General features: G+C 63.8%; 117 protein-coding genes and 3 tRNA genes (2 of these 120 running past the window's edge). 56 read left to right on the forward strand and 64 right to left on the reverse strand.

All coding sequences use genetic code 11. The annotated features are described in order from the left end of the window. The 3 genes from ACODR8_RS00300 to ACODR8_RS00310 all read right to left on the reverse strand — a co-directional run. Positions 1 to 6, reverse strand: partial view of a M16 family metallopeptidase gene (locus ACODR8_RS00300; RefSeq protein WP_489005485.1) — the 5' portion only. Its footprint begins 2883 nt before the window's first position; the window shows 6 of its 2889 coding nt (coding positions 1-6); the start codon lies at positions 4 to 6; the stop codon falls past the left edge of the window. A gap of 261 nt (positions 7 to 267) precedes the next feature. Then, on the reverse strand, positions 268 to 1650 hold the full coding sequence (locus ACODR8_RS00305) for a DEAD/DEAH box helicase (RefSeq protein WP_294132000.1): 1383 nt from the start codon (positions 1648 to 1650) through the stop codon (positions 268 to 270). 458 nt (positions 1651 to 2108) lie between these two features. Continuing rightward, positions 2109 to 2579, reverse strand: a complete 471-nt coding sequence (locus ACODR8_RS00310; RefSeq protein ID WP_489005486.1) for a pyridoxamine 5'-phosphate oxidase family protein — start codon at positions 2577 to 2579, stop codon at positions 2109 to 2111. A gap of 97 nt (positions 2580 to 2676) precedes the next feature. Between ACODR8_RS00310 and ACODR8_RS00315 the strand changes: the two genes are divergently transcribed. The 10 genes from ACODR8_RS00315 (at position 2677) to ACODR8_RS00360 (ending at position 10366) form a co-directional block, all read left to right on the forward strand. Beyond that, positions 2677 to 3252 carry a NifU family protein gene (locus tag ACODR8_RS00315; RefSeq protein ID WP_217671959.1) on the forward strand — a complete coding sequence of 192 codons (576 nt, stop codon included), beginning with the start codon at positions 2677 to 2679 and terminating at the stop codon, positions 3250 to 3252. Positions 3253 to 3334: 82 nt separating this feature from the next. Then, positions 3335 to 3964 carry a tRNA (adenosine(37)-N6)-threonylcarbamoyltransferase complex dimerization subunit type 1 TsaB gene (gene tsaB / locus ACODR8_RS00320; RefSeq protein WP_489005487.1) on the forward strand — a complete coding sequence of 210 codons (630 nt, stop codon included), beginning with the start codon at positions 3335 to 3337 and terminating at the stop codon, positions 3962 to 3964. Then, positions 3961 to 4440: a ribosomal protein S18-alanine N-acetyltransferase gene (gene rimI, locus ACODR8_RS00325; RefSeq protein ID WP_489005488.1), complete on the forward strand. Its 480-nt coding sequence runs from the start codon at positions 3961 to 3963 to the stop codon at positions 4438 to 4440. The genes tsaB and rimI overlap by 4 nt, the downstream gene beginning before the upstream one ends. Before the next feature lie 111 nt (positions 4441 to 4551). Beyond that, a complete protein-coding gene (locus ACODR8_RS00330) occupies positions 4552 to 4980 on the forward strand; it encodes a Ros/MucR family transcriptional regulator (RefSeq protein ID WP_489005489.1) in 429 nt (142 codons plus the stop codon). Between the two features lie 122 nt (positions 4981 to 5102). Beyond that, positions 5103 to 5525, forward strand: a complete 423-nt coding sequence (locus ACODR8_RS00335; protein ID WP_017184208.1) for a Fur family transcriptional regulator — start codon at positions 5103 to 5105, stop codon at positions 5523 to 5525. A 91-nt stretch (positions 5526 to 5616) separates the two neighbouring features. Then, complete coding sequence (locus ACODR8_RS00340; protein ID WP_489005490.1) at positions 5617 to 6312, forward strand: lysophospholipid acyltransferase family protein; 696 nt, start codon at positions 5617 to 5619, stop codon at positions 6310 to 6312. A 7-nt stretch (positions 6313 to 6319) separates the two neighbouring features. Next, positions 6320 to 7669 carry a tRNA (N6-isopentenyl adenosine(37)-C2)-methylthiotransferase MiaB gene (miaB, locus tag ACODR8_RS00345; protein ID WP_489005491.1) on the forward strand — a complete coding sequence of 450 codons (1350 nt, stop codon included), beginning with the start codon at positions 6320 to 6322 and terminating at the stop codon, positions 7667 to 7669. 101 nt (positions 7670 to 7770) lie between these two features. Continuing rightward, complete coding sequence (locus ACODR8_RS00350) at positions 7771 to 8772, forward strand: PhoH family protein (protein ID WP_119746023.1); 1002 nt, start codon at positions 7771 to 7773, stop codon at positions 8770 to 8772. A 125-nt stretch (positions 8773 to 8897) separates the two neighbouring features. Then, the gene (gene ybeY / locus ACODR8_RS00355; protein WP_489005492.1) at positions 8898 to 9413 is read left to right on the forward strand and encodes an rRNA maturation RNase YbeY; all 516 of its coding nucleotides are present in this window, start codon (positions 8898 to 8900) and stop codon (positions 9411 to 9413) included. 8 nt (positions 9414 to 9421) lie between these two features. Further along, positions 9422 to 10366: a hemolysin family protein gene (locus ACODR8_RS00360; protein WP_119746025.1), complete on the forward strand. Its 945-nt coding sequence runs from the start codon at positions 9422 to 9424 to the stop codon at positions 10364 to 10366. A gap of 191 nt (positions 10367 to 10557) precedes the next feature. On the opposite strand, the gene ACODR8_RS00365 is transcribed toward ACODR8_RS00360, so the two are convergent. Both ACODR8_RS00365 and ACODR8_RS00370 read right to left on the reverse strand, forming a co-directional pair. Next, positions 10558 to 11205, reverse strand: a complete 648-nt coding sequence (locus ACODR8_RS00365; RefSeq protein ID WP_217671952.1) for a histidine phosphotransferase family protein — start codon at positions 11203 to 11205, stop codon at positions 10558 to 10560. A gap of 101 nt (positions 11206 to 11306) precedes the next feature. Then, the gene (locus ACODR8_RS00370; protein ID WP_489005493.1) at positions 11307 to 11708 is read right to left on the reverse strand and encodes a M67 family metallopeptidase; all 402 of its coding nucleotides are present in this window, start codon (positions 11706 to 11708) and stop codon (positions 11307 to 11309) included. Between the two features lie 17 nt (positions 11709 to 11725). Here ACODR8_RS00370 and ACODR8_RS00375 point away from each other — a divergent pair, with 17 nt between their 5' ends. From ACODR8_RS00375 to mtgA, 4 genes are all read left to right on the forward strand, one after another. Further along, entirely contained in the window at positions 11726 to 12682 is a 957-nt protein-coding gene (locus ACODR8_RS00375; RefSeq protein ID WP_489005494.1) for an RluA family pseudouridine synthase, read from the forward strand. A gap of 77 nt (positions 12683 to 12759) precedes the next feature. Then, positions 12760 to 13674 (forward strand): RNA polymerase sigma factor RpoH, encoded by a 915-nt coding sequence (rpoH, locus tag ACODR8_RS00380; RefSeq protein ID WP_119746033.1) that lies wholly within the window; start codon positions 12760 to 12762, stop codon positions 13672 to 13674. 147 nt (positions 13675 to 13821) lie between these two features. Further along, complete coding sequence (locus tag ACODR8_RS00385) at positions 13822 to 15111, forward strand: MFS transporter (RefSeq protein ID WP_489005495.1); 1290 nt, start codon at positions 13822 to 13824, stop codon at positions 15109 to 15111. A gap of 32 nt (positions 15112 to 15143) precedes the next feature. Continuing rightward, entirely contained in the window at positions 15144 to 15839 is a 696-nt protein-coding gene (mtgA, locus tag ACODR8_RS00390; protein WP_489005496.1) for a monofunctional biosynthetic peptidoglycan transglycosylase, read from the forward strand. A gap of 52 nt (positions 15840 to 15891) precedes the next feature. Here the strand turns inward: mtgA and ACODR8_RS00395 are convergent, their stop codons facing one another. From ACODR8_RS00395 to ACODR8_RS00420, 6 genes are all read right to left on the reverse strand, one after another. Beyond that, positions 15892 to 19233: a TonB-dependent receptor gene (locus ACODR8_RS00395; protein ID WP_489005497.1), complete on the reverse strand. Its 3342-nt coding sequence runs from the start codon at positions 19231 to 19233 to the stop codon at positions 15892 to 15894. A 368-nt stretch (positions 19234 to 19601) separates the two neighbouring features. After that, a complete protein-coding gene (gene clpX / locus ACODR8_RS00400; protein WP_037491445.1) occupies positions 19602 to 20870 on the reverse strand; it encodes an ATP-dependent Clp protease ATP-binding subunit ClpX in 1269 nt (422 codons plus the stop codon). Between the two features lie 140 nt (positions 20871 to 21010). Beyond that, positions 21011 to 21646, reverse strand: a complete 636-nt coding sequence (clpP, locus tag ACODR8_RS00405; RefSeq protein ID WP_294132082.1) for an ATP-dependent Clp endopeptidase proteolytic subunit ClpP — start codon at positions 21644 to 21646, stop codon at positions 21011 to 21013. 89 nt (positions 21647 to 21735) lie between these two features. Then, positions 21736 to 22713: a glycosyltransferase family 2 protein gene (locus ACODR8_RS00410; RefSeq protein ID WP_489005498.1), complete on the reverse strand. Its 978-nt coding sequence runs from the start codon at positions 22711 to 22713 to the stop codon at positions 21736 to 21738. A gap of 144 nt (positions 22714 to 22857) precedes the next feature. Then, the gene (gene tig, locus ACODR8_RS00415) at positions 22858 to 24462 is read right to left on the reverse strand and encodes a trigger factor (protein WP_489005499.1); all 1605 of its coding nucleotides are present in this window, start codon (positions 24460 to 24462) and stop codon (positions 22858 to 22860) included. A gap of 59 nt (positions 24463 to 24521) precedes the next feature. Then, positions 24522 to 24606, reverse strand: a tRNA-Leu gene (locus ACODR8_RS00420). Between the two features lie 128 nt (positions 24607 to 24734). Between ACODR8_RS00420 and ACODR8_RS00425 the strand changes: the two genes are divergently transcribed. From ACODR8_RS00425 to ACODR8_RS00435, 3 genes are all read left to right on the forward strand, one after another. After that, positions 24735 to 24932, forward strand: a complete 198-nt coding sequence (locus ACODR8_RS00425; protein WP_294132103.1) for a hypothetical protein — start codon at positions 24735 to 24737, stop codon at positions 24930 to 24932. A 177-nt stretch (positions 24933 to 25109) separates the two neighbouring features. Then, positions 25110 to 25715, forward strand: coding sequence for an RNA polymerase sigma factor (locus ACODR8_RS00430; RefSeq protein ID WP_217671941.1), 606 nt, complete (start codon positions 25110 to 25112; stop codon positions 25713 to 25715). Next, a complete protein-coding gene (locus ACODR8_RS00435) occupies positions 25633 to 26661 on the forward strand; it encodes a FecR family protein (RefSeq protein ID WP_489005813.1) in 1029 nt (342 codons plus the stop codon). The genes ACODR8_RS00430 and ACODR8_RS00435 overlap by 83 nt, the downstream gene beginning before the upstream one ends. 146 nt (positions 26662 to 26807) lie before the next feature. On the opposite strand, the gene ACODR8_RS00440 is transcribed toward ACODR8_RS00435, so the two are convergent. Continuing rightward, positions 26808 to 27509, reverse strand: coding sequence for an NAD-dependent deacylase (locus ACODR8_RS00440; RefSeq protein ID WP_489005500.1), 702 nt, complete (start codon positions 27507 to 27509; stop codon positions 26808 to 26810). 109 nt (positions 27510 to 27618) lie between these two features. Here ACODR8_RS00440 and ACODR8_RS00445 point away from each other — a divergent pair, with 109 nt between their 5' ends. Both ACODR8_RS00445 and ACODR8_RS00450 read left to right on the forward strand, forming a co-directional pair. Beyond that, positions 27619 to 28890, forward strand: a complete 1272-nt coding sequence (locus ACODR8_RS00445) for an ammonium transporter (RefSeq protein ID WP_489005501.1) — start codon at positions 27619 to 27621, stop codon at positions 28888 to 28890. A gap of 5 nt (positions 28891 to 28895) precedes the next feature. Beyond that, the gene (locus ACODR8_RS00450; protein WP_489005502.1) at positions 28896 to 29741 is read left to right on the forward strand and encodes a glycosyltransferase; all 846 of its coding nucleotides are present in this window, start codon (positions 28896 to 28898) and stop codon (positions 29739 to 29741) included. 119 nt (positions 29742 to 29860) lie between these two features. Here ACODR8_RS00450 and ACODR8_RS00455 read toward each other — a convergent pair whose 3' ends face one another. Further along, a complete protein-coding gene (locus ACODR8_RS00455) occupies positions 29861 to 31195 on the reverse strand; it encodes an MFS transporter (protein WP_489005503.1) in 1335 nt (444 codons plus the stop codon). A gap of 164 nt (positions 31196 to 31359) precedes the next feature. Between ACODR8_RS00455 and cyoA the strand changes: the two genes are divergently transcribed. The 8 genes from cyoA (at position 31360) to ACODR8_RS00495 (ending at position 38378) form a co-directional block, all read left to right on the forward strand. Continuing rightward, on the forward strand, positions 31360 to 32511 hold the full coding sequence (gene cyoA, locus ACODR8_RS00460; protein ID WP_489005504.1) for a ubiquinol oxidase subunit II: 1152 nt from the start codon (positions 31360 to 31362) through the stop codon (positions 32509 to 32511). A 190-nt stretch (positions 32512 to 32701) separates the two neighbouring features. Continuing rightward, positions 32702 to 34720: a cytochrome o ubiquinol oxidase subunit I gene (gene cyoB / locus ACODR8_RS00465; protein WP_489005505.1), complete on the forward strand. Its 2019-nt coding sequence runs from the start codon at positions 32702 to 32704 to the stop codon at positions 34718 to 34720. Positions 34721 to 34725: 5 nt separating this feature from the next. Further along, positions 34726 to 35370, forward strand: a complete 645-nt coding sequence (gene cyoC, locus ACODR8_RS00470; protein WP_489005506.1) for a cytochrome o ubiquinol oxidase subunit III — start codon at positions 34726 to 34728, stop codon at positions 35368 to 35370. Beyond that, positions 35367 to 35729 (forward strand): cytochrome o ubiquinol oxidase subunit IV, encoded by a 363-nt coding sequence (cyoD, locus tag ACODR8_RS00475; RefSeq protein ID WP_489005507.1) that lies wholly within the window; start codon positions 35367 to 35369, stop codon positions 35727 to 35729. Before cyoC ends, cyoD begins: the two co-directional genes overlap by 4 nt. Next, on the forward strand, positions 35726 to 36424 hold the full coding sequence (locus ACODR8_RS00480) for an SURF1 family protein (RefSeq protein ID WP_489005508.1): 699 nt from the start codon (positions 35726 to 35728) through the stop codon (positions 36422 to 36424). The genes cyoD and ACODR8_RS00480 overlap by 4 nt, the downstream gene beginning before the upstream one ends. Next, the gene (locus ACODR8_RS00485; protein ID WP_489005509.1) at positions 36421 to 37746 is read left to right on the forward strand and encodes an ATP-binding protein; all 1326 of its coding nucleotides are present in this window, start codon (positions 36421 to 36423) and stop codon (positions 37744 to 37746) included. Before ACODR8_RS00480 ends, ACODR8_RS00485 begins: the two co-directional genes overlap by 4 nt. Next, a complete protein-coding gene (locus tag ACODR8_RS00490) occupies positions 37736 to 38269 on the forward strand; it encodes a response regulator transcription factor (RefSeq protein WP_294132138.1) in 534 nt (177 codons plus the stop codon). Before ACODR8_RS00485 ends, ACODR8_RS00490 begins: the two co-directional genes overlap by 11 nt. 35 nt (positions 38270 to 38304) lie before the next feature. Next, positions 38305 to 38378 (forward strand) — tRNA-Gly (locus ACODR8_RS00495). Positions 38379 to 38513: 135 nt separating this feature from the next. On the opposite strand, the gene ACODR8_RS00500 is transcribed toward ACODR8_RS00495, so the two are convergent. Continuing rightward, a complete protein-coding gene (locus tag ACODR8_RS00500; RefSeq protein ID WP_489005510.1) occupies positions 38514 to 39644 on the reverse strand; it encodes a serine hydrolase domain-containing protein in 1131 nt (376 codons plus the stop codon). A 97-nt stretch (positions 39645 to 39741) separates the two neighbouring features. Further along, entirely contained in the window at positions 39742 to 40656 is a 915-nt protein-coding gene (locus ACODR8_RS00505) for a sugar kinase (protein ID WP_489005511.1), read from the reverse strand. Between the two features lie 175 nt (positions 40657 to 40831). Here ACODR8_RS00505 and ACODR8_RS00510 point away from each other — a divergent pair, with 175 nt between their 5' ends. Next, complete coding sequence (locus ACODR8_RS00510) at positions 40832 to 42793, forward strand: hybrid sensor histidine kinase/response regulator (RefSeq protein WP_489005512.1); 1962 nt, start codon at positions 40832 to 40834, stop codon at positions 42791 to 42793. 79 nt (positions 42794 to 42872) lie between these two features. Continuing rightward, positions 42873 to 43751 carry an alpha/beta fold hydrolase gene (locus tag ACODR8_RS00515; RefSeq protein WP_489005513.1) on the forward strand — a complete coding sequence of 293 codons (879 nt, stop codon included), beginning with the start codon at positions 42873 to 42875 and terminating at the stop codon, positions 43749 to 43751. Between the two features lie 152 nt (positions 43752 to 43903). Here the strand turns inward: ACODR8_RS00515 and ACODR8_RS00520 are convergent, their stop codons facing one another. Next, positions 43904 to 45433: a M23 family metallopeptidase gene (locus ACODR8_RS00520; protein ID WP_489005514.1), complete on the reverse strand. Its 1530-nt coding sequence runs from the start codon at positions 45431 to 45433 to the stop codon at positions 43904 to 43906. 224 nt (positions 45434 to 45657) lie between these two features. On the opposite strand from ACODR8_RS00520, the gene ACODR8_RS00525 reads away from it, so the two are divergent. From ACODR8_RS00525 to ACODR8_RS00550, 6 genes are all read left to right on the forward strand, one after another. Further along, positions 45658 to 48267: a helicase-related protein gene (locus tag ACODR8_RS00525; RefSeq protein WP_489005515.1), complete on the forward strand. Its 2610-nt coding sequence runs from the start codon at positions 45658 to 45660 to the stop codon at positions 48265 to 48267. Further along, positions 48260 to 48556: an RNA-binding S4 domain-containing protein gene (locus ACODR8_RS00530; RefSeq protein ID WP_489005516.1), complete on the forward strand. Its 297-nt coding sequence runs from the start codon at positions 48260 to 48262 to the stop codon at positions 48554 to 48556. The genes ACODR8_RS00525 and ACODR8_RS00530 overlap by 8 nt, the downstream gene beginning before the upstream one ends. 110 nt (positions 48557 to 48666) lie before the next feature. Further along, entirely contained in the window at positions 48667 to 48900 is a 234-nt protein-coding gene (locus tag ACODR8_RS00535; RefSeq protein WP_489005814.1) for an antitoxin, read from the forward strand. 117 nt (positions 48901 to 49017) lie between these two features. Continuing rightward, the gene (locus ACODR8_RS00540) at positions 49018 to 49218 is read left to right on the forward strand and encodes a hypothetical protein (RefSeq protein WP_489005517.1); all 201 of its coding nucleotides are present in this window, start codon (positions 49018 to 49020) and stop codon (positions 49216 to 49218) included. 150 nt (positions 49219 to 49368) lie between these two features. Continuing rightward, positions 49369 to 49707 (forward strand): ferredoxin FdxA, encoded by a 339-nt coding sequence (gene fdxA, locus ACODR8_RS00545; RefSeq protein WP_489005518.1) that lies wholly within the window; start codon positions 49369 to 49371, stop codon positions 49705 to 49707. Positions 49708 to 49952: 245 nt separating this feature from the next. Next, the gene (locus ACODR8_RS00550) at positions 49953 to 50480 is read left to right on the forward strand and encodes a CarD family transcriptional regulator (protein ID WP_006963736.1); all 528 of its coding nucleotides are present in this window, start codon (positions 49953 to 49955) and stop codon (positions 50478 to 50480) included. 73 nt (positions 50481 to 50553) lie between these two features. On the opposite strand, the gene ACODR8_RS00555 is transcribed toward ACODR8_RS00550, so the two are convergent. The 11 genes from ACODR8_RS00555 to ACODR8_RS00605 form a co-directional block, all read right to left on the reverse strand. Further along, positions 50554 to 50796 carry a hypothetical protein gene (locus ACODR8_RS00555; RefSeq protein ID WP_489005519.1) on the reverse strand — a complete coding sequence of 81 codons (243 nt, stop codon included), beginning with the start codon at positions 50794 to 50796 and terminating at the stop codon, positions 50554 to 50556. Positions 50797 to 50863: 67 nt separating this feature from the next. Further along, entirely contained in the window at positions 50864 to 51748 is an 885-nt protein-coding gene (locus ACODR8_RS00560; RefSeq protein ID WP_489005520.1) for an SGNH/GDSL hydrolase family protein, read from the reverse strand. Beyond that, entirely contained in the window at positions 51745 to 52242 is a 498-nt protein-coding gene (locus tag ACODR8_RS00565; protein WP_489005521.1) for an asparaginase domain-containing protein, read from the reverse strand. Before ACODR8_RS00565 ends, ACODR8_RS00560 begins: the two co-directional genes overlap by 4 nt. A gap of 30 nt (positions 52243 to 52272) precedes the next feature. Further along, the gene (locus ACODR8_RS00570; RefSeq protein WP_489005815.1) at positions 52273 to 53037 is read right to left on the reverse strand and encodes a pyrroline-5-carboxylate reductase family protein; all 765 of its coding nucleotides are present in this window, start codon (positions 53035 to 53037) and stop codon (positions 52273 to 52275) included. A gap of 64 nt (positions 53038 to 53101) precedes the next feature. Next, positions 53102 to 53608, reverse strand: coding sequence for a type III secretion system chaperone family protein (locus tag ACODR8_RS00575; protein WP_006963728.1), 507 nt, complete (start codon positions 53606 to 53608; stop codon positions 53102 to 53104). Positions 53609 to 53650: 42 nt separating this feature from the next. Then, a complete protein-coding gene (locus tag ACODR8_RS00580; protein ID WP_217673678.1) occupies positions 53651 to 53950 on the reverse strand; it encodes an accessory factor UbiK family protein in 300 nt (99 codons plus the stop codon). Positions 53951 to 53991: 41 nt separating this feature from the next. Then, entirely contained in the window at positions 53992 to 54540 is a 549-nt protein-coding gene (locus tag ACODR8_RS00585; RefSeq protein WP_489005522.1) for a TspO/MBR family protein, read from the reverse strand. A gap of 24 nt (positions 54541 to 54564) precedes the next feature. Next, positions 54565 to 57669 (reverse strand): efflux RND transporter permease subunit, encoded by a 3105-nt coding sequence (locus ACODR8_RS00590; RefSeq protein WP_489005523.1) that lies wholly within the window; start codon positions 57667 to 57669, stop codon positions 54565 to 54567. A gap of 8 nt (positions 57670 to 57677) precedes the next feature. Continuing rightward, positions 57678 to 58721 carry an efflux RND transporter periplasmic adaptor subunit gene (locus tag ACODR8_RS00595; protein ID WP_489005524.1) on the reverse strand — a complete coding sequence of 348 codons (1044 nt, stop codon included), beginning with the start codon at positions 58719 to 58721 and terminating at the stop codon, positions 57678 to 57680. 89 nt (positions 58722 to 58810) lie between these two features. After that, positions 58811 to 59548 carry a TlyA family RNA methyltransferase gene (locus tag ACODR8_RS00600; RefSeq protein ID WP_489005525.1) on the reverse strand — a complete coding sequence of 246 codons (738 nt, stop codon included), beginning with the start codon at positions 59546 to 59548 and terminating at the stop codon, positions 58811 to 58813. Further along, a complete protein-coding gene (locus ACODR8_RS00605; RefSeq protein WP_489005526.1) occupies positions 59548 to 61569 on the reverse strand; it encodes a protein-disulfide reductase DsbD family protein in 2022 nt (673 codons plus the stop codon). Before ACODR8_RS00605 ends, ACODR8_RS00600 begins: the two co-directional genes overlap by 1 nt. A 76-nt stretch (positions 61570 to 61645) precedes the next feature. Between ACODR8_RS00605 and ACODR8_RS00610 the strand changes: the two genes are divergently transcribed. Further along, positions 61646 to 63274: an alkaline phosphatase family protein gene (locus tag ACODR8_RS00610; RefSeq protein WP_489005527.1), complete on the forward strand. Its 1629-nt coding sequence runs from the start codon at positions 61646 to 61648 to the stop codon at positions 63272 to 63274. Positions 63275 to 63368: 94 nt separating this feature from the next. Here the strand turns inward: ACODR8_RS00610 and epsC are convergent, their stop codons facing one another. From epsC to ACODR8_RS00650, 8 genes are all read right to left on the reverse strand, one after another. Then, entirely contained in the window at positions 63369 to 64376 is a 1008-nt protein-coding gene (gene epsC, locus ACODR8_RS00615; RefSeq protein WP_489005528.1) for a serine O-acetyltransferase EpsC, read from the reverse strand. A gap of 84 nt (positions 64377 to 64460) precedes the next feature. Then, positions 64461 to 65783, reverse strand: a complete 1323-nt coding sequence (locus ACODR8_RS00620; protein ID WP_489005529.1) for an ATP-binding protein — start codon at positions 65781 to 65783, stop codon at positions 64461 to 64463. Further along, the gene (locus ACODR8_RS00625; protein WP_006961535.1) at positions 65780 to 66490 is read right to left on the reverse strand and encodes a response regulator; all 711 of its coding nucleotides are present in this window, start codon (positions 66488 to 66490) and stop codon (positions 65780 to 65782) included. Before ACODR8_RS00625 ends, ACODR8_RS00620 begins: the two co-directional genes overlap by 4 nt. Positions 66491 to 66667: 177 nt before the next feature. Further along, the gene (locus tag ACODR8_RS00630) at positions 66668 to 67513 is read right to left on the reverse strand and encodes a TorF family putative porin (protein ID WP_217673324.1); all 846 of its coding nucleotides are present in this window, start codon (positions 67511 to 67513) and stop codon (positions 66668 to 66670) included. 267 nt (positions 67514 to 67780) lie between these two features. Then, positions 67781 to 69277, reverse strand: a complete 1497-nt coding sequence (locus ACODR8_RS00635; RefSeq protein WP_489005530.1) for a SulP family inorganic anion transporter — start codon at positions 69275 to 69277, stop codon at positions 67781 to 67783. 3 nt (positions 69278 to 69280) lie between these two features. After that, positions 69281 to 69979: a carbonic anhydrase gene (locus tag ACODR8_RS00640; RefSeq protein WP_489005531.1), complete on the reverse strand. Its 699-nt coding sequence runs from the start codon at positions 69977 to 69979 to the stop codon at positions 69281 to 69283. 147 nt (positions 69980 to 70126) lie between these two features. Then, positions 70127 to 70843 carry a response regulator transcription factor gene (locus ACODR8_RS00645; protein ID WP_489005532.1) on the reverse strand — a complete coding sequence of 239 codons (717 nt, stop codon included), beginning with the start codon at positions 70841 to 70843 and terminating at the stop codon, positions 70127 to 70129. A 139-nt stretch (positions 70844 to 70982) separates the two neighbouring features. After that, the gene (locus ACODR8_RS00650; protein WP_489005533.1) at positions 70983 to 71510 is read right to left on the reverse strand and encodes a hypothetical protein; all 528 of its coding nucleotides are present in this window, start codon (positions 71508 to 71510) and stop codon (positions 70983 to 70985) included. 183 nt (positions 71511 to 71693) lie between these two features. Between ACODR8_RS00650 and ACODR8_RS00655 the strand changes: the two genes are divergently transcribed. Together ACODR8_RS00655 and ACODR8_RS00660 are read left to right on the forward strand one after the other, a co-directional pair. Next, positions 71694 to 72662: a magnesium and cobalt transport protein CorA gene (locus tag ACODR8_RS00655; protein ID WP_489005534.1), complete on the forward strand. Its 969-nt coding sequence runs from the start codon at positions 71694 to 71696 to the stop codon at positions 72660 to 72662. Beyond that, on the forward strand, positions 72653 to 72874 hold the full coding sequence (locus tag ACODR8_RS00660; protein ID WP_489005535.1) for a hypothetical protein: 222 nt from the start codon (positions 72653 to 72655) through the stop codon (positions 72872 to 72874). Before ACODR8_RS00655 ends, ACODR8_RS00660 begins: the two co-directional genes overlap by 10 nt. Positions 72875 to 72880: 6 nt before the next feature. Here ACODR8_RS00660 and ACODR8_RS00665 read toward each other — a convergent pair. From ACODR8_RS00665 to ACODR8_RS00685, 5 genes are all read right to left on the reverse strand, one after another. Next, positions 72881 to 72957: transfer RNA gene (locus tag ACODR8_RS00665), tRNA-Arg, on the reverse strand. Between the two features lie 36 nt (positions 72958 to 72993). Continuing rightward, positions 72994 to 73473, reverse strand: a complete 480-nt coding sequence (locus tag ACODR8_RS00670; RefSeq protein WP_489005536.1) for a DUF1178 family protein — start codon at positions 73471 to 73473, stop codon at positions 72994 to 72996. Then, positions 73470 to 74300 carry a carbon-nitrogen hydrolase family protein gene (locus tag ACODR8_RS00675; RefSeq protein ID WP_489005816.1) on the reverse strand — a complete coding sequence of 277 codons (831 nt, stop codon included), beginning with the start codon at positions 74298 to 74300 and terminating at the stop codon, positions 73470 to 73472. Before ACODR8_RS00675 ends, ACODR8_RS00670 begins: the two co-directional genes overlap by 4 nt. A gap of 5 nt (positions 74301 to 74305) precedes the next feature. Beyond that, the gene (gene grxC / locus ACODR8_RS00680; protein WP_217673342.1) at positions 74306 to 74563 is read right to left on the reverse strand and encodes a glutaredoxin 3; all 258 of its coding nucleotides are present in this window, start codon (positions 74561 to 74563) and stop codon (positions 74306 to 74308) included. Between the two features lie 51 nt (positions 74564 to 74614). After that, entirely contained in the window at positions 74615 to 75364 is a 750-nt protein-coding gene (locus ACODR8_RS00685) for a double zinc ribbon domain-containing protein (RefSeq protein ID WP_489005537.1), read from the reverse strand. Positions 75365 to 75405: 41 nt separating this feature from the next. Here ACODR8_RS00685 and ACODR8_RS00690 point away from each other — a divergent pair, with 41 nt between their 5' ends. Beyond that, a complete protein-coding gene (locus ACODR8_RS00690; RefSeq protein ID WP_489005538.1) occupies positions 75406 to 76257 on the forward strand; it encodes a methyltransferase domain-containing protein in 852 nt (283 codons plus the stop codon). Positions 76258 to 76278: 21 nt separating this feature from the next. Here ACODR8_RS00690 and ACODR8_RS00695 read toward each other — a convergent pair whose 3' ends face one another. Continuing rightward, positions 76279 to 77058 (reverse strand): helix-turn-helix domain-containing protein, encoded by a 780-nt coding sequence (locus ACODR8_RS00695; RefSeq protein WP_489005539.1) that lies wholly within the window; start codon positions 77056 to 77058, stop codon positions 76279 to 76281. Between the two features lie 75 nt (positions 77059 to 77133). Then, complete coding sequence (locus tag ACODR8_RS00700) at positions 77134 to 77997, reverse strand: metallophosphoesterase family protein (RefSeq protein WP_489005540.1); 864 nt, start codon at positions 77995 to 77997, stop codon at positions 77134 to 77136. A gap of 68 nt (positions 77998 to 78065) precedes the next feature. On the opposite strand from ACODR8_RS00700, the gene ACODR8_RS00705 reads away from it, so the two are divergent. Further along, positions 78066 to 78986: a diacylglycerol/lipid kinase family protein gene (locus ACODR8_RS00705; RefSeq protein WP_489005541.1), complete on the forward strand. Its 921-nt coding sequence runs from the start codon at positions 78066 to 78068 to the stop codon at positions 78984 to 78986. Here ACODR8_RS00705 and ACODR8_RS00710 read toward each other — a convergent pair whose 3' ends face one another. After that, positions 78987 to 80144, reverse strand: a complete 1158-nt coding sequence (locus tag ACODR8_RS00710; RefSeq protein WP_489005542.1) for a GNAT family N-acetyltransferase — start codon at positions 80142 to 80144, stop codon at positions 78987 to 78989. A 144-nt stretch (positions 80145 to 80288) separates the two neighbouring features. On the opposite strand from ACODR8_RS00710, the gene ACODR8_RS00715 reads away from it, so the two are divergent. Next, positions 80289 to 81356, forward strand: coding sequence for a fatty acid desaturase family protein (locus tag ACODR8_RS00715; RefSeq protein WP_489005543.1), 1068 nt, complete (start codon positions 80289 to 80291; stop codon positions 81354 to 81356). Position 81357: 1 nt separating this feature from the next. Here ACODR8_RS00715 and lptG read toward each other — a convergent pair whose 3' ends face one another. Together lptG and lptF are read right to left on the reverse strand one after the other, a co-directional pair. Beyond that, positions 81358 to 82458, reverse strand: a complete 1101-nt coding sequence (gene lptG, locus ACODR8_RS00720; RefSeq protein ID WP_489005544.1) for an LPS export ABC transporter permease LptG — start codon at positions 82456 to 82458, stop codon at positions 81358 to 81360. 3 nt (positions 82459 to 82461) lie between these two features. After that, complete coding sequence (lptF, locus tag ACODR8_RS00725; protein WP_489005545.1) at positions 82462 to 83673, reverse strand: LPS export ABC transporter permease LptF; 1212 nt, start codon at positions 83671 to 83673, stop codon at positions 82462 to 82464. A 130-nt stretch (positions 83674 to 83803) separates the two neighbouring features. Between lptF and ACODR8_RS00730 the strand changes: the two genes are divergently transcribed. Next, positions 83804 to 84298, forward strand: coding sequence for a DUF2141 domain-containing protein (locus ACODR8_RS00730; protein WP_489005546.1), 495 nt, complete (start codon positions 83804 to 83806; stop codon positions 84296 to 84298). A gap of 9 nt (positions 84299 to 84307) precedes the next feature. Then, positions 84308 to 85276, forward strand: coding sequence for a diacylglycerol/lipid kinase family protein (locus tag ACODR8_RS00735; RefSeq protein WP_294136820.1), 969 nt, complete (start codon positions 84308 to 84310; stop codon positions 85274 to 85276). A gap of 218 nt (positions 85277 to 85494) precedes the next feature. Here ACODR8_RS00735 and xth read toward each other — a convergent pair whose 3' ends face one another. From xth to ACODR8_RS00765, 6 genes are all read right to left on the reverse strand, one after another. Further along, on the reverse strand, positions 85495 to 86268 hold the full coding sequence (gene xth / locus ACODR8_RS00740) for an exodeoxyribonuclease III (RefSeq protein ID WP_489005547.1): 774 nt from the start codon (positions 86266 to 86268) through the stop codon (positions 85495 to 85497). A gap of 50 nt (positions 86269 to 86318) precedes the next feature. After that, complete coding sequence (gene erpA / locus ACODR8_RS00745; protein WP_217673353.1) at positions 86319 to 86645, reverse strand: iron-sulfur cluster insertion protein ErpA; 327 nt, start codon at positions 86643 to 86645, stop codon at positions 86319 to 86321. Positions 86646 to 86725: 80 nt separating this feature from the next. Further along, on the reverse strand, positions 86726 to 87454 hold the full coding sequence (locus ACODR8_RS00750) for a M23 family metallopeptidase (protein WP_489005548.1): 729 nt from the start codon (positions 87452 to 87454) through the stop codon (positions 86726 to 86728). Positions 87455 to 87560: 106 nt separating this feature from the next. Further along, a complete protein-coding gene (locus ACODR8_RS00755; RefSeq protein WP_489005549.1) occupies positions 87561 to 88361 on the reverse strand; it encodes a ferritin-like domain-containing protein in 801 nt (266 codons plus the stop codon). Continuing rightward, on the reverse strand, positions 88358 to 88819 hold the full coding sequence (gene bcp / locus ACODR8_RS00760) for a thioredoxin-dependent thiol peroxidase (protein WP_489005817.1): 462 nt from the start codon (positions 88817 to 88819) through the stop codon (positions 88358 to 88360). Before bcp ends, ACODR8_RS00755 begins: the two co-directional genes overlap by 4 nt. Next, positions 88819 to 91506, reverse strand: coding sequence for a bifunctional [glutamine synthetase] adenylyltransferase/[glutamine synthetase]-adenylyl-L-tyrosine phosphorylase (locus ACODR8_RS00765; RefSeq protein WP_489005550.1), 2688 nt, complete (start codon positions 91504 to 91506; stop codon positions 88819 to 88821). The genes bcp and ACODR8_RS00765 overlap by 1 nt, the downstream gene beginning before the upstream one ends. 106 nt (positions 91507 to 91612) lie before the next feature. Between ACODR8_RS00765 and ACODR8_RS00770 the strand changes: the two genes are divergently transcribed. Together ACODR8_RS00770 and ACODR8_RS00775 are read left to right on the forward strand one after the other, a co-directional pair. Beyond that, a complete protein-coding gene (locus ACODR8_RS00770; RefSeq protein WP_489005551.1) occupies positions 91613 to 91807 on the forward strand; it encodes a hypothetical protein in 195 nt (64 codons plus the stop codon). 77 nt (positions 91808 to 91884) lie between these two features. Further along, positions 91885 to 92217, forward strand: coding sequence for a hypothetical protein (locus ACODR8_RS00775; protein ID WP_489005552.1), 333 nt, complete (start codon positions 91885 to 91887; stop codon positions 92215 to 92217). Between the two features lie 3 nt (positions 92218 to 92220). On the opposite strand, the gene ypfJ is transcribed toward ACODR8_RS00775, so the two are convergent. Next, positions 92221 to 93099 carry a KPN_02809 family neutral zinc metallopeptidase gene (gene ypfJ / locus ACODR8_RS00780; RefSeq protein WP_489005553.1) on the reverse strand — a complete coding sequence of 293 codons (879 nt, stop codon included), beginning with the start codon at positions 93097 to 93099 and terminating at the stop codon, positions 92221 to 92223. 146 nt (positions 93100 to 93245) lie between these two features. Between ypfJ and ACODR8_RS00785 the strand changes: the two genes are divergently transcribed. Continuing rightward, entirely contained in the window at positions 93246 to 94421 is a 1176-nt protein-coding gene (locus ACODR8_RS00785) for a DUF3734 domain-containing protein (RefSeq protein ID WP_489005554.1), read from the forward strand. Continuing rightward, positions 94418 to 95209, forward strand: a complete 792-nt coding sequence (locus tag ACODR8_RS00790; protein WP_119747338.1) for a 3-hydroxybutyrate dehydrogenase — start codon at positions 94418 to 94420, stop codon at positions 95207 to 95209. The genes ACODR8_RS00785 and ACODR8_RS00790 overlap by 4 nt, the downstream gene beginning before the upstream one ends. 280 nt (positions 95210 to 95489) lie before the next feature. Here ACODR8_RS00790 and ACODR8_RS00795 read toward each other — a convergent pair whose 3' ends face one another. From ACODR8_RS00795 to ACODR8_RS00805, 3 genes are read right to left on the reverse strand one after another with little or no spacing between them, the layout of a single operon-like run. Beyond that, positions 95490 to 95768: a hypothetical protein gene (locus ACODR8_RS00795; protein ID WP_489005555.1), complete on the reverse strand. Its 279-nt coding sequence runs from the start codon at positions 95766 to 95768 to the stop codon at positions 95490 to 95492. Between the two features lie 4 nt (positions 95769 to 95772). Continuing rightward, entirely contained in the window at positions 95773 to 95901 is a 129-nt protein-coding gene (locus ACODR8_RS00800) for a hypothetical protein (protein WP_275402215.1), read from the reverse strand. Positions 95902 to 95913: 12 nt separating this feature from the next. Next, positions 95914 to 96183, reverse strand: a complete 270-nt coding sequence (locus tag ACODR8_RS00805; RefSeq protein WP_489005556.1) for a hypothetical protein — start codon at positions 96181 to 96183, stop codon at positions 95914 to 95916. Positions 96184 to 96445: 262 nt separating this feature from the next. On the opposite strand from ACODR8_RS00805, the gene ACODR8_RS00810 reads away from it, so the two are divergent. Next, a complete protein-coding gene (locus ACODR8_RS00810) occupies positions 96446 to 97807 on the forward strand; it encodes an amidohydrolase (protein ID WP_489005557.1) in 1362 nt (453 codons plus the stop codon). Positions 97808 to 98075: 268 nt separating this feature from the next. Here the strand turns inward: ACODR8_RS00810 and vapC are convergent, their stop codons facing one another. The 6 genes from vapC to ACODR8_RS00840 form a co-directional block, all read right to left on the reverse strand. Beyond that, positions 98076 to 98471, reverse strand: coding sequence for a type II toxin-antitoxin system VapC family toxin (vapC, locus tag ACODR8_RS00815; RefSeq protein WP_489005558.1), 396 nt, complete (start codon positions 98469 to 98471; stop codon positions 98076 to 98078). After that, positions 98468 to 98665 (reverse strand): type II toxin-antitoxin system VapB family antitoxin, encoded by a 198-nt coding sequence (locus ACODR8_RS00820; RefSeq protein WP_489005559.1) that lies wholly within the window; start codon positions 98663 to 98665, stop codon positions 98468 to 98470. Before ACODR8_RS00820 ends, vapC begins: the two co-directional genes overlap by 4 nt. A 65-nt stretch (positions 98666 to 98730) precedes the next feature. Beyond that, positions 98731 to 99720, reverse strand: a complete 990-nt coding sequence (locus ACODR8_RS00825) for a nucleotidyltransferase domain-containing protein (protein WP_489005560.1) — start codon at positions 99718 to 99720, stop codon at positions 98731 to 98733. After that, positions 99717 to 100580: an HprK-related kinase A gene (locus ACODR8_RS00830; protein WP_489005561.1), complete on the reverse strand. Its 864-nt coding sequence runs from the start codon at positions 100578 to 100580 to the stop codon at positions 99717 to 99719. The genes ACODR8_RS00825 and ACODR8_RS00830 overlap by 4 nt, the downstream gene beginning before the upstream one ends. Beyond that, a complete protein-coding gene (locus ACODR8_RS00835) occupies positions 100577 to 100864 on the reverse strand; it encodes an HPr-rel-A system PqqD family peptide chaperone (RefSeq protein WP_489005562.1) in 288 nt (95 codons plus the stop codon). The genes ACODR8_RS00830 and ACODR8_RS00835 overlap by 4 nt, the downstream gene beginning before the upstream one ends. Positions 100865 to 101112: 248 nt before the next feature. After that, a complete protein-coding gene (locus ACODR8_RS00840) occupies positions 101113 to 101553 on the reverse strand; it encodes a hypothetical protein (protein WP_489005563.1) in 441 nt (146 codons plus the stop codon). Positions 101554 to 101651: 98 nt separating this feature from the next. Here ACODR8_RS00840 and ACODR8_RS00845 point away from each other — a divergent pair, with 98 nt between their 5' ends. From ACODR8_RS00845 to phoB, 7 genes are all read left to right on the forward strand, one after another. Beyond that, entirely contained in the window at positions 101652 to 102896 is a 1245-nt protein-coding gene (locus ACODR8_RS00845) for a sensor histidine kinase (protein WP_489005564.1), read from the forward strand. Positions 102897 to 103031: 135 nt separating this feature from the next. Next, positions 103032 to 104102 (forward strand): substrate-binding domain-containing protein, encoded by a 1071-nt coding sequence (locus tag ACODR8_RS00850; protein ID WP_489005818.1) that lies wholly within the window; start codon positions 103032 to 103034, stop codon positions 104100 to 104102. 8 nt (positions 104103 to 104110) lie between these two features. Beyond that, positions 104111 to 105505 (forward strand): phosphate ABC transporter permease subunit PstC, encoded by a 1395-nt coding sequence (gene pstC / locus ACODR8_RS00855; RefSeq protein WP_489005565.1) that lies wholly within the window; start codon positions 104111 to 104113, stop codon positions 105503 to 105505. Continuing rightward, a complete protein-coding gene (gene pstA / locus ACODR8_RS00860; protein ID WP_294136839.1) occupies positions 105502 to 106746 on the forward strand; it encodes a phosphate ABC transporter permease PstA in 1245 nt (414 codons plus the stop codon). The genes pstC and pstA overlap by 4 nt, the downstream gene beginning before the upstream one ends. 8 nt (positions 106747 to 106754) lie before the next feature. Then, positions 106755 to 107543, forward strand: coding sequence for a phosphate ABC transporter ATP-binding protein PstB (pstB, locus tag ACODR8_RS00865; RefSeq protein ID WP_119747316.1), 789 nt, complete (start codon positions 106755 to 106757; stop codon positions 107541 to 107543). A gap of 17 nt (positions 107544 to 107560) precedes the next feature. Beyond that, positions 107561 to 108253, forward strand: a complete 693-nt coding sequence (gene phoU, locus ACODR8_RS00870) for a phosphate signaling complex protein PhoU (protein WP_489005566.1) — start codon at positions 107561 to 107563, stop codon at positions 108251 to 108253. A gap of 5 nt (positions 108254 to 108258) precedes the next feature. Further along, the gene (phoB, locus tag ACODR8_RS00875; protein ID WP_026149749.1) at positions 108259 to 108960 is read left to right on the forward strand and encodes a phosphate regulon transcriptional regulator PhoB; all 702 of its coding nucleotides are present in this window, start codon (positions 108259 to 108261) and stop codon (positions 108958 to 108960) included. A 104-nt stretch (positions 108961 to 109064) separates the two neighbouring features. Here the strand turns inward: phoB and def are convergent, their stop codons facing one another. The 3 genes from def to recR form a co-directional block, all read right to left on the reverse strand. Beyond that, the gene (gene def, locus ACODR8_RS00880) at positions 109065 to 109595 is read right to left on the reverse strand and encodes a peptide deformylase (RefSeq protein WP_489005567.1); all 531 of its coding nucleotides are present in this window, start codon (positions 109593 to 109595) and stop codon (positions 109065 to 109067) included. A gap of 52 nt (positions 109596 to 109647) precedes the next feature. Continuing rightward, a complete protein-coding gene (locus tag ACODR8_RS00885; protein WP_294136841.1) occupies positions 109648 to 110106 on the reverse strand; it encodes a VOC family protein in 459 nt (152 codons plus the stop codon). Positions 110107 to 110191: 85 nt separating this feature from the next. Continuing rightward, the gene (gene recR / locus ACODR8_RS00890) at positions 110192 to 110788 is read right to left on the reverse strand and encodes a recombination mediator RecR (protein WP_489005568.1); all 597 of its coding nucleotides are present in this window, start codon (positions 110786 to 110788) and stop codon (positions 110192 to 110194) included. A 53-nt stretch (positions 110789 to 110841) separates the two neighbouring features. On the opposite strand from recR, the gene fmt reads away from it, so the two are divergent. Further along, positions 110842 to 111048: the 5' end (the start) of a methionyl-tRNA formyltransferase gene (gene fmt / locus ACODR8_RS00895; RefSeq protein WP_489005569.1), read on the forward strand. 702 nt of this gene lie beyond the right edge of the window; the window shows 207 of its 909 coding nt (coding positions 1-207); the start codon lies at positions 110842 to 110844; its stop codon lies beyond the right edge, outside the window.

A 111048-nucleotide genomic window follows, 5' to 3' on the forward strand; every position in this document is an offset into this window, starting at 1 on the left:
TCTCATAGGCCGGAGAGCCTAACGGGATTTTCCTGAATGGCTACTGACAAACACGGTCATGGAAAGGACGAAAATCCTCCCCCGACGGAGATCATCGCGGCATTCATCATCCACAAATTTTTACGTCATCCCCGCGCAGGCGGGGATCCATCTCTGGACCTATAATCAAGACGATAAGGTGGGAGATGGATTCCCGCCTGCGCGGGAATGACGGCGTCTTATGGGATTGTTCGAATCTCCCCCCCTTTTGGCAAGGGGAGTATGTAATCAGCGCGGCGCGCCGGTGCGCTGGACGGCGCCCTTATGCGCGCCGACCGCACCACCGCTGCGGCGACGGCGGAAGGGGCGCTTTTCGCCACCCTCTGCGTCGGGACGATGGGCGCGGTCGGGGGTGCCGCGCTGTTGCTTCTGGCCGTCCTGATATTTGCGCTGGCCATCGGCGCGGCGCGCCTGCTGTTGCGGCGTCTGGCTCGGTCCTTTCTTGGGGGCGGCCGGCTTGGGCAGGTTACGCACCGCTTCCATGAAATTCTCCGGCAGCGGCTCCATTTCCAGCTTGACCCGCGTCGCCTTTTCAATGGCCTTCAGATAGGGCCGCTCATCGTCCGCCACGAAGCTGATGGCAATGCCTTCGGCCCCGGCGCGCGCGGTGCGGCCGATGCGGTGGACATATTGTTCGGCCACGTTGGGGATTTCAAAGTTGATGACGTGGGACACGCCCGACACGTCGATGCCGCGCGCGGCAATGTCGGTCGCGACCAGCAGCTTCACCTTGCCCTGACGGAAAGCCTGGAGCGCGGTGGTGCGCTGGCCCTGGCTCTTGTTACCATGGATCGCAAACGCCTCGATCCCCGCCCCTTCCAGGAAGCGCACGACGCGGTCGGCGCCATGCTTGGTGCGGGTAAAAATGAGCGCGCGGTCAATATCTTCGCTCTTCAGGATCAGGTGGAGCAGCGCCTGCTTCTCGCCCTGATTGACGAAAGTCGCGCGCTGGTGGACGCGCTCGGCGGTGGTCGATTGCGGTGCGACGCTGACCTTGACCGGATTGTTCAGGAACTGGGCGGCAAGCGCTTCGATTTCCTTGGGCATGGTGGCCGAGAAAAACAGGTTCTGGCGATCGGCCGGCAGCATCTTAGCGACGCGCTTCAAGGGCTGGATGAAGCCCATGTCCATCATCTGGTCCGCTTCGTCGAGGACGAAAATTTCGGTGTCCTTGATCGTCAGCGCGCGCTGGTCGATCAGGTCGAGCAGGCGGCCGGGCGTCGCAACGACGACATCGACGCCGCCAGCCAGCGCGCGGATCTGCTTATTGATCGGCACGCCGCCGAACACCGTTTCGACCGACAATTTCAGGAAACGGCCATAGTCGCGGAAGCTCTGCGCAATCTGCGCCGCGAGTTCGCGGGTCGGGGCAAGCACCAGCATCCGGCAGCCCTTGATCGGCGTCGCCCTTGGGTTGCGCGCGAAATAATCGAGGCTGGGCAGCGCAAAGGCCGCGGTCTTGCCGGTGCCGGTCTGGGCGATGCCGCACAGATCCTTGCCTTCCAGCAGGACGGGGATCGCCTTTTCCTGAATCGGGGTCGGGGTCACATAATTTTTGGAGGCGAGCGCCTTCATGATCGGCTCAGCCAGACCAAAGTCATTGAATTGCATTTAGAAAACTCACAAGTCGGCCTTGGCGCCAACTTGCTCTGCGGACGCAGGAAGGGCGCGAGGCGGGTTACGAAACGACCCGCGTGAAAAGGGAAGCCTCAAGCTTGGCGCAGACTCTCATTGGCCGGTCCGTGGTCCTTGAACGGCTGTTCCAGCCACCCAGGTTGCGGACGATCACGCTGCCAATCGCTGTGGAACCGTCATGGTCCCTCTGCTGCGCTGCAACGCATATGGCGAAGATGCAGGCAAATAGCAAGCGGCCGTGCGGAATGGCACGGCCAGATGTTTTTTGAATGTGCCTACGCACATTCAGCCGCGCCGGCCCGCTCCCCACCCGACTACCCAACGGCAGTATATTCTGGGTGGTCGGGTGGGGGTTCAAACGAGTCACGTGCCTCGTTTGAAGGCCGGTGCGGATCAAAAATGCGCCCTTTCGCGCATTTTTCAAAGAGTCGCCCTTAGAGCGAGATTTCAGCGTGCTTCGACTTCATTTCTTTAGCGACGTCCCCGCCGAACATCATCTTGAACACCCCGACAATCGACAGGTCAGCCAGCCAGATTTCCGCGGTACCAAGGTCAAATCGTAGCATCAGCAGATTGGGATCGTTGCGGCCGCCCTCATACCAGGCCTCGACTTGGCTTGACCAGTAACGGTCGATCACCGCCGGATCGCTTTCCTCGACCAATGTGCCGTTGATGCAGGCGAACAGGCCGTGATCCTTGGCCGCGAACTGGGCCATGGCCGGGCCGCCGGGGGCCAGACGATTGTCGCGCGACGTATAGAACCAGAAACAATGATCAGCATCTGGATCAAGCTGCGCCGTCATCGGCAGGCTATGCTCGTGACTATTGTTCAGCCCCACCATCAGGAAGGGGCTTTTGCTCAGATCGCTCCAGAAATGTTCGCGAATATCTTTTTCCGTCGCCATTATATCTCTCCTGCTGGGTCATCGCGAATAATCGACGGCCGCCAGCGAAGTTCCCGAAACGCTTGATCTTGGCCCCGCACATCTCCACATAGCGGCCATGCTGATCGAGACCGAACTCACGCCCAATCCGGCGACCATCAAATTCCTCCCCGGCCAGGCGGTCATGGGCAATGGAACCCGCGACTTTGCGACGCCGGAGGAAGCCGAAGCGTCCCCGCTAGCCGATGCATTGTTCGGGCTGGGCGATGTCACCGGCGTGTTTTTCGGCGGCGACTTTATTTCGGTGACGATCGCCCCCGGATCGGAATGGCGCGACGTCAAACCGGACGTCCTGTCGATCCTGCTGGAACATTTTTCCGCCAACATGCCGCTGTTCGCGCCGGGATCGGCGGCGGGCATAGCCGTCCCTCTGGATGACGACGCTTTTGGCGATGACCCCGAAGATGCCGAGATCGTCGCGCAAATCCGCGACCTCATCGACACCCGCGTCCGCCCTGCGGTCGCCAATGATGGCGGCGACATCATCTATCGTGGCTTCGACAAAGGCACCGTATTCCTCCAGTTGCAGGGCGCCTGTTCAGGCTGCCCTTCCTCCAGCGCGACGCTGAAAAACGGGATCGAGCAACTGCTCAAACATTATGTCCCCGAAGTCACGGAAGTCCGCGCGGTCTGATCAGGGCGGCCTTCCCTTTCCACCATTTGGCAAATCGCGACGGATCGACTAACCGCAAGAGGCAACTTGAGGGGAGTATCGTTTGCGCCTGCTGGTGATTGACACCGCGACACAGGCTTTGTCCGTGGCGCTGCTGGAAGAAGGCGTGCCGGTCGCGCGCTTCCATGAAATTGTCGGGCGCGGCCATGCCGAAGCTTTGTTGCCCGCCATTGCCGCCCTGCCCAATGGCGGTCGCGCCGGCGCCATCGCCGTCAATGTCGGTCCCGGCAGCTTCACTGGCGTCCGCATCGGCATCGCCGCCGCCCGCGCGCTGGCGCTGGCCTGGGGACTGCCACTCCACGGCTATAGCGCCCCGTCGCTGATCGCGGCGCAGGCCGCGCAAATCCATGCCAGCGAAGGCCCGATTGCCGTCACCATCACCGGCGGGCATGGCGAACTCTTCTGGCAATGCTTCACTGCCGACGGGCTAAGCGCGACCACGCCGATCGCCTCTACCCCTATCGCCACTCTGGCGACGCAACTTGAGATCGCCACCCTCTATGGCACTGGCGCGGAAGCATTGGTGACCGCGCGCGGCCATGGTGCGGCGGTCAATCTCTATCCCGATGCGGCGGATTACGGCCTGATCGCCGCCCTGCCCGCCCTGCCCCCGACGCCTATCTATGGCCGGGGCGCCGATGCGCAGACCATGGCGGAGCGCGCCGCGTCATGATGCCGGGCCTTGTTCTCGACACCTATGACCAGAGCGAGCGCAACGCGATGGCGGACGCCATGACGGTGATGGAGCCCGCCTTCGACCCGGTCTTTGGCGAGGCGTGGACCCTGCCGCAACTGGCCGGCGTCATGATGATGCCCGGCACCTGGTTGACGATCGCGCGGGTGGACGCAGCACCGCTGGGCTTTGCGCTGGTGCGATCCGTGCTGGACGAATGCGAATTACTGCTGCTGGCGGTCGATCCGGCCTGGCGCGGACGGGGTATTGGTGAAGCCTTGCTGCGCGACAGTTTGCGCACAGCACGCCGTAGGGGCATCACATCCATGAATCTGGAAGTGCGCGCGAGCAACACTGCCGTGCATCTCTATGAGAAAACAGGCTTTGAATATGTACATCGTCGTCCCGGTTACTATCGCGGTAATGATGGACAACTATATGATGCTCTGAGTTTTCGCATCGACATGCTGGCTTGACGCCATATGCTCTTGCGAAAAGGTCCGGCAAGGTCTAGCGGATACGTACCGCTCCTGAAATGAATCTCGTAGGACGGGTCGCACAACAATAGCCTTACAGGATACAGGACAATGGAAATCGAATCCGCCCAGAGCGAACTGCTTATTACTTTGACGTCCGACATTGTCGCCGCTCATGTCTCCAACAACAGCGTGTCAGTCTCTGATGTCGCCGCTCTGATCCAGAATGTCCATGCCGCCTTGTCGGGCCTCAGTGAACCGATCACCGTGCCAGACGTAAAGCCCGAACCTGCCGTGTCGGTTCGTTCGTCGATCAAGCCGGATTTCATCATCTGTCTGGAAGATGGCAAGAAGCTCAAGATGCTCAAGCGCCACCTGATGACCCATTATCAGATGACGCCTGACGACTATCGCGCCAAGTGGGGCCTGCCCGCCGACTATCCGATGGTCGCCCCCAACTATGCCGAACAGCGTCGCTCGCTGGCCAAGAAGATTGGCCTTGGCACCAAGCGTCGCCGCACGGGCAGCGCCGCGAAGTAATCCGCCCGGCTGACGGAACGGTCTTGCGTCGGGGGGCACATGTCGCCATGTGCCCCTTTACGCGACGGGAAAAGCCGCTAGGCTCCCAATACTGTCCGCACCTCTAAAGCCAGCGAGACTCCATGAACCGCAAGATCGACGTCGAAGCCCTGTGCCACGAAAAGGGGCTGCGCATCACTGAACAGCGCCGGGTGATCGCCCAGGTGCTGAGCGATGCGACCGACCATCCCGATGTCGAGGAATTGCACAAGCGGTCCGCCGCGATCGATCCCGGCATTTCGATCGCCACCGTCTATCGCACGGTGCGCCTGTTCGAAGAGGCGGGCATCCTGGAGCGCCACGACTTTGGCGATGGCCGCGCCCGTTATGAGGCCGCGCCCGAATCGCATCACGATCATCTGATCGATGTTGAAACCGGCAACGTCATCGAATTTGTCGACCCGGAACTGGAACAGTTGCAGAAGCAGATCGCCGAAAAGCTGGGCTTCCGGCTAGTCGACCATCGCATGGAATTGTACGGCGTCGCCCTCGACCGGAAGAACTGACGCACTGCTGCTGCTACGCCGCTGGACGCGCATAGCCGCGCTCATCGCCAGCCTGCTGGCGTGCCTGTTTCCCCATTTGCTCTGGCGGGTCATGCGTCGCCGATCGCCCTGGCCGCGTCGCTTTTTGGGCATGGCCGCGCGCGCTGTGGGCGTGCGCGTGCGGATTGCGGGGCATGCCTCTGGCGGCGACATGTTCCTGCTCGCCAATCATGTCAGCTGGATCGACATATTGGCCATGGGCGGCGCGACCGGCGCAGCCTTTGTCGCGCATGACGGCATTGCCCGCTGGCCGGTGGTCGGCTGGCTGGCGGCGCAGAACAACACCTTGTTCGTCGCCCGCGAACGGCGCGGCGCGCTGTCGGGGCAGATCGACGCGCTGCGCGCCGCCATGCTGGGGCATCAGCCGGTGGCTTTATTCCCCGAAGGCACGACCAGCGACGGCAGTGGGCTGCTTCCCTTCAAGCCTTCGCTGCTTGCCGTGCTGCTGCCGCCGCCGCGCGCGGTGCTGATCCAGCCGGTGCATATCGACTATGGCGCGGCGACATCCGCCATCGCCTGGCATGGCGACGAACCGGCCGGGACCAACGCCTGGCGCATTTTGGCGCGGAAAGGTCGGCTTGACGTGACGCTGCGCTTTCTGGAGCCGTTCGATCCTGCCGATTGCGCCGATCGCAAGGTGATTGCCGCCACCGCGCGGGATCGGATTGCCGCCAGCATCGCGCAAAATGCGCCCGATAGCGCAGCGGTGCAGCATCGGCCTTCCGCTACCCCCCTGCCGCCTGTATAGCTGGGCCATGAATCGTCCCCTACCGCCCAAGACTCCGGCCACTTTCCACGTCAAATCCTTCGGCTGCCAGATGAACGTCTATGATGGCGAACGCATGGCCGAGATGCTGGGCGAGCGTGGCATGACTGCCGCCACGGACGGAAACGACGCCGACCTGGTGATCCTCAACACCTGCCACATCCGCGAAAAGGCGGTCGACAAGGTCTATTCCGACATTGGCCGCATGACCCGCGAGGATGGCACCCGCCCGATGATCGCGGTCGCTGGCTGCGTGGCCCAAGCTGAGGGCAGCGAGATCAGCCGCCGCGCCAAGACTGTCGATATCGTCGTCGGCCCGCAAGCCTATCACCGCCTGCCTGACCTGATCGCAAAAGCCGGTCGCGGCGAAGCAGCGGTCGATACCGACATGCCTGCCGTCTCCAAATTTGACGCCCTGCCCGTTCGCACCAAACAGGCGCGACCCACCGCTTTCCTGACGATCATGGAAGGGTGCGACAAATTCTGCACTTATTGCGTCGTCCCCTATACGCGCGGCGCGGAGATCAGCCGCTCGTGGAACGCGATCATCGACGAAGCCAAAGCGCTGGTCGATGGCGGGGTCAAGGAAATCACCCTGCTGGGCCAGAATGTGAACGCCTGGACGGGCGAGGACGACAAGGGCCGTCGCCAAGGCATGGACGGGCTGGTTCGCGAACTGGCGAAGATCGATGCGCTCCAGCGTATCCGCTACACCACCAGCCATCCCAATGACATGAGCGACGGCCTGATCGCCGCCCATGGCGAAATCGACAAGCTGATGCCCTTCCTCCATCTGCCGGTGCAGTCGGGCAATGACCGTATCCTCAAAGCCATGAACCGCAGCCACAGCGTCGAGTCCTATCTGCGCCTGATTGAACGGGTGCGCGCGGCGCGGCCGGACATCGCGGTGTCGGGCGACTTCATCGTCGGCTTCCCCGGCGAGAGTGAGGAAGAATTTGCCGACACGCTCCGCATCGTCGATGCCGTGGGCTATGCCCAATGCTATTCGTTCAAATATAGCCCCCGCCCCGGCACCCCTGCCGCCGACATGGACGGGCAGGTAGCCGCCGACGTCATGGACGATCGCCTCGCCCGGCTCCAGGGCGCGATCAACCGCCATCAGGTCGAATTCAACGCCGCCACGGTTGGTCGCCGCACCACCATATTGCTGGAACGCACGGGCCGTTTCCCCGGCCAGCTGATCGGCAAGACGCCATGGCTGCAATCGGTTCACGTCACCGCGCCCGACCATGTTATCGGTGACATGATAGACGTCGATATCATCAGCGCCGGTCCCAATAGTCTGGCCGGCGAATGTAGCAGGAGGAAAGCCGCTTGAACCAAAGCCTCGTCATTCCCGCATCTGTGGGACGCCATCTCCCCGATTTACGGCTCCGGCCGATCCTCACGAGATGCATGACGAGCAAGGGAGGCTTTTGAATGGGCAAGAAACCGCACCAACCCCGCACCGACATCGCCGAACGCGCGCGACTGGAAGTCACGTTTGAAAAGCCGCATCTGCTCGGCACTTTGTTCGGCCAATATGACCAGAATCTGGTCGCGATCGAAAATCGCCTTGGCGTCTATATCGCCGCGCGCGGCAACAAGTTGCAGATCGAGGGAGAAGCGGAAGCCGCCGCGCGCGCGCGCGACGTCATGACCGGCCTTTATAACCGCATCGTCGCCGGGCAACAGATTGACGCAGGCGCGGTGGAAGCTGTGATCGCCATGTCGTCCGAACCGACGCTCGACGGCATTATCCGCCATGACGTGGCCGAACCGCCCACGGTGATGATCCGCACCCGCAAGAAAACCATCGTCCCCCGCTCCGCCACGCAGGTCACCTATATGGAGGCGATGAACCGGAACGACATCATCTTCGCACTGGGGCCGGCAGGTACGGGCAAGACCTATCTGGCGGTCGCGCAAGCGGTCAGCCAGCTCATCACCGGAACGGTCGACAAGTTGATCCTCTCGCGCCCCGCCGTGGAGGCAGGCGAGCGACTGGGCTTCCTGCCCGGCGACATGAAGGAGAAGGTCGATCCCTATCTCCGCCCGATCTACGACGCGCTCTACGACACGCTGCCCGCCGAGCAGGTCGAACGGCGCATCGCTAGCGGAGAAATAGAGATCGCCCCGCTCGCCTTCATGCGCGGGCGGACGCTGGCCAACGCCTTCATCGTGCTGGACGAAGCGCAGAACACCACCATCGCCCAGATGAAGATGTTTCTCACCCGCTTTGGCGAAGGCAGCCGCATGGTCATTTGCGGCGATCCCAAACAGGTCGATCTGCCGCAACCGGGCGCGTCGGGCCTGGCCGATGCAGTCGCGCGGCTGGACGGGGTAGAGGGCATCGCGATGGTGCCGTTCGGCATCGGCGACGTGGTCCGTCACCCGGTCGTCGGCCGGATCGTGCAGGCTTATGAGGGGCCGGATGCGTAATATAGGGTATAGTTCCGTTCGGGCTGAGCGAAGTCGAAGCCTTCACCTGAGCGAAGCGAAGGCACCTCGCTTCGCTCGGCATGGCACTTCGACAGACTCAGCCCGAACGGAGGAAAGTTCGTTCCATGATTGACGTCGCCGTCCTCCACGACACCGGCTGGCTTGGCACCGACTGGGAACTGCTCGCCCAGCGGGCGGTGTTCGCCGCCATCACCCACAGCCCCTACGCCGCCTTCGCCACCGACGAGGCGCTCTACGAAGTCGCGGTCAAGCTGACCACGGACGAAGAAGTGCATCAACTGAACCGCGCCTATCGGGACAAGGACAAGCCGACCAACGTCCTCTCCTTCCCGATGGTGCAGGCCGACCTGTTGCAAGGGACCGCCAACACCGACGATGGCGAGGTGCTGCTGGGCGACATCGTGCTGGCGGAGGGGGTCTGCGCCGCCGAAGCGGCCGACAAGGGCATCTCAATCGCCGATCATGCCGCGCATTTGATTATCCACGGGACTTTTCATTTGCTTGGATATGATCATATGGACGACAATGAGGCAGAGGCGATGGAAGCGCTGGAAATAGCGGCGCTGGCCAGCCTTGGCCTTTCCGATCCCTACGGGGATAGAGTGACATCAGGGGTATAGGACTAACTATGGCTGAGGGCAGCCCGAAGGACGGCAACGGTTCCAAGGAATCGGACAGTAGTAATGAAGGCGGTTTATGGAGCGGCATAAAGACGCTCCTGTTCGGCGATGGCGAATCCACGACCCTGCGGCAGGAGCTGGAGGAAGCGCTCGACGAATATGACGAGGATGAGCAGGACGATAGCGCATCCCCGCCAGCCAAGGGCGACCTGTCGGCGATCGAGCGCCAGATGGTCCGCAACCTGCTCCATTTTTCCGAACATACGGTCGATGACGTCGCGGTCCCCCGCGCCGACATCATCGCGATCGAGGAGAAAGCGAGCTTCGCCGATCTTGCCGCTTTGTTCGCCGAAGCGGGCCACAGCCGCATCCCGGTCTATCGCGACACGCTCGATACCATCGTCGGCATGGTCCATATCCGCGACGCCTTCGCGATCCTGGCGGGCAAGGCGCCCGTGCCGGACACGCTGGAGCCTTTGATCCGCCAGCCGCTCTATGTGCCTGAAAGCATGGGCGCGCTCGACCTGCTCGCCGAAATGCGCGCGAAGCGCACCCATCTGGCCATCGTGCTGGACGAATATTCCGGCACCGAAGGGCTGCTGACCTTCGAGGATCTGGTCGAGGAAATCGTCGGCGATGTCGAGGATGAGCATGACGACGCCCCCGAAGCGATGCTGGTGCCGCTGGCCGGCGGCCTGTGGGAAGCCGACGCCCGCGCCGAACTCGACGATGTCGCCGAGGAGATTGACGAGAAGCTGGGCGATATCGAGGAAGATGTCGACACGCTGGGCGGCCTCGCCTTCATCATCGCTGGCCGCGTGCCGGAACCGGGCGAGATACTCGACCATGAACAGAGCGGCTGGAAACTGGAAATCCTGGCCAGCGACGGGCGACGGGTGACGCGGTTGCGGCTGCATCCCCCGGTGGAGAAGGTGCTGGACGAGGAGGATTGAGGCGGAGCGCTCTGCCACACTCCAATGCCGCAATGCTGCGCAAAACCCATTTCATTGTCATTCCCGCGCAGGCGGGAATCCATCTCCCACCCTATCGCCTTGATTTTAGGCTGGGAGATGGATCCCTGCCTGCGCGGGGATGACGAAACTATAGAATGTGGAGATCATCGCCTTGCAAGAGGATGTAACTTTCACCCCGGAATAGAAGCCCCGAACAGCAACACCGGATCACCCGCAGGCGACAGCGCAATTTCGCCGCCCGCGCCGGTCACCAGCTGCCGCACCATCCATGCCGCCGCCGTGCGCGATGCCAGCCCTTCGGGCGGCAGCGTCCCTGCCAGCGCCGCGCGCAGATCGGGGTCCAGCACAACCTTCGGACCCTCGCCCCGCACGACGATCTCCGTCACACCGGGCCGCTTCTCCGCGCCAATGTCCAACTGACCGCCCCGCACCAGCGCATCGCCGACGATCAGCGCCAGGTTGAGCAGTACCTTGACCGGCAGCTTGCCCAGCATCTGTTCCTCGACCATCCAGCCGATCTTGACCCGGCCGGTCCCGGCAAACATCCCCTCGATCGCGACCCGCGCCTCATGCGGCGGCACCGCGTCACCAAAGCCCCCGGCAGAGCCGAAAGCAAGACGGAAATATTTGAGTTTGTTGGCGGATGTCCGCGCGCTGTCGGCCAGCAGGTCCAGGCAGCGCTGGCGCATGTCCGGGTCGGTCTCGTCCGCCATCAGTTCCAGCCCGTTGTTGAGCGCGCCGACCGGACTCAAAAGGTCGTGGCACAGGCGCGAACAAAGAAGGCTGGCAAATTCGATGCTGTCGATGGGGTGGGTCATGTCAGGGTCTGTGCCGCCGATTTTTGTGAAGAATAAGGATGGCCTGACTGGCTAATGCGCTGCCGCGCCGGGCGATGCAACCCCGCCGCGCTGCCTTTCGTTCATGCGACCCGCAGCGTCGCCGGAGCGAAGCGCACGCCGCCCGCGCCATCCCCCTGCGCCACCCAAAGCCGCGCATCGCCCCCCGCAACGATCAGCCACAGGCTCCCGTCCGGCGCCGCGCAGGCCGCATCTGTGGCCGACGGCACCGCCACGCCGGATGGATGCGAATGATAATGGCCGATAATCTGCGCGCCCCCCTCCCGCGCCGCCCGGTGCGCCGCGATCAGTGCCACCGGGTCCAGCTCGAAATGCCGCGCCGGGTTAGGCGCGACATTGGTCGCGGGCGCGATAGCCTCGATTCGCCCGGCCGCGCCCAGCAACAGCCCACACACCTCCACCCGATCCGCCGCCGCGATCGCCTGGATCTGGTCCAGCAGCATCCTTGATATTGTAACCGCCATCCCTACATCCCTAGCCAATGGGTCCGGGGGTTTCCATCATCGAAGCGACAATCGCGCAGGCGCAGGACGGGATGCGGCTCGACCGGGCGCTGGCCGACCTGCTGCCCGACCTGTCGCGCGAACGGTTGAAGGCGCTGATCAACGACGGCCATGTCCGATCGACTGGCCAGCCGATCAAGATCGGCACCACCATCAAGGTCGCGACCGGCCAGAGCTTCGCCATCACCATGCCCGCCCCGGTCGCGCTCGACAACGTGGCCCAGGATATTCCCCTGACCATCGTGCATGAGGATGCAGACCTGATCGTGGTGGACAAGCCCGCCGGGCTGGTCGTTCATCCCGCCGCGGGCAATCTGGACGGCACATTGGTCAACGCCCTGCTCCATCATTGCAAGGGGCAGCTGTCGGGCATTGGCGGCGTCGCCCGCCCCGGCATCGTCCACCGCATCGACAAGGACACGTCGGGCCTGCTGGTCGTCGCCAAATCGGACAAGGCGCATGACGGGCTGGCACGCCAATTCAAGGATCACAGCATCGAACGACTCTATGCCGCGATCGTCTATGGCCATCCCCTGCCCGGCACCGGCACGGTCGATGCCTGGCTCGGCCGGTCCGACGCTGATCGAAAGAAGATGGCGGTTCATCGGGAAGGACGCGGCAAACATGCCGTCACCCATTATCGCACGGTCGAACGGCTACGCGACGCGGCGATGGTGGAATGTCGGCTGGAAACCGGCCGCACCCATCAGGTCCGCGTCCATATGCACCATATCGGACACCCCTTGATAGGCGATCCGGTTTACGGTAGAGAAAGAAAAGGTTTCAAATCAATACTGGAAACACTGGGTTTCAAAAGGCAGGCATTGCACGCAAAAAGCCTGGGGTTCATACATCCGGTAACGGACGAACGGCTTATGTTCCAAAGTACGCTTCCTGCCGACATGCAGGAACTGTTAAGCCTGCTCCACGTATAGACATGAACAAGTTTGCGCCGGTGTTTGTGACGCCTCTTCTGGGTCCCGCCGCGCATGAAAGGGAAAGGTGAAGCGACATGGCCAAGACGAGCAATGTCCCCGCGGTTCCGGCGCTGGGCGGTGAAGCCAGCCTCAACCGCTATCTCTCGGAAATCCGCAAATTTCCGCTTCTGACGCCTGAGCAGGAATATATGCTCGCCAAGCGGTATGAGGAGCATCAGGACCCTGAGGCCGCGGCCCAGTTGGTCACCTCGCATCTGCGCCTCGTGGCGAAGATCGCGATGGGCTATCGCGGCTATGGCCTGCCGGTCAGCGAACTGATTTCCGAAGGCAATATCGGCCTGATGCAGGGCGTGAAGAAGTTTGAGGCCGAGCGCGGCTTCCGCCTGGCGACCTACGCCATGTGGTGGATTCGCGCCTCGATCCAGGAATTCATCCTGCGCAGCTGGTCGCTCGTGAAGATGGGTACGACCGCGTCGCAGAAGAAGCTGTTTTTCAACCTGCGCCGGATGAAGAACAACATCGAAGCGTTTGAGGATGGCGATCTGAAGCCGGAGGACGTGACCAAGATCGCGACCGATCTGGGCGTATCCGAACAGGATGTCGTGTCGATGAACCGCCGCATGGCGATGGGCGGCGACACGTCGCTCAACGTCCCCATGCGTGAGGATGGCGACGGCCAGTGGCAGGATTGGTTGCAGGATACCGATCCGTTGCAGGACGAGCGCGTCGCCGAGGAACAGGAACGCACCCAGCGCCATGAAATGCTGGTCGAGGCGATGACGGACCTTAACGACCGGGAAAAGCATATCCTGGCCGAACGGCGTCTGGCCGAAGAACCCAAGACGCTGGAGGAACTGAGCCAGGTCTATGGCGTTTCGCGCGAACGCGTCCGCCAGATCGAAGTGCGCGCCTTTGAAAAGCTGCAAAAGGCGATGATGCGGATCGCCGGTGACAAGCTCAGCCACATGGCCCGCTTCGCCGCCGCCTGATCGGCCTATAGACAATAGAAGAAGGCCCCGGAGCGATTCGGGGCCTTTTTCATTGGACCCAGTCCATCGGCCCGCAACTGGTGCCTTGTGTACATGTGGCACGCTGATCATATGGCCGCGATCCGTTCGACGCTTGGGGGCTGTAGCATGATCTCGACCGCACTGGCCCATAAGCTGGCCGCGCGCCGCATTCATTATGGCTGGGCGGTGCTGCTCGCCACCTTCCTCACCATGCTGGTCGTGGCGGGCGCGGTCGGTGCGCCGGGCGTGTTCATGGTGCCGCTGCAACGCGAATTTGGCTGGACCACCGCCGATATTTCCGCGGCCCTCGCCATCCGTTTCCTGCTGTTTGGTCTGATGGGGCCATTTGCCGCTGCCTTCATGAACCGCTTTGGCGTGCGCCGGATGATGCTGATTTCGCTGGGCATCGTCATCACCGGCCTGCTGCTGTCGCTGGGCATGAGCCAGCTGTGGCAGTTGGTACTGCTATGGGGCGTGGTGATTGGCCTTGGCACCGGCCTGACCGCGATGGTACTGGGTGCGACCGTCGCGACCCGTTGGTTTTCGGACCGGCGCGGGCTGGTGATGGGGTTGTTGTCGGCCAGTACCGCGACCGGCCAGCTCGCTTTCCTGCCGCTGCTGGCGGGACTGACTGACAGTTTCGGCTGGCGCTCTGCGGTGCTGCTGGTGTGCGGCACGATCCTGTTCGCCGCGCTGGTCGTGCTGTTGCTGATGCGTAATCGCCCGTCCGACCTGGGCCTTGCGCCCTATGGCGATAGCGTCATCCAGCCGGTCCCGGCCCAGCCTGCTGGCCTTGGCGCGCTGCTGATGACGCCGATCACCGTCCTGCGTGACGCGGCGAAGGTGCCGACCTTCTGGTTCCTGTTCCTGTCCTTCTATATTTGCGGCGCCAGCACCAACGGCCTGGTGCAGACCCATTTCATCGCCCTGTGCGGCGATTATGGGCTGGCGGCGATCGGCGCGGCGTCGATGCTGGCGATGATGGGGCTGTTCGATTTTGGCGGCACGCTGGCGTCGGGCTGGCTGTCCGACCGGTTCGACAATCGCTGGCTGCTCTTCTGGTATTATGGCCTGCGCGGGGCATCATTGCTCTATCTGCCGTTCAGCGACTTCTCGCTCTACAGCCTGTCGCTGTTTGCGGTCTTTTACGGCCTCGATTGGGTCGCGACCGTGCCACCCACGGTCAAGCTGACCGCCCAGCGCTTCGGCGCGGAACGCGCCAATATTGTCTTTGGCTGGATCTTCGCCGGACATCAGCTGGGCGCGGCCAGCGCGGCGATGGCGGGCGGCCTGTCGCGCACCGTCTGGCACAGCTATATGCCCGCCTTCGTCGCGGCGGGAATCCTGTGCCTGATCGGCGCGGTGCTGGTGCTGCTGATCAACCGTGGCCGACCCGCCATCTTGCAGAGCGCTTGAAACAAGGGGCCGGGGCGCGTTACGCTGCCGGCATGACCGCCAGACCCGCCTCCCCCCGCCGCCGTTCCCGCTGGATCAGCATCCCGTTCAAGCTGCTGATCGGCTTCATCATCCTGTCGCTGCTGATGGTGACGCTCTACCGCTTCGTGCCCCCGCCGGTGACGATGACGATGCTGCTCGACCCCAATGGCATCACCAAGGACTGGATGAGCCTGGACGAGATCGACCCCGATATGGCCCGCGCGGCGATCGCGGCGGAGGATGGGAAATTCTGCACCCATCATGGCTTCGATGTCGATGCCATCGCCAAGGCGGCGATCCACAATGCCAGCGGCGGGCGGGTGCGGGGCGGATCGACGATCAGCCAGCAGACCGCGAAAAATGTGTTCCTGTGGCAGGGCGGCGGCTTCGTCCGCAAGGGGTTCGAGGCCTGGTTCACCATGTTGATCGAGGCAATCTGGGGCAAAAAGCGGATCATGGAAGTCTATCTGAACGTCGCGGAAACCGGCATCGGCACCTATGGCGTGCAGGCGGGCGCGATCCGCTATTTCAAACATGGTGCCGGCCGCCTGACCCGCGCCGAAGCCGCCCGCATCGCCGCCATCCTGCCCCTCCCCAAACGCCGCGCCGCCGTCGCCCCCAGCGGCTTCACCCGCCGCTACGGCAACACCATCGCCGCCCGGATCGGCGCAGTGCAGCGCGACGGGCTGGACGCTTGCCTCAAATGAAAAAGGGCGGGGATTGCGCCCCGCCCTTTCGCTTTGTGAATGATGTGTCGGATCAGAAGGTGAAGCGCGCGCCCACCCGAATGGTGTAGAGCGACTGACGCGAATAGATCGTGTCGGTCGGCGTCGCACTAGGCGCGTTATAGCGATACTGCGCGCACGCCTGGCTGGTGTTGGCGGTCTGCTGCGCACCGGTGGGGGCCGCACCAGTGGCAACCGGCGTGGTCAGGCACTGGGCGCGAACCGCGATCACATTGTAGGGGAACGCATATTCGCGGATCTGGCCCCATTTCTTGTTTAGGAAGTTCGTGAAATTCTCGATGTCGGCGAACAAAGTGATACGCGAGCCACCCAATCCGGTCGGAATTTCCTGATCGACATGCAGATCGATCTTGGTGAACCACTTGGCGTTGAAGGCGTTACGCGGCGCGATCTGCCCACGGAATTTGCCAAGACCGGTGGTCGTGATCAGCCCTTCGAGATAGTTTTGCGTCGCAACACTGTCGTAAGACACGAGCGGATCGTTCGGACCGGTCGGCACATAGAGGAGGTAGCGCGAATTGCTGCCCGTCGTGCCGAAAATGCCGCTGCGTGCGTTCGACACATCCTGCATCGTATAGCTGTAGGGGCGACCGATGCGGGTTTCGCCGAACAGGGCGAAGTTTGTCTTGTAATCGCCGAAGAAGGCATGGCTGAAGTTGAGGCGATATTTGAAATTATGCTTCACTTCATCATTCGATGTACCGACAGCAGCGCCGTTGGCGTCGAGGAAGGCGCCATTACCATAGTTGGACGATGCCGTGGAGGACGTGGCTGGCGCCTGATCCGTCACGTCCTGCCAGGTGTAGCTGAAACCAAGGTCAAGACCGAAGTCGAAGCTTTTGTCGATGCGGGCAACGGCGATATAGCTGCGGCCCTTGGTCGTGTTGGTCAGGAACAGGTCGTTATTTGTGTCGGCAAAGTTCGTGACCGATGCATAACGAATACGGCCATCGGGAGTCCGTAGCGCCGTGGGCGTCACGCGCAGGTCAGTGAAGAACACCTGATTGCGGACCGAGGAATAGAACAGGTCCGCACCGAAGTTCCAGCCATTGCCCAGGAACGTATCACGCGGCGTCCAGTCGGCCGAAATCGTACCACGCCATTGCGACGGAATCTTGAACTTGTGATCTAGGGCGTTGACCGGCGCGGTTGCCGAAGAAGCCGCGCTCGATACCAGAGTGTCAGCAGCACCGGGGATCGTCGTGCCGCTGACGCCGTTCAGGATGGCGTCCCCGTTGGCCAGCGACGTGCCGGTGACCGATCCATCATTGTTACGACGCACGTCGATGCTGTTGGACAGGAAACCGGTGTTTGAAAAGCTGTTGGAAACATATACGTCAGGCGAACCACCAGAGAAGATGCCGCCGCCCGCGCGGATCGACAGGTTGCTGGTCGGCTTGAAATCCAGGCCAACGCGCGGCTGGAAGATACCGCGACCATCGACATAGGCCATGTTGGTAAAGCCGTAGCGATTAACAAAGTTCTGGTTCAGCGCAGGGCGGCTGTCGCCACCATACATGTCATAACGGGCACCATAGGCCAGCGTCAGCATGTCATTGATCCGCCAGGTATCCTGGATACCAAAGGTGTAGCTCTGATAGCGGAAGCGTGCTGCTGCGTCATCGGGATCAAGCGAGGGAACAGCGTTCTGGTAGCGCATACGCTGTGCGTTACCGGCCGCGAAATCCGCGATCGAATCGAAATAATAGTCGCCCGCGGTCCGTTGCAGGAACAGGTTGAAAATTTTGGTGTCGGAAAATTCACCGAACACGCGCAGGTCATGATCACCACGGGTCAGACGACCCTGAACCATCCCGCCATAAGTGCGGCTGGTCAGTGCGTTGGACTGGCGCGATACGTCCGGACCAAAGCTGACCGTGCCAAAGCCCGGCTGGCAGGCAGTCGATGCACCGGAACCTGCGGAACCAGGCGCAGTGCGATCCGAAGTCGGCGCGGTGCAGACCTGGAACTGGGCAAATCCGCGTCCCAGCACCGGATCCTGACCGCGCTTATAATCCTTGTAGAAGCCGCGCACTTCGGTCGAAAATTCATCACTCCATTCCGAGTTCAACTGGAACACGCCGGTATGGAGTTGGTTCGATGAAACATAACCGTTGGATTCCAGACCCAGACCGGGGTTACCGGTGGCAAAGGTATTCTGGTTAAACTGGATGGAATCCTTGGTGTACATGTACGTGATGGACGCGCGCTGCGTGTCGGACAGGTTGGCGTCGATACGGGCCACCAGACGGTCGTCACGATCGTTGGAGTTATTGAGGACGCCGCCGGTTTCATAATTGTAGCGCGACTGGGCAATGTCCTGAATCTGCGTCACTTGCGCATCGGTGATGCTGGGGACGACCGTACCGGCATTGTTACCAGCCGTGCCTTCCGCAATCGGTGTGCCAGCGCGGATACGTTCGCCTGCGATCATGAAGAACAGCTTGTCTTTGATGATCGGACCGGAAATTTCCGCGCCATAATTTTCATATTTGAAATCGGGCAGAGAAACCCGACCAGTGGGCACGCCCGGTCCGGCCTTTGTCTTTTTGCCGGTCAGATTGTCCGACGAATAGGCATAGAAAGCTGTGCCATGGAATTCATTGGTCCCCGACTTCAGGATAGCGTTGATCGTGCCGCCCTGAAAATTACCTTCGCGCACATCATAAGGCGCAACGCGGGTCTGGAACTGGCCGATAGCATCCAAAGGCACAGGCGAACGACGGGTCGGCAAGCCATCGGGGTTCAGGCCGAAATTGTCGGTGACAGGAACACCATCAATGGTGAAGCGGTTGAAGCGCGCATTCTGCCCCGCAAAGGACACAGCACGACCAGAACCTTCTGCATAGTCCAGACGCGCGAATGGATCGCGACGCATAAGATCGCGAATGTCGCGGTTGACCGATGCGATCTGGGCAATGTCTTGCGCAGTCAGGATCGTGGTTGGGCCAGACGCCTTTGTTCCTGCGCCAACGACGCTGGCGGCAGTCACGATGATGGTGCCGCCAGTCGAGGTCAGCGCAATCGGCAAGTCATATGCCTGCGCAGCGACGGTAAAAATGTCGGTCACTTCGGTATTTTCGTAACCGTCAGCGGCTACCTTTACAGTGAACGGACCACCAATGCGCAGGCCGGATGCAGTGAAACTGCCCGTTGCCGTGCTAGTCGCGGTGCTGGTGGTGCCCGAAGGAACGTGGGTGATGGTGATCGTGGCGTTGCTGACCGGTGCGCCATCTGCGGTGACCGTGCCGCGCACGGTCGATGTCGTTTCCTGCGCATGGACCGGCGCAACCATTACCGCAGACAGGCTGATCGAGGCAGCCCCCGCCGCCAGCAAGATTTTCAAATGCTTCATCTGACCCAAATCCCTTTTGATGAACCGCGCGACAAGCGCACGCCCCTAACGCTGCTTCTTGCAAGCCGGAGCCGCCTGTGACGGCCTCTGGCGACGGCCCTGTGATGCTATGGCTGCACTTTTGTTACAATGTATAACAGCCCTCGTCACAGGTGCGAACAAAGCGACAGCTTGGTGCGCCAGAAGAGGGACGAGCCTAGCTTAGATCATTGTTTTATAGATATTTTATGGGTAGTTTTGCCCACTATTTGACGGTGGTGCAATTTTGCAACGCAGCAAGAATATTTGCGCGGATGCCGAACAGCATAACGAAAAAGGGCCGACGGTCGCCCGCCAGCCCCTCTTTTGTCCTTATCCTGATGATGAAATCAGGCAGCGTCCTCGGCGCGCTTGGCGCTTTCGCTGAACACGCGAATCGGTTCTTTTTTGCCCGCGACCACATCCTTGTCGACCACCACTTCGCCCACGCCCTGCATGGAGGGCAGGTCGAACATGGTATCGAGCAGGATCGCTTCGAGGATCGAGCGCAGGCCGCGCGCGCCGGTCTTGCGTTCGATCGCCTTCTTGGCAATCGCGACCAGCGCTTCGTCGGTGAAGCTGAGGTCGACATTCTCCATCTCGAACAGCTTGCCATATTGCTTGACCAGCGCGTTCTTGGGTTCGCCCAAAATCTTGACCAGCGCCGACACGTCCAGATCTTCCAGCGTCGCGATGACAGGCAGACGGCCGACAAATTCGGGGATCAGGCCGAATTTCAGCAGATCTTCCGGTTCGCTCGACCGCAGCAATTCGCCGGTCTTGCGCTCTTCGGGGGCAGCGACATAGGCGCCAAAGCCGATCGACTTGGCTTCCAGACGATCACCGATGATCTTTTCCAGACCCGCGAACGCCCCGCCGCAGATGAACAGGATGTTGGTCGTGTCGACCTGGAGGAACTCCTGCTGCGGATGCTTGCGCCCGCCCTGTGGCGGCACCGACGCGGTCGTGCCTTCCATCAGCTTGAGCAACGCCTGCTGCACGCCCTCGCCCGACACGTCGCGGGTGATCGACGGGTTCTCCGCCTTGCGGCTGATCTTGTCGATTTCGTCGATATAGACGATGCCGCGCTGCGCCTTCTCGACGTTGTAATCCGACGCCTGGAGCAGCTTGAGGATGATGTTCTCCACATCCTCGCCGACATAGCCAGCCTCGGTCAGTGTCGTCGCGTCAGCCATGGTGAAGGGAACGTCGAACGTCTTGGCCAGCGTCTGCGCCAGCAAAGTCTTGCCGCAGCCGGTGGGACCGACCAGCAGGATGTTGGACTTGGCCAGTTCGACCTCGCCCGGCTTGCTGCCATGGTTCAGCCGCTTGTAATGGTTATGGACCGCAACCGACAGGACACGCTTCGCCCGGTTCTGGCCGATCACATAATCGTCCAGCACGTCGCAGATTTCCTGCGGGGTCGGCACGCCGCCATCCTTCTTGCCGACGAGACCGCCCTTGGTCTCCTCGCGGATGATGTCGTTGCACAGCTCGACGCATTCATCGCAGATGAACACGGTCGGCCCAGCGATCAGCTTGCGCACTTCATGCTGCGACTTGCCGCAGAAGGAGCAATAGAGCGTGCTCTTGGAATCGGAGCCGGTAAGCTTAGTCATTCGCCAATCTTTCTTCCCTGCCGGTTCAACAATCACCAAAACCGCATTCCGGCGCGGGTATTCTGGTCCATATTCATCCTAGACCGTGGCACGCCGGTTTCACAAGGGGTGAAAGTAGCGCGCCCCGGTAAAGATGAGCTTTAAGAGTCGCTGGCTTCGGGCAGCGCAGGCCGCTTGCTGAACACTTCGTCGACCAGACCGAAGGCCTTGGCCTCGTCCGCCTCCAGGAAGGTGTCGCGGTCCATCGCCCGCTCGATTTCTTCCAGCGGCTTGCCGGTATATTCGACATACAGATCGTTCAGGCGACGGCGGATACGCAGGATTTCCTTGGCCTGGATCTCGATATCGCTGGCCATGCCCTGCGCGCCGCCAGACGGCTGGTGGATCATGATGCGGGCATTGCCCAGCGCGATGCGCTTCCCCGGCTCACCGGCGGCGAGCAGGAAGCTGCCCATCGACGCGGCCTGGCCAATGCACACGGTGCCGACCTGGGGACGGATATATTTCATCGTGTCGTGGATCGCCATGCCAGCCGTCACCACGCCGCCGGGCGAGTTGATGTACATCCAGATGTCCTTCTTCGGATTTTCCGATTCGAGGAACAGCAGCTGGGCGACGATCAGCGAGGCCATGTGATCTTCCACCTGGCCGGTCACGAAGATGATCCGTTCCCGCAACAGGCGCGAGAAAATGTCGAAGCTGCGCTCGCCACGGTTCGACTGCTCGATAACGATAGGAACCAGCGCGGCCATGGGATCATGCATGATGTTGGTCATTTTGCTCTTTCAGTCAGGTGCTTTTGCCCACCCCCTACATCGGCACAAACGGCAAATGGTTCAAGGGGGCGTGTGGGAAGGAAGCCGGTTCAGTCGCGCCGGGCGAAGTCGGATGGCGCGCGGAAGCCCAGATAGAATAGCCGCCGCACCTCCCGCCGCCCGCGCACCACGGTATCGAGGATGAGGCCGCACATGCCTGACAGGGTCGCCAGGATCATGAGGCCCGTGACGAGGATGGCGGTCGGGAAACGCGGCACCAGCCCCGTGTCCATATAGGTAACGATCAGCGGCGCGGCCAGCCCCAGCCCCAGCGCCGCCAGAAACGCCGCAATGACCCCGAAGAACAGGATCGGCCGCTCGATGCGATAAAGCGTGAAGATGGTGCGCAGGATGCGGAAACCATCGCGATAGGTGCTAAGCTTGCTGACCGATCCTTCGGGCCGCGCGCCATAGGCGGTGACGACTTCGGCAACCGGCATGGCGAGTTCGAGCGCATGGACGCTGATCTCGGTCTCGATCTCAAACCCTGCCGACAGGACCGGGAAGCTTTTGACGAAGCGGCGGGAAAAGACGCGATAGCCCGACAATATGTCGGTGAAACTGCGCCCGAACAATTGTTTGAGCAGGCTAGTGAGCGCCCAGTTGCCCAGGCGGTGGCCGGGGCGATAGGCTTCCTCCGCCTCCGACTTGCGGCAACCGACGACCATGTCCAGATTATCCTCCAGCATGGCGGCAACCATCGCAGGGGCCGCTGCTGCCTCATAGGTCGCGTCGCCATCGGCCATGATATAGATGTCGGCGTCCACATCGGCGAACATGCGTCGCACGACATGGCCCTTGCCCTGCTGGCTCACGCGACGGACGATCGCGCCAGCTTCCCGCGCCAGTTCGCGGCTGCCATCGCTGCTATTATTGTCGAACACATAAATGTCGGCATGGGGCAATGCGCGGCGGAAATCCTCCACCGTCTGCACGATCGCGCCTGCTTCATTATAGCAGGGCAGGATGACCGCGATGCGCGGTACTGCCAGCCCGCTGTCGCTCGTCATGGCGGGAAATTCCTTCATCGGCCTTACGATCCTGCTGCTTTCCGTGCCGAACGGCATGGACCGACAGGGTTAATATTTCCTCTGCCATGCCACCTGCGAAATGAAAAGCGCCCGCGCCTCCTGTCGGAAGCCGGGCGCTTGTTCATCGCATTTCAGCCTGGCTTATTCAGCCTTGGCGGCAGCCTTTTTGGGAGCAGCCTTCTTCTTGGGCTTTTCCTCGGCAGCAGCGTCCGCGGCGGGCGCTTCGGCTTCCGCCTCGGCAGGGGCAGCCTTCTTGGCGGCGGCCTTCTTCGGCTTGGCCGGCGCTTCCTCGGCTACCGCTTCGGCGTCTGCGGCAGGTTCGGCAGCGGCCTTCTTGGGCGCGGCCTTCTTCGCCTTGGGCTTTTCGTCATGGTCATGGCCGCAGCCCGGACCGTGGACATGGGGCTTGATGTCGCCATCTTCGGCTTCGATCGCCGCTTCCAGCTCTTCCTTGGTCACGGCGCGGTCGGTGACTTCGGCCTTGTCGAACAGGAAGTCGACGACCTTGTCCTCGTACAGAGGCGCGCGCAGCTGGGCGGCGGCCATCGGGTCCTGACGGACATATTGCACGAAACGCTCACGATCCTGCGGGCCGTACTGCTGCGCGGCCTGCATGATCAGGCGGTTCATTTCCTGGTCGCTGACGGTCACGCCATTGGCCTGGCCGATTTCGGAGAGCAACAGGCCCAGGCGGACGCGACGCACGGCGATGGCGCGATAATCCTCCTTCTCGGCTTCCATTTCGGCGATCGCGGCGGCCGGATCTTCCTCATGGGTCGCTTCATGCTGAAGCTGCTGCCAGATCTGCTCGAACTCGGCTTCGACCATGCTCGGCGGCACGTCGAAATCATGGGCAGCGGCCAGCTGGTCGAGCAGCTTGCGCTTCATATGGGTGCGGGTCAGGCCATTATGTTCCTGCTCGATCTGGCCCTTGAGCAGATCCTTGAGCTGGTCGAGCCCTTCCAGACCCAGCGACTTGGCGAAATCATCGTCCAGCTTGGGCTTGTCGCCGTCCAGGATCGACTTCACCTTGATGTCGAAGGTGGCGAGCTTGCCGGCCAGATGGGCCGCGCCATAATCTTCGGGGAAGGTCACTTCGATGACCTTCTCTTCGCCCTTCTTCACGCCGCCCAGCTGCTCCTCGAAACCGGGGATGAACTGGCCTGCGCCGAGCTTCAGCTTGATATCCTCGGCCGCGCCGCCTTCAAAGGCTTCGCCGTCGACCTTGCCCAGGAAATCGATGACCAGCGTGTCACCGTCCTGCGCGACATGATCGTCGCCCTTTTCTTCCAGCGCGCCCTGCTGCGTGGCGATGCGGCCAGCGGCCTCTTCAACCTGTGCGTCGGCGACTTCGACGGTCAGCCGTTCCAGCTTGATGCCGTCGACGCTGGGCGCGGCGATTTCCGGCAGCACTTCCAGCGCAACCTTGATTTCCGCGTCCTTGCCGAACTCGAAAGCTTCGTCCAGCTCGACCGAAGGCTGCATCGCCGGACGCAGCTTCTGGTCGGCGATCAGTTTCTGGATGCTTTCCTGAATGCTGTTGTTGAGCGCGTCGCGCTGCAGCGCTTCGCCATGCATTTTCTTGACGAGATTGGCGGGCACCTTACCGGGGCGGAAGCCGGGCATCCGCACCTGCGGGGCCATGGCCTTCACTTCCTTTTCCACTCGCGCGTCGATATCCTTCGACGTGATGGTGACAGTGTAGGCGCGCTTAAGGCCCTCGTTCAACGTCTCGACAGTCTGCATCTCTTCTCTCAAACGCTTTCTTCAGCTGAATTTCGATGGCGCTGCCGCGGGCGGCATACTGGTGCGGGCGAAGGGACTCGAACCCCCACATCTTGCGATACCAGAACCTAAATCTGGCGCGTCTACCAGTTTCGCCACGCCCGCATCGGTCGCCGGTCGGCGCGGCATAGAGAAAAGCGTGAGCAAGGGCAAGGGATAGTGAGTCGGGTCGCGGAACCGGCGTGATGGCCCATGCGTACCTTGTTCATTCCCCCTAGCAGAGAGAGGCAGACATGGCCACCCAGCCCGACCCCACGCCCAACCCGGATGGCGTGCCCCCGCCCGACATCATCGACCCGCAATCGCCGCCCGAAACCCCAGCGCCTGCGACTCCGGAAGAATTGCCGATGACCGAGCCGGACGAAATCACCCCGGTCGGCCCCGATTATGACCAGCCCGACAGCGCGCCTGCGGAAGTGCCGCCGGACTGAGCGCAATTTTCCGCCTCCAGCGCGACATATCCACAGCTTTTATGTCCAGTGGCGGAACCTTTTTGGTTGATCGTTAAAATATGATCGCTGCGCCGCTGGACAGACCCCTGCAAGCATGATTGAATTGTGACAAATAAAAATCACGGAGAGGCGCGGCTGACAAAATAGGGGGTCGACGTGCATAGGGTTCGCGCAAAGCTGGAATGGTTCAAAACCGTCATCCTGCCACAGGAAGCCGCGCTGCGCGGTCGCTTGCGACGCATATTGCCCTCCACCCATGAACTGGACGACATGGTCGCCGAAGTCATGACCCGCGCCTATGCCACGGAAAATTGGGAAAATGTGACGACGGGCCGGGCCTATCTCTTCACCATCGCCCGCAACCTCGTCATCGACACCGCCCGCCGTAACAAGGTGGTCAGCTTTGAAACCATGGCCGACCTGGAATTGCTGGGCGGCGAAAACACGATCGAGGCGCAACTGCACGCCCGCGAAGCGCTGCGCCAGGTGCAGGTCATCGTCGAGTCGCTGCCTGTTCAATGTCGCCGCGTGTTTATTCTTCGCCGCATCCACGAAAAATCGATGCTGGAAATAGCGGAGGAGATGTCCCTATCCGTTTCTACTGTTGAAAAACATCTGGCCAAAGCCATCGCGATAGTTATGCGGGCCTGGGCAGAACGTGAGGAAACGGATTTCGAACGTGCAGGGGTCGGAGCCAGGATCAAGCTGCGGGACCAGGGCCGCGATCGAAGCGGAAGCAGCGCGCCTGCTGGCCAGGCTTAACAGCGACCCCAGCCCCCAGGACGAAGCCGAAATTTGCGAATGGGTCGAGGCTGACCCCAGCCATGCCGTCGCCTTCGCCCGTGCCGAAGCCGCATGGGAAGCCGCCGAGCGACTGAAAAGTGCCGCCGCCGACGTCACCCTGCCCCCGATGGCGCAGATCGTCAGCGAAGAACAGCAGCGCCGCCTGTCGCGCAACATCATGGTCGCCGCCGCCGTCGCGGTCATGCTCTTCATCGTAGCCGCGATCGTCACCGTCCGCACCTTCAGCGGGGTGGAACGCTTCCAGACCGGCATCGGCCAGATTCGCGACATCGCGCTGGAGGACGGATCGACCCTCCACCTCAACAGCGACAGCGAGGCGGAAGTCCGCTTCACCGACAATGGCCGCAAGGTGCGCATCGTGAAGGGCGAAGCTTCGTTCGACGTCGCCCATGACCCGGAACGGCCGTTCGATGTCGAGGCACGATCGGCGGTGATCCGCGCGGTCGGCACCGCCTTCAACGTGCGGATGCGCCCGTCGATCGTCGAACTGACCGTCACCCACGGCACCGTCACCGTCCATTCGGGCGACAATGTGCAAAAGCGCGTCAGCGCGGGCAGCGGCGCAGTGATCCAGCCGCGCACCATCGCGCTCACCCGGCTGGACCCCAAGCTGGTCGGCCAGCGCACCGCCTGGCGCGAACAGATGGTCGAGCTGGACGGCGAAACGATCGAGCAGGCGACGGGCGAATTCAATCGCTATCGCACCGCGCCGATCCTGATCGGCGACACCCGCGTATCGGCGCTCCGCATCGGCGGCCGCTTCCGCATCAGCGACAGCCGCGAATTTCTCTCCGCCCTGCAACTCAGCCTCCCCATCCGCGCGGTGACCGGCGAGGATGGCTCCGTCATGCTCCTCTATCGCGACGATGAGTCGGACATGGTGGAGAATGGGGTCGGGTTGTGATGGTGCTGGCTGACCAACATTAAATCCGTTCGCCCTGAGCGAAGTCGAAGGGCTCGGCTGAGCCGCAGGCGAAGCCACTTCGCTACGCTCAGTGGAAGGCTTCGACTTCGCTCAGCCCGAACGGATATATTTTTAACCCTTTGCCCTCACCCCAACAAATCCCGCACCATCTCCGGCACCAGCACACTCGCCGGGCCAAGCCGCGTTTCCTCGAAATAGGTGCTGCCCGCCGACGGATCGAGATTCAGCTCCAGCGTCTTTGCTCCGACATGGCGGGCGGTCTGGACGAAACCGGCGGCGGGATAGACCGCGCCCGACGTGCCGATCGACACGAACAGGTCCGCGCGGCGCAGCGCATCGTCGATCGCGTCCATTTCGTAGGGCATCTCGCCAAAAAACACGATGTCGGGCCGCAGCTTTGGCCGCCCGCAGCCATCGCACACCGATCCGGGCGGCAGCGATCCGGTCCACGCCACCGCCTTCCCGCACCCCGCGCACAGGGCGGATCGCAGCGCGCCATGCATATGGATCAGCCGCTTCGCCCCCGCCCGCTCATGCAGGTCATCGACATTTTGCGTGACGATCAGCAATTCTCCCGGCCACTCCCGGTCAAGCGCCGCCAGCGCTTCATGCGCGGCATTGGGCGCGACCTCGTCCAGCTTCGCGCGCCGCTCGTCATAGAAACGATGCACCAGCGCGGGATTGCGCGCGATGGCTTCTGGCGTGCAGACATCCTCGACCCGATGCCCCTCCCACAATCCATCCGGCCCGCGAAAGGTGGCAAGCCCGCTTTCGGCGGAAATGCCAGCGCCGGTGAGGATGACGATATTGCGTATGTCCGGGTTCATGTCGCCCAGTCTAAACAAAGCCCGGCGTCAATGCCATGGTCCTGCTTATCGAAGTCTTTACCCCGTCCGGGCTAGACCCCGACGCAATATCAAAGCCGGAACATGCCCCATGCGTTTTGCCCAGACCCTGCCCCTGATCGCCGCCCTCGCGCTGCCGCAGCCTGCCTTTGCGCAGGTCGCTGCCGCCGATAGTGGCGATACCGGCTGGATGATCCTGTGCGCGCTGCTGGCGTTGCTGGCCGCGCTGCCGGGATTGATGTTGCGCCACGCCGGGCAGGTCAATGTCCGCAACGCTTTGTCGGTGATGGCGCAGGGCGCGGCGGTGGCGGCGGTCGTGTCGCTGACTTGGGCCATTGCGGGCTACTCGATCGCCTATGCACCGGGCAGCGCCTGGCTGGGCGGTGGCGCGAACCTGCTGCTCGCCAATCTGGGGCAGCTGCGCGAGGGGATGACCGTCCCTGAATCCGCCTTCGTCCTGTTTCAGATGGCGCTGGCGCTGATCGCAGCCTGCCTGTTGATCGGCGCGGTGGCGGAGCGGGCGCGGCTGGGCTGGCTGATCGGCTTTGCGCCGCTCTGGTTGTTGATCGTCTATGCGCCGGTCGCTCATGCGGTGTGGGGCGGTGGCTGGCTGGCGGACCTTGGCGTGCTGGATTTTGCCGGCGGGCTGGTCGTGCATGGCGTGGCCGGTTTTTCCGCGCTGACGCTGGCCTTGATCGCCGGGCGGCGACGTGAAGCGTCCGATCCTGGCCATGCCCCGGTGTTGAGCCTGGCGGGCGGCGCACTTCTGTGGGTCGGCCTGTCGGGCGTGGTCGGCGGTTGGGCCTTGGGCGCGACCGATGATGCCGCAACCGCCATCCTGAACTATCATTTTGCGGCCTGTGCCGCTGCCTTGGTCTGGGCCTTGCTCGACCGTCTGTTGGGCACGCGCACCAGCGCCACCGGAGTCCTGTCAGGCGCGCTGGCAGGCATCGCCGCCATTTCCGCCAGCGCCGCGCTGGTCGGCACCGGCGGCGCGATGATGATCGGTGTGATCGCCGCGATCATCTGTCGCCTTGGCAGCGGGCTGGCGGGCCGCTGGATCGACGATCCGGCCAGCATATTCGTCGTCCACGGGGTGGGTGGGCTGACCGGCGTCCTGCTACTCCCCATCTTCGTCCTGCCGCTGCTTGGCGGGGTCGGTTATGAAACGCCGGTCAGCCTGAGCGCCGCCTTGCTCAGCCAGCTCATCGGCCTTGTCGTCGTCGCGCTCTGGGCGATGATCGGCACCGCCATCGCGGCGCTGATCGTGTCGATGGTCGTGCCGCTGCGCGTCAGCGCACAGGAGGAGGCCGATGGCCTCGACGCCAGCCAGCATGGCCAGCAGGGCTGGGATTTCCGCTAAACGCCATGTCCGTCGCCGTCGCCATCTTCGCCCATCAGGAAGAAAAGCGCATCGCCGCCTGCCTCGGCTCGCTGCCGCTCGACCGGGCGGACACGATTTTCCATGTGCTGGTCAACGGCACCACCGACGCGACCGTGGCGCGAGCGACCGCAGCGGCGGGCGGACGGGCCAACATCATCGTCCATGACATCGCTACGGGCGGCAAGTCGCGCACCTGGAACCATCTGGTCCATGACCTGCTGACCGGCAGCGAGGAAGCCGTCATCTTCATGGATGGCGACGCGGAGATACAGGCCGGGTCGATCGACGCGCTGGTAGCAGACCTTGCCGCCCACCCCCATGCCAATGCCGCCGCCGGGATGCCGGTCAATGGCCGGATGGCGGAAACCTATCGCCGCGATTTGCGCACGCAGGGCGGATTGTTCGGCGATCTCTATGCGCTGTCAGGCCGCTTTGTGGCCGCGATCCGCACGCGCGGCCTGCGCCTGCCCGACGATCTGATCGGCGATGACGGGCTGGTCGCGGCCTGGGCGCACACCGATTTGCAGAAGGATAGCGGCTGGGACGTCGCGCGCATCGTCGCCTGCGAAGGCGCGGGTTTCGTCTGCGAACAGGTCAGCCTCGCCCGACCCTCCACCTGGCGGATGCAATATAAGAGGCTGATCAACTATTCGGTGCGCTTCTACCAAAACCGGATCGTGTCCGACATCATGACGCGGCAGGGACCGGACGGCCTGCCCCCGCGCCTCGCCAGCCTCTATCCCGACTGGCTCCCCCGCTTCCGTCCGCGCGGCGGCATCAGCGCCTGGTTCGACCGCAAGGCATTGGCGCGGATGCGGGGCGCGGTTTAGGACGGGGTGAACACAATGATCCGTTCGTTTCGAGCGAAGTCGAGAAACGTCGCGCGCAGGTTTCTCGACTTCGCTCGAAACGAACGGAGGTTGGGCTTCTACCCTGAAGTCGTCATGACCTAACGATCCTTGCCGGCCAATTCCTTGTTCACGAACAGCGCGAAGCCGGTAACCACCGCACCCGACAGCAGATAGGCACCCGACGCCGCCAGCCCGAACTCCGCCGAAATCGCCAGCGCGACCAGCGGGGCAAAGCCTGCACCCACCAGCCAGGCCAGATCCGACGTCAGCGCCGATCCGGTATAGCGGGTCGCGGTGCGGAAGTTGGAGGCGACCACGCCCGACGACTGGCCGAAACTCAAACCCAGCAGGATGAAGCCCAGCACCATGAAGGCGACTTCGCCCAGATCGCCGCCATTCAGCAGCAGCGGCGCAGCGACCGCAAAGAAGCCAATCCCGACCGCCGAATAGCCGAGCAACCGGCGGCGACCGATCATGTCCGCGACGAAGCCCGACACGATGATCGCCAGCACGCCGACGCACGCGCCGATCGCCTCGATCACCAGAAAGCGCTCCAGCGGCTGGTCGGTGTAGAGCGCGATCCACGACAGCGGGAACACGGTGACCATGTGGAACAGCGCGAAGCTGGCCAGCGGAGCAAAGGCACCGATGACGATGTTGCGCCCTTCGCTGCGGATGGTCGGGATGACCGGCGAAGGCTGGAGTTCGCGCGTCTCGTAGAGGCGCGAAAACTCCTCGGTCACGACGATGCGCAGCCGGGCGAACAGCGCCACCACATTGATCGCGAACGCCACGAAGAAGGGATAGCGCCAGCCCCAGTCGAGGAAATCGGCGCGCGACAAGGTGGAGAGGAAGAAGGCGAACAGCCCTGCCGTCACGATCAAGGCCAGCGGCGCGCCCAGTTGCGGCATCATCGCATACCAGCCGCGCTTGCGTTGCGGCGCGTTGAGCGAGAGCAGGGACGCCAGCCCATCCCAAGTGCCGCCCAGCGCGACACCCTGCCCCGCACGGAACAGCGCCAGCAGCACGGCGGACCAGTGACCGATCGTCGCATAGCCCGGCAGGAAGGCGATGGCCGCGGTCGATCCGCCGAGCAGGAACAAGGCGATGGTCAGCTTCACCCCTCGGCCATAAGCGCGATCCACCGCCATGAAGATGAACGAGCCGATCGGCCGGGTGACGAAGGCCAGCGCGAAAATGGCGAAGGACCAGAGCGTCCCTTCCAGCGGCGACAGATAGGGAAAGACATGGGCGGGAAAGACGATGCAGGATGCGATCGCATAGACGAAAAAGTCGAAAAATTCCGACGTCCGCCCGATGATGACGCCGATGGCGATCTCGCCAGGCGCGATCTTCTTGGCCCCCTGCGCATGAAGATTGCGCACGTCATGTTCCGCCTGCGTTTCGTTGGGCGTTGTCGTCGCGGATGTCATGGCGTGGAACGGGCCTTCATGCTGCGGGAACGATTGTCCGCCGCACTTCGTTGCACGGCGAATCATCGGCTTGTCAAATAGACCCATGCCCTATTTCGCAGCCGCACAGGGATAGGACAAAAGGTCCAATGTCGCCCCGGTAACTTCCTGACTAGACGGAGGCCATGATCGCTCGACCGCCCGCCAAAAGCCGCGCTTTTCTGCGCCGATTCGCGCCCCTGCTGCTGCTGCCTCTGGGGGCGTGCAACTGGGTGGTGATGGCCCCGTCCGGCGACGTTGCGATGCAGCAGCGCGATCTTATCCTGATCGCGACCGTGCTGATGCTGCTGATCGTGCTGCCGGTGATGGCCACCATCGCCTGGTTCGCATGGAAATATCGGGCCAAGGCGCAGGCCGCCGACTATGATCCCGACTGGGATCATTCGACCAGCCTGGAACTGCTGATCTGGTCCGCGCCGCTGCTGATCATCATCGCGCTGGGGGCGGTCACCTGGACCAGCACCCATTTGCTCGATCCCTACCGCCCGATCGAGCGGCTGGATGCGCAGCGCAAGGTCGATCCGGCTGCCAAGCGCTTGCAGGTCGAGGTTGTCGCGCTCGACTGGAAATGGCTGTTCATTTACCCTGAGCTTGGCATCGCGACCGTCAATGAGCTGGCCGCGCCGGTCGACCAGCCGATCGAATTCAAGATCACCTCCGCTTCGATCATGAACAGCTTTTTCGTCCCGGCGCTGGCGGGGCAAATCTATGCCATGCCGGGGATGCAGACCAGCCTGCACGCGGTCGCCAACAAGCCCGGCAGCTTTGACGGCTTTTCCGCCAACTATTCGGGCGCGGGCTTTTCCAACATGCGCTTCAAATTTCACGCGATGGACCAGAGCGGCTTTGACCAGTGGGTCGCCCGCGTGAAGGCCAGTGACAAGACGCTGGACCGCGCCGCCTATGTCAAGCTGGAACAGCCGAGCGAGAAAGTGAAGCCGACCTATTTCGCCAGCGTCGAACCCCGCCTGTTCCACGCCGCACTCAACATGTGCGTCCAGCCGGGCAAGCGCTGCATGGACGCGATCATGATGACCGACAGCCAAGGCGGCGCAGGCAAGGAATCAGCCCGCGACACCGCTGGCCTGCGCCATGACGGTACCATCGACGTGGGCGGCTACCACCCGGTCGAACCCGGCAAGAAGGGCGAGATCGCCCAGCCTGCGGGCATGACGCCAGCGGCAGAGCGCACCCCCGCCGAACGCGGCAAACAAGCGCCGGGGCAGCAGGATCATGAGGGGCATGGGGGTGGCCATGCCGGTCACGAAGGAATGTGAAGATGCTCCCGCTCGGATACGTTCACACTCTCCGTCACCCTGAACTTGTTTCAGGGTCCATTTCGCTCGACGCGCCCAGGTTGGAGAACGCGAAATGGATGCTGAAACAAGTTCAGCATGACGAAGAAAGAATAGCGGGAGGATCACATCCTTCCTCCACCCCCTCCCCCCTTTCAAGGCCGTAACGTCCATGTCCCCGCATCCCGCCTCCGAAAATAGCGGCATCTGGAAGCTGATCTTCGGTCGGCTCGACTGGAGTTCGCTCCCGCTGCATGAACCGATCGTCGTCGGCACCTTCCTGATGGTCGCGCTGGGTGGCGCGGTGGTGTTGGGCCTTGTCACCAAATATCGACTGTGGGGCACGCTGTGGCATGACTGGTTCACCACCGTGGACCATAAGCGCATCGGCATCATGTATATGATCCTGGGGCTGATCATGTTCCTGCGCGGCTTTGCCGACGCGATCATGATGCGGTTGCAGCAGGCTATGGCCTTCAACGGCTCCGAAGGCTATCTCAACGCCCATCATTACGACCAGATTTTTACCGCCCACGGCGTCATCATGATCTTCTTCGTCGCGATGCCGATGATCACCGGGATCATGAACTATATCGTCCCGCTGCAAATCGGCGCGCGCGACGTCAGCTTCCCCTTTCTCAATAATTTCAGCTTCTGGATGACGACGGCAGGTGCCGTGATCGTCATGATGTCGCTGTTCGTGGGCGAATTTGCCCGCACCGGCTGGCTCGCTTATCCGCCGCTGTCGGGCATCGCTTACTCGCCCGGCGTCGGCGTCGATTATTACATATGGGGGCTACAGATAGCGGGCATCGGCACGCTGCTATCCGGCGTCAACCTGATCGCCACCATCGTCAAGATGCGCGCGCCGGGCATGACGATGATGAAGCTGCCGATCTTCACCTGGACCTCGCTCTGCGCCAACGTGCTGATCGTCGCGGCCTTCCCGGTGCTGACCGCCGTGCTGGCGCTGCTCAGCCTCGACCGTTATGTCGGCACCGCTTTCTTCACCAACGACATGGGCGGCAACCCCATGATGTATGTGAACCTGATCTGGATCTGGGGCCACCCGGAAGTCTATATCCTGATCCTGCCCTTGTTCGGCGTGTTCAGCGAAGTCACCTCCACCTTCTCGTCCAAGCGCCTGTTCGGCTATAGCTCGATGGTCTATGCGACGATCGTCATAGCATTGCTCAGCTATCTGGTCTGGCTGCACCATTTCTTCACCATGGGTTCGGGCGCCAGCGTCAACAGCTTCTTCGGCATCACGACGATGGTGATTTCCATCCCCACCGGGGCCAAGCTCTTCAACTGGCTCTTCACCATGTATCGCGGCCGCATCCGCTATGAATTGCCGATGATGTGGACGGTCGCCTTCATGCTGACCTTCACCGTGGGCGGCATGACCGGGGTGCTGCTCGCCGTACCGCCTGCCGACTTCGTGCTGCATAACTCGCTGTTCCTGATCGCCCATTTCCACAATGTCATCATCGGCGGCGTCCTGTTCGGCCTGTTCGCGGCGATCAACTACTGGTGGCCCAAGGCGTTCGGTTTCCGGCTGGAAACCACCTGGGGCGAGCGCAGCTTTTGGCTGTGGGTCGTGGGCTTCTGGGTCGCCTTCATGCCGCTCTATGTGCTGGGCCTGATGGGCGTCACCCGCCGGATGCGCGTGTTCGATGACCCATCCCTGCAAATCTGGTTCCAGATCGCGGCGCTGGGCGCGGTGATGATCGCGGCGGGCATCGCCTGCATGTTCATCCAGTTCGCGGTGTCGATCAAGAATCGCGAGGCACTCCGCGACACCACGGGCGATCCATGGGACGGTCGCACGCTCGAATGGGCGACCAGTTCGCCCCCGCCCGACTATAATTTCGCCTTCACCCCCGTCATCCATGATGGCGACGCCTGGGCGGACATGAAGAAGCGCGGCTATCAGCGTCCGCTGACCGGCTATGCCGCGATCCACATGCCGTCCAACACCGGTACCGGCATCATCATCGGGGGGCTTTCGGTGGCCTTCTCGGTCGGCATGATCTGGTACATGTGGTGGCTGGCGGGCCTGTCCTTCGTCGCCATCCTGGCCGTCGCGATCGGCCATACGTTCAATTACAAGCGCGACCATTATATCCCCAAGGATGTGGTCGAGCGCATAGAGGGCGAGCGCAGCGCGCTGCTCGCAACACAGGGCTAAGCATCATGGCCACACGCTCCCAAATCGACCCCGCCTTCCTCGACAATGACGGCAAGCCCCTCTTCCATCTTGGCGAGGAGCCGCATCATCCCGAAGGGTCCAGCACAGCGTTGGGCTTCTGGATCTACCTGATGAGCGATTGCCTCATCTTCGCCTGCCTGTTTGCCACCTATGCCGTGCTAGGCGGCAATTATGCGGCGGGACCGGGGCCGCGCGACCTGTTCGACTTGAACCTCGTCGCGCTCAACACTGCGATGCTGCTCTTCTCGTCCATCACCTATGGCTTTGCCATGCTGGCAATGGAAAAGAACCGGGTCGGCGCGACGCAGGCTTGGCTGGCGATCACCGGGCTGTTCGGTCTGGCGTTCCTTAGCATCGAACTCTACGAATTTGCCCATCTGATCCATGAAGGCGCGACGCCGCAGCGGTCTGGCTTCCTGTCCGCCTTCTTCGCGCTGGTCGGCACCCACGGGCTGCACGTCAGCTTCGGCATCATCTGGCTGGTGACGTTGATGGTGCAGGTCGGCAAGAAGGGTCTGATCGCCGCCAACCAGCGCCGTCTGATGTGCCTTTCCATGTTCTGGCACTTCCTGGACGTCATCTGGATCGGCGTCTTTACCTTCGTCTATCTCATGGGGATGCTGCGATGAGCGCGCACGATCACGATACCCACGCAGGCGCCCATGGCACGATGGGCAGCTACATGATCGGCTTCGGCCTGTCGGTGCTGCTGACGGCCATCCCCTTCTGGCTGGTCATGAACCAGACCTTCGCCAATCCGCAGGTGACCGCCTTCATCATCATGGGCTTTGCCGTGGTGCAGATCGTCGTTCACATGATCTACTTTCTGCACATGAACACCCGCTCGGAAGGCGGCTGGTCGATGATGGCGCTCATCTTCACGCTGGTATTGGTGGTCATCACCCTGTCCGGCTCCATGTGGGTCATGTATCATCTCAACGCTAATATGATGCCCCATATGGAGCATGATATGAGCCAGATGCCGTGACATCCCCGCGCCAGGGCCGGGCGGGCTTCCCGGTCGGCCTGACGCTGATCGCCGCCTTGCTGATTGCGGGGCTTTGCGCATTGGGCGTCTGGCAGGTCGAGCGGCTGGCCTGGAAGCGTGACCTCATCGCCCGCGTCGATTCCCGCATCCACGCCGCGCCGGTCGCAGCGCCCGGCAGCGCCACCAAAGCCGACGAATATCGCCGCGTCAGCGCCACCGGCAGCTTCCTGCATGATCGCGCCACGCTGGTGCAGGCGTCCACGGTGCGCGGCCCCGGCTTTTGGGTGCTGACCCCGCTGCGCCGCGCCGACGGCACCATCCTCCTCATCAATCGCGGCTTCGTGCCGCCCGACGCCCGCACCCGCTATACCCGCCCGACGGGCACCGTCCGCGTCACCGGCCTGCTGCGCCTGACCGAGCCGGGCGGCGGCTTTCTGCGGTCGAACGATCCTGCCGCCAGCCGCTGGTATTCGCGCGATGTCGCCGCCATCGCCACCGCCCGCGCCCTGCCCGCCACGGCCAATTATTTCATCGACGCCGATGCCGCGCCGCAGCCCGACGCCCTGCCCGTCGGCGGCCTCACCGTCATCCGCTTCCCCAACAATCATCTTGTCTATGCGCTGACATGGTTAAGTCTGGCTGCCATGACTGCGGGCGCCTATATCCTCCTCATGCGCCAAAGCCGCCGCCCATGACCGCGCTCCTGCCGATAGCGACACGCTGGCTGCCCAGCCAGTGGCCCGCTGATGCTGCCGGGCGCAAGAATATGGCGCTGCTGGTGCAGTTGCGCTGGATCGCGCTGGCGGGTCAGATCGCGACCATTCTGATCGTCCATTATGGCATGGGCATCCGCCTGCCGATGGTGCCGATGCTGGTCGTCCCCTGCATCGCGGCGGGGGTGAACCTCGCCAGCCTCGCCATCCTGCGGCGGCGCACCGACATCACCCATGCCGAGCTGTTCCTGGCGCTGCTGTTCGACGTGCTCTCGCTCACCGCCCAGCTCTATATGAGCGGCGGCGCGACCAATCCCTTCATCTCGCTCTATCTGCTCCAGGTCGCGTTGGGCGCGGTGCTGCTGCATCGCTGGAGCGTGTGGGGCATCGTCGCCGTGTCCGCCCTGTGCGCCGCTGGCCTCGCCTTCTTCTATCGCCCGCTGGACCTTAGCGAAACGCTGGAGGGCCGGCTGTTCGACCTCCACATCATCGGCACCTGGGTCTGCTTCACCATGATCGCGGTGCTGCTGGTGCTCTTCATGACCCGCGTGACTCGCAACCTTGCAGCGCGCGAAGCCTATCTGGCGCAGCTGCGGCAACAGGCGGCGGAGGAGGAGCATATCGTCCGCATGGGCCTGCTGGCGTCCGGGGCAGCCCACGAGCTTGGCACGCCGCTCTCCTCGCTCGCGGTCGTGCTGGGCGACTGGCGACACATGCCCGAAATCACCACCCATCCGGCGCTGGTCGAGGAGGTGGAGGAGATGCAGGCCGCCGTCACCCGGTGCAAGGCGATCCTGTCGGGCATATTGATGTCCGCAGGCGAAGCGCGTGGCGAAGCGCCGCAGGTCACCAATGTCCGCACCTTCATCGACAGCATGGCGCAGGGCTGGCGCGCCGCCAATCCGGGGATGCCGCTGCGCTGCGATTTCGGCCCGCACGACTATCCGCGCATAGTCGCGGACCCGGTGATCCGGCAGGCGATCACCAACCTGCTCGACAATGCGCGGGAGGCTGGCGCGACCTATATCGACCTGCTGGTCGGGCGCGACAGCCAGTGGCTCAACATCGCCGTGCGCGACAATGGACCGGGGTTCAGCGCGGACATGCTGGCCGATTTCGGCAAGCCATATCGCTCCAGCAAGGGGCGGCAGGGTGGCGGGCTTGGCCTGTTCCTGGTCGTCAATGTCGTGCGTAAACTGGGCGGCAGCGTCAGCGCCAGCAATGGCGCGGATGGCGGCGCGCTGATTCTGCTGCGCCTGCCGCTCAGCACATTGGCGATCGAGGAGGACAGGAATGACCGATAACCGTCTGCTCATGATTGTCGAGGATGACGACGCCTTCGCCAAAACCCTCAAACGCTCGTTCGAACGCCGCGGCTATACCGTGCTGATCGCCGACAGCGTGGAGATGGTCGCCATGCTGCTGGCCGATCATGATCCGGGCTATGCCGTCGTCGACCTGAAACTGGGCGGGCAATCGGGGCTGGTGTGCGTCCAGGCGCTTCACGCCCATGATCCCGACATGCTGATCGTCGTGCTGACCGGCTTTGCGAGCATCGCGACCGCGGTCGAGGCGATCAAGCTGGGTGCGACCAATTATCTCGCCAAACCGTCCAACAGCGACGATATCGAAGCCGCCTTCGCCCGGTCCGGCGGCGACACCGCCACCCCGCTTGCCCCCCGCCCGACATCGATCAAGACGCTGGAGTGGGAGCATATCCACGAGGCGCTGAAGGACAGCGAGTTCAACATCTCCGAAGCCGCCCGCCGCCTGGGGATGCACCGCCGCACGCTCGCCCGCAAACTCGCCAAGCGCCAGGTTGGTTGACGGGACTTTTCCGCCGTGGCAATGGGCGCTGCGACGCGGGTGTAGCTCAATGGTAGAGCAGCAGCTTCCCAAGCTGACGACGGGGGTTCGATTCCCCTCACCCGCTCCAAAATCTTTCAATATATTGAATGTGATTTGGACGGTGTTGACGGCCACAACAGAGTGGATCGAAGTCAAACGGCTTTCAGAATCAAAGACCCATTGCGGGTCTCCAGACAAGCCGTCCATGCCTCTATAGGCGCATCTATCGCGCCCCCTTGGCGATATAGTGGCCGGCGATGGCATCGATCAGATTTTGCGGATTGGCGCCGACAAGGTTGGTCATCACGATCACCGCGACATCATCGTCCGGGTACACAAAGAAGGTTGATCGGCCACCACCGATGCCACCGACCGCGCGATGCGTCGTCCCGGCGAGGATCGGCCACCCCATCGCCCAGATATTCGGCTTGCCATCATTGAGTATATCAGGCCGCCACAGCCGGGCGAGGCTGGATGGTTTCGACAGCAGGCGTCCGCTTTGCAAAGCGATGATCCACCGCGCGAGATCGTCCGCAGTTGTGTAAAGACCCGCACCAGCCCGCGTCGACAGCGGAATGTCGTCGATCCAGTGATAGAGTGCATCCTTGTCGGCAGGTCCGCCACCACGTCCCGCATGTTGTCGAATATAGACCGCGGCGCGGCCGGGAACGATATCATAGCCGTCGCCGAACCGTGCGTTCGCCATTGCGGCTGGCGTAAACTGACGCTCGGCCAGAAACTGCTCGAACGGACGCCCGCTCAATGTTTCGATGAGCCGACCCAGCAAAACATAGTTCGTCTGATTATAGGCAAATGCCGCGCCGGGTTCTCCGTCCATCGGCCGTGTCTGGACCTTGATCCAGGCTTCCGCATCCGTGCCGCCGCCAACCAAGCCTTTTTCGTCGACAATGTTGGGTAGGCCGGACGAATGAGCGAGTAGCTGGCGAATGCGAATTCCGCGCCACTTTTCAGGCAGGCCGTCGATGTAGCGCGAGATCGGTGCCTCAATATCGACCTTCCCCGCTTCGACCAGCTGCATGATCGCAACACCGGTAAATGACTTGGTCGCCGAATTGATCGGGAACAGCGTCTGACGATTGGCGGCAATCTGTTGCTCAACATTGGCGACGCCATAGGCCTCGGACATGACTACACGGTCATGGACCACGACTGCGACCTGAAGCGCAGGAATATGTTGCTCCGCCATCCTTGCTTTCAGGAGCGCCCTGGTCTGTTCATTGGCACGGACGATCGCTGCATCCTCGATCGCAAGCGGCGCGGCCGCGGTTTCAACCAGCGGCAAACTCCCGGCCAGAACCAACCCCAGGAACAGCGCATAGGCGCGCAATGTCATAATATCCGTTTCCCCATTCTTGGTGATTGCGCGGCATTAGCCATTTTCGACCATCTCCGCCTTTTGCCGGAGAAGAATGACCGCCATCGGACTCGCCTCAATAAGGCGCATCCCCGTCCCGCGCCGGAATCGCGCCGCGCCGGCCGATATTCCATCCCGCCAGCCGATGCCCCGCCAGCGCTGCGTCCACCGGCGTCGCGCCTGCCAGCCGCGCGTGGAGATAGCCGCCGTTGAACGCATCGCCAGCCCCGCTGGAATCGATCACCGGCACCCTTTGCGGGATCGGCACGATGGTGCCATCGACCAGGCAGCCATCGCCGCCCAGCTTCACCACCACCTCGCGCCCCTCACCCGCGCCCCAGCGGGCGGCGGCGTCCTGCGCGTCGTCGGCTGCGCCCATCTCGACCTCATCCGCCAGCGTCGGCAGCCCCATGTCGCTGACTGCAATCGCCCGGTCGCGCCAGTGGCAGGCGGTCGCCGCGTCGCTCCACAGCCGGGCGCGATAATTGCCGTCGAAGGCGACCTTGCCGCCATTGGCCCGCACCCTCGCGCACAGGTCCAGCAACGCCTCCCGCCCCGCGTCCGGCAGGATGGCGAGCGTGATCAGCGAGAAATAGAGCAGGTCGGATTGCGCCGCCTGCGCCACCATCTCCGCGCTGCCGGGCAGGTCGAACATCCGCCGCGCCGCTGCCTCGCCCCGCCAGTAATGGAAGCTGCGCTCGCCGGTCGCGTCGGTCTCGATCGCATAGAGGCCCGGCAGCCGGTCCGCCGCGCGCAGCACCAGGCTGGTGTCGACCCCTTCCGCCTCCCACGCCGCGCACAGGTCCGCGCTCATCGGGTCCGCACCCAGAGCGCTGGCCAGCCGCACCGTGTCGCCCGATCGCGCCAGGTGGATCGCGGTGTTGATGACATCGCCGCCATAGCGCAGGTTCCAGCTGTCGCCCGTCCCCCGGCTCAGTTCCAGCATCGCTTCGCCGATGACCGTGACATTCGCCTTTGCTACGCTGTTCATGCTGCATCCCGCTCCTTATGACACCGGTTTCGTGCGGAGTGACCGCGCGCAAGTCAAGCCATCGGCCGGACAAAGTCCCGTTTTGCATCAATTCGGGAACGTTTGCGCGACGCCGACGTTTTGCCTTCAGGCAAGGACGCATATACGCCATCCGACGTCCGCCTTCGGGGAATTCATGATTAGCGCTGCGCCTGGACGTCCCGACAACCGCTTTGAACTGCTGGTCCAGAGCGTTACCGATTACGCCATCTACATGCTCGATCCCACCGGCATCGTCGTCAGCTGGAACGCGGGCGCGCGCCGGTTCAAGGGCTATGAGGCGGACGAGATTATCGGCCAGCATTTTTCCCGATTTTACACGGCAGAGGATCAGGCCAGTGGCGTACCCGCGCTCGCGCTCTACACCGCCGACCATGATGGCCGGTTCGAGGCGGAGGGCTGGCGCGTGCGCAAGGATGACACGCATTTCTGGGCCAGCGTCGTCATCGACCCGATCCGCGATCCGCAGGGGCAATTGCTGGGTTTCGCCAAGATCACCCGCGACCTGTCCGAACAGCGCGCCGCGCGCGAAGCGCTGCGCCACAGCGAGGAGCGTTTCCGCCTGCTGGTGGAGAGCGTCACCGACTATGCCATCTATATGCTGGACCCCATCGGCACGGTGACGAGCTGGAACCGGGGAGCAGAACGCTTCAAGGGTTATCGCGCGGACGAGATTGTCGGGCAGAATTTCGCCTGCTTCTACAGTGAGGAGGACCGGATGGCCGGCCTCCCCTCCCGCGCGCTCCACACCGCCGAAACCGAGGGCCGGTTCGAGGCGGAAGGCTGGCGCATCCGCAAGGACGGCAACCGTTTCTGGGCCAATGTCGTGATCGATCCGATCCGCGATTCCGACGGGCAGTTGCTGGGCTTCGCCAAGATTACCCGCGACCTCACCGAACGGCGCGAATCGCAACGCGCGCTGGACGAGGCGCGCGACGCCATCGTCCAGACGCAGAAGATGGACGCGATCGGCAAGCTGACCGGCGGGGTCGCGCATGATTTCAACAATCTGCTGGCGGTGATCGTCGGCAGTCTCGATCTGGCGCGGCAACGCATGGGCAGCGGCGCGGACATCAGCCGCTATCTCGACAATGCCATGGCCGCGGCGGAACGCGGCGCGACGCTGACGCAGCGGATGCTGGCCTTTGCCCGCAAGCAGGAACTCAAACTGCAAAGCGTCGATTGCATCGGGCTGGTCCGCGACATGGCCGACCTGCTCCAGACGACGTTGGGAAGCGCCATCGCCATCGAAACCCGCTTCCCGCTTGCACTGTCCGCTGCCCATGCCGATCCGGCGCAGCTGGAACTGGCGCTGCTGAACCTGGCGGTCAACGCCCGCGACGCGATGCCAAGCGGCGGGCCGATCATCATCGAGGCAGCGGAAATCACGGTCGATAGCGGCGAACGGCCCGATCTGGCAGCAGGCGCCTATATCCGCCTGGCGGTCACTGACGCTGGCGAAGGGATGGACGAAGCGACGCTGCAACGCGCGCGCGAACCCTTTTTCACCACCAAGGGCGTGGGCAAAGGCACCGGGCTGGGCCTGTCTATGGTCCACGGCTTTGCCCAGCAATGCGGCGGATCGCTGACCCTGTCGAGCGAGGTCGGGGTCGGCACCTGCGTGGCGCTATGGCTGCCCGTCGCCAGCGCCGATGCGGTCGAGGCCGCCCCGGCGCGGTGCGAGGCGGTGGACGGCCTCGACACGCCGATGGTCATATTGGCGGTCGATGATGATGATCTGGTGCTGATGAACACGGCGGGGATGCTGGAGGATCTGGGCCATACCGTGTTTCAGGCCAGCAACGCGGTCGATGCGCTGCGCCTGCTGGAACAGGGCGCGGTCGATCTGGTGGTGACCGACCATGCCATGCCCGGCATGACCGGCGCGCAACTGGCCGACGCGATAGAGGCGTGTTTCCCCGGCCTGCCCGTCATCATCATCACCGGCTTTGCCGAACTGCCCCCCCACGCCAGCGCCCGCCCGCGCCTCGACAAGCCCTTCAAACAGGCCGAACTGGCCCGCATCGTGAAGGCCAGCCGGGCGTCGCGCACCGCCGACAGGACTGTCCATGCTACCGTTGCACCGGGCGGCGACTGACGCTTTTGACGGATAGGGGCTTGCCAGCGGCCTGCGCATCGCCAATGGGACGAATATTCCAACAAAATCGCAGGATTACATGGACACGCCGTTTGCGCCCACCCCGACATCGCATTTCTTCACGTCGCTGCGCACCCGGCTCCACTATCTCGACTGGGGCAATCCGTCGGCACCCACGCTGATCCTGATCCATGGCGGGTTCGATCATGGGCGCAGCTGGGACTGGACGGCACGGGCGCTGGCCAAGGATTATCATGTCGTCGCCCCCGACCTGCGCGGCCATGGCGACAGCGGCTGGTCGGCTGACGGCGCCTATATGATGACCAACTATGTCTATGATCTGGCGCAGCTGGTGGACTTGCTGGACCGGTCGCCGGTGACGATCGTCGCCCATTCGCTGGGCGGCTCGATCGCGCTGCGCTATGCCGGGCTATTCCCGGACAAGGTGCATAAGATCGTCGCGATCGAGGGGCTGGGCCTATCCCCCGACCGGCTCCAGGAAAAGGCGGAGGAGACGGCCCCGGACGCCTGGCGCGCCTGGATCGAAACCCGCCGCGCCAGCGCCCGCCGCACCCCCAAACGCTATCCCACGATCGAGGCGGCGGTCGGGCGGATGCGCGAACGCAACGAACATCTCTCGCTCGAACAGGCGCTGCACCTGACCATCCATGGCGTCAACCGCAATGAAGATGGCAGCTATAGCTGGAAATTCGACCCCTATCTCAACGGCATGGCGCCGCAGGCCGGATCGGACGACAGCCTGCCCGCTTTCTGGGCGCAAATCACCGCGCCGACCTTGCTATGCCTGGGGCTGGACAGCTGGGCGTCCAACCCGGTCAAGGACGGCCGCGCCGCCCACTTCACCAACGCCCGCCTGGTCGAATTCGCCGATGCGGGCCACTGGCTTCACCACGACCAGTTTGCGCGTTTCATCGCGGAATTGCGCGCGTTTTTGTGAGTTTATCCTTCCCCAGTGGTCCGGGGAATAGGATATGGTTTTTCGTAATCTCTCAACGTCATGCTGAATTCATTTAGCATGACGAAGTAAATAGAGGTGAGTTTCATATGCGATAGCCCTCCCCTTGCAGGCGAGGATTTTTTCGCAGCGGCTTATTTCCCGCTAGCCACCGGCGCGACCGCCTTTTGTGCGAAGCGGTCCTGCTGGCCGACATGCAGCCCCTTATACTGCGCCAGCTTCGCGCGGAATGCGGACAGTTCAGCGCCCGCCAGTTGCGCGGTAGTGGTGAATTTCACCGACAGCGGGTTGATCGTCGCGCCATTGCGATAGAGTTCATAATGAAGATGCGGCCCGGTCGACAGGCCGGTGGAGCCGACATAGCCGATCACCTGGCCCCTACGCACCCGCTGCCCCGGCGCAGCGGCAATGCGGCTCATATGGGCGTAACCGGTGGCCAGGCCCCCGCCATGCTGGATGCGGACATAATTGCCATGCCCGCCATGCCGCCCAGCAAAGGCGACAATGCCATCGGTCACAGCATAGATGGGCGATCCATAACGCGCGGCGAAATCGATGCCCGCGTGCATCCGGGTATAACCCAATATCGGGTGCCGCCGCTGGCCATAGCCCGACGTCATGCGTCCCGCGACCGGCGACGACAGCACGCCACGCCGTTCGCCCACGCCCGATGCCTCGAACCATTCGGTGCGGCCATCCTTGGTCCAGCGCAGCATATCAACGGACTTGCCGCTGGCACGCTTCAGACCTGCATAGAGAAGATCGCCGACCTCGACATCGCCGGTTTCCGCGCGGCGATAGGCAGTCACGATATCATAGCGGTCGCCCGCCCCGATCCCGCCCAGATCGACCTGCCCCGCGATCACCCGCAGGAAGGCCTGCACCGCCTTGGGCGGCGCACCGGCTGCACGGGCGGAGCGATAGATGCTGTCGCCGACCACGCCCTGAATCCGCAGCGGCGTATCATCGACGCGGATGGGGATGCGCTTGACCGTCAGCACGCCACCGCTGCGCGTCAGTTCCAGCCCCAGGTCGAGCCGCGCGCGGAACGCCAGCCTGTCGAGCGGGCGGGGCCGGTCGCGGCTGGCGCGGCGGCCCAAAATGATGTCGAGGCGCGTGCCGGGCTTCACCCCGCCGGTAATGTCTCCGTCGACCAGCGCGTTGATCATCGCGACGTCACCCCCGCTGACGCCAGCGCGCGACAGTGCGCGCGACAGCGTATCGCTGCTGCCGACCTGCGCGTTCAGTTCGATCTGCGGCCGTTCGGGCGTCTGGCGCAGCGGTTGCACCGCATCGGTCGACCCCATGCGATGGCCACTGTCCGCGCCCAGCGCCAGCGGCGTGATCATCTGGCTGCGCACTTCGTCAAACTGCTTGTCGCCCAGCAGCGCGCCGGGCGCGCCAGGCACCGGCTGAAAACCGGGCGAGAGATAGAGGGCGGTGGCGCACAGGCCGATACAGGTGGCAAGGCCACGAAACCATGTCAGGCTGCCGACGCGCTGGCCAAGGTCGGGGACCAGTTCCACCTCGTCGGACCATTCGCGCAACCGCGCGCGCCAGTCCTGCGGTGGCGGGGCTACCGGCATCCGGGCAAGCGAATCGGCCAGCCACAGCGACATGGACGCGCCGCCCTGTTGCGAACCGAACTGGCTTTCCTGAAACAAACCCGCGACCCCCAGGGCATTTTTTTCATTGCGTCCGCAACGGCCCCGCGCGCCGTGCGTCGAGCTTCACTGTTGTGAACCCCCAAGGTTAAAGTCAATTTAAGACGGCCCTGTGACACTTGGCCGTGCGACGAACGGTGCCAGCGGTCCGACGGGATCGTGCCTATGGAGGGAACCTCTAAATCCGCTTGCCCCCGGCCCCGTCCTGCCCGACAGAATGGACCATGGTCCAGTTCACCCGTTCGCCCGTCACCGCCGTTCTGGGTCCGACCAACACCGGCAAGACCCATCTGGCCGTCGAACGGATGTGCGGCCATAGCAGCGGCATGATGGGATTTCCGCTGCGCCTGCTGGCCCGCGAAGTTTATGATCGGGTGGTGGCGATCAAGGGACCGCAGCAGGTCGCGCTGATCACCGGCGAGGAAAAGATCGTGCCGCCACAGGCACGCTATTTCCTCTGCACCGCCGAATCCATGCCGCTCCAGTCCGATTACGCCTTTGTCGCTTTGGACGAGGCACAGATCGGCGCGGACCCTGAACGCGGCCATATCTTCACCGACCGGTTGCTGCGCGCACGCGGGCGCGAGGAAACGATGATCCTGGGATCGGCCAGCATCGCCCGGCTGGTCAAATCGCTGATCCCCGATGTCGACATTATCGGCCGCCCGCGCTTTTCCACCCTCTCCTATGCGGGCGCGAAGAAGCTGTCCCGCCTGCCCAAACGCTCCGCCATCGTCGCTTTCTCCGCCGAAGAAGTCTATGCCGTGGCCGAAATGCTGCGGCGTTTCCGCGGCGGCGCGGCGGTAGTGATGGGCGCGCTCAGCCCCCGCACCCGCAATGCGCAGGTGCAGATGTTTCTGAATGGCGAGGTTGATTATCTGGTCGCCACCGACGCGATCGGCATGGGGCTGAACCTGGACGTCGCCCATGTCGCCTTCGCCTCGCTCCGCAAGTTCGATGGCCGCCGCAGCCGTCGCCTGACCGTCGCGGAAATGGCGCAGATCGCCGGGCGCGCAGGCCGCCATCACAAGGACGGCACCTTCGGCAGTCTGGGCGGAGAGGATGGCAACGCCGCCTTCACCCCCGAAGAAATCGAGGCAATCGAGGCGCACCGCTTTCCGCCCATCGACCATCTCTACTGGCGCGATGGTGCGCCCCGACTGGACAGTCTGGCGACCCTGATCGCCGATCTGGAGGAACGGCCCGACCGCCCCGAACTGCGCGCCGCACCCGAAGCGGTCGATCTCGCGGTCCTGAAGCGCATGGCCGCCGACCCCGTCGTCATCGACCGGGTGCGCGGCCAGCGGCAGGTCGCGCGGCTCTGGGACGCCTGCGGCCTGCCCGATTTCCAGAAACTGGGCGCAGACCATCATGCCCGCACCGTCAGCCGCATCTGGCATTTCCTCTCCGAAGGGACCGGCCATATCCCGCGCGACTGGTTCGCGCAGCAACTCGCCCGGCTCGATTCGGTGCAGGGGGACATCGACACGCTGTCAGGTCGGATCGCGGCGGCGCGGACATGGGCCTATATCGCCCATCGCGCCGACTGGCTGGCCGATCCCGCCGAAATGGCCGAACGGACCCGCGCGCTGGAGGAAAAACTGTCCGACGCGCTGCACGCCGCGCTGACGCAGCGTTTCGTCGACCGGCGCACCACCGTCCTGTTGCGTGATATCGGCCAAAATGTGAACCAGTTACCCGTGACGGTAGAGGCCGACGGCAACGTCTGTGTAGATGGCGAAACGATCGGGCGACTTGACGGCTTCCGATTCTCGGTCGATCCCGCTACGCGCCATCAGGACAGGAAATTGCTGTTGGCTGCGGCGGAAAGGCGCCTTGGAAAGGTATTACGGGTGAAGGCAGACGAATTGATCGGCGCGGCGGACGTGGATTTCGCGCTTCTGGACGCCGCGGGCGACGCGCCCGGCATTGCGTGGAACGGTACGCCGGTCGCCGCCTTGCTGGCGGGGCCAACCCTGCTTACGCCCGAAATCCGGCTGGATCGCACGATTTTGGCGCTGGATCAGGATGTGCAGAAACAGGTGACATCGCGCCTGATCAACTGGGTCGATGCGCAAAAGCAGAAGCATTTGCTGCCGCTGGTGAAGATGGCCGAAAGCGCCGCCGACCCTCAGGTGCCACCGGTCGTGCGCGCCGTGTTCGCCCAATTGGGCGACGCAGGTGGGGTCAGCCCGCGTACTGATCTCGATTCGGCCCTCGGCCATCTGGACAAGGATCAGCGCCATTTGCTGCGCCGGGCGGGCATCGATATCGGCGTGCTGGACCTTTACCACCCTGGCCTGCTCAAGCCCGGCGCGGCGCGCTGGCGCGGCGCGTTGCTGGCGGCGCGGATCGGCAAGCCCTGCCTGCCTTTGCCCCTGCCCGGTCTCACCCTGATCCCGGCGGGCGAGAAATTCGACCAGATGGGCGCGCGGATCGCGGGCTTCCGCACCTTTGGCGAACAGATGCTGCGCATCGACATGGCCGAACGCATGGCCCGCACCGCGCATGAAGCCATTGCCAAGGGTGAAGCCTTCACCACCACCAGCCCGCAGATCGTCTCGCTCGGCCTGTCCGAAGCCGCGTTTCTCGCCCTGATGCGCGCCGCCGGTTTCCGTGCCGTGGAGGGCGCAGAGGAAGGCAAGCCCAACTGGGTGTTCAAGGGTCGGCAAAAGGCGCGCCCGCCCCAGAAGCAGCCCGCCCCGGCGCGCGACGGCAAACCACGCGGCAAGCCCGCGCCACGGCCCGCCGCCGCCACCCCCGCCAGAGCGCCAGCGGCGCCTGCCAACAACGCCTTTGCCGGTCTCGCCGCGCTGCTCGGCCGCAATGGCTGATCCGGTCGCGGTGGGCGGCCATGGCCCGACACTGCGCATTGACAAATATCTGTGGTTCGTCCGGCTATGCCCCAGCCGGTCGAGCGCACAGAAACTGGCCGAGGACGGCCATATCCGCGTCAACGGCCGCCGCATCGAACGCGCTCACGCCGCCATCCGCGTGGGCGACCTCATCACCTTTCCCCATGGCCAGGGCGTGCGCGTAGTGCGGGTGGCGCAACTACCGGTGCGGCGCGGCCCGGCGGTCGAGGCGCAGTGCTGCTATGAGGAACTGACTGTCGGGGGGTGAGGGACAAGATCGATAGGAATCTTTAGTCCAACCGCATGATTGAGCAGGCCCACATTTGTAATAATGTAGGCCGTAGGCTATATGGGGCGCATGAGCCGCTCACAATCGACATCACCGACCAGCAGCATCAAAGCCTGAAGGCCATGGCTGCGCTGCAAGGCAAGACGATCAAGCAATATACGCTCGAACGGCTGTTCCCGACACAGGCCGATGGCGACCAGGCATGGGATGAGTTGCGCGACCTGCTGCAACAACGAATCGCGGAAGGCCTTGCGGGCAATGTTTCGCCGTTGAACGCCGAGGATATCATCGCGGATGAATTGAGCCGGAACCGGCACGCTTGACACCAGCCTATGTCCTGACTGCGACGGCGGCGACCGAATTACGCGATATTGTTTCTTACACCTACACACTGGGGCGACCGTCAGGCAGGCATCTATTCCGCCAAACTGCTGAACTGTATGAATGCGGTGGCCACCGGGCGTGGCATATTTCGCGATATGGACGCGCTGCATCCGGGGCTTCGTATGATAAGATGCGAACGCCATTATATCTTCTGCCTCATGCGCGAAAATGGCCCCGCCCTTATCGTCGCTTTGCTGCACGAGCGGATGGACCTGATGATGCGCTTAACCGAACGGCTGGAAAATCAGAGCAAATAGCCCGTCCTGCACGCCCGCTTCATGCACCCCGGCGACAGTGTGAACTCCCAGCAAAACCACCCCTACGCGCCGGCCAACATTATCCTCATTGACCTTGCGCGTGGCTGCGCATAGCAGGACCGCGCTTTTCCAACCAAGAGTGCCCTGACAATGACCTATGTCGTGACCGACAACTGCATCCGCTGCAAATATATGGATTGCGTCGAGGTCTGCCCCGTGGACTGTTTCTACGAGGGCGAGAATATGCTGGTCATCAATCCGAGCGAATGTATCGATTGCGGCGTGTGCGAACCGGAATGCCCGGCCGAAGCCATCCTGCCCGATACCGAGAATGGCCTGGAAAAATGGCTGGAACTCAACACCAAATATTCGGCTGAATGGCCCAACATCACGGTCAAGGGCGAAGCGCCCGCCGACGCCGACGTCATGAAGGGCGTTGAAGGCAAGCTGGAAAAGTTTTTCTCGCCCGAACCCGGTTCCGGCGACTGATCCGGGCGGCTCTGTGCCGCCCCCTTCCTGTCCGTTTTGCCTTGCACTCCCGGCGATTATGTCCGGGGGTGGTAATTTTGTTACGAATCTGCTATGTCACTTTTTAACGGTCGGACACCCTCCTGTCCGTCCCTGGAGAATTAGCTTCATGTCCTGACGGTGGCGCCGTGGACCCCCCATGCATATGCCCCTTGCGCATATGTTCCGCGACGGCCCCGTTCCCCGGTTGATTGGAAAGGTTCCAAATGGCTGCCAAGGCGCTGTCCTTTGACGTTGGTGATTATGTCGTTTACCCCAAGCATGGCGTGGGCCGTGTGATCGAACTGCAAAAGGAGCAGATCGCCGGCATGGAGCTGGAGCTATATGTGCTTCGCTTCGAAAAAGAGCGGATGACGCTCCGCGTGCCGACCAACAAGGCCGAAGGCGTGGGCATGCGCAAGCTCTCGTCCAACAAAACGCTCGAAGAATCGATGGAAACGCTGAAGGGCAAGCCCAAGGTCAAGCGCACCATGTGGTCGCGCCGTGCGCAGGAATATGAAGCGAAGATCAATTCGGGCGACCTGGTGTCGATCGCCGAAGTGACCCGCGACCTGTTCCGCGCCGACGACCAGCCCGAACAAAGCTATTCCGAACGCCAGATTTTCGAGGCCGCATCCAGCCGCCTCGCCCGCGAACTGGCGGCGATGGAAGAAACGGACGAACCCGCCGCGCTCAAGAAGATCCTCGCGATCCTCAACGAAGCCGCGCCGAAATATGTCAAGGTCGAAGGCTGACATCAGCCATTGACGCGAAAAAGGGCGCGCCTTGCGAAAGGCGCGCCCTTATTTTGTGCAGCGATGCGCGGACTTATTCGCCCTTGGTGTCGACCGCATCCTTGGCCGCATCGCCGACATCGCTGGCGGCCTGCCCGACTTCGGTCGCAGCGCTGGTCACGGCATTATCCTTGCTCGTCTCGCTGCTGACCAGGAAGAAGGCGGCAACTGCCACCACGACCACCAGCAGCAGGATCGCAAAGGTCATGCCCCCGCCACCGCGCTTTTCGATCACCGTAGTCGTCGTCGTTGCCGGACGCTCCTGATAGTCGGCCATGAAACTCTCCTCCTCTTCATCATAGATGGCCGCATAATGCGCGGAGGAGGGAGAGGGTTCCGGCCCGTCAGCGCCCCAGCATCCGGTCCAGCGCCGTGGCAATGGCCGTCATGCCCGCCAGATTGGGGTGATAGGGGGTAAAGGGAGCGACACCCTCGCGCGGGATAAAGCCATTGGCCCATGGCTCCGCCGCACAGGCGTCATGCCCCTGCGACAGGTTCGACGCGCGCAACACCTCCGCCCCTGCTCGCTTGGCGGCGCTCGCCGTTTCCTGCGCCAGACGCCGGGCCGTCGCGCGCGCACTGGCGGCGTCATCAGCGCTCAGCGGGACTTGCGGACACGACGCTCCAGACGGCAGCAAGGTCACATAATCCACGAAGATCAAACGCGCGCGCGGCGCACGACGACGCACTTCCGCGGTGATCCGGTCCAGGCTGACGGCCAGCGTCGCCCATGCCGCTTCGGTCGGAATCGCAGGCGGACTGGCCGATGCACCGCCAGCCTGTTGCCGCGCTGCCATCCCCTTGCACATGGCGGCGGCGGCGGCTGGCAAGTCACCTCCGCCCTGGCAGGAGGCGACAAACAGACGCCCGACATAACCGACATCATTGCCGCCGATCGTGATCGTCACCAGCGCGGTGTCGGCAGTCAGCGCGTCGATTTGCGGTGCCAATTCATTCCATGGCCCCAGCAGGTGTGCGCTCGTCGCACCGCCGCAACTGACATCCACAAGATCGAGCTGCCGCAGCCGCGCCAGTTGCCAGGCATAATTGTCGCGCGATCGGGTGCAGCGCGTGGCCGGAGAGTCCGCCGACACGGTAACGCCCGGCCCGGCTGCGAACGAACTGCCCATCGCGACATAGCGGGCGGACGGCGCAAGGGGCGCCCTTTCCACATCGGGCGCACCCGCGCATCCGGCGAGCGACAGCGCCGCGATGATGATGCGCCTCATAGCGGCACGAACGCTCCCTTGGCACGATCCTTGACCACGGCATCGGCGCGGAACACCGAACCGCTCATCGTGATATAGATGCCGGGCTGCGCCACCTGCGCCGTCGCAAAGGCCATGCCCAGATTGAAGCTCGCGTCGCTCTCGCCAAAGCGGGCCGGGGCCAGCGCGCCGACCAGCACCACCGTCTTGCCGGGGATATCGGCCAGTGCCTTGGCGGTGTCGGTCATCGTGTCGGTGCCATGGGTGATAACGATATGGCTTTCCGGCGCAGCAGCGACGCGGGCATGGATCAGCGCGCGGTCGGCATCGTCCAGTTCCAGACTATCCTTGCGCACGACCTCCTCGATACGGAAGGGCCGCTTGACCCGGGCCACTTCCAGCAGCCGGGCCATCACCGTTTCACCGACCTGATAGTCGGACAGCGCATCGAAATAGATTTTGTCGATCGTGCCGCCAGTGGTCAGGATCAATATCGGGGTGTTCGGGGTCAGCATGATGAGGCTCCGATATAAGAAGGCAAAGGCTTATGCGCCGCGCGCCATCGCTTCACCGCGATCGCGGGCGGCGGTCAGCGTGTCGGTCAGCAACGCCAGCAGCCGGTCGTCGGCGTCCAGCACATTCATTCCCTCGCGCGTCATGCCGCCGGGACTGGCGACGCGATCGGCCAGCACGCCCGGACTGTCGCCGGTGCGGGCACTCGCCCGCGCAGCCATGTTGGCTGAACCCTGCACCGTCGCCAGCGCCATGCGCGCGGCCTGATCGGCGGGAATGCCCAGCGCCTCACCCGCCCGTGCCAGCGCGTCGATGAAGCGGAAGAGGAAAGCGGGGCCGCAGCCCGACAGCGCCGTCACCTGATTGAACAGCGCTTCATCACCAATCCATTCGGCCAGGCCCAACGGCGCGATCAACGCAGCAACATCCGCCTTTGCCTGCGCCGATGTCCTGTCATCGGCGAATAGCGCCGTAACCCCCTCGCCCAGTCCCACCGGCAGGTTGGGCATCGCCCGCACCATATCCCGCACCGCCGGAAAGCACGCCCGCAAATCAGCGAGCGGCAGACCAGCCAGGATCGAGACGATCTGCGTATCCGCCCCGCATAAGGGCGCCAGTGCGGCGGCAACATCGGCGATCTGATAGGGCTTCATCCCCAGCAGCACGGTCGTCCCGGCGGGCAGCGTGGCCGGATAGTCAGTGACCACCGTCACGCCATCCGCGACCGGACGCCCGCTTGGCCGCAACACCGTCACCCGCGCGGGATCCAGCCCGCAGTCCAGCCAGCGTGCCAGCATCTGCCCGGCCATATTGCCGCAGCCGACGAGAAACAGATGATCGGGCCAACGGATCGCCACGCGCTCAGGCCTCGCCGCGGGTTTCGATCAGGCTGGCCGCAATCGCCTCGGTCGGGCTTTTGCCGCCCCACAGCACGAACTGGAACACCGGATAGAAACGCTCGCACTCGTCGATCGCGGTCTCGACCAGCAATTGCGCCTGATCCAGCGTCAGCGTGCCGCCCGCGCCCAGCAATGCGCCATGGCGGAACAGGATGATGCCGCTCGACGACCATAGCTCGAAATGGCCCAGCCACAGCTGCTCGTTGATCAGCCCCAGCGTCTCGTAGATCGTGCCGCGCTTTTCGTCGGTAACGCGAATGTCGGGCAGCGCCAGCAGTTGCAGCACCTGATCCTCGTCGCGCCAGATGCCGCGCAGCTCATATTGCGCCCAGCTGCCTTGCGTGTTGGCGACGATCTCATCCTCGCCAACCTGCTCGTAGGTCCAGCCATGCGCCTCGAAAAAGGCGGCCAGCATATCGATCGGCGCGGCTTCCTGGCCGCCATGCTCAAACTCGTCGCTATCCATCATCGGCGCGCCTTAACACCGCGAACGGCGAAAGGACAGACAGGATCAGTCCGCTTCAACGGGCTTGGTCTTAGTCGCCTTGACGGTCTTTTTGACCGGTTCGGACGTCTTGCCTTCCAGCGCGTCGATACGGGCCTTGAGCAGTTCAACCTCTTCGCGCGCAGCCGCCGCCAGCGCCTTTACCGCGTCAAACTCCTCACGCGACACGAAGTCCGCGCCGCCCATCCATTCCTTGGCCTTCTCGCGCGCATTGGCCTCAAACTCGCGGCTCATGCCCGCCACGGTCCCGGCCGCGCCATTCACCAGCTTGGCCAGATCGTCGAAAAAGCGGTTCTCGCTCTGCATGATGCTCATCCTCTCAACTGGCGCGGCAACCGCGCCAAAAATCATATCTGGGTCTGAAGCGCGGGCGCGACAAGGGTTTCCGCATCCGGGTTCAGGCGATTAATCTCATAATTGAGGAAGGAGGCGAAGGCCAGCCAGGCCAGATAGGGCAGCAACAACCAGCCCGCGACGCGGCGGATACGGCTGAACAGCCAGGTCGTGATCGCCACCAGCACGAACAGGGCAAGGATCAGCACCAGCGCGCTGCCGACCTGATGCGCGCGGAAAAAGAGCGGCGACCAGGCGAGGTTCATGACAAACTGGACCAGAAACAGGGTGATAGCCAGGCCCCGCCCCTTTGCCCCGCGCGCATGCAGCACGATTGCCAGCGCCAGTGCCATCGCAATGTAGAGAATGGTCCAGGCGACGCCAAACGCCCAGCCCGGCGGCATCAGCGCGGGCTTTACCAGTGCGTCGAACCAGCGATTGCCAAAGCCGCTATTGGCGAACTGGCCCGACAGGAAACCCAGCAGGACGATGACCGGCACGGTCACCAGCGCCCAGCGCAGATAGGCAAGGCGCAATTGGCCGGGGGACGCGATTTCGTTCATCGGCAACGCTTCTCCACGCTCATCCTATTCGGCCGGATCGGGCGAATCCTTCAACGCCGAATCCAGCTTGCGACCAACGGTTTGCGGAGAAACCGTCCGCTTCGCAACACGCGAATAGAATATGGGGATCAGGAACAGGGTGATCAGCGTCGCCAGACTGACCCCGAACACGATGACCACGCCGATCGAGTTGCGCGCCGCCGCGCCAGCGCCCCCGCGAATCACCAGCGGCACCGCGCCGATGACGGTGGCGATCGACGTCATCAGGATCGGCCGCAGGCGGCGGGTCGCAGCCTCCCGAATGGCCTGCGCCACCTCCAGCCCCTCGTCGCGCAACTGATTGGCGAACTCGACGATCAGGATGCCATTCTTGGCCGCCAGCCCCACCAGCATGACGATACCGATCTGGCTGTAGAGGTTGATCGACCCGCCCGTGACGATCAGCCCCAGCACGCCGCCCGCCACTGCCAGCGGCACCGTGGCGATGATCACGCCAGGGTGGATGAAACTCTCGAACTGCGCCGCCAGCAGCAGATAGACGATCAGGATGGTAAGGCCGAAGATCAGCCAGATCGATCCGCCGGTTTCGCGCAGCGACTGGCTTTCGCCGCGATAGCCGATCGCCAGCACTTCGGGCGACTGGCGCGCTTCGTTCTCCAGGAAGGCGAGCGCCTGTCCCAGCGACGTGCCGGGGGCCAGCGCCGCCGACAGGGTGATCGCGCGCAGCTTGTTATAGCGGTTGAGCTGGCGCGGCCCGGCGACTTCGCGCACCGTGACCAGCGCCGAGAGGGGGACGAGCGCACCATTGGTCGCGCGCACCTGTATCCGCTCCAGATCGGCCAGCGTCTGCCGCCCATCCTGTTCCGCCTGCACCAGCACGCGATATTCCTCGCCCCGGTCGACATAGGTGGTCACGCGCCGCGACCCTAACAGGCTTTGCAAGGCCTGGCTGATGTCGTTGACCGACACGCCCAGGTCACCCGCGCGCTGCTGGTTGACGTCGATCCGCATCTGCGGCTTGGTTTCCTTATAGTCGCTGTCCAGGTTGATCAGCCCCGGATAGTTGGCCGCGGCGGCAATGATCCGATCGCGCGCCGCCACCAGCCCTTCATAGGTCGATCCGGCCAGCACGATATTGACCGGCAGACCGCGCCCGCGTCCCAGCCCCGATCGCGGTGCCGCATTGCCACGCACGCCGGGCTGGTCGGCAATCACCTTGTTGATAATGGTCGCAACTTCCGCCGTCGTGATCGTGCGGTCCTCCCATGGACGCAGGAAGGCGATGACATTGCCGCTGTTGAAATCGTCCGACGTCCCGAAACCTGCCGGCGCACGGACAATCAGATTCTGGAGCGTCCCATCCTCTCGCAGCGGCGCAAGCGCGGTTTCGATCTTGCGCATATAGGTCAGCATCCGGTCAAAGCCCGCACCCTCCGGCGCGCTGATCTGGCTGTCGACCACGCCGGTATCCTCGGCAGGTGCCAGTTCGCTCGGCAGGAACGTGAATAGGCCACCGGCAAGGCACAGAAACAGACCAACCCCGATCAGCGGCAGCAGCGGCTTGCGCAGGACATGATCCAGCCAGCGGGCATAGCCGCCCTCCAGCCGCTGGAACCGGGCATCGACCCAGCGCGCCAGCCGCCCGCGCTCGGCATTGTTGAGCAATTTCGAACAGAGCATTGGCGCCAGGCTGAGCGAGATAAAGCCCGAAAAGGCGATGGCGGCGATCATCGCGATGGCCAGTTCGCGGAACAGCAATCCGGTCTGCCCGGCCAGGAACATCACCGGCACGAAAACCGCGCATACGACCAATGTGGTGGAAATGATCGCAAAGCCCACCTGCCGCGTGCCGAGATAGGAAGCGACCAGCGGGTCCTCCCCCTGTTCGATGCGGTGATAGACATTTTCCAGCACGACGATGGCGTCATCCACCACCAGCCCGATCGCCAGCACGAAGGCGAGCAGGGTCAGCAGGTTGATCGACAGGCCCAGCAGCCACATGACCGCGCAGGTCGCCAGCAGGCAGATCGGCACGGTAATGGCCGGAACGATCGTCGCGCGCACCGACCCCAGAAACAGGAAGATGACAAGGATGACGAGCAGCGCCGCCTCGATCAGCGTGTCATAGACATTGTCGATCGCCCGGCTGATGAACAGCGATTCGTCGGAGCCAACCGCCACCCGCATCCCCTGCGGCAGGGTCGGGCGCAATTGTTCGGCCAGCGCCTTGGCCTTGTCCGCAACCTCCAGCGTGTTCGCGCCCGACTGCCGCACAATGCCAAGGCCGATCGCGGTCCCGGCGTTGGAGCGGAAGCTGCTATAGGGGTTTTCCGGCCCTTCCTCGATCCGCGCGACATCGCCCAGTTTGACCTGATAGCCATTGTCGCCCCGGCCAACGACCAACTGGGCAAATTGCTCCGGCGTGGCGAAAGGACGATCGACACGCAGCGTCTGGTTCTGGTCCTTCGATTCGAACCGCCCGGCGGGCAGTTCGACATTCTGTGCGCGCAGCGCATTTTCGACATCGGCCGGGGTCAGGCCAAAGGCCGCAAGACGTTCCGCATTCATCCACACGCGGGTCGATGGCCGCGCCTCGCCGCCGATCGTCACGCGCGCCACCCCGTCGATCGCGGAGAAACGGTCGGCAATATTGCGGTCGATATAATCGCTCAGCTGGATCGCGCTCCAGCCGGGGCGGGAGAAGGCCAGGAACAGGATCGGCCGCGCGTCCGCATCGACCTTGCGGATTTCGGGCGCCAGCGCGTCCTCCGGCAGATCCTCGACCACCGACCCCACCCGGTCGCGTACATCGTTGGCCGCGGTATCAATGTCGCGCGAGGGATCGAATTCGATGCTGATGTTGGACGTGCCATCCTGCGACGTCGACGTAATCGTGCGGATACCCTGCACGCCAGCGACTGCATCCTCGATCAGCTGGGTGATGCGCGTTTCAACGACCGAAGCGGCAGCGCCCGTATAATTGGTCTCGACCGACACGACCGGCGGATCGGTATCGGGATATTCGCGCACCGACAGGCTGAGATAGCCCACCACCCCGACGATGCAGAGCAGCACCGCGACGACGGCGGAAAAGACCGGGCGGCGGACGGACAGGTCGGACAGCTGCATGGCGCTACTTAGCCTGCGGGCTTGGCTGATGGCGCGGGCTTGTCCCCTGCCAGCCGCACCGGCGCGCCATCACTCAGCTTGACGACCCCGTCGGTGACGACCATCTGCCCGGCCTTCACCCCGCCCAAAATCTCTACCAGTCCGTTCTGGCGCAGGCCGGTATCGACCTTGACCCGCTTGGCCTTGCGATCCTCCAGCACGAACACGAACCGTTCCTCACCATCGCCGACCACCGCCAGTTCGGGTAGCGCCAGCGACTTGCGCTGGCGTGACACGATGCTGACGGTCAGCAACATGCCGGGCTTCAGCGCACGGTCGGGATTGGGCAGGATCGCACGCACGCGCACGGCGCGGGTGGCGGGGTCGATCACCGGGTCGATCGTCGCGATCGTGCCGGTAAAGGGCCGGTCGGGCCAGGCGGCGGAGACAGCGCGGATCGCCTGACCCGCGCGAATGGTGGCCAGGCGCGTTTCCGGCACGGTGAAGTCCAGCTTGATCCGCGAAATATCGCTGACCGTGGCGATCGCCGTCCCCGCCGTCACGATCGCGCCGGGCGATACGGTGCGCAGGCTGACCCAGCCGCCAAAGGGCGCGCGGATCACCCGGTCGCTGATCGCGGCCCGGCTCTGGTCCGCGCTCGCCTTGGCCGCATTGGCCAGCGCAAGCTGCTGGTCGAGCGAGGCGGCGGTCGCGAACCCGCGCGCTTTCAACGCCTGCACCCGTTGCAATTGCTGCCCGGCCTGCAAAGCCTGCGCCTGCGCTGCGGCCAGTTCCGCCTGTTCCTGCGCAATCGCCATGGTCGCGATCACCTGCCCCTTGGCGACATAGCCGCCATCGGCAAAGTTGATCGAAGTAACCCGCTCCGTCACCGGCGCAGACAAAATCACCTGTTCATTGGCAAGCGCGGTGCCGACCGCATCCAGCGTATCGGCGAAATCGGCGGTCGCGATCGGCGCCGCCTCGACCAGCGCAGCCGGGCGCGGCTTGGGCGCCTTGTCGCCGCTGCAACCGGCAAGGCAAAGGGCGGTGAGAAGAAACAGGGAATTACGCATGATGGAGGGCTATCGGGCCTTTCGGTGCGACACAACATGGCCTTTTGTCGCAAGATGTAACAACGTCCCAAATAACGAACATAGGGCGTTTATCCACCAAGCCGGGCATGGAGCAGAAATTCGACATTGCCCTGCGGTCCGGTGATCGGACTGGGCGTGATGCCGATAACGGTCCAGCCCTGCGCCTGTATCCATGTGCGGACTTCGTCGCAGACACGCGCGTGGATTTCAGGATCGCGCACCACCCCGCCCTTGCCGACTTCCTCACGCCCCGCCTCGAACTGCGGCTTGATCAGCGCCACCAGCGCCGCGCCGGGGCGGGCGAAGGTCAAGGGCCGCTCCAGCACCTTGGCCAGCGATATGAAGCTGGCGTCGCACACGATGATGTCGATCGGTTCTGGGATGTGCGCCGGTGTCAGGATGCGGGCGCTCGTCTGTTCATGGACGATGACCCGATCGTCGCTACGCAATTTCCACGCCAGCTGGTTGGTGCCGCTGTCAACCGCATAGACCCGAACCGCGCCATTGGTCAGCAGCACGTCGGTAAAGCCGCCGGTCGAGCTGCCCACGTCCAGCCCCACCATGCCGATCACGGGAATCGCATATTCGGCCAAAGCATGGGCCAGCTTGATGCCGCCGCGCGACACCCAGGGATGGTCCCGGCCCCGCACGTCCAGATCCGCGTCCAATGCGACCTGTTGCCCGGCCTTGTCGATCTTCCGGTCGCCCAGAAAAACAAGGCCCGCCAGGATCAGCGCCTGCGCCCGCGCCCGGCTTTCCGCCAGGCCATTGTCGACAAGCAACTGGTCAGCGCGAATCTTCGCCATCAGCGCACCAGCGCCGTCAGCGTGGCGGGGGTCAGCAATTGCGGCAGCGCCTGCGCCTCCTTGCCCGGCGCATACCAGAGGTACAGCGGCACGCCCGACCGCCCCTGCCCTTCCAGAAAACGGGTGATCGCAGGGTCGGCATTGGTCCAGTCGCCGACCATGACCGTGACGCCACCTTTATCGAACGCCGCGCGGGTTTCGGCGCGGTCGATCGCGGCGGCTTCATTCGCCTTGCAGGTCAGGCACCAGTCGGCGGTGAAATAGAGGAAGATCGGCTTGTTCGCCGCGCGCAGACTGGCCAGCTTGGCTTCATTGAACGGCAGCGCCGCGCCCTCCTGGACCACGGCGGCAGGCGCGCGCGACGGCAGCAACGCCACCGCCCCGCCCAGCACAGCCAGCCCCGCCAGCGCGACGATCCAGCCACCGCCCCGTCCCGCCCGCTGCCGACTGCCCAGCCACCAGAGCAACAGGACAAAGGCCAGCATAGCGGCCAGGCCAATGGTCATGCCCACAACGCCGCGTTGCTGCCCCAGCAGCCAGGCCAGGCCCAGCGCGGTCAGGAACATCGGGATCGCCAAAATCTTCTGGAACCGCGCCATCCATGGTCCGGGCCGTGGCAGCCGCGTGCGCAGCGCCGGGATATAGGCCAGCAGCAGGAAGGGCAGCGCCAGCCCCAGCCCCAGCCCGGCAAACACCGCCAGCGCGGCCGCCAGCGGCAGCACCATCGCCGCGCCCATCGCCGCGCCCATGAACGGCCCGGTGCAGGGCGTCGCGACGAAGGCGACCAGCGCTCCGGTCCAGAACGCGCCCGCCATACCGCCCTTGCCCGCCAGCCCCTCGCCCCCGCCGACCGCGCGCAATTCAAACAGTCCCGCCAGATTGAAGGCGATGGCGCTGACCAGCAGCAGCAGTGTCAAAATGATGCGCGGGTCCTGCAACTGGAACGCCCAGCCGACCGCCGCCCCCGCCGCGCGCAATGCCAGCAATGCCGCGCCCAGCGCCAGACAGGTGGCAATCACCCCAGCCGCATAGGCCAGCGCCTCGCGCCGCACTATGCGCTCATCCCCGCCCGCCTTGGCCAGCTTCATGGCTTTCAGGCCCAATATCGGGAACACGCACGGCATGATGTTGAGCAACAATCCACCCAGCAAAGCGCCACCCAGCGCGATCAGAATCGCCTGCATCGTGCCGCCTGACGCCGCGACCGCGCCGGGGCGGGCCGTCAGCAGGAAGCCGACATGGTCCCCGGTCGCCAGCACCGCCTGCACTGCGCCGCCCTTGCCGCCCTCGCCCGCATCGGTTTCGACCAGCAGCCGGTCGCCATCGCGGGTCACGCTCTGCGGCGCGGCATAGCGCGCCAGCCCTTCGGCAAGCGGGAAAAGATGCACATTGCTGGCCTGCGCATTGGCCGGGAACGGCACCGACAGGCGCAGCTTGCCACCCGCGATCGCATAGGTCGCCTCCGACCCCAGTGGTCGGGGCAAATGGCTGCGCCACCCGTCGAACCGCGCACGATCCGCCGCTAAGACCTGACCGTCGCCCGCCACCAGATCGAGCGCCATCTCGCCGCTTTCGGGGACGCACACCTTGTCGGTGCAGGCCAGCCACTGCGCCTTGACCCGCACCGGCAGGCGCGTGCCAGCCGCGACATCGGGCGCAACGGTCAGGGTCGCCAGCACGCCATAGGGGCCTTCATAGACATGGTTCATCAGGCCCGAAATCAGCAGCGTTTCCGGCACCGGATAGCGCAGACGCCCGACGGTGACGCCCTTTGGCAATGTCCAGCTCACTGTCATGCCAAGGCCCGCGTCGCCCGGATTTTCCCAATAGCCGTGCCAGCCTGGCTCCGGCACCATGGCAAAGGCGATGCTGGTCGATTTGCCCGGGGCGGGCGTTGCGCTTTCGGCCACCAGTCGCGCGGCGATATGCGGCGCGCCGCCCCCGAAAGCCCCCTGCGCCTGCGCGCCTGACACCCCGGCCAGCAACGCCAGCGTCATCAATATGACATGAAAAATCCGCATCGGGCCTCTGGTCGGGTGGATGCCAGCGGGCTAGGTCCGGTGGCGTTCGCCGTCAAGGCTGGAGAAGGTACAGTAGATGTTGAGAAAAGTCGCCGCCGCCCTGCTGCTCGCCACCGCAATCCCCGCTACCGCACAAACGACGCCGCCCAAGCTGATCGTCGCTATCTCGGTCGATCAGTTTTCAGCCGATCTGTTCAGCGAATATCGCCAATATTATAGCGGTGGCCTCAAGCGACTGACACAGGGCGTCGTGTTTCCCAAAGGCTATCAAAGCCATGCGGCGACCGAAACCTGCCCCGGCCATTCGACCATCCTGACCGGCAGCCGCCCGTCGCGCACCGGCATCATCGCCAACACCTGGTTCGACCTGTCGACCGCGCGGGAGGACAAGGCGATCTATTGCGCCGAGGATGAAAGCGTGTCCGGCAGCAACAGCGGCGATTATGTCGCCTCCCCCATTCACCTGAAAGTCCCGACCCTGGGCGGTCGGATGAAGATCGCCAACCCCGCTACCCGCGTCGTGTCCGTCGCGGGCAAGGATCGCGCCGCGATCATGATGGGCGGGCCGACCGCCGACCAGACATGGTGGATCGGCGGCGCGCAGGGCTTTGTCAGCTATAAGGGCGTCGCCACCCCGCCCCTGGTCGCGAAAATCAACGAGGCTTTCGCCCAGCGCCTGGCCCAGCCCAATGCCGGTTTCGATCTGCCGCAGCAATGCGTGGCCAAGGATTTCCCCGTCGCCATCGGCGCTGGCAAGAGTGTCGGCACCGGCCGCTTCGCCCGCGCGGCTGGCGATTTCAAAAGCTTCCGCGCCTCGCCAGAACAGGATGCGATGACGCTGGTGCTGGCCGCTGGCGCGATCGAAAGCATGGCGCTGGGCAAGCAGGCGCAGACCGACATCATCTCGATCGGCCTGTCGGCAACCGATTATGTCGGCCACACCTATGGCACCGAAGGCACCGAAAGCTGCATCCAGATCGACCGGCTCGACCGGGAACTGGGCGCTTTCTTCGATCGACTCGACAAGGACGGCATCGACTATGCCGTGGTGCTGACCGCCGACCATGGCGGCCACGACCTGCCCGAACGCCACCGCGAAAATGCCATGCCAATGGAAAGCCGCGTCGATGAGGCACTGACGCCCAAGGCGCTGACCGCCACCATCGGCGCAAAGACCGGCCTGACCGGCAAGAAGCTCATCTGGGGCGACGGCCCGGCGGGTGACCTGTATATCGACAAGGGGCTGACCGCCGCCCAGCGCGCGAATGTAGAGGCGGAGACGCTCAAACTGCTACGCGCCCATCCACAGGTCGAGGCCGCCTATACCAAGGCGCAGATCGCCGCCGTCCCCTCCCCCTCCGGCCCGCCGGAAAGCTGGACCCTGCTTCAGGAAGCGCGCGCCAGCTTCGATGCGCAACGGTCGGGCGACATATTGCTGCTGCTGAAACCGCGCGTCACCCCTATCCCCGATCCGACGAAGGGCTATGTCGCCACCCATGGCAGCCCATGGGACTATGACCGCCGCGTCCCCATCCTGTTCTGGCGCAAGGGGCTGACCCATTTCGAACAGCCGCTGGGCGTGGAAACGGTGGACATCATGCCCACGCTGGCGGCGCTGATCGCCCTGCCAGTCGCAAAAAGCGAGATTGACGGCCGTTGCCTGGATCTGGTGGCGGGCGAAGGGACCAGTTGCCCCGCGCAATAAACCCGATCAAATACCCAACCTCCGTTCGTTTCGAGCGAAGTCGAGAAACCTCAGCCAGCGTTTCTCGACACGCTCGAAAGGGACGGATGGTGGATCAAATATTCTCCCCAACCCCGTCCGTGCTTTCCACCATAGCATGGACGCGATGCGGGGCGGATACGTCGACCCGGCTGGTGACTTCATACTGCGCCTTGGCCTGACGCACATTGCTGTCCGCCGGTACGCTGTCGGTCAACCAGACATTGCCGCCGATGACCGACCGGCTGCCGACGATGATCCGTCCCAGCACCGTGGCGCCGGCATAGATGACGACATCATCCTCGATGATCGGATGACGCGGCAAAGCCTTTTCCAGCGCGCCCTTCTCGTCCGACGGGAAGCTGCGCGCGCCCAGCGTCACGCCCTGATAGAGCCGCACCCGCTGTCCCACGATCGCGGTTTCGCCGATCACGACACCAGTGCCATGGTCGATGAAGAAGCTGGGACCGATCTTCGCGCCGGGGTGAATATCAATCCCGGTCTTGCCATGCGCGATTTCGGAGATGATCCGCGCCACCAGCGGCGCACCCAGTTCGTGCAGCCGATGCGCCAGCCGATGGTGGATGATCGCCAGCATCGAGGGGTAGCAGATCAGCACCTCATCCACGCTGCGCGCGGCGGGATCGCCCAGAAACGCAGCCTCCACATCGGTATCGAGCAGTTCGCGCAAACCGGGCAGCGCCTGCGCGAAGCCACTGATGATCCGCGCCGCCTGCGCGTCGATCGCCGTCGCCGGTTCGTCCTTCAGCGCATAGATCAGCTCCAGCCTGATCTGGCCGTAGAGACGGCTCAGCACGGTCTGGAGCGTCTCGGCGACGAAACTGTCCTCGTTATGCAGCCGCACGAAATCGGGGCCAAGCCGCAGCGGGAACAGCGCGCCGCACAGCGCCTGCATGATTTTCGTCAGATTGGCGCGCGAGGGGAAACCCTCCGCGCCATATTCGGCATGATGCTGCTGGTCGCGCCGCCAACGGCCGCGCACCGCGCCCAGATCAGCAACCAGCTGATCCAGATCCCAATAGCCATCCACCTCGCTGTTTGGCTTATCCACGTCCGCCGTCATATGCGCCTCTTTGCTTGTCGCGGCTGGCTTAGCCTGTGCAGGGGCGCGGCGATAAACGAGTTTTGCTTGTAGCCGGACAGTTTCTCATTTGCTGGTGGGCAGGAACAGGCAGATTTCGGCGCGCAAGCCCCCTTCGGGCCGATTGGCCAGCGTCAGCTTGCCGCCTTCGGCATCCACCGCTTTCTGCACGATCGCCAGCCCCAGCCCCAGCCCGCTCGTATTACGCTGGCGCGCGGTGTCGAGCCGGGCGAAGGGTTTGAGGACCGTATCAAGCTGGTCGCGCGGAATGCCGGGGCCATCGTCATCGACCCGGATCAGCACTTCATCGCCTTTGCGCTCCACGGTTACGCGGGCGCGCTTGCCATAATGGAGCGCATTTTCAATGAGGTTGCGCACGGCCCGGCGCAGCGAGAGCGCCCGTACCGCCATTTCCAGATGGTCCGGCCCGGCATAATCGACATCATGGCCATGGTCTTGAAACGCATCGACAATCGTCGCCACCGTGACCGCCAGGTCGGTGCGCACCGCGGGTTCGGGATCTTTCTCGCCACCCAGAAAATCGAGCAGCGATTCGATCATTTGCCCCATTTCTTCCAGATCGCCGTCCATCGCCTCGCGCGTCTCGCCATCCGGCACCGTTTCCAGCCGCAATTGCAGCCGGGCGAGCGGCGTGCGCATGTCATGGCCGACCGCCGCCAGCGTCTCGGTCCGCTCGTCGATCAGGCGATGGATGCGGGTCTGCATCACGTTGAAGGCACGGATCAGATTGCGCACGTCACTGGTGCCTGCTTCAGGCAGGATCACCTCCCGCCCTAGGCCGATCTGCTCGGTCGCGCGGGTCAGGTCGCGCAGCGGGTCCAGCGTCTTGCGGATCAGCACCCAGCCCGCGATCAGCAGCGCCAGTACCGGGATCAGCGCCATCCCCATCCGTCCGATGGTGAAGGCCCATTTGCCCCCGCTATGATGCATCCCGAAATAGAGCCAGCTGCCATCGGGCAATTGCAGCCCGCCGTTGATTTCCGAATGGCGACCGGGCGACGCCAGTCGCAGCCACAGCCGCGATCGTTCCAGACTGGGTTCCCAGGCGATGATCTGCTGCCGCATCCGCTCCAGTTCGGGCGATAGCGGCGGCGGCGGCGGCGCAGCGGGGGACCAGTGAACGTCGTAGCGATCCGTGGTCAGTTGCACGCCCATGGTGCGCCGTTCCTCGACCGGTTGTTCGGTCAGCAGCTTGCGCGCGATCACCAGATGCTCGGCCAGGCGCCTCGCCTCGTCATCCTGCAAGGATAGCTGGCTGGCGCGTTCGTACATCAGCGTGCCGACCGCAAATTCCAGCATCACCGTCAGCAACAGGATCGCAAAGATGCGGCCGACCAGCCCCAGCGATCCTTTGAAATGCCGTTTCAAGCGCGGCTGACCTCGGCATTGAACATGTATCCGACGCCGCGCACCGTGGTGATCGGCGCGGGGCGATCTTCCGTCGTCAGCTTGCGGCGCAGGCGGCTGACCAGCACGTCGATGCTGCGGTCGCTGCTGTCACCCATGCGGGTGCGCGACAGTTCGATCAGCCGCTCGCGCGCGATCACCCGCTGCGGATGGCTGAGGAAGCTGCCAAGCAGATCAAATTCCGCGCCGGTCAGGTCAACGATCGCGCCGGTCGGCGAGCGCAGTTCGCGGCGGGGGAAATTGACCACCCAATCGTCGAAGCGCGCTTCATTTTCGCGATGATCGTCCGGCCCGCGCTCCAAACCCACGCGGCGCAAGATGGCGCGGATGCGGGCGATCAGTTCGCGGGTGCCGAACGGCTTTGGCAGATAATCGTCCGCGCCCAGTTCCAGCCCGACGATCCGGTCGGTCTCGCTGCCCTTGGCGCTGATGAAGATGATGGGAACGTCGCTCTTTCGCCGGATCTGGCGGCACAGGTCAATGCCGTTGGTGCCTGGCAGCATGACGTCCAGCACGACCAGATCGACCGGGCCAGCATCGAACGCGACCCACATTTCCGGTCCAGACGAGGCGGGGCGAACCTGATAGCCATGCTCCTGCAACGCCCGCGCGGTCAGGGTGCGCAGCGGCGGGTCATCCTCTACCAGGATGATGGTGGGGGCAGTCATGATGGGGACGACAGAGCGTTGGTCATGTCAGCAGGGATAGGGTCGCCCTTAACAGGGGTCAACCATGTGGGGCTTGCGAAACGATCCGCAGCGGCAACAGCAACAATTTGTCATGCCAGCGCCATCTTGGCAGGTAAAGGTGCGCCGGGCCTGCATGAACAGGCCCGGCGCTTTGGATCAGAAAGCGGCGGTCAGCGAGAATACGACCTGGCTGCGCGCGATCGACTTGCCGACGTCCTTGCTGTCGCCCGAAACGGCGAAGTTGGGACGCAGATAATTTTCCTCGACGCGGGCAATGTCGGTGTCGACATAGGCGACGCCCAGGGTCAGCGGCGTGCCGGGGATGGCGACATCCGCACCAACCAGCCAATCGACATATTTGCCGGTCGGGGCAATCGACGTACCGTTCGGGCCAAGGCCGGGGTTGCCGTTCGAATAGCCCAGATGCGCCTTCAGCGTGACAGGCGTGTTGGGAACCGCACCGCTCACGTCAGCCCAGACGTACAGGTTATCTTCCTTGTCGCCCGGATTGAAGATGGTGCAGGCCGCATCGCTGCACCAGTTGCCCAGGGCTTCCTGCTTGGGCGCATAAGCAACGCCAACCAGACCCTTGACCGGGCCGATCGTGCTGGACAGCTTGACATAGGGTTCGGCGAAATCGGTGATGTCGGCGCCCGACGGATACATGTACCAGGTCAGACCGACGTCCAGCGTCGCGCCGCCCAGCGGAATGGCGTAACCGGCGAACAGGTCGAGTTCCATGTTGGAACCACCGAAACGGCCCCAGCCGCCCAGGTTCGATGCCCAGGTGCCGACATAGGCACCGCTTTCATGCGTGGCGGTGATGCCACCCTGAACGGCCATGCCCTTGTCGCTCTGCGACACGCCACGGAAACGATAGTCGGAAACGAGGCCAACGCTGCCCGTAACGGTAACGGGGCTGGCAGGTTCTTCCTGCGCGAAAGCCGGTACGCTGGACATAAGCGCGAGGGCGACAGTAGCGATCTTATACTTCATGAACATTCCCCTTTACGAAAGAATGTTCCGTCCTGCGTCCACTCTAGTCCGAAAGTCTGTTGCTTGCGCTTCCAGTACCGGTGGTCGAGGTCTGCCTAATTCTCAAATGGCCTACAGGCAAACAGGATTTTCTCGCAGATGCGAGATGAGGCAAATCGCTGTGACATAAAAGTAACTATTCATTGTCGGTACAATGCGCCCCTAAAGACAGAAAATGCCGCCGTGTCGGGGGGACACGGCGGCACCTTTTATCGCCTGGTCGAGGGGGGATGATCAGGCGACGAGCTGGCGCATCCGTCCGGTTGCGCCAAACAGTTCGACAGGCGACCCGGCACCGCGACGGCGATCGACCCATTCGCGCACCATTTCCGCACACGTATGGTCGATATGCCCCAGCCGCTCGACATTCAGGATGACGAGGCCAGCGGTAGGCAGCGAGTCGAGCTTGGCCGACAGCTTGGGCAGGTTGAGGAAGGTCGCCGAACCGCGCAGCGCGACTTCATGCGCGTCGCCCCGGCTTTCTTCCTCCATCTTGAGCCGCAGTCGGCTAAGATGCGGCACCAGTTCCAGCATCGACAGGGCGATGCCCACCAACACGCCGGTCAACAGGTCCGTCGCCACCACGCAGATCAGCGTCGCGGCCCACACCACGGCGGGCAACGGGCCATAACGGTGGAGCAGATGGCGAACATGATCGACACTGACCAAGCGGACGCCGGTGACGACCAATATCCCCGCCAGCGCAGCCATCGGGATTTCACGCAGCAACCATGGCAGCAGCGCGACGAAGCCCAATATCCATACGCCATGCAGCACGGCCGACATACGGGTCTTGGCCCCGGCCTGCACGTTGGCGGAGGATCGAACGATAACGCCGGTCATCGGCAACGCCCCGGCAATACCGCAGAGCAGATTACCTACGCCCTGCGCGCTCAATTCCCGGTTATAATCGGTGCGCACACCGTCATGCATCCGGTCGACGGCTGCTGCCGACAGCAATGTTTCGGCACTGGCGATGAAGGCGATGGCGATAGCGGTCGTGATGACGGTCGGGTTGAGCAATTGCGCCAGCAAGCCGTCATTTGGCAACGCAATCGCGCCGACAATCGATTCCGGGACGACGACGCGCGCAACTGGCAGGCCAAGCAGAAAGGCGACCAGTGTCGCCGCAACCACGCCGACCAGCGCGCCGGGCACGAGCTTGAGCGAGGCGGGACGGAATTTCTCCCAGCCCAACATGCCAAAGATGGTGACCATGCCGACCGCAAAGGCCGTCGCCGCATCGCTATTGCTCAGACCGAAAATCTGGCCCGGCATCGCGATCAGATTTTGCAGGCCGCTCGACAGCGGCTTGTCGTCGAACAGCACATGGAACTGGCCGACCACGATCAGCACACCGATGCCCGCGAGCATCCCATGGACGACCGCAGGCGAAATGGCACGGAACCAGCCGCCGACCCGCAACAGGCCGGCAACGACCTGGATCGCGCCTGCCAGGATCAGGATGGGACCAAGGGCGGACAACCCCTGTTCGCGGACGATTTCAAAGACGATGACGGCCAGACCCGCCGCAGGACCGCTGACCTGCAATGGCGAACCTGCCAGCAACCCCACGACGATGCCGCCAATGATTCCGGTGATCAGGCCCTTTTCCGGCGGCACGCCGGATGCAACCGCAATGCCCATGCAAAGCGGCATCGCCACCAGAAAGACAACGATCGACGCTACGAAATCGCGGCTGAATGTACCGCCGGAAAAGGCTTTCAGCATGGCTTACTCCGCCGCCAGGGCATATTCGCCTTCGCCGGCGAGGCGACGGGCGTGGGGCAGTGCGACGGGCATGGGCTGCCCTTCGCGCAGGGGCGAGAAGCGTCCGGTTTCGCCATCAAGGCCCATCACCAGACCGGCATGGATATCGACATACCAACCGTGCAGGGCGATCTCGCCACGCGCGATGCCGGATGCGACCGAGGGATGGGTGCGCAGGTGCGCGAGTTGCGCGACGACATTTTCCAGCGCCATATTGCGCAGCTTTTCCGCATCGCTCAGATCGGCAGGATAGCTCGCCTTGCACACCTGCTGCGCGGCGTGGCTGTGCCGCAGCCAGGCGGCGACATTGGGCATGGCCGTCAAATCGGCTTCGGTGGACAACGCCTTCATCGCGCCGCAATCGCTATGCCCGCACACGATGATGTCGCGCACGCCCAGCACCATGACGGCATATTCGACCGTGGAGGTCACGCCGCCATTTTGCGTCGCGTGCGGCGGGACGATATTGCCCGCATTGCGGCATACGAACAGGTCGCCGGGCTGTGCCTGCATAATATGTTCAGGCACGATCCGCGAATCGGCGCAGGAGATCATCAGCGCCTTGGGGCTCTGGCCGTCACTGGCGAGTCGATTGTAAAGCGCGCTTTCGTTCGGAAAAGTGTGCTTTTCGAAGTTGAAAACGCGACCGATAAGCTCGTTCATGGAGTCTATCCTTTTGTTGCTTTGCCGGTCAGGGGGCGGACCGGCCTGTCAGGATAGATAGGAGAGCGGTTTTGCTGCGTCGCAGCGGCTTTGTTAAATAGTATGTCTGGACGTTGAATTGATACGCCAGCGCGACAAAGCCCGATTTCAGCGGCGATCGACCGTCGCGCTCAGCATATAGCCGACACCGCGCGCGGTCACGATCGGCGCGGGCCGGTCGCCATGGCGCAGCTTGCGGCGCAGGCGGCTGATCAGCACATCGATGCTGCGATCGGACGATGGTGCATCCCGCACCCCGGCCAGTTCCATCAGCCGCGCCCGCGCGATCACCGTCTGCGGATGATCCAGCAACACAGCCAGCAACGTAAACTCGGCCGCCGTCAGATTGACTGGCGCGCCAGCCGGATCAAGGATTTCGCGCCGCCCGAAATGCGCCACCCAACCATCGAACAGCGCTTCGGTCTGGCGGCCAAGGCCCAGCGACCGGTCGCTCCGCCCCCGGCGCAGCACTGCCCGCACACGCGCCGCCAGTTCCCGGCCCGAATAGGGCTTGGCCATATAATCGTCCGCCCCCAGTTCCAGCCCGACCACCCGGTCAACCTCGCTGCTGTTGGCGCCAACCAGAATGACCGGCACGTCGCTGCGTTCCCGCACGTCGCGGCACAGATCCAGGCCGTCCGCCCCGCGCAGCGCCGAATCCAGCACGACGACACCGACCGGCATCGTACCCAGCGCCTGGAATATATCATCGGAGGATTTGGCCGGCAGGACGCGAAAGCCGCTCTCTTCCAGAAATTCGCGGATCGTCCGGCGCAGGTCCGGCTGCGTCTCGGCGATCATGATCAGCGGCGCGGTTACCGGCATCGCGGGCCGTTCGGCGCGGCATTGTCCGTCATCATCGCAACTCCTGCTCAGGCGAAAGCATCCGATACCTGCGGAACCGGAGCGCCCGAAATAGGGACGGCGAATGTCTCCGAAATTTGCCGGACGTTACAAATTGTTGCTACCGGGACATCAGCGGCATCCGGGCGAGGGGATAGCCCGTCACATCGGGCCATAGATGCGCCATCACGCTCGCCAGCCACAAGGCGTCGCTGCCCGCCCAATGTCGCGTCGGACAGCGCTGGTCTGCTATCCGCACCGCCGCGCTGATCTGCGCTTCATCGACCTGCCGCTCATCCATCAGCGTCGCGACATGATCGATCGCAAAGGGAGCCTCCCGTCCAGCGGCTGCCGCCAGCGTATCCAGCCAATAGGGATCGATCAGGCTGTCGGCGACCACCCGTCGCCCGCCCACCGCATCGGCCAGCTGGTCCAGTACGACATGGGCAGGCAGGCCGTCCTGTTCAATCCGCGCCCGGCTCAGCCCGTGCAGGGCCTCCGCCTCCGCCGTCCAGTCCCACCCCGACCAGTCAGGGTGCGGCCGGATCAGCCAGCTGCGCGCACCGTCCCTGCCCGCCAACCCGACCTCGATGGGAAAGGATCGTCCGTGGCGCGGCAGGCAGGACGCCTCGAAATCTATGGCAAACATGGGCAGAACCGTCTCCGCTTTCGCGTGCTTTTCGATGCCCCCCTGTCGCCCCCAACTATGTCACGCCCAAGTCAGCCGCCACCCCCTTGACGAAAAATCATGCAAGTCGTGTGGTGACTGGGATGGGACGCCGCGTCACCCATCTGCTAATCGGCTTTTCCCTGCCCACAACCGGACCTGTCCATGACCGTCGTTGCTGCCTATCTCTATCGCAATGGTGCCCGCGTCCGGGCGGTGTCGATCGACGAACGAATCGACTGCGCCCATGACAAGTCAGAATTCGTCTGGATCGGTGTCGCCGACCCGACGCTGGCTGAAATGCAGGCGCTCCAGCACGCCTATGATCTGCACCCGCTGGCGATCGAGGATGCGATCAAGGCCAACCAGTTGCCCAAGGTCGATCTCTATGGCGACCAGCTGTTCGTCGTCGCCCGCACCGCCCATGTCGAGGATGGCAGCATCTGCTATGGCGAAACCGCGATCTTCGTGGGCCACAGCCATATCATCACCGTCCGCCACGGTTCGGCCCGCGCGCACCTTGCCCTGCGGCAGGATCTGGAGGCGGTGCCCGCGCGCCTCGCCCAGGGGGTCGATTATGTCCTGCACGCCATTCTGGATTTCGTGGTCGATGGCTATCTGCCGATTATCGAGGGGATAGAGGAAGAGGTGCTGGCGATGGAGCAGCATACGGTCGACACATTCCTGGGCCGCGACGACATCACCCGCATCTTCAACCTGCGCCGCCAGTTGCTACGCTTCCAGCGCATCCTGACCCCGATGCACGAGGTGGCGACCAAATTCGTCAAGCAGGAACTGCCCTGCATCGACGCCGAAGCCCGCCCCTATTTCAGCGACGTGCGCGACCATGTCCGCCGGGTCCAGACGATGGTGGAGGATCTGCGCGAAATCCTGACATCGGTGTTTGAATTCAGCAATTTGCTGGAACAGCAGCGCACTGGCGTCATCACCCGCCAGCTCGCCGCCTGGGCAGCGATCCTGGCCGTGCCGACCGCGATCGCGGGCATTTACGGCATGAATTTCGAACATATGCCCGAACTGCGCACCCGCTACGGCTATTTCGTGGTGCTGAGCGTGATCAGCATCGTCTGCACCCTGCTCTACGCCCGATTCAAGAAACTCAAATGGCTGTGACAGAAGCCGTCGAGCGCGCCGCCCGCGCCATGTACGCCAACATCGCGCCCGACTGGGACTGGGACGATCCCGACGCGGAACCGATGCGTCGCATGTATCGCGAAAACGCGCGTGTCGTGCTGACCACGATCCGCGATCCGGGCGTGCAGATGGACGGGCCAGCGCTTGCCGCCTGGCAGGCAGTGATCGACGCGATGCTGGCTGAGGCGTGAGAAAAATGGTGCACCCGACGGGATTCGAACCCATGGCCCTCAGATTAGGAATCTGATGCTCTATCCTGCTGAGCTACGGGTGCCCATGGATTGGCCTCTATTATGGGCGGGCGACGCGGTCAATTCTTCGCTTCGGGGGGGATGACCGGAAATGGCAGCGGCGCGACCGGGACGCCTTCTTCCATCAGTGCCTTGGCTTCCGCCGGGGCGACCTCGCCATGGATGCTGCTATTGGCCTGTTCGCCATAATGCATGGCGCGCGCCTGTTCGGCAAAGCCGCGCCCGACCCAGGTGGAGCCTTCCAGCGCCTTTTTCTGCGCCTGCGCCAGTGCATCGACCATCGCGCGCATCTTGGCCGCGTCGCCCGCGCTGATCGGGACCGGCGCGTCCGGTGCGGGCGCATCCTGCACCGCGACTGCGCGACTATTCCCTTTGGCCGCGACAGCAGGGGCCATCACCGCCTTGACCACCTGTGCGTCACCGCAAATCGGGCAGGCCAGAAGGCCCCGCGCCTGCTGGTCCGCATAGTCCGCGCTGGAGCCGAACCAGGCCTCGAACACATGGCCCTGTCCTTCACATTTCAGGTCGAACACGATCACGAAATTTGCACTTCCTGCGGAATGATACGGCGGTTGGCGATGGCTGGCACCCGCGCCCGCACATCCCCTAGCCGCGTCAAGTCGATATCGACAAGCCCCAGCCCCGCGCTCTCGCCCATATCGAGCAGCACCTCGCCCCATGGGTCGATCACCAGGCTATGGCCATAGGTGACGCGCCCGTCCGCATGAGCGCCGACCTGCGCGGTCGCGATCACGAAACAGCCTGCCTCGATCGCGCGGGCGCGCAGCAGCACATGCCAATGCGCCTGTCCCGTCGGCACGGTGAAGGCGGCTGGCGCCAGCAGGATCGTCGCCCCGGCGTTGGTCAGCGCGCGATAGAGATCGGGAAAGCGCATGTCATAGCAGATCGAAAAACCCATCCGGCCCCAGGGCGTATCGGCCGCGACCACCTGTTCCCCCGGCCCGTAAACCGACGATTCGCGCCAGCTTTCACCGGTGGCCAGATCGACGTCGAACAGGTGGATCTTGTCATAATACGCCCGTATCGCACCTGTATCATCGATCAGGAAGCTGCGATTGGCCCAGCGTCCGTCGGCCCGCTCGTCCTTCAGCGGCAGCGATCCGATATGGACCCACAGGCCATGTCTCGCCGCGGCCTCGCGCACGGCGGCCAGCACGCCATCGTCCGCCTGCGACCGCAAAGTCGCCGCGGCGCGGCTGCGGTCACGGTCCAGATAGCCGGCCATTTCCGGGGTGAAGAGCATGTCCGCCCCCTCGCCCTTGGCGCGCTCCACCATCTCCACAATCGCAGCAGCGTTGGCGGCAGGGTCGATCCCGCTGGTCATCTGGAACAGCGCGGCGCGCATGGCGGTCACAGGCCCAGCAGCGGGTCGAGCTTGCCCTGCCGGTTCAGCGCCGCCATGTCATCGCTGCCGCCGATATGCTGGCCGTCGATGAAAATCTGCGGCACGGTGCTGCCGCCCCGGCTGCGCTCCAGCATTTCGGTGCGTTTAGGCCCGCCCATACTGATATCATATTCCTCAAACGCGACGCCCTTGTCGGTCAGCAATGCCTTTGCCCGCGCGCAATAGCCGCAAAATGCCTTGGTGTAGATTTCGACCTTTGCCATCTGTCCGTCATCACTCCTTATTCCCTGAAATTGGGGCTTATCGCGGCTTTGTCAATCAACGCCTTCGCGGGGCAAGGCGCGCGCCCAGCAAAGCAGCCGCACCTCGCCTGCCCCGCCGCGCTTCAAAACGCGGGTGCAAGCCGCCGCCGTCGCGCCGCTGGTATGCACATCATCGATCAGCAGCACCCGACGGCCCTTCAACCCATGCCCGTCCGCCAGCGCAAACGCCCCGCGCACTGCCCTGGCCCGCTGGCCCGGATGCATACCGCGCAAAGGCACCGTCCGTTTGACCCGCAACAGCGCATGTTTCTCGACCGTCAGCCCGGTCAGCCGTCCCAGATGATCGGCGATCAGCGCCGACTGGTTGAACCCCCGCCCCCATAATCGCCAGCGATGCAGCGGCACCGGCACGATCAGCGGCGGGTCATCGCCCGCCACCGGCACATGGCGCAGCATCTGCCGCGCGACCAACCGGGCGAGGCCAATGCGCCGCCCATATTTCAGCCGCAGCGCCACCGTGCGCGCCACATCGCCATAGGCCAGCACCGCCCTTGCGCTGTCGAAGGGCGGCGGATCAGCGAGGCACGCGCCGCACTCCGCCCCTGCCCCCATGTCATACGGAAAGGGGATGCCGCAGCGCGCACAGCAAGGTTCGCCCAGAAATTCCATGCCGCCCCAGCAGGACAGGCAGAAACCATGATCCTCCCCCACGATCGCGCCGCAACCGGGGCAGCGCGGCGGCAGTGCATAATCAAGCGCGGGGCGGATCGCGCTCTTGAGAAGCGGCAGGAAAGGCATCATCTGCCTTGTCCCCCCTTCCCGCCCGTTGCACAAGGCCCGGCATGAGCAGCTCCGACATCTTCGACCGATCCCTGCGCAGCATCCGGCGGGACCGGATGCTGGCCGATTTCGCGGCCCACGACTTTCTCTATCGCGCGATGCTCGACGAATTGCTCGACCGGCTGGGCGACGTGCAGCGCGACCTGCCCGAAGCGCTTGTAATCGGCTGCCCGGACGGTAGCGCCAGGACCGCGCTGGAAGCGATGGGCAAGCGTGTCGCCTGTATCGATCCCGGCTTCCTCGCCGCCCGCGCCCATGGCGGGGTGCAGGGGGATGAGGATGCCCTGCCCTTTGCCGACAATAGTTTCGATCTGATCCTCGCCTGCGGCACGCTCGACAGCGTCAATGACCTGCCCGGCGCGCTGATCCTGATGCGCCGGGTGCTGCGGCCTGACGGCCTGATGCTCGCGGCCTTTACGGGCGCGGGCAGCCTGCCCCGGCTGCGCGCCGCGCTCATGGCGGGCGAAGGCGACCGGCCCGGCCAGCATATCCACCCACAGGTCGATGTGCGATCGGCTGGCGACCTGCTCAGCCGCGCCGGTTTCGCGATGCCGGTCGCGGACGGCGAAACGCTGAACGTGCGCTATGGCGACCTGCTGCGCCTGATGCACGACCTGCGCGGCATGGGCGCGGGCAACATACTGGCGGCGCGCCCGCCCACATTGCGCCGCGACGCGCTGATCGGAGCCGCTGCCCATTTCGCCGATGCTGCCGACCCGGATGGCCGCACGGCGGAGCAGATCGCGATCGTCTATCTCTCCGGCTGGAAACCCGACCCCAGCCAGACCGCCCCGGCCCGACGCGGCAGCGCGACGGTATCGCTGGCGGCGGCGTTGAAGGGGAAGGCGGGGTAACACCCGCCCTCCCGTCCCGCTTCACTCGATCGTGACGCCTGCCACGCGCCAGCCGCCATCCTCCCGATCCAGACTAACTGTTTCGATCGCCTCCGCCTTGTTGGCGAAGCGGGTGCGGAATTTCACCACTTCATAACCAGCGGGCGGTGCAGGCAGATTTTCCTGACTGACGAAAATACGCGATAGTGCTGCACCCAAAGGCACGCGCACCTTTTCCGAGGTGTCGGCCCAGACCTTTGCCGTGTTCAAGTGGCGAAAGGACGTAGTAGTGCCACGATAGCTTTCATCCCAACGCCCCTCGTCCACCAGCGCCAGCCATCGACGCGCCGCATCCACCACCGCCGGGTTCAGCGCCGTGCTGGCGACCGGTGCCTGTGACGAAGGGGCAGAAGCGAGTTGCGGCAAAGCGCTGAGCGCCAACAGGCCAAGGGCAAGCGTCATAAGTGCTACTCCGATGATGATCCAGAAAGGACGGGTGACCCGCCCCGCGCCGCTGATCGGCACGCTGTCTTGATCCACCGGAATATCGGGTGCGTCTGCCCGGATTTCCTTGTCCCCCAGAGAATCGGGGGACGTCATGGCATCGTCACCCTCCGCCTCCAGCAGCAGCCGGGCCGCCTCCCGGCTACTTGATACAGCCATTTTCCGCCGCGCATCGCGCAACCGCTCGTTGATCGTATGGACGGAAAGGCCCAGATTCCGAGCGACTGATTTCGCGTCATGACCGCGAACGATCAGACGCAGCGTCTGCTTCTCCTTCTCGGTCAGCGCCCAGTCCATATCCGTCCTCTGCGTGTCCATAATGTCCACGGCCTAGGTCAGGCCAAGGGTAGCAGCTACCCCGAAAAATTTGTATCGTAATCGGGACGCAGTCCCTCACTCCACGACCTCACCGATCGTCGGCCCATCCGCCAAGTCCCGTGACGTCCAGTCCTCCCCGTCATGCCGATATTCAACATGGCTGGCCCGTTGAAACCCTGCGCCGTCCCACACGATCACCTGTATCTCCACCTCGTCATGCCGCCGCACATGCAGCCAGTTGAAGCTTTGCGGTTCGGCGTTGCGCAGCCGGGTCGATGTCGCGGTGCCGGCCTGAATGATCAGTGCGCCGCCCGCCTTCTCCACCATCTTGCGCGCGGCCTGCGCGTAGGTGCGGTGGAAATGGCCAGCCAGCGCCAGATGCACCCCTGCCTCGCTCGCCGCCCGCACGGCATCATCATGCTGGCCAACCGCCTCGCTTAGCTCCCCGCCCCGGCCGATCGGCATGGCGAACAAGGGGTGATGGGTCACCAATATGCGCGTCTTGGCGCTGGCGACCGATGCAAAGCGTTTGCGCAGCATGTCCATCTGGTCATGGTTGATCCGCCCGTCCTTGATTGTCAGCGACCGCGCGGTGTTGAGGCCGAGGATCGCGACCTCGTCATCCTCATACCAGGGGCAAAGGTCCGGGCTGATATAGCGCTTGTAGCGGTCGAGCGGCGCGGCAAAGCGCCGCATCACGTCATAGAGCGGAATGTCATGATTGCCGGGGATCACCAGCAGCTTCAGCCCCGCCGCGCGCAGCCGGTTGAGCCAGGCGGACGCCGCGCAGAACTGTGCCACCCGCGCCCGCTGGGTCAGGTCGCCGCTGATGATGACAAGGTCGGGCCTGTGCTCCTCCAGCCAGGCAGTGGCGGCGTCAACGATGCGGGGATCATGCGCGCCGAAATGAATGTCGGACAGGTGGGCAATACGGGCCATGGTCACGTAACGAACAAGAACGATATGGTTTCCCCGGACCCGAAGCCTCCCTCGCGAGTTGTTGTGCCATGGAAACGAAATCCCCCACCCGCCCAACTACCCGTCCACTGCCGCGTCAGGCCGCGCTGATCGTCAACGCGCATAGCCGCAAGGGCGAGGCGCTGTTTGCGGAGGCCAAGGAAAAACTGGAGCAGGCGGGGATCGAGCTGCTCGCCGCTCATGCGATCAAGAACCCCGAACTGATGGAAGAAACCGTGGCGAAAGCGATTGCCGACGGCGCGCCGATGGTGATCGTGGGCGGCGGCGATGGCTCCATGTCCGGCACGGTCGATCAGCTGGTGGGCAAGGATTGCGTGTTCGCGGTCCTGCCACTCGGCACTGCCAACAGTTTCGCGCGGACGCTGGGCCTGCCGCTCGATCTGGACGGCGCGGTCGCGACCATCGCCAACGGCCGCCGCCGCCGGGTGGACCTGGGCATGATCGACAAGGATTATTTCGTCAACGCCGCCTCGCTCGGCCTCTCGCCGATGATCGGACAGACGGTGCCGCACAAGCTCAAACGCTATCTGGGGCGGATCGGCTATCTGCTCTGGGCGGTCAAATGTTCGGTGGGGTTCCGCGCCTTCCGCCTGACCATCGACGACGGGCAGCAGGAATGGCGGCTCTGGTCGACCGAAGTGCGCATCCTCAACGGCCCCTATCATGGCGGGGTCGAGCTGTCCGACAATGCCGATGTCGATAGCGGCGAAATCGTCATTCAAGCGGTCGTCGGGCGTAGCAAGCCGCGGCTGGCATGGGACTGGTACGCCAAATTCTTCAAGCTGCGCGACCGCGACGCCCATACCGAGGAGTTTCACGGCAAGGCCTTCACCCTGACCACTCATCCGCGCCAGCGCATCTCGATCGACGGCGAAGTGCTGGCGAAAACCCCGGTGGTGGCAAAAATCGCGCCGGGCGCGATCGAGGTCGCGGTTCCGGCGGAGAGCTGATCAGAGCGGCTTTTCGTACAGCTGATAGACTTTGTTGATCTTGCTGCCGATCGCCTCGGCAATCGCGTTCATGCCCTGATTATCGTCCAGCACCCAGCTGATCTCGCCCCGCGTCGCGCCATATTGGGCCAGCGCTTCCAGCCGGATCGTCTCGATCATCATGAAGGCCAGTTGGCTCGCCAGCCGCGACGCCTGCAACCGTTGCAGCACGCCCATCAACGGCACCCGCATCGTCCGCACCCTGGGCTTGCGCAGCCACCAGAGCAGCTTGGCCCAGCCGAACGGGAACAGCGCGCCATTGAGCGGCTTGATCGCCTCATTCAGGTCCGGCAGCGTCATCATGAAGGCGACCGGCTCACCATCGACCTCCGCGATCATGATCAGATCCTCGAACACGATCGGTTTCAGCTTCTTGCCGGTGTGCGCGATTTCCGAATCGGTGATCGGCACAAAGCCCCAGTTGCGGCCCCAGGCATCGTTGAGGATATTGAGAATGATCGCCGCTTCGGCGTCGAATTTCGACTTGTCGACCTTGCGGATGCGGATGCGGTCATTTTTGTGGCCCGACGCGACGATCCGCTGGATCAGCGGGGGGAAGCTTTTGGTGATGTCCAGTTCGAAGCAGTTGAGCGTCTTGACCGGCTGATATCCCGCGCCCTCGACCATCGCCTGATACGCCGGGCTGTCATGGCCCATCATGACCGTGGGGGGATGATCATGCCCGGAGACCAACAGCCCCGGCTCCTCCCAGATAGACAGCGAGATCGGCCCGACCACGCGGGTCATGCCCTGTTCGCGCAGCCATTGCTCGGCACGCGCTATCAGCGCCGCGCCGACCGCCTCATCCTCCGCCTCGAACAGGCCGAAATTGCCCGTTCCCGGCCCCATCCCCTGTTCCGGCGGCATCGCCAGCGCCAGCTCGTCATAATGGGCCGAAATGCGGCCGACGACGCGGCCATTTCGGCGGGCCAGGAAATATTGCGCCTTGGCATGTTCGAAAAACGGGTTCTTGCCCGGCGTCAGCAGCTCATGCATTTCCGCCTTCAGCGGCGGCACCCAATTGGGATCGTTGGCGTAGATCGACCAGGGCAGGTCGATAAAGGCCTTGAGGTCGCCCTTGCCCGAAACGGGGGTAATCACCAGATCGCTATGTGCCACGGCTGCCGCTTTCACCAAAAGAGGGGAGCAGTTCGCCGCTTGTTTGCGGATTGTCAATCACAGGCCGCCGCCAGTCCGCTATCGGGCAGAGAATGTCATCGTGCTGCCACGATATCAGCGCATTTGGAGATTAGGACGCCTGCCATGACTGTGCATGATCCCATACTTGCCGCCGCGCAGCGCGCGCGGGCGACCATCCCCGATGACGTGGCGATGCTGCGCGCGGCGGCCGAGCTGACGCGCGACCTGTCCACCGCCGATGCGCGTATCTACTGGCCCGATATGCTGGCGTCGGCGCTGATCGGCTGGGGTGCGATGGCGGGTGCGATCCTGATCGACACCGTGCCGCTGGCCATCGCCTGCGGCATAGTGGCGATGCTGGCGCTGTATCGCGCGGCGAGCTTCATCCACGAACTCACCCATATCCGCGCCGGTGCGCTGCCCGGTTTCCGGGCGGGCTGGAATCTGATCGTCGGCATCCCGCTGATGATCCCGTCCTTCCTCTATGAAGGCGTCCATACCCAGCATCATGCCCGCACCCGCTACGGCACGGCGGAGGACCCGGAATATCTGCCGCTGGCGCTGATGAAGCCATGGTCGCTGCCGCTGTTCATCCTCGTCGCCTCGCTGGCACCGGTTGGCCTGATCCTGCGCTTTGGCGTGCTGACGCCGCTGTCGCTGATCATCCCGCCGCTGCGCGCGAAGGTGGTGGCGGAATTGTCGGCCCTGTCGATCAACCCGGCCTATCGCCGGCGCGCGCCCGAAGGTGACTTTGCGCGCATGTGGGCTTGGCAGGAGGCAGGCGCGTGCCTGTTCGCGCTGGCGCTGGTCGGCAGCGTGTTCGTTGTCGGGTGGAAGCCGCTGCTGGTCTATATGGCGATCCATTCGGCGATGACCGTCATCAATCAGCTGCGCACCCTGGTCGCGCATCTGTGGGAGAATGAGGGCGATCCGATGACGGTGACCGCGCAATATCTCGATTCGGTCAATGTGCCGCCGCCCGGCAGTCTGCCTGCACTCTGGGCGCCGGTCGGCCTGCGCTATCATGCGCTGCACCACCTGTTGCCCAGCGTGCCTTACCACAATCTGGCCGCTGCGCACCGCAAGCTGATCGCGACTCTGGACCCGCAATCACCCTATCATCGCGGCAATTATCGCGGGATGCTGCCGCTGGTCGGCAAGATCGCGCGCAGCACCATGGCGGCGCGATAAATCACTCTTCGGTCCTGAACAGCACGGTTTCGCCGACCAGCAGGAACAGGAAGAAAGGCGCCCATGCCGCCAGAAACGGCGGATAGGCCCCCAGGCTGCCCATCGCCAGCGAGAAATTGTCGGCGACGAAATAGGCAAAGCCCAGCGCCATGCCCATCACCGCGCGGACGAACAGCTGCCCAGAGCGCGCCAGCCCGAAGGCCGCGACCGAACCCAATATCGGCATCAGCAGCGCCGACAGCGGCCCCGACAGCTTGTGCCACAAATTGGCCTCCAGCTCCGCCGTGGGTCGCCCGGCGTCATGCAGGTCGGAAATCGCCGCCTGAAGCTGGCTGAAGGTCAGCGCGTCGGGATCGACCTTCGCCAGGGTGAATTGGTCGGGCCGAATGTCACGGCCAAAGCGGACGGTGCCGACATTGGCGACCGTGCCACGCGCCACGTCGAACTGGCGCGCATCTTCCAGCACCCAGCTCTTGTTCGCCGAGTCATAATGGCCGCGCGGTGCTTGGACGATGGTGGTCAGGCTGTTGTTGATGCGGTTGAAAATCTCGACCTTGCGCAACTGCACCTGCGTGCCGCGCCCCGCCACGATCGCGGCGTTGACCAGATTATTCCCGTCGCGCACCCAGGGGTTGCTCTTGACCCCGCTGTCGCGCGGGATCGGGCCATAATCGACCGCCTGCCACGCGCTGAGCGCCGCAGTGGATCGCGCGACGATCCGTTCGTTGAAGGCATAGCTGATCACCGCGACGCCCAGCGCCGCTACGACAAGCGGCGCGAGTATCTGGTGCGCGGACAGGCCCGCCGCCTTCATAGAGACGATCTCACTATTCTGGTTGAGCGTCGCCAGCATCACCAACGTGCCGAGCAGCACGGAGAAAGGCAGGAAGCGGGCGACGATCTGCGGCACGCGCAAGCCGACATAATGCCATAATTGCGCGTCGCCATTGCCGGGATAGGAAAGGATGTCGCCCGACTGACCCAGCAGGTCGAGCGTCTGCAACACCAGCACCAGCAGCGCCAGCACGGCGAGCGTCCGGGTGAGGAACAGGCGCGCCATATACCAGCTGATCTGGCGCGAGGGGAAGAAGGCAAATTGCATGGGTCAGGCGGCTCCTTCCGCCACGGGCGGGCGTCGGCGGCCCAGCCGCAACAGGCGCACGATCTGCTTGCCGATCTTGGCGAAGGCGACTTCCAGCGCGCCGATCGGCTGGCCGCCGGGGCGGTGCGCGATGACATGATACATCCAGAAGATCAGGCCCGACGTCAGCAGGAACGGTCCCCACAGGGCGATGATCGGGTCCACCTTGCCCAGCGCGCCGATGCTTTCGCCATATTGGTTGATCTTGTGATAGGTGACGATGAAGATGATCGACAGGAACACGCCCAGCGCCGATGTCGATCGCTTGGGCGGGATCGCAAAGGCGAGCGCCGCCAGCGGCAACAGCATCATCATCACCACCTCCACCATGCGGAAATGGAAATTGGCGCGCACTTCGTCGCGCAATTTTCCTGGGGTCGCCGGGTTACGGCCGATCACCATCAGTTCGGGAATCGTCTTTTCCCGGTCGACGTCGCGCCCGCGGAAATTTTCGATCTGCGGCAGGTCGATCGGCAGGTCATGGCTTGAGAAAGACAGGATTCGCGGCGTCTTATATTTGGGCGCATCGTTGACCAGCACGCCATCGCGCAGGCGGAAGATGATCGTGTCGGGATCGTCCGTCGCCAGGAACATGCCCTGCGCCGCGGTGACCGCGACCGACTGGCCGTCGCGGCTGACGGCGCGCACGAAAATCCCTTGCAGATTGCGCCCTTCGTCCAGGCTGCGTTCGATCCGCATCGTCATCCGCTTGCCCAGATTGGTGAATTCGCCGACCTTGATCGACGCCCCCAGCGCGCCCGACCGCAGCTCGAATCGCAGCGCCTCATAGGCGTGGCGGGACAGCGGCTGGACGAAACCGACAATGCCGAAATTGAGCAGCGCCAGCGCGATCGCATACATGTACGGCACGCGCAGCAGGCGGCCATAAGAGAGGCCGACGCCGCGCATCACGTCCAGTTCCGACGATAGCGCCAGTTTGCGGAACGCCAGCAATATGCCCAGCATCAGGCCGATCGGAATACCGAGCGAGAGATATTCGGGCAGCATGTTTGCCAGCATCCGCCACACGACGCTGACCGGTCCGCCTTCCGCCGCGACGAAATCGAACAGGCTGAGCATCTTGTCCAGCACCAGCAGCATCGCGGCGATCACCAGCGTACCCAGCATGGGCACCGCGATCAGGCGGGCGAGATAACGGTCGGTGGCGGTCAGCATTCTCTAAGTCGTCGTCCCATCACCATGTTTTGGCCGCAAACCCATCCCATATCGGAATCAGGGAAAGTAGCGGGGCGAACAGGGGCTGTCCGTCCGACCCGGTCGGGCGGCTATAGCTTCCAGGAGTCTAATGGTCATGGTAAAAGTTGCAGTGGGTCTGATGTCGGTGGCAGCGATGATCGCAGCCGTTCCGGCAATGGCCCATGGCCAAGTCATCGGCAATGATCTGGAACGCTGCGCCAGCAGCGGGAACGGACCGGCCGTGCTGGTCGATGTGCGCGGCTTTGCGGCCGCGACCGGCAAGGTGCGCGTCCAGTCCTACCCCGCCACCAAATCGGCCTGGCTGACCAAGGGCGAATGGCTCAATCGTATCGACAGCCCGGTTCGCCCGGCCAATGGCGCGATGCGCTTTTGTATGCCGGTGCCGCAGCCGGGCAAATATGGCATCGCCGTGCGCCATGATCGCGACGGCAATGGCAAGACCGACATATCACGGGACGGCGGCGGTTTTTCCAACAATCCGTCGATCAGCATCTTCAATCTGGGCAAGCCTGCGGTTGAAAAAGCCGCTTTCTATGCCGGTCCCGGCGTGACGAAAATCACTATCACCCTCAAATATATGTGATCCCAAGCCATGGTCTGCGTCGCGCTCCTGTCCAATCCCAAATCCACGGGCAACCGCCAGACCCTGCCGCGCGTGCGCAGCTATTGCGCCAGCAACCCGGACATCTTCCATTATGAGGTTGAGCATGTCGACCAGATCGGCCGTGCGCTCCAGACGATCGCCCGTGTCGATCCCGTCGTCATCGTCATCAACGGCGGCGACGGCACGGTGCAGGCGGCGCTGACCGAACTGTACCAAGGCGAGCATTTCAAGGGGCGGGTGCCGCCGATCGCGGTGCTGCCCAATGGCAAGACCAATCTGATCGCGCTCGACCTTGGCATCCATGGCGATCCGATCAAGGCGCTGGAGCGCATCGTCGCGCTGGCCAAGGCCGGCGTGGACGACCATGTCGTCGCGCGCGAACTGATCGCCCTGTCGGATGGCAAGGTCGGCAGCCGTCCGGTGCTGGGGATGTTTCTGGGCGGCGCGGGGCTGGCCGATTATATGCTCTATTGCCGCAACCAGATCTATCCGCTGGGCCTGTCCAATGGCCTTAGCCATTTCCTGACGGCGATGGCGGTGCTGGTATCGCTGATCTTCGGCATCCGCGCCAAATTCCTGCCGCCGTCGAGCAAGCCGGTCAGCATCTCGCTGATCCGCGACGGGCAGTTGGCCGGGCGATTCTCGGTGTTGATCGTCACTACGCTGGAGCGGCTGCTGCTGGGCGTCCAGCCGGGCGACAGCCGTCGCGGCAATATGAAGCTGATGGCGGTCGAACAGAATTTGCCCGCCCTGCTGCGCCTGATCTTCGCGAGCATCTTCAAGCGGGTGGGCAAGAGCCAGATGCAGGGCATCCATCTGGAACAGGGCGACACCATCCGCATCGAGGGCAATCATAGCAGCGTCATTCTGGACGGCGAACTGTTCGAGGCGTCCGAGGGCAAGCCGATCGTGCTGCGTTCGACCAAGCCAGTGCCGTTCCTGCGGCTGGCGGCTTAAGGCGCGGATTCGGGCATTTCGCGACGTCCCTTCTCCCTTGGGGGGAGAAGGATATGAAGCCTTGGCGGCTTGCCGCCTAGGCGCAGTTGGATGAGGGGGTTCGACGCCAATATGGCGCGCCACCGTGAGGTCAGCACACCCTCTCCCAGCTGCGACTAAGGCAGCAAGCTGCCAAGTCTCCGCAGCCCTCTCCCTCGAAGGGAGAGGGATAAGCCCCCTCACCCCCGCAATTCCACCCAGGTCGGCGCATGGTCGCTGGCCTTCTCTCGCCCGCGAAAATCCTTGTCCACCTGTGCATCGACCAACCGGTCGGCGGCGGCGGGGCTCAGCAGCAGATGGTCGATGCGGAAACCCGCGTCGCGGGGCCAGGCGTTCATCTGATAATCCCAATAGGTCCACACCCCGCCCGCAGGATGACGGCTGCGCAGCGCGTCGGTCCAGCCGTCGGCCAGCAGGCGGCGATAGGCAGCGCGGCTTTCGGGCTGCATCAGCGCGTCGTTGGCCATCGCCTTGACCGAATAGACATCATCGTCGCGCGGGATGACATTATAGTCGCCCGCCAGGATCGCGGGGACTTCCTCCGCCCAGATTTCCGCCGCGCGGACGCGCAGTCGTTTCATCCAGCGCAGCTTGTAATCGAATTTGGGGCCGGGCTGCGGATTGCCGTTGGGCAGATAGATGCTGGCGACGCGCACGCCCTTCACGTCCGCTTCCAGATAGCGGCTATGCTCATCTTCCGGCTCGCCATCCAGACCGCGCTTCACCTCTACCGGGGTTTCGCCGCGCGCGAGGATGGCGACGCCGTTAAACCCCTTCTGCCCGTGCCAGATGACGCCATAACCGGCGTCCTCGATATCCTTGGCCGGGAAGGTTTCGTCGGATGTCTTGATTTCCTGCAGGCAGGCAATGTCAGGCCGCGTTTCGTCCAGCCACTCCAGCAGGCGCGGCAGGCGCGCCTTGGTGCCGTTGATGTTGAAGGTGGCGATACGCATGGACGATTCTCCTCGTCCAAGTCCCTAATGGGAAGATCGGCTTTTGGCTATCAGACCGAGAAGCTGGTGCCGCAACCACAGCCTGCGGTCGCGTTGGGATTGGTCACCTTGAACGCCGCGCCGCCAAGGTCGGAGACGAAATCCACCGCCGATCCGCGCACCAGGTCGAGGCTGACGTCATCGACCACTAGGGTCACGCCATCGCGCTCGACCGACAGATCGTCGGCCTCAATGCTATCGGCCAGGCCGAAGCGATATTGGAAGCCCGAACAGCCCCCACCCTCGACCGCCAGCCGCAGGATCGCAGGCTTGCCCTGCTTGGCGGCGATCGCGGCGACACGGGCAGCGGCAGATGGGGTGAGATCAATATCGGTCATGGCACCCTAGATAGGGTCAAGCAAAAGCCCCGGCAACCCATGGGGTGCCGGGGCTTTTGCGAATGTCGATAAAAGCGCGATCAGTCGACGCTCTTTTCCTGCGCCTTGGTCGGGCCGCCCATGGCGATCGGCGGCTTGCTGTTCATCGCAACCAGATAATCGGGACCGGCAACGAAAGGCAGCGGGTTGATCGCGGCGCCGTCGACACGGACTTCATAATGGAGGTGGCTGCCGGTCGAGCGGCCGGTCGAGCCCATCAGGCCGATGATCTGGCCACGCTTGACGAAGCTGTTGGCAGGCACGAGCAGCTTGGACATATGCCCGTAGCGCGTTTCCATGCCGCTGCCATGCGAGATCTGGACGAGGTTGCCATAGCCGCTGGCCCAGCCTGCGCGGTTGACGATGCCGTCGGCGGTGGCGTGGATCGGGGTGCCGATGGGGCCGGGAATATCGATCCCCTTGTGCATCCGTGCGCCGCCATTGAACGGATCCGACCGGACGCCGAAATTAGAGGTCAGCGACAGCTTTTCGACCGGGCGGCCCGACGGGATATAGGCCGCGGTCTTGGCATTGCCGTCAAGGCGCTGGAGGCTGGAGAAGAGGTTGGAGAAACCGACATCCTGCGGCCCAAGGGCGCTGGTGTTGATTTCCGACGCATCGCCATAGGGATCGTCTGTTTCGGTCGCATGGGCCGGGACAGCGGCGCAGAGCGCGCCTGCAATGCCAAGCCCTGCAAAAATCTGTGTCGCCTTGACGGCAGAATGGAACAAACGCGCACCACGAGTATTGATCATATCAAGTTCAAACATGCCGACCCCGACTGTGTCACCGGAGGCTTATGCCCCTCGGCGCTTCCCGTGTTACTTTTTGGCGACCTGGATCGCCCCCGCAGTTACGCAGACTGCAAATCGCCGGTCATGTTGCAAGCGCGGCGTAGAATTCGCGCGTTAAACCGGCCTGTCGACGCGCTGAGTCGTTGAACGGAGGCTTAACCGAGCCACGAAAATGCCTTTTCACAAGCATTTGATAATGATTTGGGGCGGATAGGCCCAATCGGTTCGTCGCTGCGAGGAACCATGTCGTCCCGGCGGCGACATGGCGAATCTCATCCGCCATGATGCGGCGCAAAAATCTGGCGGACGCAAAATCCCCTGCCCCCTCGAACCGTTCGACCGTCGCAGGCGTAATGTCGAGCGCGCGGGCTTCCAGCACCATCGGCACGATCGCCAGCCGGGCAAGCACGTCATGCGCGGTTTCCTCCGCCGCCTGCCACAGCCCGTCATGGGCGGGCAGCGCGCCATAATGGCTGCCGCACTGGCGCAGCCGCCGGTCGAGCAGGGCGAAGTGCATCGCTTCTTCCGCCCCGACCTGCATCCATTCATCCGTGAAGGCGGTGGGGAACTGATCCCCGAAGCGGCCGATCAGGTCGAAGGCCAGGTCGATCGCGACAAATTCGATATGGGCGAGCGCGTGGAGCATGGCGATGCGGGATCGCTCCGACCCCATCTTGCCGCGCCGGGGCATTTGGCCGGGATGCAGCAATATCGGCGCGTCCGGGCGCGCGGGCTGGTCGGGCATTGGCACATCGAAACGATGCGCCAACCGGCCCAGCCGCCACGCCCGCGCCACCGCGCGCGCGGCCATCACCTTGGCATGGGGATCGGCGGTCAGCAGGACATGGCGGCACGCCGCGCCGACGCTATCGGGCAGGATCAAAGCGCCCTCGCCGCCTCCAGCACCTCGGCGGCATGGCCCTTGACCTTCACCTTGGGCCAGACCCGCGCGATGGTGCCGTCCGCGTCGATCAGGAAGCTTGCCCGCTCGATCCCCATATATTTGCGACCATAGAGCGACTTTTCGACCCATGTGCCGAACGCCTCGCAGGCGTCGCCCGGTTCGTCCGACGCCAAAGTGACGGTCAGGCCATATTTGTCGGCGAATTTCTTGAGCTTGGCGGGCTTGTCCTTCGACACGCCGACCACCGGCACGCCGATCGCGGCAAAGTCGCTGGCCAGTTCGGTAAAATCCTTCGCCTCATTGGTGCAGCCGGGCGTATCGGCCTTGGGGTAGAAATAGACGACCACCGGCTTGCCGCGATAGCGGGCCAGGGTGAAGTCCGCGCCATCACTATCCTTGAGCGCGACGTCGGGTGCGCTGTCGCCTTGTACCAGCATCATATGTCCTCCTGATAGGGCGCAGCGAGCGCGGCCCAGGCTTGGCCTATGCTTTGCCGCGCCTTGGCATAGCTTTCAAGCAGACTGTCCCAATGGTCAGCCCCGCAAGCCCGCGCGACCAGCGGACGGGTCGCTTCGGGCGGCTCTGTGGACGAAGGCGACACCAACCTGGACACAATCAGATAGCGTGTGATGAGGTCATGGGCGACGATGAGGTCAGCGGGCAGATGCCCCGCGGTGACCAGCATCGCCAGCGCCTTGCCAAGGTCGGGATCAAAGGCCGTGCCGTAACGGAATTGGGTGATGTGGATCAGAAATTCGAGGTCGACCAGACCGCCCGGCACCAGCTTGACGTCCAGCTCGCTTGCGGGCGGCTTGTGGGTGGCGATGTCGCCGCGCATCTTGACCGCCTCTTGCGACAGATCATTGATATTGCGGTCTTTTTCCAGTGTTTCAGCCAGAATAGCGGCCAGCGCCGTGCGCGCTTGCGGCGACCCGAATATCGGCCGCGCCCGCGTCAGCGCCAGATGCTCCCACGCCCAGGCCTCCTCGCGCTGATATTTGGCGAAACTGTCGAAGCTGACCGCCAGCAAGCCCTGCGCCCCGGACGGGCGGAGCCGCGTATCGACCTCATAGAGCGGGCCGGACGCGGTATGGACCGACAGGGCGTTGACGATACGCTGCGCCAGCCGGTTGAAATATTGGGTCGCGCCCAGCGGTCTGGGACCATCGGATTCGGCGCGGAAATCGCCGGTGAACAGGAAGATGACGTCCAGATCCGACGCATGGGTCAGCACCCCGCCGCCCAGCCGCCCCAAAGCGAGGATGACGATCTCGCCGCCCGGCACCTTGCCATGGGCCGCCTCGAACTCGGCCACGGTCCCACCCGCCAGCGCCTCGATCGCCGCCTCCGCCACCCGGCCATAGCCGCGCCCGGCCTCCAGCGGATCGCCGCCCCGGATGATCTGCGCGCCCAGCGCAAAGCGACGATCGCCCACCCGCTGGCGCACCCGGTCGAGCAAGGCCTGATAATCCTCGCCCGGCTCCAGCGCCGCCAATTGCGTTACCAGCACATCGACAGGCGGCGGCGGATCGAAGGCGGTAGCGTCGATCAGCCCGTCGATCAGCTCCGCCCGCCGCGCCAGCGCATCGGCCAGCGTCGGCGCATGACTCAATATCTCCGCCAGCAGCGCGACCAGCGCCGGGCGCGCGGCCAGCAGCTTGAAGAAGTTGATCGCGCTGGGCAGCCGCCCGATCATGTCGTCCAGCCGATTGAGCGCGCGCGACGGATCGGGCGCGGTCGCCAGCGCGCGCATCAGGCCGGGCAGCAGGCTTTCCAGCGCCTCGCGCGAAGGACCGCTGCGCAGCGCGCGCACCTTTCCGCCACGCCAGTGGGCGATCCGCGCCAGCGCGGTTTGCGGATCGGCAAAGCCCATCTCGGCCAGTTGCGCCGCCAGCAACGCCTCATCCTGCGACAGCGAGGCATCGTCCTGTTCCGGGCTGAGCCGGTCATAATTGCGCCCGACCCATTCGACCTGGGGCCGCAGCAGGTCGAGCAGCGCGTCGCCATCGGCCAAACCGTGCAGCCGCGCGACATTGTCCATGGCGACGGCTGATTTGGGCAGCTCATGGGTCTGCAAATCCTCGACCATCTGGAGCCGATGTTCGATGGTGCGGAACAGGATGTAAGCCTCGTCCAGCCACGCCGCGGTATCAGGCTCGATCACGCCTGCCTGCGCCAGCGCGGCCAGCGCCTGCCGCGTATTGCCCGATCGCAGCGCCGGATCGCGCCCGCCATGGATCAGCTGATGCACCTGCGCGAAAAATTCGACCTCGCGAATGCCGCCGCGCCCGCGCTTCAGGTCATAGCCCGGCCCGAACGCCTGCCCCTGCGCATAATGGTCGCGAATCCGGCGGCTGATATCGACGATCGCGTCGATCGCGCTGAAATCCAGATGCCGCCGCCAGACGAAGGGGCGAATCTGGCGCAGGAAATAGTCGCCCAGCGGCAAGTCGCCCGCCGCCGCGCGCGATCGGATGAAGGCGGCCTGCTCCCAGCCCAGCGCGGTCGATTCATAATAGCCGATCGCCGCCTCCACCGGCAGCGCGATCGGCGTGGCTTCGGGCGAAGGGCGCAGGCGCAGGTCGACGCGGAACACATAGCCGTCAGCATCACGGGCCGTCAGCAATTCGCTCATCCGCCGCCCGATTCGGACCGCTGCATCGGCAGGATCTTCGCGTGGCCCATGCGGCAGGGTGGTCGGGTCATAGAGCAGGATCGGGTCGATATCCGACGAATAATTGAGTTCGCGGCTGCCATGTTTGCCCAGCGCCAGCACGACAAAGCCCTTATGCTCGGCATCGGGATAGCGTTCGGCCATGGCGGCGGCCAGCGCCTCCTCCACGGCGGTATCGGCGAAATCCGACAGGGTGCGCGTCACCCGGTCCAGCCCCCAGGCCCCCGACAGGTCAGCCGCCGCCGTTACCAGCGCGATCCCCGTGCGCCGCCGCCGCAACGACCGGGCGACGCCATCCTCCGGTCCGCCCAGCCCCTGCGCCACGGCGAGCGCCGCGTCCATGTCACCGGTGGCCAGCGCATCCGCAACCTGCGGATAGCGATCCAGCGCGCGCGTCAGGAAGGGCGAATGGCCGCGTATCCGTGCCTGCGTTTCGGGCCAGTCCGTCACCTTCGTCTCTCCCCTTGCGGCGGGCTTGCTTTGGGGCGCTATCGCTTGGGCTTGCGACGAACGCCAGAAACTTTTGTGCGCGCCGTCCGTTCTTACTGACATGGAAATGCAGCGCAAATCTTCCGGCCGATCGGCACCGGGTCGCAAGAGCGGCGACGGGCGGATCGTGACCGTCGCGCTTCCCCTGCCCTATGAGGGCTTGGGTAACGCCCTGCGCTCCACTTATGCGCCACCGCGTGACGCTCTGCCCGACGACATGACCGCGCTGCTGGCGCGGCTGGATAAATTCGGCCAAGTATAGGGCCGATCAGCGCAGCTTTTTGTTTACCCATTTTGACTATTGTTGGCAAAGCCGTCGGCCAGCAAGAAGTCAAAGCCATGATGTACCGCAATTTCGCCATTGCCACCGTGATCGTCGCGCCGCTAATCGTGCTGGCGGTGCAGAGCATTATGCCCAAGCCGCCAGAACCCGCGCCTGTGCAGGGCATCGCTGACGCCCCGCCGCCGGTCCCCGTTCCTGTGGCACCTCCCGTCGCCCCGCCATCGACAGACGCAAGCGCGCCGGGTTTCGGTCAACCCGTGGCGCAAGCGGGCCAGCCGATGCTGGCCCCCGGCGCTGGCCTGCCTCAAACGACCGTCGCGCCTATGGTCGAAACCGATCAGATGATTACCCCGGACGCAGCGCCGCCCGGATCACCCAACGCGGAATAAGCGTCAGACCGATCCCTTGAACGTATCGCACTGGGCGGGATCGCCGGTCGACAGCCCCTTGCGCAGCCAGGCCATACGCTGGGCGCTGCTGCCATGGGTGAAGCTTTCAGGCACAGGCCGACGCCCCGCCGCCTTTTGCAGCGTATCGTCGCCAATCGCCTCGGCCGCCCGCATTCCTTCTTCCAGGTCGCCCGCCTCCATTAAATTGGTGTCGCGCGCCGCCCAGACCCCGGCATAGCAGTCGGCCTGCAATTCCATCTGCACCTGGAGCGCATTGCCTTCGGCTTCCGACGCGCTCTGCTGCGCCTTGCGAATCCGGTCCGCTTGTCCTGTGATCGTCTGGATATGATGGCCCACCTCATGGGCGATGATATAGCCGATCGGGAAATCGCCCGGCGCGTTGAAGCGGCTCTCCATTTCGTTGAAGAAATCGGTGTCGATATAGATGCGCTGGTCGGCCGGGCAGTAAAATGGCCCCATCGCCGCCTGCGCCGCGCCGCAGCCCGACTGGCCGTTCTGGCTGTAGAATACCAGCGTTGGCGGCGGATATTGCTCGCCCGACGCCTTGAATATCTCGTCCCAGCGGCGCTCGGTCGATCCCAGCACTTTGAGCGACGTTCGCTGAATGTCGGTCAGTTCGGTCGTCGCAGGGCGCTGCGTCTGGACCGGCTGGCCGCCGCCACCCCCGCCGCCGATCAGGCTGAGCGGATTGATGCCCATCACCACCATGATGATCAGCGCCACGGCAATGCCGCCGCAGCCAAATTTGCTGCCGATCAGCGGCAGCAGCATACCGATGCCGCCGCCCAGGCCGCCACCGCCGCCGCCCCGGCCGTCCTGCACCTCGAAATGGCTGCTTTCCTGTTCGTCGTCGAGACGCATGACGCCCTCCCTGTTTAGGCCTCTGCCTACCCGATTCACGGAATGCTGCAAACCGCCGGGATGGCCAGAGGGTTGCGCACAAAGCAAATTTTATCTGGCGACATAAAGTTGGATTGCCGTCGGCAAAGACTATATTGCGCTGCATCATGGATAATCAGCCCAAGCCCCTCCGCCGCGCCCGCACGCCTTTGCCCCTGCCCCGCGAAGTCGCGCTGCTGCTTCAGGGGGGCGGTGCGCTCGGTTCCTTCCAGTCGGGCGTCTATGAGCGGCTGGACGAACTGGGGGTCGATGTCAGCTGGGTTGCGGGCATTTCGATCGGCGCAGTCAATGCCGCGATCATCGCGGGCAACCCGCCGCACCGGCGGATCAGCCGCCTCAAGAAATTCTGGTACACCGTGTCCGGCGGGATGCCCAATATTCTGCTGCCCGACATCGACCATATACGCGAGATTGCGCATCTGGCCGCCGCCGGCACGGTCGCGACCTTCGGCGTGCCGGGCATGTTCCGCCCGCGCCTGTGGCCCGCGACGATGATGCCAGAAGGATCATCCGGCGCGATCAGCTTTTACGACAGCGCGCCGCTGAAGGACACGCTGGACGCCTGTATCGACTGGGATCTGCTGAACGACGGGCCAGTGCGGCTGTCGGTCGGCGCGGTCGATGTGGAGACCGGCAATTTCGCCTATTGGGACACGCGCGGCCCCGGCGGCAACACCCGGATCGACGCGCGCCACATCATGGCGTCAGGCGCGCTGCCGCCCGGCCTTCCGCCGGTCGAGATTGACGGGCGCTGGTATTGGGATGGCGGCATCGTGTCCAACACCCCGCTGGCCCATGTGCTGGACCATCAGACCGAAGATATGCTGGTGTTTCAGGTCGACCTGTTCCCCGCCGAAGGGCCGATGCCGCGCCAGATGACCGACGTCTATTCGCGCGCCAAGGATATCCAGTTTTCCAGCCGCACCCGGCAGGTGACCGACCAATATCTGCGCCTGCGCCGCGAGCATGGCGCGATCAAGGCCTTGCTCGAAAAACTGCCACCCGAACTGCGCAACGAGCCGGAAGCGCAGACATTGCGGGACATTATGGATGGCGGATCGGTCAATATCGTTCACCTCATCTACCGCAGCCGCAACTGGGAAAGCGGCGCGAAAGACTTTGAATTTTCCCGCGCCACGATGCTGGACCATTGGAGCCAGGGCCGCGACGCAGTGGAGGAAGTGATGCACAAGGGCGACCTGATCGCCCGCAACATTTTGAACGGCAAGAGCGCGACCTTCGACCTCGACGCGCCCGATCATCTCAAGGAGAAAAAGGCATGAGCAAGGCTTTTACGGGCAAGACCGCCCTGATCACCGGTTCGACCTCCGGCATTGGCCTGGCCTATGCCAAGGCGCTGGCGGGCGAAGGCGCGAATGTCGTCATCAACGGCTTTGGCGACAAGGATGCGATCGAGCAGGAGCGGCTGGGGCTGGAGGCGCTGAGCGGCGCGAAGGCGCTCTATAGCGGCCATGACCTGACCAAGCAGGACCAGATCGAGGCGATGATGGCGGAGGCGGCGACGGCCTTTGGCGGGGTCGATATATTGATCAACAATGCCGGGATGCAGCATGTCGCGCCGGTCGAGGATTTTCCGGTCGACAAGTGGAACCTGATCATCGCGCTGAACCTCACCAGCGCATTCCACACGACGCGGCTGGCGGTCCCCTATATGAAGGGCAAGAAATGGGGCCGGATCATCCAGACAGCCAGCGCCCATTCGCTGACCGCCTCCCCGTTCAAGAGCGCCTATGTGACCGCCAAGCATGGCCTGGCCGGTTTCACCAAGACCGTGGCGCTGGAAGTCGCGACCTTCGGCATCACCGCCAACTGCATTTCGCCCGGCTATGTCTGGACCCCGCTGGTGGAAAACCAGATCCCCGACACGATGAAGGCACGCGGCATGACCCGCGAGCAGGTGATGAACGACGTGCTACTGGCGGGCCAGCCGACCAAGCAGTTCGTGACGGTCGAACAGGTCGCGGCGATGGCGATGTTCCTGTGCAGCGACGCCGCCGCCAACATCACCGGCGCGAATATGAGCATCGATGGAGGATGGACGGCGCAGTGACGCGCCGCCCTGACTGATTTTTGGCGCGCGATGGCTTTACCTTGATCCGTTCGTCCCCCGCCTTCGCGGGGGCAGGCTCTGAGTAGCCGCTGACCCCGGACTTGATCCGGGGGGCGTATCGAAGGATGCGTATGGACGCGATGCTTCGATACTTGAACAGGTGAACCATCCCCCGGATGGTTCAGGATCGTCCGGGGGACGATCCGACCTGTTCAACTTCGACTTCGCTCAGTCCCTACTCAGCACGAACGGATGTTATGCAAGCTAAAGTCGTCGCGCTCTAAGTCGCCTTCGGCTCCAGCAAGCGCAGGACCGATTGCAGGCCGTCCTCGCTGGCGGTGGCCAGCGGCAGGGGGCGATCGGGCAGGCCGTCATGCTGGCTGTTGAGGAACAGGATCGCAGCAGGCGCGCCCAGCTTCTCGATCGCGATGCGGGTGACGCGGCCCTGCCGTTCGGCTTCGGCCGGGGACAGGCGCACCGCATTATGCGGGATGAAGCGTCGGCCCGGCGCGGTACGGTTGGAGGCTGGGGCGGGCTGAACGGGGGTGTCGGTCGTCATCTTGTCAGCTTTTCAGCGTCACGATGCCGACCGGGCCGGGCTTGGTCGACGGGTTGGACGCATTGGCCTTGGGCGGCTTTTCCGCCTTGGGCTTGCGGGTTTCGCGGCTCGATTTTTTCTGACTTTTGGCCATGATCTGGGTCTTTCAGTTTGCGGACGTGGACGGCTGTTGCGCAGCGTTCAACGCGGCTTCGGCATCATCCTCGGCACGGAATTCGGCGGCGATCGCTTCGTCCTCCGTTTCCACCGTGCGGGTCGCGCGGCGGCGTTCGGCGCTGGCGGCCAGCTTGGCTTCGCGGCCCCAGGCATTGGCGGCGGCAACCGCGACGCGGCGGGCGTTGGGCAGGGTTTCGGACAATGAACGGGCGTGATGGATCGACTGCTGGGCAAGGCAGAAGGCGGATGTCTGGGCCATGGAGCAGGCTCCTTTGCACGAGGAAATCGAGATATCGGGGCGACAGGGGGCGCTTCGTCGGACGCGCGCGGGTCAGTCATGTCGCAAGGGGGGCGGACGATCATGAGGCCGCGCAGTGCGGCGGATCGTTCCTTTCACTTGTGAAATAGGTTGGATCGCATGACTTTACAAGGGCCGGTGCTTTTTCATCGCCCGCCACGCTACCCCCCTTTTACAGACGTAGAATCCCCTTATGCTGCGGGCAACCAAGGGAGACTTCATCATGCGCCATGCGCTCACGGCCATATTGGCCGCCGCCAGCCTGTCGTCCATCGCTACCGCCCAGACCGAACCGACGGCTCCAGCCCCCGCACCGACTGCGCCGCCGCAAAGCGCGATCGGCGCGACGATCGCGAAGGATATGGACGGGCTGATGACGCTCTACCGCGATCTTCATGCCAATCCCGAACTGTCGGAGCAGGAGGTGAACACCGCCGCCAAGCTGGCCAAGCGCCTGAAGGCCATGAAGTTTGACGTGACCGAGAAGGTCGGCGGCACCGGCGTCGTGGCGGTGATGAAGAACGGGTCCGGCCCGGTGCTGCTGATCCGCGCCGATATGGACGGCTTGCCCGTGGTGGAGCAGACCGGCCTGCCCTTCGCATCGAAGGTGCGGACCAAGACCCCCGAAGGCGTGGAGACCGGCGTGATGCACGCCTGCGGCCATGACACGCATATGACCGCCTTCATCGAAACCGCGAAGCTGCTGGCGGCGGCCAAGGACGATTGGAAAGGCACGCTGGTGATGATCCTCCAGCCCGCCGAAGAGGTCGGACGCGGCGCGCGGCTGATGCTGGAGGATGGGCTTTATACCCGTTTCCCCAAGCCGACCCACGCCATCGCTTTTCATGACGCGGCCAATCTGGAGGCGGGCAAGATCGGCTATACGCCGGGCTATGCGCTGGCCAATGTCGATAGCGTCGACATTTTGGTGCGGGGCGTCGGCGGCCATGGCGCCTATCCGCAGACGACCAAGGATCCGATCGTGCTGGGATCGCGGATCGTGGGGGCGCTCCAGACCTTGGTGAGCCGCGAGCAGGAACCTTCCGACCCGGCGGTCGTGACGGTGGGCAGTTTTCAGGGCGGGGCCAAGCATAATATCATCCCCGACGAGGCGAAATTGCTGCTGACGATCCGCAGCTATTCGGACGAGACGCGGGCCAAGCTGATCGAGGGGATCAAGCGGATTTCGCGCGGCGAGGCGATTGCGGCAGGGGTGCCGGACGACCGGATGCCCGTGGTGACGGTGAAGGACGAATTTACGCCCTCCACCTATAATCCACCCGAATTTGCCGAACAGATGGCCGGCGTGCTGAAAGCCCATTTCCCGCAAGACCAGGTGGTCAAGACCCCGGCAGTGATGGGCGGCGAGGATTTCGGCCGCTTCTATCGCGCGGACAAGAGCATCAACAGCTTCATCTTCTGGGTCGGCGGCGTGCCTGCCGACAAGATGGCGGCGGCGCAGGCCGGACAGGCAACCCTCCCCTCCCTCCACAGCCCCTTCTGGGCGCCGCAAGCCGACAAGGTAATCGGGTCGGCCAGCGAGGCGATGACCGTGCTGGCGCTGGATATATTGAAGAAGGGGTAGGAGGGTCGATTTACTCAGTGACTCCACGTCCTCCCCTGCAAGGGGATCGTTGCGAAATTCGGTTCGCCTTACAAATCTTTGTCATTCCCGCGAAGGCGGGAATCCATCTCCTACCTTATCGTCTTGATCTTAGGTCAGGAGATGGATCCCCGCCTGCGCGGAGATGACGTGAAATTCTATGGATGGTGATTTTCGCAATGATCCCCTTGCAGGGGAGGAATGCCAAAAATGCGCGACCAATGATCCGATGCAATATTGGCCAACAGGATCAGTCCATCGCCGAACGCAGCCCCAGATGCTTGACGAACGGATCGAAATCGCGGTCGCTGTAGAGCAGTGCATGGTCGTCATCGAGGCAGCGGGTGGCGATCAGCGTGTCGATCGTCTTGCGGACGGTGACGCCCAGCGCGCGAAGGTGGCGGAAATGGCGGGCGGCTTCGATCGCCACGTCCGTCCCGCCGATGGGGATGACATCCATGGTCAGCAACAGCCGCCGGACGCGATCAAATTCGCGGGCGGCGGGGATGCCCTGCAATATCTCGGTCAGGATGAGGTCGCCGACCAGTAAAGGCTCCCGCCCCAGCAGCCCATCGAGCCGGTCGGCCTGCGCTGTCGGGATGCCGCGGAAATAGTCGATCCAGACGCTGCTATCGACCAGGATCATGGATCGCGGCGCATGGCGTCGAGATCACCGTCCCACGACACGGCACCACGAAGCGACCGCAATTCGGCCTGCTCGGTCAGGCGCACAAGGGTACGAAGCCCTTGTTCTACCGCCTCTTTCTTGGTCTTGATCCCGGTCGCCTGCATCGCACGGGCCATCAGATCATCGTCAATCACGATATTGGTGCGCATCATGTGTATCCATTTATGGATTTATACACATATGACGTCGGTCGCCTGCTGACAAGGGTGAGGTGCGCCTATTGCGGCCGATGCCCCTTGCGCCATTTGGTCCACAGGTGCCGGGCCAGCATCAGCGGCGGCATCCGCAACCAATGAGAGCGTAGGAAGAAGGCGAACACCAACGCCTTGCGGGTCTCGCGGCCCCAGCCGTCGCGGGCCAGCAGCCGGGCGCCGATCAGGCGGTCCCATAAAGTCAGGCGCGCGCCGGGACCGTAGAGCGCGGCAGCGAGGCGTTGTGCCTGCCGAACATGGGGACCCAAGCCATGCCGGGCGGCGCGGGTCGCCACTATGTCCGGGTCAGTGTCGGCCAGCAGATGATAGATGTCCCACAGGTTGCGCAGGCCACCCTGCAAATCGCCATCGGCCAGCATATGGGCGACGGCATGGACGACGCGATCTTCGGGGGACAGGACGTAAAGGCCATCGGCCAGCGGCACAGCGTCGGCGATCATCGCGGCGGCGTCCGGGGTCTGGCGCGCGGTCAGCGGCAATATCGTGTGATGCACGTCGATCATCCGGTCGCGCGTGGCGTGGATCATCGGCGGCAGTTCGTGCATCCACTGGCGATAATAGGCATCGTCATAGGGATCATCCTTCACCCATTCCCAGCCTGCCGCGATCAGCGCCTGTTCGACCACCGCCATCGCCTCCACCGGGACGAGGATATCGAGATCGCCGATGAAGCGGCCCTGCCCGGCCTTCAGCCCGGCAGCGGCATAGGCGGTGCCTTTGAGCAGCACGACACGGACGCCCAAAGCCCCAAGCGCCTGCGCCGCGCGATCGGCTTCCCACAAGGCTTGCCGCGCCTCGCGGGCAGCGTCGGCCCGCGCGTCGGACAGGATCGGCGTGACCGCTGGTGGCACCATGACCCCATCAAGCCGAAAGGCCAGCGTCCCGATCAGCCGTTCGGCGCGCGCGGCGGCGATCAGGCTGTTCCAGCCGGATGCGTCCAGCGCCGCGACGGACGCAGGATCGCGCAGCGTCCGCACCAGCAGCGCGGCGCTCATGTCCGCTCCTCCCACAGCCGTTCGACCATGGCGATCGCCTCCTCGCCGGTCGGGAAGTCGATGGCGCGGGCGGGAACATCGCGGACGAAACGGGTCAGCGCCGTGAACGCCGGTTCGCCCAGTGCGACATAATTGGTCGAGGCTTGCGTCAGGCGCATGAAGATTTCCGCCTGACCGACGGCGCGCATATCGGCGGCATGGCCGAAGCGGGGGAAGAGCAGCAGTGCGGGCATCGCCCCCTGCCCCATGCGCGCGACCGCATCATGGCGGGGGACCATATGGCGAATATCGCCCTTGGCGGTGGCGGCGAGCAGCGGTCCCATGCGCGCCTCCCCGACTTCGCCCACCACCACGTCGATCGCGCGATTCTTGAGGCTGACGAGGCGGGGAAAGGGCAGGATCGCGCCGCTATCAAGGTCCAGCAAGGCAAATTCGTCGCCCATGAAGCGCCAGCCGCGTTCGCCAAGCAAGGCGGCCAAGGTCGATTTGCCGGAGCCGGACTCGCCGGTCATCACCAGCACGCGGCCATCCTTCTCCACGCTGGAGGCATGGAGCAGCAAATGCCGCCGCCAGCCCAGCGCCATTTGCAGGTTCATGCCCATTTCCGCCGCCAGCAGGCCATGGGCCAGGCTCATCGGCGCAGCATCGGCCAGGCCATGGTCGCCGGTGATGAAGATCGAGGGGCGAATGAAGCGGCGCACAAGGCTGGTCGGCTGGAGCCGGACGGTGAAGTCGGCAATCGCGTCGGTCGGTTGCGGATAGGCGGCGTAGAGGCTGGCCAACTGCGCGATCGGCGCGGGCCAGGCAGAGCCGATGCGAAATGTCGCCGGGCCGATGCGCAGGGTCAGTTGGTGCCTCATGCCGGGCGCACCAGACCGAGCGCCACCAGCGCGTCGAGATGGGCGGCGATTTCGCGCATGGCGTCGTCCGCCGGGCCAAGGTCGAAGCTATGCGCCAGCCGGTCGTGAATCTGCGCGACGCTGGCGGGGTTGCCGTCGGCCAGTTCATCGAGAATTTCGGGGACCGGGCTGATCACCATATGGGTCTGGCCCGACCGGGGATGATAGAGCAGCACGATATCGTCGAGCGCGCAGGCGGTCACCGCGTCCGCCCCGTCCCGCCGATAGAGTTTCGTTGCTGTCACTCTCTGCCATCCCACTCAAATCACATGCGACCTGCTATGCGCTTCAACCGGTCGTCCTCTACAAGGGGATCATTGCGAAAATCACCATCCATAGAATTTCACGTCATCCCCGCGCAGGCGGGGACCCATCTCCGGACCTAAAATCAAGATGATAAGGTGGGAGATGGATTCCCGCCTTCGCGGGAATGACGAAGATTTGTTAGGCTATCCGAGTTTCGCAACGATCCCTTTGGCAAGGGGAGGACGACTCAACGCGGCATCTGGAGCGAGGCGTAGCAGGTGAAGCCGCTGGTGCCTGACTGAAGGCGGCGGATATAGTTGAGATAGGCCTGGTTCTGCTGATAGCTGGTGCCGGGCAGCGGTCGTCCCCGTAATGCTTGCTTGACCTGTTCGCCGGTGAAAGGGCGGCCAGTGCCAGGGAAGGCACCGGGCGTCCCGGCGGGAACCAGCTGGCCATTGGGGGCGATCAGATTGCCCGCCCGGCTGGCGTCCGGCACGGGTATCGTGCAGTTGAGGACCGAGGCAGCGGTGTTCGCCAGCGCCGGGCGGATCGACACGATCGCGGAGGCAGCCGCTGCACCGCCCATCAGCAGTTGGCGACGCGACGGCACGGCCAGATCGGGCGTATCGGCCTGCACAGCCGCTTCGGGCTGCTGGTCATCATCCTGTCCGGTCATCGGCTCGCTCATCTGATCCTGATCCGCTATCGGGCTTGCCAAAGCGTCATGATTGCACGCTATTGGGCCTGACATCGCAGCAAATACGCGACAAATCCAGTGCGGTAACCATGAATCGACTCAGTCTTTCCCAGATCATCGCGTCCTTCGCCGTCCTCTTGCTCAGCACGGGCGCTGCCTTGATGATGGGCGCATCCCCCTTTGCCATCGCGCTGCCGGTGTTGGCCGGGGTGATCGTCCTGGCCATCACCGCCGACGCGGGGACGCCACCGCCCGACGTGCCGGACGTGGCGATGGATGAGCCGGACCTGATCGACCATCCCGATTTCGCCAGCCTGCTGGAGGGAATTTCCGATCCGCTGATGCTGGTGGAGCGCGGGCGGATCGCGCGAGCGAACCGGGCGGCGCAGCGCCTGCTGGGCGCGCATATCGAGGGGGACGATGCGCGGATCGCCATCCGCCACCCGGCGGCTGCCGAACGGCTGGCGAGCCTGGCCCCGCTGGCCGAACCGTTCATGATCGAGCTGGTGGGGCTGGGAACGCGCGAGCAGCGCTGGCAGATGCGGGTGGCGCCGGTCGGTGCAGTGGCCGACATGCGCCGCCTCGTCCATCTGGTCGACCATAGCGGCACCCATGCCGCCGAGCGGATGCGGGTCGATTTCGTCGCCAATGCCAGCCACGAATTGCGCACGCCGCTGGCCGGGATATTGGGCTTTATCGAAACGCTGGCCGACCCCGAACTGGGCAAGGATGACGAGACGCGGCAGCGCTTCCTGAAAATCATGGATGGCGAGGCGCGGCGGATGCAGCGGCTGGTCGATGATCTCATCTCCCTCTCCCGAATAGAGGCGGAGAAATATCGCGCGCCGGACGCATCAGTCGATCTGGGCGAACTGGTCGCCGAAGCGGTCAATGTGTTCCGCTCCAGCCATGGCGAACGGGGCCGCGAAGTGGAGATGGAGGTCGCTCCGGGGCGGCAGGCGGTGCAGGGCGACCGGGCGCAGCTGTCGCAGCTGCTGCACAATCTGATCGGCAATTCGGTGAAATATGGCCGCCCCGGTACGCCGATCCGGGTGACGCTGTCGGAGGGAGGCAGCCGCATGTGCCGCCTGTCTGTGGCCGACGAAGGCGAAGGGATTGGCCCGGATCATCTGCCCCGCCTGACCGAACGATTCTATCGCGTCGATTCGGGGCGCAGCCGGGCGATGGGCGGCACCGGGCTGGGCCTCGCGATCGTCAAACATATTGTCGAGCGGCATCGCGGAAGGCTGGACGTGGCGAGCGTGCTGGGTAAGGGGACGACCGTTACCGTCTTGCTGCCGCTGATGCATGAGGCGGATGGCGGGCAGGTTTGACCAAAATGGCGGTCCTGTCATCATCGCCTTTTGCCATGTCATCAAACTGCAACCTGAATGTCACAATGCCGCGATGGAGCGGCCCTATAGCGCCGGTCAAAGGGGGCGGCGAACAGCGAATCGCGGCCTTGCATGATGGAGGTTCCCGTGAATAGATTCACCTTGTTCGCCGCAACGGCATTGAGCGTCGTTTCCCTGTCCGCCTGTGGCGACCAGAGCAGCGGCGGTGGCGCAGGCCAAACCCGCGACCAGATCCGCGCGGTCGGTTCGTCCACCGTCTATCCCTTCGCCACGGCGGTTGCCGAACTGTTCGTGCAGGGCAATCCCGGCATGAAATCGCCGATCATCGAATCGACCGGCACGGGCGGCGGCATGAAGCTGTTTTGTGCGGGCGTGGGTGCGCAGCATCCCGACATCGCCAACGCATCGCGCCGGATGAAGAAGTCCGAATTTGATATGTGCGCGGCCAATGGCGTCAAGGACATCATCGAAGTGCAGGTCGGTGTCGACGGCTTGGCCTTTGCCGAAGCCAAGAACGGCCCCGGCTACAAGCTGACCCCCAAGATCGTCTATGAGGCGCTGGCCGCCAACCCCTACGGCAAGGGTCCGAACAAGGCGGAGACGTGGAAGGATGTCGACCCCACCCTGCCCGCCATCGCGATTTCGGTGTTCGGCCCGCCGTCCACCAGCGGCACGCGCGATTCGCTGGCCGAACTGATCCTGGAAAAGGGCTGCCAGTCCGATCCGGCGATGAAGGAATTGAAGGACAAGAACGAGGACGAGTATAAAGCGACCTGCACCCGCGTCCGCGAGGACGGGAAATATGTCGATTCGGGCGAGAATGACAATCTGATCGTGCAGAAGCTGGGCGCGAACCCCAATGCGGTCGGCGTGTTCGGCTACAGCTTCCTGGAAGAGAATAAGGATACGCTCAAGGACGTGCCGATCAACGGTGTCGAGGCGACCTATGAGACCGTGTCGACCGGCCAATATCCCGGCGCGCGTCCGCTCTACATCTATGTGAAGAAGGCGCATATCACCGCCATTCCGGGCTTGCAGGGCTTCCTCAACGCCTTTGCCGCCAACTGGTCGCCTGACGGCGCGCTGACCAAGCGCGGCATGGTCGCTGCGCCCGAAGATGTGCGCAAGGCCAGTGCCGAAACGGTCAAGGCGCTGACCGTGCTTGACGGCTCCAAGCTGAAGTAAGGGCCATAATGACCGGTCCCGCACTTTTCCTGCTGCTCGCTGGCCTGGGCGCTATCGCCTGGGTCAGCGCCCGCGCGCGCGCTCTGCGTTTGCAGATCATGGCGCGGGCGACCGGGCGGCGTGATGCCGTTCACTCGCTGCCGGGCTATCATGGCTGGTATGTGGCGCTGTGGACGATCGCGCCGGCTGTGTTGTTCCTGGCCGTCTGGTCCAACATCATGCCCGGTCTGGTGACGCAGGCGGTGCTGGCCGATCCGGCGGCGCAGAGTCTGCCGATGGACGATTTCTCGCGCTCCGCCATATTGGGCGAGGCGCGGTCGATCGCGACGGGCGCGCAGGCCGGGGCGTTCAACCCGCTGGCGCAGGGACTGGTCGAGCCGTATCGCGTCGCGATCAACAAATATGGCGTCGCAGGCGCGGTGCTGGCGATCGTGCTGGCCTTTGCCGGGGGCGCTTATGCCTTCACCCGCGTCCGCCCCGATTTCCGGGCGCGCACACGGGTCGAGCGGTTGGTGATGGCGACACTGCTGATCGCGTCGCTGCTGGCGATCGTGACCACGGTGGGGATCGTCGCCTCCCTGCTGTGGGAAAGTTTCCGCTTCTTCTCCATGGTCAATCCGCTCGACTTTCTGTTCGGGACCAAATGGTCGCCGCAGTCAGCCGCGATGGGCTATGGCAATGAAGATGCGTTCGGCGCGGTGCCGCTCTTCTGGGGCACCATCTTCATCGGCGCGATCATCGCCATGGTCGTCGCGATCCCGCTGGGCCTGATGAGCGCCATCTACCTCACCCAATATGCAAAGCCCGTCGTGCGTAAATGGATGAAGCCGACGCTGGAGATGCTCGCCGGTGTGCCGACGGTCGTCTATGGCTATTTCGCGGCGCTCACCATCGCCCCGGCGCTGCGCGACTTTGCGGTGATGATCGGCATCCATGGCGCTTCGTCGGAGAGCGCGCTGGCGGCGGGTCTGGTGATGGGGGTGATGATCATTCCCTTCGTCTCCTCCATGGCCGACGACAGCATCGCCGCCGTGCCGCAATCGATGCGCGACGGCAGCCTGGCGATGGGCGCGACCACCAGCGAAACGATCCGCAAGGTCTTGATCCCCGCCGCCCTGCCCGGCGTGGTCGGCGGCGTATTGCTGGCGGTCAGCCGCGCCATCGGCGAGACGATGATCGTGGTGATGGCCGCTGGTCTGGCCGCGAACCTGACGCTCAACCCCTTTGCCAGCGTGACCACGGTGACGACCCAGATCGTCCAGCTGCTGACCGGCGACCAGGAATTTGACAGCGCCAAGACGCTGGCGGCCTTTGCGCTCGGACTGGTGCTGTTCGTCGTCACGTTGCTGCTCAACATCGTGGCCCTGCGGGTCGTGAAGAAATATCGCGAGGCTTACGAATGACACCCACTCGCAACCCCACCGACTGGAAGTCGGACGAAATGCGCAAGCGGATTGCGCGGCGCTATGCGGCCGAGCGGCGGTTCAAATTCGCCGGGCTGTTTGCCGTGGCGCTGTCTGCCGCCTTCCTTGCCTTCCTGCTGTTCACGATGATGGGCAACGGGCTGCGCGGTTTCACCCGGACAGAGATTGCGCTCCAGATCGATTTCCCCGCGTCGCCGCTGCTGCTCGATCCGGCCAATATCACCGACGCGGCGCTGGCCAATGCCAACCTGCCGATGGTGACGGGACAAGTCGCCAAGGAAGCACTGGGCGCGGATGCCGACGCCTTGCTGTCATCGACCGCCTGGATCAGCATCCGTGACGCCATCAAGGCCGACCCCGCAATATTGGGGCGGACAGTGACGATCCGCGTCCCGGCCAGCACCACCATTGACCTCGCCGCCAAGCATGAAGGCGCGCCGGAAGCGGAAGCCGCGGTCGAACGGCTGCGCAAGGCAGGCCTGCTGACCACCGGTTTCAACTGGAGCTTCCTGACGGCAAGCGACGGCACCGATCCGACCCAGGTGGGTATCTGGGGCGCGTTCAAGGGATCGTTGTTGACGATGCTGGTGACGCTGGCGCTCAGCTTCCCGGTCGGTGTGGCGACCGCCCTCTATCTGGAGGAATATGCGCCCAAGGCGTGGTGGACCGACATTATCGAAGTATCGATCAACAATCTGGCGGCTGTCCCCTCGATCATCTTCGGCCTGCTTGGCCTGTCGATCTTCCTGAACTTCCTGCACCTGCCGCGATCGGCAGCGCTGATCGGCGGCATGACGCTGGCGCTGATGACGATGCCCGTCATCGTCATTGCAGGGCGCAACGCGATCAAGTCGGTGCCGCCCAGCATCCGCGACGCGGCGCTCGGCATCGGCGCATCGCCGGTGCAGGTGGTGTTCCACCATGTGCTGCCGCTCGCCCTGCCCGGCATCCTCACCGGCACGATCATCGGCATGGCGCGCGCGCTGGGCGAAACCGCACCGCTGCTGATGATCGGGATGCGCGCCTTCATCGCGACGCCGCCGGGCGGGATCAGCGATCCGGCCACGGTGTTGCCGGTGCAGATTTTCCTGTGGTCCGATGAAGTCTCCAGGGGCTTTGTCGAAAAGACGTCGGCCGCGATCATCGTGCTGCTGGCCTTCCTCCTCGCGATGAATGGTCTGGCCATCTATCTGCGCAACAAGTTTGAAACACGGTGGTAAACGCACCCATGACCGAAGCAATAAATCCTCTGGCCATTGCCAACCCAAAAATGTCGGCCCGCGACGTCAAGGTATTCTACGGCGCGAAGCAGGCGATCAAGGGCGTGTCGATCGACGTCGACATGGACCATGTCACCGCCTTCATCGGCCCGTCGGGCTGCGGCAAGTCGACCTTCCTGCGGACATTGAACCGCATGAACGACACCGTCGCCAGCGCGCGGGTGGAAGGCATGATCACGCTGGATGGCGAGGATATCTATTCCCCGTCGATGGACGTGGTGCAGCTGCGCGCACGGGTCGGCATGGTGTTCCAGAAACCCAACCCCTTCCCCAAGTCGATCTACGAAAATATCGCCTATGGGCCGCGCATCCATGGGCTGGCCCATGCCAAGGCGGACCTGGACGTGGTGGTTGAAAAATCGCTGCGCCGCGCTGGCCTGTGGGAAGAAGTGAAGGACCGGCTGCATGACAGCGGCACCGCCCTGTCGGGCGGGCAGCAGCAGCGCCTGTGCATTGGCCGCGCCATTGCGGTGGAGCCGGAAGTCATCCTGATGGACGAACCCTGTTCCGCGCTGGACCCGATTGCGACGGCGAAGATCGAGGAACTGATCCACGAACTGCGCGGCCGCTATGCGATCGTCATCGTGACCCACAATATGCAGCAGGCCGCGCGCGTGTCGCAACGCACCGCCTTCTTCCACCTCGGCGATCTGGTCGAATATGGCGTGACGAGCGACATATTTACGAACCCGACGCAGGAGCGGACCAAGGATTATATCACCGGTCGCTACGGCTGATCGCGGGAGAGACGAATATGGCTGAACATACAATCAAGGCGTTCGACGAGGATATCGACAGGCTGCGCGGTCTGATCGCGGAAATGGGCGGACGCGCCGAAGCTGCCATCGAAAGCGCGATGACTGCGCTGCAACGGCAGGACCTGGTGCTGGCGGCGCAGGTGGTGGCCGACGACAAGCGCATCGACGCGATCGAGGCGGAAGTCGAGAAGCTGGTCATCCAGGTGATTGCGCTCCGCGCGCCGATGGCCAACGATCTGCGCGACGTGATCGCCGCGCTCAAGATCGTCGGCGTGGTCGAACGCATCGGCGACTATGCCAAGAATATCGCCAAGCGCGTACCGCTGATCATGGTCAACCAGCGCACGCTGGAGCCGGTGTCGCTGCTGCCGTCCATGGGACAGGTGGCGAGCGAAATGGTGCATGACGCGCTCAACGCCTTTGCCGCGCGCGACGCCGACCTGGCCGTGGCCGTGGTCGAGCGCGACACGGTGGTCGATGATTTCTACAACAGCGTGTTCCGCACGCTGGTGACCTATATGGTCGAAAATCCCAAGACGATCAGCGAATGTGCGCATCTGCTGTTCATCGCCAAGAATATCGAGCGGATCGGCGACCATGCGACCAATGTCGCGGAGATGGTCTTTTATGCGGCCACGGGCCAGACCCTGCCCGACCGCGACCGCGGCGGCGCGGCGGCGGAGGAATAAAGACTATGGCCCGTGCAAAAATGCTGCTGGTCGAGGATGACGCGGCGCTGGCCGAACTGCTGATCTGGCATTTCAAGCGCGAGGATTTCGACGTCGCCCATACCGTCGATGGCGAGGAAGCCCTGCTGATGGCGCAGGAAAATGTGCCTGACATCGTGCTGCTCGACTGGATGGTGGAAAGCCTGTCGGGGATCGAGGTGTGCCGCCGCCTGCGCCGCGCCAACGGCACCGCCAACGTGCCGATCATCATGCTGACCGCGCGCGGTGAGGAAGAGGATCGGGTGCGCGGGCTGGAAACGGGCGCGGACGATTATGTGACCAAGCCCTTCTCCCCGCGCGAACTGGTGGCGCGGGTCGGCGCGGTGCTGCGGCGCGTGCGTCCGGCGCTGGCGGGCGAAACGCTGACCTTTGCCGATGTCGAAATGGACACGGTGGGGCATAAGGTGCGGCGCGGCGGGCAAGTGATCCCGCTTGGTCCCACCGAATTCCGCCTGCTGCGCCACTTTCTGGAGCATCCCGGCTGGGTATTCTCACGCGAACGGCTGCTCGACAGCGTGTGGGGGCAGGATAGCGATATCGAACTGCGCACCGTCGACGTCCATATCCGCCGCCTGCGCAAGGCGATCAACGGCGACGGCCAGTTTCAGGACATCATCCGCACCGTGCGGTCGGCGGGCTATGCTCTGGATACCGACGGGGTGAGCTGACCCAGTGACCCGTCATGCCAGCGAAGGCTGGCATCTCCCTTTTCTTTCCAGCGTCGCGCCAGAAGAAGCGAGATCCCGGCTTTCGCCGGGATGACGGGCGCCCGTCACGCGGCGCGGCGGGCCTTGGTCAGCTTCTTCATCAGCATGTCGCGCTTCATGCGGGACAGATGGTCGATGAAGAGAACGCCCTCCAGATGGTCCATTTCATGCTGGAGGCAGGTGGCAAGCAGCCCTTCAAGCTGTTCTTCATGGATGCGACCGTCTCGGTCCATCCAGCTGGCGCGGATCGTCGCGGGGCGCTCCACCTCGGCATATTGGTCAGGGACGGACAGGCAGCCCTCATTATAGACCGACAGATCCTCCGATTCCTTGAGGATTTCCGGGTTGATGAACACCATCGGCTTCTTGACCGGGGGGGCATCCTCCGCGTCCGATTCCGGCTCCTGAAGATCCATCACCAGCACCCGTTTTGGCACGCCGACCTGGATCGCGGCCAGGCCAATGCCCGGCGCGTCATACATCGTCTCGAACATGTCGTCGATCAGCCGTTGCAGATCGGCGTCGATCGACTCCACGGGGGTCGAAATGGTGCGCAGGCGCGGGTCCGGCGCCTCAAGGATGGGAAGAATGGCCATGGCTCTAAAATAGCGGAAAGACGCAGGATTTCAAGCGATGCGCTGCATCGCGCTATTCACCCAGCCATTCGTCGATCGCGGGTTTCAATATGGTCGAAATCAGTTCGACCAGCAAGCCGCCATCGGGCGAGGTGAGATAGGCGATCGCGCCATAGCCCTGTTCGGGCGGCAGGTTGGCGGCGCGCGGCGTCCAGCCCGCCGCGACCAGCCGGTCCGCTTCGGCGGGCAGATCGTCCACCCACACGCCGATATGGCGCGCGCCTGCGGGGCTGGCCGTGTCGTAAAAGCTGCTGTTTCCCTGCACCAGTTCCAGATGGATCGGCCCGCCCAACGAGTAGGTTGCGCGGACGCTGATCTCCCGCGCGCCCTCCTCCGGGGTCCAGAAGGGCAGCGGATCGAAATCGCGGATCGGCGCGAATGTCAGCCCCAGCGCCGCGCTATAATCCGCCACCGCCCGGTCGATGTCGGGAACGGCAATGCCCTTGTGATGGGTGCGGCTAAGGTCGATCATCGGGCATCCTTCCGGTGGGTTATCTGGCCCGGTCTAGCGGAGGGATGCGGCGGGGTCAGCTAACAGCTTTGGCAGGGTCCGCCCCCTACCCCACCGGCCTTCTTGCCCGCAGCGCCTGCGCCAATGTGCCTTCGTCCAGATAGTCCAGCTCGCCGCCTACGGGTACGCCATGGGCCAGCTGGGTCAGGCGTACGGGGAAGCGTTCCAAGCGTTCGGCGAGATAATGGGCGGTGGTCTGGCCCTCCAGCGTGGCGTTCATCGCCAGCACCACTTCATCGACGCCGCCCTGTTCAAGCCGTGCGACCAGCGCGTCGATCGTCAGATCTTCCGGTCTGATCCCTTCCAGCGCGGACAGGCGCCCGCCCAGCACATGGAAGCGGCCGGGGAAGAGGCGGGACTTGTCGAGCGCCCACAGGTCCGCGACATCCTCCACCACGCACAGCGCGCGCGGATCACGGCGCATGTCGGTGCAGATGCCGCAGGGATCGACCGTATCGACATTGCCGCAGACATGGCAGGTGACCAGCCGTTCGTTCACGACCTCCAGCGCGCGCAGCAGCGGGGCCATCGCAGCCTCACGCTTCTTGATGAGGTGCAGCACCGCGCGCCGCGCCGAACGCGGGCCAAGGCCAGGCAGGCGGGACAGGGCTTGCGTCAGCGCTTCGATTTCAGTGGATGCCATGCTGTGAGATAAGGGCTTGCAACCCGTCCCGACAAGGGCTTTGAGATGGCACCATGCGTATCATCTATATGGGCACTCCCGATTTCGCGGTTCCCGCGCTCGAAGCGCTGGCCAAGGCGGGGCATGAAATCGTTGCGGTCTATAGCCAGCCGCCCCGTCCGGCCGGGCGCGGCAAGAGCCTGACCCCCTCCCCGGTGCAACAGCGGGCCGAGGCGATGGGGATAGAGGTTCGGGTGCCGGAGTCGCTGAAGGACGCAGCG

The sequence above is a fragment of the Sphingobium sp. FG58 genome, assembly GCF_057809055.1.

Coding starts and splice junctions, on each gene's coding strand:
- bcp (WP_489005817.1), bottom strand. CDS start 88,819: ATGCTGGTACAAGGCGACAGCGCACCCGACGTCGCGCTCAAGGATAGT.
- ACODR8_RS00360 (WP_119746025.1), top strand. CDS start 9,422: ATGGCTGAGGGCAGCCCGAAGGACGGCAACGGTTCCAAGGAATCGGAC.
- cyoC (WP_489005506.1), top strand. CDS start 34,726: ATGGCCACACGCTCCCAAATCGACCCCGCCTTCCTCGACAATGACGGC.
- ACODR8_RS00600 (WP_489005525.1), bottom strand. CDS start 59,548: ATGGCGAAGATTCGCGCTGACCAGTTGCTTGTCGACAATGGCCTGGCG.
- ACODR8_RS00440 (WP_489005500.1), bottom strand. CDS start 27,509: ATGAACCCGGACATACGCAATATCGTCATCCTCACCGGCGCTGGCATT.
- ACODR8_RS00530 (WP_489005516.1), top strand. CDS start 48,260: ATGGCTGATCCGGTCGCGGTGGGCGGCCATGGCCCGACACTGCGCATT.
- ACODR8_RS00610 (WP_489005527.1), top strand. CDS start 61,646: ATGTTGAGAAAAGTCGCCGCCGCCCTGCTGCTCGCCACCGCAATCCCC.
- tig (WP_489005499.1), bottom strand. CDS start 24,462: ATGCAGACTGTCGAGACGTTGAACGAGGGCCTTAAGCGCGCCTACACT.
- phoU (WP_489005566.1), top strand. CDS start 107,561: ATGGCTGAACATACAATCAAGGCGTTCGACGAGGATATCGACAGGCTG.
- ACODR8_RS00560 (WP_489005520.1), bottom strand. CDS start 51,748: ATGAGGCGCATCATCATCGCGGCGCTGTCGCTCGCCGGATGCGCGGGT.
- ACODR8_RS00820 (WP_489005559.1), bottom strand. CDS start 98,665: ATGATGCGCACCAATATCGTGATTGACGATGATCTGATGGCCCGTGCG.
- ACODR8_RS00580 (WP_217673678.1), bottom strand. CDS start 53,950: ATGCAGAGCGAGAACCGCTTTTTCGACGATCTGGCCAAGCTGGTGAAT.
- pstB (WP_119747316.1), top strand. CDS start 106,755: ATGACCGAAGCAATAAATCCTCTGGCCATTGCCAACCCAAAAATGTCG.
- ACODR8_RS00425 (WP_294132103.1), top strand. CDS start 24,735: ATGGCCACCCAGCCCGACCCCACGCCCAACCCGGATGGCGTGCCCCCG.
- ACODR8_RS00450 (WP_489005502.1), top strand. CDS start 28,896: ATGTCCGTCGCCGTCGCCATCTTCGCCCATCAGGAAGAAAAGCGCATC.
- ACODR8_RS00655 (WP_489005534.1), top strand. CDS start 71,694: ATGACCGTCGTTGCTGCCTATCTCTATCGCAATGGTGCCCGCGTCCGG.
- epsC (WP_489005528.1), bottom strand. CDS start 64,376: ATGACGGCGGACGTGGATAAGCCAAACAGCGAGGTGGATGGCTATTGG.
- ACODR8_RS00305 (WP_294132000.1), bottom strand. CDS start 1,650: ATGCAATTCAATGACTTTGGTCTGGCTGAGCCGATCATGAAGGCGCTC.
- ACODR8_RS00365 (WP_217671952.1), bottom strand. CDS start 11,205: ATGACCCACCCCATCGACAGCATCGAATTTGCCAGCCTTCTTTGTTCG.
- ACODR8_RS00825 (WP_489005560.1), bottom strand. CDS start 99,720: ATGAGCGCCGCGCTGCTGGTGCGGACGCTGCGCGATCCTGCGTCCGTC.
- ACODR8_RS00685 (WP_489005537.1), bottom strand. CDS start 75,364: ATGATGCCTTTCCTGCCGCTTCTCAAGAGCGCGATCCGCCCCGCGCTT.
- erpA (WP_217673353.1), bottom strand. CDS start 86,645: ATGACCGATATTGATCTCACCCCATCTGCCGCTGCCCGTGTCGCCGCG.
- ACODR8_RS00810 (WP_489005557.1), top strand. CDS start 96,446: ATGCGCCATGCGCTCACGGCCATATTGGCCGCCGCCAGCCTGTCGTCC.
- ACODR8_RS00785 (WP_489005554.1), top strand. CDS start 93,246: ATGGATAATCAGCCCAAGCCCCTCCGCCGCGCCCGCACGCCTTTGCCC.
- ACODR8_RS00800 (WP_275402215.1), bottom strand. CDS start 95,901: ATGGCCAAAAGTCAGAAAAAATCGAGCCGCGAAACCCGCAAGCCCAAG.
- recR (WP_489005568.1), bottom strand. CDS start 110,788: ATGGCATCCACTGAAATCGAAGCGCTGACGCAAGCCCTGTCCCGCCTG.
- cyoA (WP_489005504.1), top strand. CDS start 31,360: ATGATCGCTCGACCGCCCGCCAAAAGCCGCGCTTTTCTGCGCCGATTC.
- ACODR8_RS00750 (WP_489005548.1), bottom strand. CDS start 87,454: ATGTTTGAACTTGATATGATCAATACTCGTGGTGCGCGTTTGTTCCAT.
- xth (WP_489005547.1), bottom strand. CDS start 86,268: ATGCGTATCGCCACCTTCAACATCAACGGCACCAAGGCGCGCCTGCCG.
- ACODR8_RS00660 (WP_489005535.1), top strand. CDS start 72,653: ATGGCTGTGACAGAAGCCGTCGAGCGCGCCGCCCGCGCCATGTACGCC.
- ACODR8_RS00730 (WP_489005546.1), top strand. CDS start 83,804: ATGGTCATGGTAAAAGTTGCAGTGGGTCTGATGTCGGTGGCAGCGATG.
- cyoB (WP_489005505.1), top strand. CDS start 32,702: ATGTCCCCGCATCCCGCCTCCGAAAATAGCGGCATCTGGAAGCTGATC.
- miaB (WP_489005491.1), top strand. CDS start 6,320: ATGAATCGTCCCCTACCGCCCAAGACTCCGGCCACTTTCCACGTCAAA.
- ACODR8_RS00695 (WP_489005539.1), bottom strand. CDS start 77,058: ATGGACACGCAGAGGACGGATATGGACTGGGCGCTGACCGAGAAGGAG.
- ACODR8_RS00330 (WP_489005489.1), top strand. CDS start 4,552: ATGGAAATCGAATCCGCCCAGAGCGAACTGCTTATTACTTTGACGTCC.
- mtgA (WP_489005496.1), top strand. CDS start 15,144: ATGACCGCCAGACCCGCCTCCCCCCGCCGCCGTTCCCGCTGGATCAGC.
- ACODR8_RS00840 (WP_489005563.1), bottom strand. CDS start 101,553: ATGAGCGAGCCGATGACCGGACAGGATGATGACCAGCAGCCCGAAGCG.
- fdxA (WP_489005518.1), top strand. CDS start 49,369: ATGACCTATGTCGTGACCGACAACTGCATCCGCTGCAAATATATGGAT.
- ACODR8_RS00690 (WP_489005538.1), top strand. CDS start 75,406: ATGAGCAGCTCCGACATCTTCGACCGATCCCTGCGCAGCATCCGGCGG.
- ACODR8_RS00630 (WP_217673324.1), bottom strand. CDS start 67,513: ATGTTCATGAAGTATAAGATCGCTACTGTCGCCCTCGCGCTTATGTCC.
- ACODR8_RS00540 (WP_489005517.1), top strand. CDS start 49,018: ATGAATGCGGTGGCCACCGGGCGTGGCATATTTCGCGATATGGACGCG.
- pstC (WP_489005565.1), top strand. CDS start 104,111: ATGACCGGTCCCGCACTTTTCCTGCTGCTCGCTGGCCTGGGCGCTATC.
- ACODR8_RS00705 (WP_489005541.1), top strand. CDS start 78,066: ATGGAAACGAAATCCCCCACCCGCCCAACTACCCGTCCACTGCCGCGT.
- ACODR8_RS00595 (WP_489005524.1), bottom strand. CDS start 58,721: ATGCGTAATTCCCTGTTTCTTCTCACCGCCCTTTGCCTTGCCGGTTGC.
- clpX (WP_037491445.1), bottom strand. CDS start 20,870: ATGACTAAGCTTACCGGCTCCGATTCCAAGAGCACGCTCTATTGCTCC.
- ACODR8_RS00575 (WP_006963728.1), bottom strand. CDS start 53,608: ATGATGGATAGCGACGAGTTTGAGCATGGCGGCCAGGAAGCCGCGCCG.
- ACODR8_RS00375 (WP_489005494.1), top strand. CDS start 11,726: ATGGGTCCGGGGGTTTCCATCATCGAAGCGACAATCGCGCAGGCGCAG.
- rimI (WP_489005488.1), top strand. CDS start 3,961: ATGATGCCGGGCCTTGTTCTCGACACCTATGACCAGAGCGAGCGCAAC.
- ACODR8_RS00455 (WP_489005503.1), bottom strand. CDS start 31,195: ATGACATCCGCGACGACAACGCCCAACGAAACGCAGGCGGAACATGAC.
- vapC (WP_489005558.1), bottom strand. CDS start 98,471: ATGATCCTGGTCGATAGCAGCGTCTGGATCGACTATTTCCGCGGCATC.
- ACODR8_RS00715 (WP_489005543.1), top strand. CDS start 80,289: ATGACTGTGCATGATCCCATACTTGCCGCCGCGCAGCGCGCGCGGGCG.
- ACODR8_RS00590 (WP_489005523.1), bottom strand. CDS start 57,669: ATGCAGCTGTCCGACCTGTCCGTCCGCCGCCCGGTCTTTTCCGCCGTC.
- ACODR8_RS00635 (WP_489005530.1), bottom strand. CDS start 69,277: ATGCTGAAAGCCTTTTCCGGCGGTACATTCAGCCGCGATTTCGTAGCG.
- clpP (WP_294132082.1), bottom strand. CDS start 21,646: ATGACCAACATCATGCATGATCCCATGGCCGCGCTGGTTCCTATCGTT.
- ACODR8_RS00885 (WP_294136841.1), bottom strand. CDS start 110,106: ATGATCGACCTTAGCCGCACCCATCACAAGGGCATTGCCGTTCCCGAC.
- ACODR8_RS00340 (WP_489005490.1), top strand. CDS start 5,617: ATGCGTCGCCGATCGCCCTGGCCGCGTCGCTTTTTGGGCATGGCCGCG.
- ACODR8_RS00640 (WP_489005531.1), bottom strand. CDS start 69,979: ATGAACGAGCTTATCGGTCGCGTTTTCAACTTCGAAAAGCACACTTTT.
- ACODR8_RS00310 (WP_489005486.1), bottom strand. CDS start 2,579: ATGGCGACGGAAAAAGATATTCGCGAACATTTCTGGAGCGATCTGAGC.
- ybeY (WP_489005492.1), top strand. CDS start 8,898: ATGATTGACGTCGCCGTCCTCCACGACACCGGCTGGCTTGGCACCGAC.
- pstA (WP_294136839.1), top strand. CDS start 105,502: ATGACACCCACTCGCAACCCCACCGACTGGAAGTCGGACGAAATGCGC.
- ACODR8_RS00315 (WP_217671959.1), top strand. CDS start 2,677: ATGCTGATCGAGACCGAACTCACGCCCAATCCGGCGACCATCAAATTC.
- ACODR8_RS00585 (WP_489005522.1), bottom strand. CDS start 54,540: ATGAACGAAATCGCGTCCCCCGGCCAATTGCGCCTTGCCTATCTGCGC.
- def (WP_489005567.1), bottom strand. CDS start 109,595: ATGGCCATTCTTCCCATCCTTGAGGCGCCGGACCCGCGCCTGCGCACC.
- ACODR8_RS00790 (WP_119747338.1), top strand. CDS start 94,418: ATGAGCAAGGCTTTTACGGGCAAGACCGCCCTGATCACCGGTTCGACC.
- ACODR8_RS00395 (WP_489005497.1), bottom strand. CDS start 19,233: ATGAAGCATTTGAAAATCTTGCTGGCGGCGGGGGCTGCCTCGATCAGC.
- ACODR8_RS00735 (WP_294136820.1), top strand. CDS start 84,308: ATGGTCTGCGTCGCGCTCCTGTCCAATCCCAAATCCACGGGCAACCGC.
- ACODR8_RS00675 (WP_489005816.1), bottom strand. CDS start 74,300: ATGCGCGCCGCGCTGTTCCAGATGACCAGCGGGATCGACCCTGCCGCC.
- ACODR8_RS00570 (WP_489005815.1), bottom strand. CDS start 53,037: ATGCTGGCACGCTGGCTGGACTGCGGGCTGGATCCCGCGCGGGTGACG.
- ACODR8_RS00550 (WP_006963736.1), top strand. CDS start 49,953: ATGGCTGCCAAGGCGCTGTCCTTTGACGTTGGTGATTATGTCGTTTAC.
- ACODR8_RS00770 (WP_489005551.1), top strand. CDS start 91,613: ATGCAGCGCAAATCTTCCGGCCGATCGGCACCGGGTCGCAAGAGCGGC.
- ACODR8_RS00645 (WP_489005532.1), bottom strand. CDS start 70,843: ATGCCGGTAACCGCGCCGCTGATCATGATCGCCGAGACGCAGCCGGAC.
- ACODR8_RS00775 (WP_489005552.1), top strand. CDS start 91,885: ATGATGTACCGCAATTTCGCCATTGCCACCGTGATCGTCGCGCCGCTA.
- cyoD (WP_489005507.1), top strand. CDS start 35,367: ATGAGCGCGCACGATCACGATACCCACGCAGGCGCCCATGGCACGATG.
- ACODR8_RS00805 (WP_489005556.1), bottom strand. CDS start 96,183: ATGGCCCAGACATCCGCCTTCTGCCTTGCCCAGCAGTCGATCCATCAC.
- phoB (WP_026149749.1), top strand. CDS start 108,259: ATGGCCCGTGCAAAAATGCTGCTGGTCGAGGATGACGCGGCGCTGGCC.
- ACODR8_RS00410 (WP_489005498.1), bottom strand. CDS start 22,713: ATGAAGGAATTTCCCGCCATGACGAGCGACAGCGGGCTGGCAGTACCG.
- lptF (WP_489005545.1), bottom strand. CDS start 83,673: ATGCTGACCGCCACCGACCGTTATCTCGCCCGCCTGATCGCGGTGCCC.
- grxC (WP_217673342.1), bottom strand. CDS start 74,563: ATGGCAAAGGTCGAAATCTACACCAAGGCATTTTGCGGCTATTGCGCG.
- ACODR8_RS00370 (WP_489005493.1), bottom strand. CDS start 11,708: ATGGCGGTTACAATATCAAGGATGCTGCTGGACCAGATCCAGGCGATC.
- ACODR8_RS00845 (WP_489005564.1), top strand. CDS start 101,652: ATGAATCGACTCAGTCTTTCCCAGATCATCGCGTCCTTCGCCGTCCTC.
- ACODR8_RS00445 (WP_489005501.1), top strand. CDS start 27,619: ATGCGTTTTGCCCAGACCCTGCCCCTGATCGCCGCCCTCGCGCTGCCG.
- ACODR8_RS00650 (WP_489005533.1), bottom strand. CDS start 71,510: ATGTTTGCCATAGATTTCGAGGCGTCCTGCCTGCCGCGCCACGGACGA.
- ACODR8_RS00525 (WP_489005515.1), top strand. CDS start 45,658: ATGGTCCAGTTCACCCGTTCGCCCGTCACCGCCGTTCTGGGTCCGACC.
- ACODR8_RS00605 (WP_489005526.1), bottom strand. CDS start 61,569: ATGCGGATTTTTCATGTCATATTGATGACGCTGGCGTTGCTGGCCGGG.
- ACODR8_RS00350 (WP_119746023.1), top strand. CDS start 7,771: ATGGGCAAGAAACCGCACCAACCCCGCACCGACATCGCCGAACGCGCG.
- ACODR8_RS00505 (WP_489005511.1), bottom strand. CDS start 40,656: ATGAACAGCGTAGCAAAGGCGAATGTCACGGTCATCGGCGAAGCGATG.
- ACODR8_RS00795 (WP_489005555.1), bottom strand. CDS start 95,768: ATGACGACCGACACCCCCGTTCAGCCCGCCCCAGCCTCCAACCGTACC.
- ACODR8_RS00490 (WP_294132138.1), top strand. CDS start 37,736: ATGACCGATAACCGTCTGCTCATGATTGTCGAGGATGACGACGCCTTC.
- ACODR8_RS00500 (WP_489005510.1), bottom strand. CDS start 39,644: ATGACATTGCGCGCCTATGCGCTGTTCCTGGGGTTGGTTCTGGCCGGG.
- ACODR8_RS00385 (WP_489005495.1), top strand. CDS start 13,822: ATGATCTCGACCGCACTGGCCCATAAGCTGGCCGCGCGCCGCATTCAT.
- ACODR8_RS00335 (WP_017184208.1), top strand. CDS start 5,103: ATGAACCGCAAGATCGACGTCGAAGCCCTGTGCCACGAAAAGGGGCTG.
- ACODR8_RS00700 (WP_489005540.1), bottom strand. CDS start 77,997: ATGGCCCGTATTGCCCACCTGTCCGACATTCATTTCGGCGCGCATGAT.
- rpoH (WP_119746033.1), top strand. CDS start 12,760: ATGGCCAAGACGAGCAATGTCCCCGCGGTTCCGGCGCTGGGCGGTGAA.
- ACODR8_RS00510 (WP_489005512.1), top strand. CDS start 40,832: ATGATTAGCGCTGCGCCTGGACGTCCCGACAACCGCTTTGAACTGCTG.
- ACODR8_RS00515 (WP_489005513.1), top strand. CDS start 42,873: ATGGACACGCCGTTTGCGCCCACCCCGACATCGCATTTCTTCACGTCG.
- ACODR8_RS00565 (WP_489005521.1), bottom strand. CDS start 52,242: ATGCTGACCCCGAACACCCCGATATTGATCCTGACCACTGGCGGCACG.
- ACODR8_RS00555 (WP_489005519.1), bottom strand. CDS start 50,796: ATGGCCGACTATCAGGAGCGTCCGGCAACGACGACGACTACGGTGATC.
- ACODR8_RS00485 (WP_489005509.1), top strand. CDS start 36,421: ATGACCGCGCTCCTGCCGATAGCGACACGCTGGCTGCCCAGCCAGTGG.
- lptG (WP_489005544.1), bottom strand. CDS start 82,458: ATGCAATTTGCCTTCTTCCCCTCGCGCCAGATCAGCTGGTATATGGCG.
- ACODR8_RS00850 (WP_489005818.1), top strand. CDS start 103,032: ATGGAGGTTCCCGTGAATAGATTCACCTTGTTCGCCGCAACGGCATTG.
- ACODR8_RS00830 (WP_489005561.1), bottom strand. CDS start 100,580: ATGAGGCACCAACTGACCCTGCGCATCGGCCCGGCGACATTTCGCATC.
- ypfJ (WP_489005553.1), bottom strand. CDS start 93,099: ATGCGTCTCGACGACGAACAGGAAAGCAGCCATTTCGAGGTGCAGGAC.
- ACODR8_RS00625 (WP_006961535.1), bottom strand. CDS start 66,490: ATGACTGCCCCCACCATCATCCTGGTAGAGGATGACCCGCCGCTGCGC.